Annotated in this window: 96 protein-coding genes and 1 tRNA gene (2 of these 97 cut by a window edge); 65 read left to right on the top strand and 32 right to left on the bottom strand. The window is 59.0% G+C overall.

Translation table 11 applies throughout. From position 1 onward, the window contains the following. Both NQ014_RS02725 and NQ014_RS02720 read left to right on the top strand, forming a co-directional pair. Positions 1 to 477: the 3' portion of a hypothetical protein gene (locus NQ014_RS02725; RefSeq protein ID WP_257073608.1), read on the top strand. It extends 243 nt beyond the left edge of the window; the window shows 477 of its 720 coding nt (coding positions 244-720); the start codon falls outside the window, past its left edge; it ends in the stop codon at positions 475 to 477. Continuing rightward, positions 474 to 1,193 (top strand): hypothetical protein, encoded by a 720-nt coding sequence (locus tag NQ014_RS02720; protein WP_257073607.1) that lies wholly within the window; start codon positions 474 to 476, stop codon positions 1,191 to 1,193. The genes NQ014_RS02725 and NQ014_RS02720 overlap by 4 nt, the downstream gene beginning before the upstream one ends. Before the next feature lie 210 nt (positions 1,194 to 1,403). Here NQ014_RS02720 and tal read toward each other — a convergent pair whose 3' ends face one another. Both tal and tkt read right to left on the bottom strand, forming a co-directional pair. Continuing rightward, positions 1,404 to 2,519 carry a transaldolase gene (gene tal, locus NQ014_RS02715; protein WP_257073606.1) on the bottom strand — a complete coding sequence of 372 codons (1,116 nt, stop codon included), beginning with the start codon at positions 2,517 to 2,519 and terminating at the stop codon, positions 1,404 to 1,406. 170 nt (positions 2,520 to 2,689) lie between these two features. Then, entirely contained in the window at positions 2,690 to 4,789 is a 2,100-nt protein-coding gene (gene tkt / locus NQ014_RS02710) for a transketolase (protein WP_257073605.1), read from the bottom strand. Positions 4,790 to 5,078: 289 nt separating this feature from the next. Here tkt and NQ014_RS02705 point away from each other — a divergent pair, with 289 nt between their 5' ends. Continuing rightward, a complete protein-coding gene (locus NQ014_RS02705; RefSeq protein ID WP_172954651.1) occupies positions 5,079 to 5,993 on the top strand; it encodes a heme o synthase in 915 nt (304 codons plus the stop codon). Between the two features lie 463 nt (positions 5,994 to 6,456). Here NQ014_RS02705 and NQ014_RS02700 read toward each other — a convergent pair whose 3' ends face one another. The 4 genes from NQ014_RS02700 to mptB form a co-directional block, all read right to left on the bottom strand. Beyond that, positions 6,457 to 7,470, bottom strand: a complete 1,014-nt coding sequence (locus NQ014_RS02700) for a COX15/CtaA family protein (protein ID WP_257073604.1) — start codon at positions 7,468 to 7,470, stop codon at positions 6,457 to 6,459. Positions 7,471 to 7,563: 93 nt separating this feature from the next. Continuing rightward, entirely contained in the window at positions 7,564 to 8,367 is an 804-nt protein-coding gene (locus NQ014_RS02695; protein ID WP_257073603.1) for an ABC transporter permease, read from the bottom strand. Next, a complete protein-coding gene (locus NQ014_RS02690) occupies positions 8,367 to 9,335 on the bottom strand; it encodes an ABC transporter ATP-binding protein (RefSeq protein WP_257073602.1) in 969 nt (322 codons plus the stop codon). Before NQ014_RS02690 ends, NQ014_RS02695 begins: the two co-directional genes overlap by 1 nt. Before the next feature lie 25 nt (positions 9,336 to 9,360). Continuing rightward, the gene (gene mptB / locus NQ014_RS02685; RefSeq protein ID WP_373467698.1) at positions 9,361 to 11,100 is read right to left on the bottom strand and encodes a polyprenol phosphomannose-dependent alpha 1,6 mannosyltransferase MptB; all 1,740 of its coding nucleotides are present in this window, start codon (positions 11,098 to 11,100) and stop codon (positions 9,361 to 9,363) included. A gap of 185 nt (positions 11,101 to 11,285) precedes the next feature. On the opposite strand from mptB, the gene NQ014_RS02680 reads away from it, so the two are divergent. The 7 genes from NQ014_RS02680 (at position 11,286) to NQ014_RS02650 (ending at position 17,738) form a co-directional block, all read left to right on the top strand. Beyond that, positions 11,286 to 11,984: a metalloregulator ArsR/SmtB family transcription factor gene (locus tag NQ014_RS02680; RefSeq protein ID WP_048734176.1), complete on the top strand. Its 699-nt coding sequence runs from the start codon at positions 11,286 to 11,288 to the stop codon at positions 11,982 to 11,984. Then, a complete protein-coding gene (sufB, locus tag NQ014_RS02675) occupies positions 11,981 to 13,447 on the top strand; it encodes a Fe-S cluster assembly protein SufB (RefSeq protein WP_016422750.1) in 1,467 nt (488 codons plus the stop codon). Before NQ014_RS02680 ends, sufB begins: the two co-directional genes overlap by 4 nt. A 5-nt stretch (positions 13,448 to 13,452) precedes the next feature. After that, a complete protein-coding gene (gene sufD, locus NQ014_RS02670; protein ID WP_257073600.1) occupies positions 13,453 to 14,643 on the top strand; it encodes a Fe-S cluster assembly protein SufD in 1,191 nt (396 codons plus the stop codon). A gap of 94 nt (positions 14,644 to 14,737) precedes the next feature. After that, positions 14,738 to 15,499 (top strand): Fe-S cluster assembly ATPase SufC, encoded by a 762-nt coding sequence (gene sufC / locus NQ014_RS02665; protein WP_076773570.1) that lies wholly within the window; start codon positions 14,738 to 14,740, stop codon positions 15,497 to 15,499. After that, on the top strand, positions 15,492 to 16,745 hold the full coding sequence (locus NQ014_RS02660; protein WP_187404613.1) for a cysteine desulfurase: 1,254 nt from the start codon (positions 15,492 to 15,494) through the stop codon (positions 16,743 to 16,745). Before sufC ends, NQ014_RS02660 begins: the two co-directional genes overlap by 8 nt. A gap of 20 nt (positions 16,746 to 16,765) precedes the next feature. Next, complete coding sequence (sufU, locus tag NQ014_RS02655) at positions 16,766 to 17,281, top strand: Fe-S cluster assembly sulfur transfer protein SufU (protein ID WP_257073599.1); 516 nt, start codon at positions 16,766 to 16,768, stop codon at positions 17,279 to 17,281. Beyond that, a complete protein-coding gene (locus tag NQ014_RS02650; RefSeq protein ID WP_257073596.1) occupies positions 17,274 to 17,738 on the top strand; it encodes a metal-sulfur cluster assembly factor in 465 nt (154 codons plus the stop codon). The genes sufU and NQ014_RS02650 overlap by 8 nt, the downstream gene beginning before the upstream one ends. Positions 17,739 to 18,143: 405 nt before the next feature. On the opposite strand, the gene NQ014_RS02645 is transcribed toward NQ014_RS02650, so the two are convergent. Further along, positions 18,144 to 19,607: an amino acid permease gene (locus NQ014_RS02645; protein ID WP_257073594.1), complete on the bottom strand. Its 1,464-nt coding sequence runs from the start codon at positions 19,605 to 19,607 to the stop codon at positions 18,144 to 18,146. Between the two features lie 98 nt (positions 19,608 to 19,705). Next, entirely contained in the window at positions 19,706 to 20,914 is a 1,209-nt protein-coding gene (locus NQ014_RS02640; protein ID WP_257073593.1) for a lycopene cyclase family protein, read from the bottom strand. 20 nt (positions 20,915 to 20,934) lie between these two features. On the opposite strand from NQ014_RS02640, the gene NQ014_RS02635 reads away from it, so the two are divergent. Then, positions 20,935 to 22,566 (top strand): ABC-F family ATP-binding cassette domain-containing protein, encoded by a 1,632-nt coding sequence (locus NQ014_RS02635; protein ID WP_257073592.1) that lies wholly within the window; start codon positions 20,935 to 20,937, stop codon positions 22,564 to 22,566. Here the strand turns inward: NQ014_RS02635 and NQ014_RS02630 are convergent. The 6 genes from NQ014_RS02630 to acnA form a co-directional block, all read right to left on the bottom strand. Then, positions 22,563 to 23,321 carry a response regulator transcription factor gene (locus NQ014_RS02630; RefSeq protein WP_257073591.1) on the bottom strand — a complete coding sequence of 253 codons (759 nt, stop codon included), beginning with the start codon at positions 23,319 to 23,321 and terminating at the stop codon, positions 22,563 to 22,565. The genes NQ014_RS02635 and NQ014_RS02630 overlap by 4 nt on opposite strands. After that, entirely contained in the window at positions 23,314 to 25,590 is a 2,277-nt protein-coding gene (locus NQ014_RS02625; RefSeq protein ID WP_257073590.1) for a sensor histidine kinase, read from the bottom strand. Before NQ014_RS02625 ends, NQ014_RS02630 begins: the two co-directional genes overlap by 8 nt. 45 nt (positions 25,591 to 25,635) lie before the next feature. Next, entirely contained in the window at positions 25,636 to 26,382 is a 747-nt protein-coding gene (locus NQ014_RS02620; protein ID WP_257073589.1) for a glutamine amidotransferase, read from the bottom strand. A 48-nt stretch (positions 26,383 to 26,430) separates the two neighbouring features. Then, positions 26,431 to 27,180 carry a glutamine amidotransferase gene (locus NQ014_RS02615; RefSeq protein WP_257073587.1) on the bottom strand — a complete coding sequence of 250 codons (750 nt, stop codon included), beginning with the start codon at positions 27,178 to 27,180 and terminating at the stop codon, positions 26,431 to 26,433. Positions 27,181 to 27,322: 142 nt separating this feature from the next. Next, on the bottom strand, positions 27,323 to 27,889 hold the full coding sequence (locus NQ014_RS02610) for a TetR/AcrR family transcriptional regulator (RefSeq protein WP_257073586.1): 567 nt from the start codon (positions 27,887 to 27,889) through the stop codon (positions 27,323 to 27,325). Between the two features lie 221 nt (positions 27,890 to 28,110). After that, complete coding sequence (gene acnA / locus NQ014_RS02605) at positions 28,111 to 30,897, bottom strand: aconitate hydratase AcnA (RefSeq protein WP_257073585.1); 2,787 nt, start codon at positions 30,895 to 30,897, stop codon at positions 28,111 to 28,113. Positions 30,898 to 31,264: 367 nt separating this feature from the next. On the opposite strand from acnA, the gene NQ014_RS02600 reads away from it, so the two are divergent. From NQ014_RS02600 to NQ014_RS02575, 6 genes are all read left to right on the top strand, one after another. Beyond that, positions 31,265 to 31,774, top strand: a complete 510-nt coding sequence (locus NQ014_RS02600) for a DUF6676 family protein (protein WP_257073584.1) — start codon at positions 31,265 to 31,267, stop codon at positions 31,772 to 31,774. A gap of 631 nt (positions 31,775 to 32,405) precedes the next feature. Beyond that, positions 32,406 to 33,962 (top strand): DIP1281 family NlpC/P60 protein, encoded by a 1,557-nt coding sequence (locus NQ014_RS02595; RefSeq protein ID WP_257073583.1) that lies wholly within the window; start codon positions 32,406 to 32,408, stop codon positions 33,960 to 33,962. A gap of 54 nt (positions 33,963 to 34,016) precedes the next feature. Next, positions 34,017 to 35,021: a MoxR family ATPase gene (locus NQ014_RS02590; protein WP_257073580.1), complete on the top strand. Its 1,005-nt coding sequence runs from the start codon at positions 34,017 to 34,019 to the stop codon at positions 35,019 to 35,021. Continuing rightward, a complete protein-coding gene (locus NQ014_RS02585) occupies positions 35,021 to 35,869 on the top strand; it encodes a DUF58 domain-containing protein (RefSeq protein ID WP_257073579.1) in 849 nt (282 codons plus the stop codon). The genes NQ014_RS02590 and NQ014_RS02585 overlap by 1 nt, the downstream gene beginning before the upstream one ends. A gap of 112 nt (positions 35,870 to 35,981) precedes the next feature. Beyond that, entirely contained in the window at positions 35,982 to 36,974 is a 993-nt protein-coding gene (locus NQ014_RS02580; protein WP_016422769.1) for a VWA domain-containing protein, read from the top strand. A 119-nt stretch (positions 36,975 to 37,093) separates the two neighbouring features. After that, positions 37,094 to 38,152 carry a ferrochelatase gene (locus tag NQ014_RS02575; RefSeq protein ID WP_257073577.1) on the top strand — a complete coding sequence of 353 codons (1,059 nt, stop codon included), beginning with the start codon at positions 37,094 to 37,096 and terminating at the stop codon, positions 38,150 to 38,152. A gap of 40 nt (positions 38,153 to 38,192) precedes the next feature. On the opposite strand, the gene NQ014_RS02570 is transcribed toward NQ014_RS02575, so the two are convergent. Then, positions 38,193 to 39,050: a hypothetical protein gene (locus NQ014_RS02570; RefSeq protein ID WP_257073575.1), complete on the bottom strand. Its 858-nt coding sequence runs from the start codon at positions 39,048 to 39,050 to the stop codon at positions 38,193 to 38,195. A 65-nt stretch (positions 39,051 to 39,115) separates the two neighbouring features. Here NQ014_RS02570 and NQ014_RS02565 point away from each other — a divergent pair, with 65 nt between their 5' ends. The 3 genes from NQ014_RS02565 to NQ014_RS02555 all read left to right on the top strand — a co-directional run bounded on the left by NQ014_RS02565 (position 39,116) and on the right by NQ014_RS02555 (position 41,960). Further along, positions 39,116 to 39,970 carry a DUF3097 domain-containing protein gene (locus NQ014_RS02565; RefSeq protein WP_257073574.1) on the top strand — a complete coding sequence of 285 codons (855 nt, stop codon included), beginning with the start codon at positions 39,116 to 39,118 and terminating at the stop codon, positions 39,968 to 39,970. 60 nt (positions 39,971 to 40,030) lie between these two features. Continuing rightward, on the top strand, positions 40,031 to 40,468 hold the full coding sequence (locus tag NQ014_RS02560) for an NfeD family protein (protein WP_257073571.1): 438 nt from the start codon (positions 40,031 to 40,033) through the stop codon (positions 40,466 to 40,468). Positions 40,469 to 40,559: 91 nt separating this feature from the next. Further along, positions 40,560 to 41,960 (top strand): SPFH domain-containing protein, encoded by a 1,401-nt coding sequence (locus NQ014_RS02555; RefSeq protein ID WP_257073569.1) that lies wholly within the window; start codon positions 40,560 to 40,562, stop codon positions 41,958 to 41,960. Positions 41,961 to 41,964: 4 nt separating this feature from the next. Here the strand turns inward: NQ014_RS02555 and NQ014_RS02550 are convergent, their stop codons facing one another. Both NQ014_RS02550 and NQ014_RS02545 read right to left on the bottom strand, forming a co-directional pair. Continuing rightward, complete coding sequence (locus NQ014_RS02550) at positions 41,965 to 42,537, bottom strand: hypothetical protein (RefSeq protein ID WP_049190712.1); 573 nt, start codon at positions 42,535 to 42,537, stop codon at positions 41,965 to 41,967. A gap of 128 nt (positions 42,538 to 42,665) precedes the next feature. Further along, a complete protein-coding gene (locus NQ014_RS02545; protein WP_052317814.1) occupies positions 42,666 to 43,337 on the bottom strand; it encodes a TVP38/TMEM64 family protein in 672 nt (223 codons plus the stop codon). A 386-nt stretch (positions 43,338 to 43,723) separates the two neighbouring features. Between NQ014_RS02545 and NQ014_RS02540 the strand changes: the two genes are divergently transcribed. From NQ014_RS02540 to meaB, 3 genes are all read left to right on the top strand, one after another. Then, positions 43,724 to 45,616, top strand: a complete 1,893-nt coding sequence (locus tag NQ014_RS02540; protein ID WP_373467697.1) for a methylmalonyl-CoA mutase family protein — start codon at positions 43,724 to 43,726, stop codon at positions 45,614 to 45,616. Between the two features lie 8 nt (positions 45,617 to 45,624). Then, the gene (gene scpA, locus NQ014_RS02535) at positions 45,625 to 47,844 is read left to right on the top strand and encodes a methylmalonyl-CoA mutase (protein WP_005510731.1); all 2,220 of its coding nucleotides are present in this window, start codon (positions 45,625 to 45,627) and stop codon (positions 47,842 to 47,844) included. Between the two features lie 66 nt (positions 47,845 to 47,910). Further along, positions 47,911 to 49,023, top strand: a complete 1,113-nt coding sequence (gene meaB, locus NQ014_RS02530) for a methylmalonyl Co-A mutase-associated GTPase MeaB (RefSeq protein ID WP_070547122.1) — start codon at positions 47,911 to 47,913, stop codon at positions 49,021 to 49,023. 59 nt (positions 49,024 to 49,082) lie between these two features. On the opposite strand, the gene NQ014_RS02525 is transcribed toward meaB, so the two are convergent. Beyond that, the gene (locus tag NQ014_RS02525; RefSeq protein WP_048734120.1) at positions 49,083 to 49,415 is read right to left on the bottom strand and encodes a metalloregulator ArsR/SmtB family transcription factor; all 333 of its coding nucleotides are present in this window, start codon (positions 49,413 to 49,415) and stop codon (positions 49,083 to 49,085) included. Between the two features lie 187 nt (positions 49,416 to 49,602). Between NQ014_RS02525 and cls the strand changes: the two genes are divergently transcribed. Next, entirely contained in the window at positions 49,603 to 51,096 is a 1,494-nt protein-coding gene (gene cls / locus NQ014_RS02520; protein ID WP_373467696.1) for a cardiolipin synthase, read from the top strand. Positions 51,097 to 51,174: 78 nt separating this feature from the next. Here the strand turns inward: cls and NQ014_RS02515 are convergent. Beyond that, positions 51,175 to 51,260: transfer RNA gene (locus NQ014_RS02515), tRNA-Leu, on the bottom strand. Between the two features lie 226 nt (positions 51,261 to 51,486). Here NQ014_RS02515 and NQ014_RS02510 point away from each other — a divergent pair. Continuing rightward, entirely contained in the window at positions 51,487 to 52,071 is a 585-nt protein-coding gene (locus NQ014_RS02510) for a YbhB/YbcL family Raf kinase inhibitor-like protein (protein ID WP_257073558.1), read from the top strand. A 139-nt stretch (positions 52,072 to 52,210) separates the two neighbouring features. On the opposite strand, the gene NQ014_RS02505 is transcribed toward NQ014_RS02510, so the two are convergent. The 3 genes from NQ014_RS02505 to NQ014_RS02495 all read right to left on the bottom strand — a co-directional run bounded on the left by NQ014_RS02505 (position 52,211) and on the right by NQ014_RS02495 (position 55,519). Next, a complete protein-coding gene (locus tag NQ014_RS02505) occupies positions 52,211 to 53,311 on the bottom strand; it encodes a quinone-dependent dihydroorotate dehydrogenase (RefSeq protein ID WP_257073556.1) in 1,101 nt (366 codons plus the stop codon). Further along, on the bottom strand, positions 53,312 to 54,475 hold the full coding sequence (locus tag NQ014_RS02500; RefSeq protein ID WP_210384783.1) for a hypothetical protein: 1,164 nt from the start codon (positions 54,473 to 54,475) through the stop codon (positions 53,312 to 53,314). A 108-nt stretch (positions 54,476 to 54,583) separates the two neighbouring features. Beyond that, positions 54,584 to 55,519, bottom strand: coding sequence for an aldo/keto reductase (locus tag NQ014_RS02495; protein WP_257073548.1), 936 nt, complete (start codon positions 55,517 to 55,519; stop codon positions 54,584 to 54,586). A 133-nt stretch (positions 55,520 to 55,652) separates the two neighbouring features. On the opposite strand from NQ014_RS02495, the gene NQ014_RS02490 reads away from it, so the two are divergent. From NQ014_RS02490 to metH, 4 genes are read left to right on the top strand one after another with little or no spacing between them, the layout of a single operon-like run. Next, complete coding sequence (locus NQ014_RS02490; protein ID WP_040361409.1) at positions 55,653 to 56,534, top strand: undecaprenyl-diphosphate phosphatase; 882 nt, start codon at positions 55,653 to 55,655, stop codon at positions 56,532 to 56,534. Between the two features lie 18 nt (positions 56,535 to 56,552). Continuing rightward, positions 56,553 to 57,908: a cysteine--1-D-myo-inosityl 2-amino-2-deoxy-alpha-D-glucopyranoside ligase gene (mshC, locus tag NQ014_RS02485; protein ID WP_257073546.1), complete on the top strand. Its 1,356-nt coding sequence runs from the start codon at positions 56,553 to 56,555 to the stop codon at positions 57,906 to 57,908. A gap of 2 nt (positions 57,909 to 57,910) precedes the next feature. Continuing rightward, complete coding sequence (locus tag NQ014_RS02480) at positions 57,911 to 58,318, top strand: hypothetical protein (RefSeq protein WP_257073544.1); 408 nt, start codon at positions 57,911 to 57,913, stop codon at positions 58,316 to 58,318. 49 nt (positions 58,319 to 58,367) lie between these two features. Next, positions 58,368 to 62,027 carry a methionine synthase gene (gene metH / locus NQ014_RS02475; RefSeq protein WP_257073541.1) on the top strand — a complete coding sequence of 1,220 codons (3,660 nt, stop codon included), beginning with the start codon at positions 58,368 to 58,370 and terminating at the stop codon, positions 62,025 to 62,027. Between the two features lie 30 nt (positions 62,028 to 62,057). Here the strand turns inward: metH and NQ014_RS02470 are convergent, their stop codons facing one another. After that, positions 62,058 to 62,963: a thioesterase family protein gene (locus tag NQ014_RS02470; protein ID WP_257073539.1), complete on the bottom strand. Its 906-nt coding sequence runs from the start codon at positions 62,961 to 62,963 to the stop codon at positions 62,058 to 62,060. 155 nt (positions 62,964 to 63,118) lie between these two features. On the opposite strand from NQ014_RS02470, the gene NQ014_RS02465 reads away from it, so the two are divergent. The 5 genes from NQ014_RS02465 to NQ014_RS02445 all read left to right on the top strand — a co-directional run bounded on the left by NQ014_RS02465 (position 63,119) and on the right by NQ014_RS02445 (position 68,046). Continuing rightward, positions 63,119 to 63,802, top strand: a complete 684-nt coding sequence (locus tag NQ014_RS02465; RefSeq protein WP_257073538.1) for an HAD family phosphatase — start codon at positions 63,119 to 63,121, stop codon at positions 63,800 to 63,802. Between the two features lie 22 nt (positions 63,803 to 63,824). Further along, entirely contained in the window at positions 63,825 to 64,088 is a 264-nt protein-coding gene (locus NQ014_RS02460) for a phosphoribosyl-ATP diphosphatase (RefSeq protein ID WP_005510825.1), read from the top strand. A 14-nt stretch (positions 64,089 to 64,102) separates the two neighbouring features. After that, the gene (gene hisG, locus NQ014_RS02455; RefSeq protein ID WP_257073537.1) at positions 64,103 to 64,948 is read left to right on the top strand and encodes an ATP phosphoribosyltransferase; all 846 of its coding nucleotides are present in this window, start codon (positions 64,103 to 64,105) and stop codon (positions 64,946 to 64,948) included. A 296-nt stretch (positions 64,949 to 65,244) separates the two neighbouring features. Next, complete coding sequence (gene aspA / locus NQ014_RS02450; protein WP_257073536.1) at positions 65,245 to 66,693, top strand: aspartate ammonia-lyase; 1,449 nt, start codon at positions 65,245 to 65,247, stop codon at positions 66,691 to 66,693. Between the two features lie 39 nt (positions 66,694 to 66,732). Further along, positions 66,733 to 68,046, top strand: coding sequence for an anaerobic C4-dicarboxylate transporter (locus NQ014_RS02445; protein ID WP_257073535.1), 1,314 nt, complete (start codon positions 66,733 to 66,735; stop codon positions 68,044 to 68,046). A gap of 178 nt (positions 68,047 to 68,224) precedes the next feature. On the opposite strand, the gene NQ014_RS02440 is transcribed toward NQ014_RS02445, so the two are convergent. Beyond that, positions 68,225 to 69,112: a RecB family exonuclease gene (locus NQ014_RS02440; protein ID WP_049170646.1), complete on the bottom strand. Its 888-nt coding sequence runs from the start codon at positions 69,110 to 69,112 to the stop codon at positions 68,225 to 68,227. 107 nt (positions 69,113 to 69,219) lie between these two features. Here NQ014_RS02440 and NQ014_RS02435 point away from each other — a divergent pair, with 107 nt between their 5' ends. The 15 genes from NQ014_RS02435 (at position 69,220) to NQ014_RS02365 (ending at position 86,435) form a co-directional block, all read left to right on the top strand. Further along, entirely contained in the window at positions 69,220 to 70,062 is an 843-nt protein-coding gene (locus tag NQ014_RS02435) for a tRNA (adenine-N1)-methyltransferase (protein WP_257073532.1), read from the top strand. Positions 70,063 to 70,171: 109 nt separating this feature from the next. Further along, positions 70,172 to 71,749, top strand: coding sequence for a proteasome ATPase (arc, locus tag NQ014_RS02430; RefSeq protein ID WP_246819667.1), 1,578 nt, complete (start codon positions 70,172 to 70,174; stop codon positions 71,747 to 71,749). Continuing rightward, complete coding sequence (dop, locus tag NQ014_RS02425) at positions 71,742 to 73,319, top strand: depupylase/deamidase Dop (protein ID WP_257073527.1); 1,578 nt, start codon at positions 71,742 to 71,744, stop codon at positions 73,317 to 73,319. The genes arc and dop overlap by 8 nt, the downstream gene beginning before the upstream one ends. Positions 73,320 to 73,379: 60 nt before the next feature. After that, positions 73,380 to 73,574 carry a ubiquitin-like protein Pup gene (locus NQ014_RS02420; RefSeq protein ID WP_070831931.1) on the top strand — a complete coding sequence of 65 codons (195 nt, stop codon included), beginning with the start codon at positions 73,380 to 73,382 and terminating at the stop codon, positions 73,572 to 73,574. A 69-nt stretch (positions 73,575 to 73,643) separates the two neighbouring features. Then, complete coding sequence (gene pafA / locus NQ014_RS02415; protein ID WP_257073770.1) at positions 73,644 to 75,104, top strand: Pup--protein ligase; 1,461 nt, start codon at positions 73,644 to 73,646, stop codon at positions 75,102 to 75,104. Positions 75,105 to 75,148: 44 nt separating this feature from the next. After that, positions 75,149 to 76,177 carry a WYL domain-containing protein gene (locus tag NQ014_RS10955; RefSeq protein ID WP_257073525.1) on the top strand — a complete coding sequence of 343 codons (1,029 nt, stop codon included), beginning with the start codon at positions 75,149 to 75,151 and terminating at the stop codon, positions 76,175 to 76,177. Next, positions 76,177 to 77,208, top strand: a complete 1,032-nt coding sequence (locus tag NQ014_RS02405; RefSeq protein WP_257073522.1) for a YafY family protein — start codon at positions 76,177 to 76,179, stop codon at positions 77,206 to 77,208. Before NQ014_RS10955 ends, NQ014_RS02405 begins: the two co-directional genes overlap by 1 nt. A 74-nt stretch (positions 77,209 to 77,282) precedes the next feature. After that, positions 77,283 to 77,606 (top strand): Sec-independent protein translocase subunit TatA, encoded by a 324-nt coding sequence (tatA, locus tag NQ014_RS02400; protein WP_005510726.1) that lies wholly within the window; start codon positions 77,283 to 77,285, stop codon positions 77,604 to 77,606. 18 nt (positions 77,607 to 77,624) lie between these two features. Then, entirely contained in the window at positions 77,625 to 78,851 is a 1,227-nt protein-coding gene (gene tatC / locus NQ014_RS02395) for a twin-arginine translocase subunit TatC (RefSeq protein WP_257073518.1), read from the top strand. A 24-nt stretch (positions 78,852 to 78,875) separates the two neighbouring features. Continuing rightward, complete coding sequence (locus NQ014_RS02390; protein ID WP_257073516.1) at positions 78,876 to 81,662, top strand: RNA helicase; 2,787 nt, start codon at positions 78,876 to 78,878, stop codon at positions 81,660 to 81,662. A gap of 89 nt (positions 81,663 to 81,751) precedes the next feature. Continuing rightward, positions 81,752 to 82,867: a Xaa-Pro peptidase family protein gene (locus tag NQ014_RS02385; RefSeq protein WP_257073515.1), complete on the top strand. Its 1,116-nt coding sequence runs from the start codon at positions 81,752 to 81,754 to the stop codon at positions 82,865 to 82,867. A 32-nt stretch (positions 82,868 to 82,899) separates the two neighbouring features. Next, positions 82,900 to 83,664 (top strand): SDR family NAD(P)-dependent oxidoreductase, encoded by a 765-nt coding sequence (locus NQ014_RS02380; protein WP_257073513.1) that lies wholly within the window; start codon positions 82,900 to 82,902, stop codon positions 83,662 to 83,664. Continuing rightward, a complete protein-coding gene (gene cbiE / locus NQ014_RS02375; RefSeq protein ID WP_257073511.1) occupies positions 83,661 to 84,887 on the top strand; it encodes a precorrin-6y C5,15-methyltransferase (decarboxylating) subunit CbiE in 1,227 nt (408 codons plus the stop codon). Before NQ014_RS02380 ends, cbiE begins: the two co-directional genes overlap by 4 nt. Before the next feature lie 46 nt (positions 84,888 to 84,933). Beyond that, positions 84,934 to 85,707, top strand: coding sequence for a precorrin-4 C(11)-methyltransferase (gene cobM, locus NQ014_RS02370; RefSeq protein ID WP_257073509.1), 774 nt, complete (start codon positions 84,934 to 84,936; stop codon positions 85,705 to 85,707). After that, a complete protein-coding gene (locus NQ014_RS02365) occupies positions 85,695 to 86,435 on the top strand; it encodes a cobalt-precorrin-6A reductase (RefSeq protein ID WP_257073508.1) in 741 nt (246 codons plus the stop codon). Before cobM ends, NQ014_RS02365 begins: the two co-directional genes overlap by 13 nt. Before the next feature lie 3 nt (positions 86,436 to 86,438). Here NQ014_RS02365 and cobJ read toward each other — a convergent pair whose 3' ends face one another. From cobJ to cobG, 3 genes are read right to left on the bottom strand one after another with little or no spacing between them, the layout of a single operon-like run. Then, entirely contained in the window at positions 86,439 to 88,064 is a 1,626-nt protein-coding gene (gene cobJ, locus NQ014_RS02360) for a precorrin-3B C(17)-methyltransferase (protein ID WP_257073506.1), read from the bottom strand. A 3-nt stretch (positions 88,065 to 88,067) separates the two neighbouring features. Next, complete coding sequence (locus NQ014_RS02355; RefSeq protein WP_257073504.1) at positions 88,068 to 88,718, bottom strand: precorrin-8X methylmutase; 651 nt, start codon at positions 88,716 to 88,718, stop codon at positions 88,068 to 88,070. Between the two features lie 11 nt (positions 88,719 to 88,729). Beyond that, the gene (cobG, locus tag NQ014_RS02350; protein ID WP_257073502.1) at positions 88,730 to 89,905 is read right to left on the bottom strand and encodes a precorrin-3B synthase; all 1,176 of its coding nucleotides are present in this window, start codon (positions 89,903 to 89,905) and stop codon (positions 88,730 to 88,732) included. A gap of 252 nt (positions 89,906 to 90,157) precedes the next feature. Here cobG and NQ014_RS02345 point away from each other — a divergent pair, with 252 nt between their 5' ends. The 6 genes from NQ014_RS02345 to NQ014_RS02320 all read left to right on the top strand — a co-directional run bounded on the left by NQ014_RS02345 (position 90,158) and on the right by NQ014_RS02320 (position 100,350). Next, positions 90,158 to 91,720, top strand: a complete 1,563-nt coding sequence (locus tag NQ014_RS02345) for a lipase family protein (RefSeq protein WP_257073500.1) — start codon at positions 90,158 to 90,160, stop codon at positions 91,718 to 91,720. 173 nt (positions 91,721 to 91,893) lie between these two features. Next, complete coding sequence (gene cobN / locus NQ014_RS02340; protein WP_257073769.1) at positions 91,894 to 95,544, top strand: cobaltochelatase subunit CobN; 3,651 nt, start codon at positions 91,894 to 91,896, stop codon at positions 95,542 to 95,544. Positions 95,545 to 95,642: 98 nt separating this feature from the next. Then, positions 95,643 to 96,263 carry an FxsA family protein gene (locus NQ014_RS02335; RefSeq protein ID WP_257073498.1) on the top strand — a complete coding sequence of 207 codons (621 nt, stop codon included), beginning with the start codon at positions 95,643 to 95,645 and terminating at the stop codon, positions 96,261 to 96,263. Between the two features lie 38 nt (positions 96,264 to 96,301). Next, positions 96,302 to 97,990 (top strand): apolipoprotein N-acyltransferase, encoded by a 1,689-nt coding sequence (lnt, locus tag NQ014_RS02330; protein ID WP_257073494.1) that lies wholly within the window; start codon positions 96,302 to 96,304, stop codon positions 97,988 to 97,990. A gap of 12 nt (positions 97,991 to 98,002) precedes the next feature. Then, positions 98,003 to 98,818 (top strand): polyprenol monophosphomannose synthase, encoded by an 816-nt coding sequence (locus NQ014_RS02325; RefSeq protein ID WP_257073492.1) that lies wholly within the window; start codon positions 98,003 to 98,005, stop codon positions 98,816 to 98,818. 155 nt (positions 98,819 to 98,973) lie between these two features. Beyond that, a complete protein-coding gene (locus tag NQ014_RS02320) occupies positions 98,974 to 100,350 on the top strand; it encodes an IS30 family transposase (protein ID WP_257073491.1) in 1,377 nt (458 codons plus the stop codon). A gap of 187 nt (positions 100,351 to 100,537) precedes the next feature. Here the strand turns inward: NQ014_RS02320 and NQ014_RS02315 are convergent, their stop codons facing one another. Then, positions 100,538 to 100,927 (bottom strand): RNA polymerase-binding protein RbpA, encoded by a 390-nt coding sequence (locus tag NQ014_RS02315; protein ID WP_005511311.1) that lies wholly within the window; start codon positions 100,925 to 100,927, stop codon positions 100,538 to 100,540. 81 nt (positions 100,928 to 101,008) lie between these two features. On the opposite strand from NQ014_RS02315, the gene NQ014_RS02310 reads away from it, so the two are divergent. The 5 genes from NQ014_RS02310 to NQ014_RS02290 all read left to right on the top strand — a co-directional run bounded on the left by NQ014_RS02310 (position 101,009) and on the right by NQ014_RS02290 (position 105,435). After that, entirely contained in the window at positions 101,009 to 101,401 is a 393-nt protein-coding gene (locus NQ014_RS02310; protein WP_257073486.1) for a hypothetical protein, read from the top strand. Between the two features lie 17 nt (positions 101,402 to 101,418). Beyond that, positions 101,419 to 102,129 (top strand): YceI family protein, encoded by a 711-nt coding sequence (locus NQ014_RS02305; protein ID WP_070653051.1) that lies wholly within the window; start codon positions 101,419 to 101,421, stop codon positions 102,127 to 102,129. 191 nt (positions 102,130 to 102,320) lie between these two features. Then, positions 102,321 to 102,539, top strand: coding sequence for a hypothetical protein (locus NQ014_RS02300; RefSeq protein ID WP_257073483.1), 219 nt, complete (start codon positions 102,321 to 102,323; stop codon positions 102,537 to 102,539). A 418-nt stretch (positions 102,540 to 102,957) separates the two neighbouring features. After that, a complete protein-coding gene (locus NQ014_RS10950; RefSeq protein WP_257073482.1) occupies positions 102,958 to 104,394 on the top strand; it encodes a hemolysin family protein in 1,437 nt (478 codons plus the stop codon). Positions 104,395 to 104,397: 3 nt separating this feature from the next. Further along, positions 104,398 to 105,435 (top strand): hemolysin family protein, encoded by a 1,038-nt coding sequence (locus NQ014_RS02290; RefSeq protein ID WP_257073481.1) that lies wholly within the window; start codon positions 104,398 to 104,400, stop codon positions 105,433 to 105,435. 63 nt (positions 105,436 to 105,498) lie between these two features. Here NQ014_RS02290 and tpx read toward each other — a convergent pair whose 3' ends face one another. Continuing rightward, entirely contained in the window at positions 105,499 to 105,996 is a 498-nt protein-coding gene (gene tpx, locus NQ014_RS02285) for a thiol peroxidase (protein ID WP_016422822.1), read from the bottom strand. A 174-nt stretch (positions 105,997 to 106,170) separates the two neighbouring features. Between tpx and NQ014_RS02280 the strand changes: the two genes are divergently transcribed. Further along, positions 106,171 to 106,455 carry an Lrp/AsnC family transcriptional regulator gene (locus tag NQ014_RS02280; protein WP_005511316.1) on the top strand — a complete coding sequence of 95 codons (285 nt, stop codon included), beginning with the start codon at positions 106,171 to 106,173 and terminating at the stop codon, positions 106,453 to 106,455. 38 nt (positions 106,456 to 106,493) lie between these two features. Here the strand turns inward: NQ014_RS02280 and NQ014_RS02275 are convergent, their stop codons facing one another. Together NQ014_RS02275 and NQ014_RS02270 are read right to left on the bottom strand one after the other, a co-directional pair. Continuing rightward, positions 106,494 to 108,203 carry an FAD-binding dehydrogenase gene (locus NQ014_RS02275; protein ID WP_257073476.1) on the bottom strand — a complete coding sequence of 570 codons (1,710 nt, stop codon included), beginning with the start codon at positions 108,201 to 108,203 and terminating at the stop codon, positions 106,494 to 106,496. 117 nt (positions 108,204 to 108,320) lie between these two features. Further along, positions 108,321 to 109,682, bottom strand: coding sequence for a class I SAM-dependent methyltransferase (locus NQ014_RS02270; RefSeq protein ID WP_257073473.1), 1,362 nt, complete (start codon positions 109,680 to 109,682; stop codon positions 108,321 to 108,323). A gap of 280 nt (positions 109,683 to 109,962) precedes the next feature. Between NQ014_RS02270 and NQ014_RS02265 the strand changes: the two genes are divergently transcribed. Next, positions 109,963 to 111,384, top strand: a complete 1,422-nt coding sequence (locus NQ014_RS02265; protein ID WP_257073470.1) for an NAD(P)/FAD-dependent oxidoreductase — start codon at positions 109,963 to 109,965, stop codon at positions 111,382 to 111,384. A gap of 92 nt (positions 111,385 to 111,476) precedes the next feature. Here the strand turns inward: NQ014_RS02265 and NQ014_RS02260 are convergent, their stop codons facing one another. Then, positions 111,477 to 112,040, bottom strand: coding sequence for a PaaI family thioesterase (locus tag NQ014_RS02260; RefSeq protein ID WP_257073468.1), 564 nt, complete (start codon positions 112,038 to 112,040; stop codon positions 111,477 to 111,479). 105 nt (positions 112,041 to 112,145) lie between these two features. On the opposite strand from NQ014_RS02260, the gene gndA reads away from it, so the two are divergent. The 3 genes from gndA to NQ014_RS02245 form a co-directional block, all read left to right on the top strand. After that, on the top strand, positions 112,146 to 113,597 hold the full coding sequence (gndA, locus tag NQ014_RS02255) for an NADP-dependent phosphogluconate dehydrogenase (protein WP_373467695.1): 1,452 nt from the start codon (positions 112,146 to 112,148) through the stop codon (positions 113,595 to 113,597). A gap of 47 nt (positions 113,598 to 113,644) precedes the next feature. Then, positions 113,645 to 115,258, top strand: a complete 1,614-nt coding sequence (locus NQ014_RS02250) for a bifunctional hydroxymethylpyrimidine kinase/phosphomethylpyrimidine kinase (protein WP_257073463.1) — start codon at positions 113,645 to 113,647, stop codon at positions 115,256 to 115,258. Between the two features lie 80 nt (positions 115,259 to 115,338). Beyond that, positions 115,339 to 115,343, top strand: the 5' portion of a protein-coding gene (locus NQ014_RS02245) for a DEAD/DEAH box helicase (protein ID WP_257073461.1). It continues 1,330 nt past the right edge of the window; 5 of the gene's 1,335 nt are visible here — the first part of the coding sequence; the start codon lies at positions 115,339 to 115,341; its stop codon lies beyond the right edge, outside the window.

The following is a 115,343-nucleotide window of genomic DNA, read 5'->3' as shown; positions in this document are numbered from 1 at the left end:
CGCCAGCTGCTCATCGCCGCTGCCACCCTGGCATCCGGCAAGGATGCATTGCTTTTCGACGAACCCTTCAACGGCCTCGATGTCGAGCACCGCACCACATTGCGCGGCATGCTTATCGACTCCGCCGAATCGGCCGACATTGTGGTCACCTCGCAGCACTCCCAGGATCTAGCCGGCCTGGTGGACACCTTGATTGTCATCCACAAGCAGGATGCGTACGGGCCCTACGACGTCGATAAGCTGCGCGCTAGCCATCCGGTGCTGCGCGGCCCTACGGATCTCGTGGTGCAGGTGGCCGGCCCAGTGCTCGCTAAGAAAACCCTCGGCGATCGCTGCGAGGCAATCCTAGCTACAGCCCTCAGTTCGTCTGCCGCTGCGCATGCCCGCGCCCTCGGCGTTGAGGTGAGCTACCTCGACCCCGCGGCCCTCATCGACCTCGCTAGCACCTCCGCCTACATTGAAAGGAGCAACAAATGAGCACCGGAGCTTTCATCGCAACCAACAAGAAAACCTTCCTCTTCGTCGCCGCCGTGGCCATCCTGTACTCGGCCTTCGGGCGCATGCTCGTAGGCAGCGGAACCGGCAATACTCTGCTTGGCATTATCGCGCTGGGCATTCTTTTCCTGATTACAGCCCGGCGGTCGGTGACCCTGCGCGACTACGGCGTGAGCACCGCCCGCTGGGTGCGCTCCGCGATCATCGCGATTTTGGGCACATCGTTGGTGTCTACCGCCTTTATCGTCACGGCGATGGTCATCGAACAGAACAAATCCGGTTACTACCGTGGATTCGATAGCTTCATTGTCACCTCCGGACCAGCCCTGTTTCCGGACACTAACGGGGAGCTGTACATGGTTGAGGATTCCGGGCAGAACTACACCACGGTTCTGCTCACCGCGCTGTGCGTCTTCTTGAGCTTCCTCATGGCTACCGTGGCGAGCACCGCAGTCGGCACCGTCGCCGGCGCGAAGGGCACTCGTGCAGGATCGATCACCATTGGCCTGGCCCTGGCCACGCTCTTCCTCTTCAGCTATCTGCTGGACGTGACCGACTCCGTACCGGGCGCCCCCTGGCCGGCTGTGCCGATCTTTGCTTCAATCATCACCGTAATCTCTGCGTTCGTGATGACCTGGGCTTTAAAGGAAGACAAACGCCCACTGCCCACTGTGCGTCCCGCCTTCGCCGCGTCCTAGCCCATTAAAAAAAGCTCCCCTGCGCGGGGAGCATTTTGTATCTAGCTTACGGGCTGCAAATGTGAAACTGTATGAGTTTATGACACTTTCAAGCCATTTTTCGCGCGATTTTTGTCATAAACGCAGTCAGTAACTCGAATCGCCAGGCGACCTGCTGACGCCAGCCAGAAACGCAGCCACTACCAACAGGCACCTAGATAATCAGCAGGCTTACTTCAGCTGCTCCATGCGCTGTGCAATCGACTCGAGCAGGGACTGCCAGGAGTCCACGAACTTTTCCACGCCCTCGCGCTCCAGGACTGCGAAGACGTCATCCAGGTCGATGCCAATCTCGCTGAGCTGAGTCATAACGGCGTTGGCTGCGTCACCCTGGCCGCTGACGGCGTCGCGAACCTCGCCCTCGAAGCCTGCGGCAGCACGCAGTGTCTTCTCCGGCATGGTATTCACAGTCTGGGGTGCAGCCAGCTCAGTGACGTAGAGGGTGTCCGGGTAAGCCGGGTTCTTCACACCGGTCGAAGCCCACAGCAGGCGCTGCGGCTTAGCACCGGCATTTTCCAGCTGTGCCCAGCGAATATTCTGCGCCGAGAAAGTTTCCTCAAACTTGGCGTAGGCTGCACGGGCATTGGCCAGACCGGCCTTGCCGCGCAGAGCCAGGGCCTCGTCGGAGCCAATCTTGTCCAGGCGAGCATCAATTTCAGTGTCAACGCGGGAAACAAACAGCGACGCAACAGAGTGGACCGAAGCCAGGTCCACGCCGTTGTCCTTCGCACGCTCAATGCCCTCGATGAACGCATCAATGACCTGCAGGTAACGCTCGACCGAGAAAATTAGGGTGACGTTTACCGAGATTCCCTCGGACAGAGCCTGGGTGACAGCCGGCAGGGAAGCATCGGTCGCCGGAATCTTAATCATCGCGTTCTGCTTGCCGACGCGCTCCCAGAGCTTACGGGCCTGCGCAATCGTGGCCTCGTAGTTGTCGGCGTAGCGAGGATCGACCTCGATGGACACACGGCCATCGACACCGTCGGTTTCTTCAGATACACCAGCGAAAAGGTCACAGGCATCGCGGACGTCGTCGATTGCCATCGCGAACACAGCATCTGCCGGGTTCGCACCCTCTGCAGTGAGCTGCGCCAGCTGAGAGTCGTAATCCTCACCGGCGGTCATCGCCGAAGAGAAGATTGCCGGGTTAGTAGTGACACCGACAACCCGCAGCTCTTCAATAAGATTTTTCAAATCGCCCGAGGTGAGGCGCTGGCGCGAAAGATCGTCGAGCCACGCCGAGGTTCCTACCTTGGCGAGCGCTTCCATTGTGGTGTTTCCCATAGTGTTTAACGCCTTTCTGTCAATACCGCTTCGTTGCCTAAAGACTTCGCTAAAAGTTGTATGTCCTTAAACCACTGTGCGTCACAAACAATACTGGCGCTACCGGAGCGCGGTACGGTTTTCACGAATCCCGTCCCGACAGCGGCCGATAGCGCCAGGTTTTAACAAATTTACTTAGCAGCCTCGATGGACTCCTTGGCAGCATCGACAACAGCCTCTGCAGTGATGCCGAACTTCTCGAACAGCTCCTTGTACGGAGCCGATGCGCCGAAGTGCTCCAGGGAGACAGCGCGACCAGCATCACCAAGGTGGCGGTACCACGGCATTGCAATACCGGCCTCAACCGAGACACGGGCGCGGACGGACTTAGGCAGAACCTGCTCGCGGTAGGCCTCGTCCTGCTGCTCGAACCAATCAAGACACGGAACGGAGACAACGCGGGCGCTGACGCCTTCCTCAGCCAGCTTGTCAGCAGCTTCGACAGCGAGGTGAACTTCCGAACCGGTAGCCATCAGGATGACGTCTGGGGTCTCCTTGGCGCCGTCGACAAGCACGTACGCACCACGACGGACGCCCTCAGCGGCCTTCTCCTTGGTCCCTTCCAGAACCGGAACGTTCTGGCGGGTCAGAGCCAGAGCCTTCGGGCCTGCCTCGCCCTGAAGAACAGCGGCCCAAGCCTGAGCGGTCTCGTTAGCGTCAGCCGGGCGGACAGTGGACACACCCGGGATAGCGCGCAGCGAAGCCAGCTGCTCAACCGGCTGGTGCGTCGGACCGTCTTCGCCAAGACCAATGGAGTCGTGGGTCCAGACATAAATAGGGGAGATGCCCATCAGCGATGCCAGGCGGACAGCCGGACGCATGTAGTCCGAGAAGATAAGGAAGGTGCCGCCGTACGGACGGGTACCACCGTGGAGCAGAATGCCGTTGAGAATCGAGCCCATGGCGTGCTCACGAATACCGAAGTGCAGGTTGCGGCCGTACGGGTCGGCGGTCCAGGTACCGGTGGTGATGGACTTCGGACCGAAGGACGGCTCGCCCTTCAGGACGGTGTTGTTGGAGCCAGCCAGGTCAGCCGAGCCACCCCACAGCTCCGGCAGGGTCTTGCCCAGCGCCTGCAGCGCGGCCTCAGAGGCCTTGCGGGTAGCAACACCCTTCTCGTCCGGCTCCCAGGTCGGCAGCTCAGCGTCGAAGCCCTCCGGCAGCTCGCCAGCGGTCAGACGGTCCAGCAGAGCCTTGCGGTCCGGGTTAGCATCAGCCCACTCATCAAACTTGACCTGCCACTGTGCGTGAGCCTCAGCACCGCGCTCAACTAGCTTGCGGGTGTGCTCAATGACCTCGTCAGCGACGTCAAAGCTCTTGTCGGTATCGAAGCCGAGAGCTTCCTTGATGCCGACAATCTCCTCGCCACCAAGAGCAGCACCGTGCGAAGCGCCGGTGTTCATCTTCGTCGGAGCCGGGTAAGCGATCACAGTGCGAACGCGAATGAAGGTCGGACGCTCCGTCTCCTTCTTGGCCTCCTCGACAGCAGCCTCGAGTGCTGCGACGTCCTCGCCGCCGTCGACCTCAATGACCTGCCAGCCGTAAGCACGGTAGCGGTCCGCGACATTCTCGGTGAAAGCAATGGTGGTGTCGTCCTCGATGGAGATGCCGTTGTCATCCCAGAAGACAATCAGGTTGCCCAGCTGCTGAGTGCCGGCCAGCGAGCCGGCCTCGGCAGTGACACCCTCCTGAACGTCACCATCAGAAGCGATGACGTACACGTAGTGATCAAACGGAGACTCACCCGGAGCAGCTTCCGGGTCGAACAGTCCACGTTCCCGTCGCGAAGCCATGGCGAAACCGACGGCCGACGCCAGCCCCTGACCCAGCGGGCCAGTGGTGATTTCCACGCCGTCAGTGTGGCCGTATTCCGGGTGCCCCGGGGTGAGGGCGTCCCACGTACGCAGCGCCTTCAGGTCATCGAGCTCCAGGCCAAAACCGCCGAGGTACAGCTGGACGTACTGCGTCAGAGAGGTGTGACCACAGGAGAGAATGAAACGGTCACGGCCGATCCACTTCGTATCCTTCGGGTCATGGCGCATAACGCGCTGATAAAGAGAGTAAGCCAGCGGTGCGAGGCTCATAGCAGTGCCGGGGTGCCCCGAACCTGCCTTTTCAACGGCGTCTGCAGCCAGCACACGAGCCGTATCAACGGCCTTCGTATCCAAGTCAGACCAGTCCGAGGGGTAGTTGCGCACAACCCGTGCTTCATGCTCAGTCGACAGTGTCACGTGAATGACTCCTAGTATCCAAATGGATTAGTAAAATTCTCCTCCATACTAACTAGGATTGCGCGCTCCCGGTTCAAACCGGGCCGAATAGCTGAGAGATAAGTCTCAGAGGGCGCGCCGCACATGCTTTACGACGGTCATTATTGGAACCGTTATGATTACCGGTAAACTGATTGCCTGCCCCTCATTTAATTTTGCGGAAAAACTCGTCGGGAACTTTCCGACCGTTACATCCGACTATCTGTAAACGGGGGGTTTGTTTATGGCGCGTGAAAGGGACATTGCTTTGTTGGAAACAGTCAAGGCGTATATTGCACTGACTAAGCCAAGAATTATCGAGCTCCTGCTCGTCGCGGCCATTCCCGCAATGCTTCAGGCTGATCGCGGTCATGTTCACGTTGGACTGATTCTTCTCACCTTGTTCGGTGGTTGGCTGGGGGCCGCAGCTGCGCACACCTTCAACATGGTCATGGATTACGACATTGACCAGAAGATGCGCCGTACTCGCCGTCGCCCGCTCGCGCGCAACCAGGTTAGCCGTCGAGCGGCAGCGATTTTCGGCACTGTCTTGATGATTGCTTCGTTCCTGTGGCTGTGGTTGCTGTGTAACTCGCTGCTGGCCGCCGTTTTCATTCTGATTACGATTGCCTTCTACATCTTCGTCTACACCTTGTGGCTGAAGCGCCGTACTGATCAGAACGTAATTTGGGGTGGCGCTGCGGGTTGTATGCCGGTGATGGTCGGCTGGGCCGTAATCACTGACAACAACCCGGAGATTACGGGGCTGGCTCACTGGTGGCAGGCATTCATCCTGTTCCTGCTTATCTTCTTCTGGACTCCGCCGCACACCTGGGCATTGGGCCTGCGCTACAAGGAGGACTACAAGGCCGCTGGCGTGCCGATGATGCCAGTGGTCAAGCCGGCAATCGTCGTTTCCAAGCGCATTATTTACTACACCGCCGCGACCGTGATTACCACTCTGCTGTTGGTTCCGTACGCTGGTTGGATCTATCTGATTGGCGCCGTTGGCGCTGGTGCTTGGTTCCTGTGGGGCGCCATTGACCTGCACCGCCACGTTAAGACCGGTGGCAAGATCAAGCCAATGAAGCTGTTCTTCATGTCGAACAACTACTTGTCCATCGTCTGTGTGGCGCTTTCTCTCGATGCCGTACTCGGACTGCAGACAATTTCGAGCATGTTCTAGGGCAGCTGCTGAGCTCCTTTGAAGAGGCCCTTCCCGGTTGTGAACTACTCCCCGCTAGTCGGTAACTGATTTCTCAGTCCAACTAATGGGGAGCAGTTCAGTTTGCGGGAAGGGCCTCTTTTTTGTGTGTGGAGATAGGCACGGGCTGCAAATGTGAAACTGTGCGAGTTTATGACACTTTCAGGCCATTTTTCGGGCGGTTTTTGTCATAAACGCAGTCAGTAACTCGGAACGAAAAGTGGGCAGACCGCCCCTTGCACCGTCCGCTCATCCCGCGCAGCACGCGCAGCCCGCGCAGCCCGCGAGCCGTTAGTCACCAGAAAGCGCACATCCGAGCGCACGAAGCCGAGCAGACAGCAGAACCGCCTAAACACGCACAACCAAAGCGCGTGTTTAGGCGGTTCGAGCAGAAATCAACGGCCGGTAACCACAGTTGTTAATACAGCCGCTGACCGGCAGCTAGCTACGCGGTAACCTCGACGTTCTTCTCCGATGCAACAGTGGCGGCTGCCGCATCGCCTTCAAGAGAGCCAGTGACTACTGCGCTGCCACCGACAGTGCGGTAACCGTGCTGGAAAAGTACTGCAGTCAAAGCGGTGCAGATACCAGATCCGGCAACGTGTACCGGCACCAATGCCTCCGGTACACCGGACCAGTACTGAATCATTCCAACTACGCCCTGAGCCAAAATGAACACAACGAGTGCGATGGCAACCTTACGCACAGGTGCAAAGGCTTCCGAGGCCAGCAGACCGAAAATGAGGCCGATAACCAGGCCAAGGTAGAGGTACATAAAACCAGCGTGGATATGCGCCAGGTCAACAATCGGTAGCTGGAGGCGATCCTCCGGGAGCACCGAAGCATCTCCAGCGTGTGGTCCCGCACCGGTGACCATAGTTCCGGTAATCAGCGTCATCGTCAGGGCCAAGCCGGAGGCGGCAGCCAGATAGCGCAGATAGCGCGGGTACATGCGGGTAGCAGTGCCGTCGTCAGGCTCAGAAATCTTGACGAAAAGCATGCCAGCGAGCCAGACCAGAATCATCGAAGGCAGGAAGTGCAGCGCTACGGCGTACCACTTCAGGTCAACCCAAACGGAGATACCGCCGATAACAGCCTGGACGATAACGCCGAGACCGTTGAGGAAGGCCAGCAACTTGATTTCCTGACGGCGACCGACACGCATAACCGAAAGGAAGAGCAGAAGTGTCAGAGCAACCAGCACAAAGGTGAGCAGCCGGTTGCCAAACTCAATAATCTGATGGAGCATTTCTGCTTCCCCCGCGACAGGAACGAAGCTGCCTGGGTGACATTCAGGCCACGAAGCACAACCGAGACCTGAACCAGTAACACGGACGATAGAACCGGTTACCGCAATTGCCGCCTGTGCAATCAAAACCAGCAGGGCATAGAGCTTCTGGCGCCCGATTGGTGTCAGCGGCAAAAACGATAGGGGCAAACTTCGATCTGCAGTATTCACATTAAGAAATTCTACCCATGCTGGCGGAAAATGGTAATAAGCGAAACCCCTGCGTTGGGCTGCGCTTTTCTATGCAGATTCCCCGATAGATTCCTAGTCATTCGGCATATCAAAACGGAACCAGCGGGCCGCCAGTGCAGCGCCAAGGACACCCCACACAACCAGCACCCCGACAGCTGACCAATGGACGGACATGGCCAATGCCGCGGAGATCACGTCGGTAAGCGCGACGGACGGCAAGAGGTGTAGCAGTACAGAGCTGATGCCATCTAGCGACGGTGCGACGGCCACATAAGTAGTCGCACCAATAAGGATGAACCAGATCAGGTTGGCTAGACCTAGGATTAGCTCGGCTCCCAACGTGCCGCCCATGAGCAAGCCCAGTGAGGTAAAGGCGAACGTTCCGAGAATCATCCCCAGGTAAGCCAGCAGCCAGCCACCAATCGACAGCTCTGCGCCAAGAGCGAGCCCCACGAGGCTGAACAGTATGTATTGCAACGTGACGGTGGTGCAGACCGACACAATCTTGCCAGCAATAATGCCCCAGGGCGGCACGCCTGAGGCACCGATACGCTTCAGGGCTCCGTAACGGCGGTCGAAGCCCACGGCGATTGCCTGCCCGGTAAACCCTGCAGACATGACGGAAATCGCCAGCACCATGGGGAAGATACGCTCGAGCGGATTATCGAGTTCCAACACCGGCACCATCACCAGGCCGATGAGCATCGCCAACGGGATAATGATGGTGAGGAGCATTTGCTCACCGTGTCGCCAGAAGAGCTTCGTCTCCAACCACGCCTGCGACATCACCAGCTTTGCCATGTCCGAACGCTGTGGTGCCGGGGCGAAAGTGCCCTTTGCAAAGCGGGAGGCATCGGCCCTCGGTGCGGTAGTCATTAGCTCCTCATCTCCGTTCCAGTGATCTGCAAGAAGACATCTTCAAGCGATTGCGTCGCCCTATTCAACGAGGTGATCAACACCTCTTGCTGCTCGCAACTCTGCGCCAAGACAGTCAAGGCGCGCGGTGAAGCCTCACCAATCAGGGAAAACTCTCCACCGCCAGAACGCTGCAGACGCTGTGAAAGACCAGACTCGCTAAAGCTGCGGTTGACCTCTTCGAAGTCAAGGCTGCCTCGAACGCTGATCTTCATAGCCATGCTTGACGACGTTCCCTGGAGAGCCGATGCGCCTGCGCTAGTGATCTCCTCGGTGGTACCGGCCACAACTAAATGGCCCCGGTCGATAATCGCAACGTCGTCGGCAAGCGATTCGGCCTCGTCCATGAGGTGCGTTGTCAGGACCACGGTGACCCCATCACGGCGCAGCGACGAGATGAGATCCCAGACGGCTAGACGGGACTGGGCATCGAGGCCTGCTGTCGGCTCGTCGAGGAACACCAGCTCCGGGCGTCCGACCAGGGCACATGCGAGCGACAGTCGCTGCTGCTGACCGCCAGAGAGCCTGCGGTAGTTCGTCTTACGATGTCGTTCTAGGCCAACGACTTCAAGGAGCCAATCAGTGTCCAGCGGGTTTGCAGAGTAACTGGCAACGAGGTTCAGCATTTCGCCAACGCGAACACCGGGGTAGGCACCTCCACCCTGGAGCATGATGCCAATGCGGCTGCGTAGTGCCGTGGTTTGAGCGACCGGGTCGAGATCGAGAATGCGAATTCGCCCTTCATCCGGCTTGATGAAGCCCTCACACATTTCAACGGTTGTGGTCTTACCAGCACCGTTGGGGCCGAGGAGCGCAAGAACCCTACCTCGATCCAGGGAAAGCGAAAGGTCTGATACAGCCTCAACGTCATCGAATTTCTTCGTTACGTTTTCAAGGCGCAGAGCAGGAGAATTGGCAGCGTTATTCACGGTTAGTCAGTCTAATCTCACAGTTTTAATGAAGGCGAAATACCTTAGATCGCGTCGAGTACGCCAAGATGACGAACATGACTGCGACGAAGAATACCAACGCCAGTAGGTAAATCTGAGCGACGGTGCCCGGAGGCAACCCCAGGCCGCGTGGTAGTACTACAAAACTGAAAATTGCCGAGTACAGAACCACGGCAATGCGAAATTGTACCCGGTTGGCCCAAGCGGACAGCGGCACGATGGCCCATAGCAGGTACCAGGGGTGCACGACGGGGAAGAGGATTACTAGAGCGAACATCGCGAGGCCGTAGCCGCCGAGCGGGTGAATGCGACCACGGAACGTCGCTAACAGCATGCGCAGGAGCCAGGCAGCCACTAGCGCTACACCAATGCCGCGGGTAAACAGCAAAGCACTGTCGCTGATATCGCCGAGCCCCAGAAGCCTGCCGAAGAAACCAGCGATGATCCCGAGCAGGGTAGTCAGCGACATCCAACTGCGTACCGTTGCGGCGCCACCTTGCGCGGTAATCCAACCAAAGCCCAGACCAGTTCCTAAGGAAACAACGACTGCCGTGACGACGGTTATTGCGCCCGTCACTACCGCGGAAAGAGCAACGGCCTTCCAGGTGCTGCCAAACTTTCGAGCCAGCCACATGCCGGCAAAGCCGAGCGCCACGAAACCGGTGACTTTGACCATTCCGGCGAGACTGATAAGCACGATACCGCCTGCATACAGCGCCCATGATCTTACTTGGCTTTGGCTCTCGTGTCCGATTGGTCCGGGTTCTGGCAGCTCATCGGGCACCATCGATTGCGCAGGGCCGTGGATAGCGCGCAGACACAGTTCGAGCCCAACGAGCAGCAGAGCTAGCAGCAGCGCCTCATTGTGGATACCGCCCACCAGGTGCAGCAATACCAGCGGATTGAGCGTGCCCAGCCAGAGGGTGAACTGAGAGCTAACTCCGCAGCGGCGACCAAGCTGCACCAGCGCCCAGGACGCCACGAGGAGCGAAACAATGGCGACGAGTCGGTGTAGAAAGACGGAAGCAATCACCCCGTCGCTGGTTATCTTGGCGATGCCCCATGCCACTGCGAGGGCTGTGGGGCCGTATGGGCTCGGAGAGTGCGACCAAATCAATGGCACTGACCGAGCAAGTGGGTCGTTGGCTCCCAATAGGTCAACAGGTCCTGCGAGGTAGGGATCCATACCCCGCTCCACAATTGCTGCCTGCGCCAAATAGGAATAGATATCCTGCGTAAACAGGGGAGCGGTAAACACCAAGGGCAATACCCATGCCGCGTAGGTGCGTATGAGCATCGGAGTAGTCACCGCGGTGACACGAGTCCGCGCACCGGCCAGAACGAAAGCGCCGACACCCAACCAGGCTGTGACTAACATGCCAATGCCCACGAAGGTGACGATCGTCGTTGCGACCAACATTCGACCGAGGATTAGCCCGAGTGGTGTACCCCAAAACTCATTTCCAACCACCGGTGTCGCGCCTGAGCCAATCCCGGCGACCATAATAAACACTGACCCGAGAGCACCCAGCCAACGCAGCCAGGTGAAGCGTCGGAGTTCGCGGTAATTAATGCGGTGTTGGAGCGGCTGTTCTGAGCCCTGGTGGAGGGTTGCCGACCTGGAACCGGCCAGACCAATTTTCGGAATGGCGTCACGCACCCCGAGAGCATCGTCGAAGGTGGACGAGCGGCGCAGGGTAGGTCGGTTAGTTTTCACAAGGTCACATAGTAGACGATTCGACACGCCGAAAGGGCGTTCTAATCAGCGACGTTGCATTGATATTTAAATGCGTTGGACTTTATGCACCAATTACGACACAATTGTGTTGTCTAATACACCAGCGGTGCAAGTGGGATACTTGCCTCGCTGAGCCACCTAGACACCCATTATTATCCAGCAGTCCAATCGCAGGAGGTGACTCACCAGTCATGGCAGATCGGAAGCCGACAGTCAATGATGGTGACACGCGCAAGCGCATTCTCCAATTGCTTCTGGAACACAACCCGGCGTCCGCGACTTTTATCGCAGACACCCTGGGACTATCCGCTGCAGGCGTCCGCCGTCATATTGACATTCTGGTGGACGAAGGTCTTGCCGAAACCGCTCCGGCACCCAGCACCGGCCCCCGGGGCCGAGGCAGGCCAGCAAAGTCCTATCGCCTGACAGATCGGGGCCGCGCTAGATTCGGGCACGCTTACGACGATCTTGCCAGTGCAGCTCTGACCGCACTGCGCAAGGCCGGTGGTGAGCAGGCAGTTGCCCAGTTTGCCCGTCAGCGTATTGATGACATTCTGCTCGGCGTCACCCCGGTGGGGCAGGACGCAGAGAAGGAAGAGGTCGTAGAGGCCGTCGTCGATGCTTTCCGACGGGCCGGGTACGCGGCAACTATCAACCAGAACACTGGCGGCGTGCAGATTTGCCAGCACCATTGCCCAATTAGCCACGTGGCCTCCGAGTTTCCGGAGCTCTGCGCGGCGGAGCATGAAGCCGTTAGTAAATTATTAGGTCAGCACACCCAACCGTTGGCGACTATCGCTGACGGAAACGGTATCTGCACCACGAATATCCCACTCACTCCCGTAACAAAGACACTTACTGAATCGCCACAAGAAAGGAGCGGAGAATGACCCTCGCCCATGAGAACTCCACCGACGTGGCTGAATCCACGAAGGCTGCCACTCCGCAGACTGACGAAGAGATTATCGAGTCCATTGGTGCCTACCAGTTCGGTTGGCACGACCCGGATACCGCTGGCGCTTCCGCGAAGCGCGGCCTGTCTGAAGCGGTCGTTCGCGATATTTCGGCTAAGAAGAACGAGCCGGAGTGGATGCTTGAGCGTCGCTTGAAGGCTTTGGAAATCTTCGACCGCAAGCCGCTGCCCACCTGGGGCGCGGATCTGTCGGGTATCGACTTCGACAATATTAAGTACTTCGTTCGCTCCACCGAGAAGCAGGCCCAGACCTGGGAAGACCTGCCGGAGGATATTAAGAACACCTACGACAAGCTCGGCATTCCGGAGGCTGAGAAGCAGCGCCTGGTCGCAGGTGTCGCCGCTCAGTACGAGTCTGAGGTTGTCTACCACCAGATTCGCGAGGATCTGGAGGCCCAGGGCGTTATCTTCCTGGACACCGACACCGCGCTCAAGGAGCACCCGGAGCTGTTTAAGGAGTACTTCGGCACCGTCATTCCGTCCGGTGACAACAAGTTCTCCGCTCTTAACACCGCAGTGTGGTCCGGTGGCTCCTTCATTTACGTGCCGAAGGGCGTCCACGTGGACATCCCGCTGCAGGCATACTTCCGTATCAACACGGAAAACATGGGACAGTTCGAGCGCACGCTCATTATTGTCGACGAGGATGCCTACGTGCACTACGTCGAGGGCTGTACCGCTCCGATTTACAAGTCCGACTCGCTGCACTCGGCTGTTGTGGAGATCATCGTGAAGAAGGGTGGCCGCTGCCGCTACACCACGATCCAGAACTGGTCGAACAACGTCTACAACCTGGTTACCAAGCGCACCAAGTGCGAAGAGGGCGCAACCATGGAGTGGATTGACGGCAACATCGGTTCCAAGGTCACCATGAAGTACCCAGCAGTGTGGATGACCGGTCCGCATGCCAAGGGCGAGGTGCTGTCCGTGGCTATGGCTGGCGAGGGCCAGTTCCAGGACACCGGCGCCAAGATGGTGCACATGGCTCCGCACACGAGCTCCAACATCGTGTCCAAGTCCGTAGCCCGCAATGGCGGCCGAGCTGCCTACCGCGGTCTGGTGCAGGTCAACAAGGGTGCCAAGCACTCGCACTCCAACGTCGAGTGTGACGCACTCCTGGTGGACACGATTTCACGTTCGGACACGTACCCGTACGTGGATGTCCGCGAGGACGACGTCACCCTCGGCCACGAGGCAACGGTTTCCAAGGTCTCTGACGATCAGCTGTTCTACCTGATGAGCCGCGGCATCGAAGAAGAAGATGCAATGGCCATGGTCGTGCGCGGCTTTGTCGAGCCCATCGCCAAGGAGCTCCCGATGGAATACGCCCTCGAGCTCAACCGCCTCATTGAACTGCAGATGGAAGGTTCGGTCGGTTAATACCAATGACTACGACGATTAACAACGAAAACCAGGCTGCTCATAGCCGCCGCGTGCTGGCGAACAAGGGCGACGTTTTCTCATCCTTCAACGTGGAGGACTTCACCGTGCCGCATGGCAAGGATGAAGAGTGGAAGTTCACACCGCTGCGTAAGCTCCGCGGCCTCCACAACGGCACCGCAGCGGAGCCGGTTGCAGCCTCGATTTCGGTCGAGACTGCTGGTCAGGATGGAGTCGCTGTGGACGTCGTCAAGCGTGACGACGAGCGCCTTGGTCGCGCCGGCGCCCCAACGGACCGCGTGGCAGCACAGGCGTACTCCAACTTCGACGATGCGCACATCGTGACCTTCGCGAAGAACTCGGTTTCCAAGGAGCCTGTCGTCATCGACATCGATGGTCCGGGCGAGGACAACGTGTCCTACGGCCATATCGTCATTGACGTGCAGTCCCATGCCGAGGCCGTCTGCGTCATTAACTACCGAGGCAGTGGCACGTTCGCGGACAACATCGAGTTCGTAATCGGCGACGGCGCCAAGCTGGGTGTCGTGACCATGGTGAACTGGAACGAAGATGCCGTTCATGGCTCTGCGCACCACGTTCGTGTCGGCCGCGATGCTACGCTGCGCCACACTGTCGCAACGTTTGGCGGCGAGGTTGTCCGTATCGTTCCGCGCGTTGCTTTCACGGCACCCGGCGGCGACGTCGATCTGCTGGGCGTGTACTTCGCCGATGCCGGTCAGTACTTTGAAAACCGCATGCTGGTCGACCACGCTGTGCCGAACTGCCGCTCCAACGTGATGTACAAGGGCGCGCTGCAGGGCGAGCCGAATGTCGCTCATCGTGAGGCCCGCACCGCGTGGGTGGGAGACGTGCTCATTCGTGCAGAAGCGACGGGCACCGATACCTATGAGCTCAACCGTAACCTGCTGCTCACTGAGGGCGCGCGTGCCGACGCAGTTCCAAACCTGGAAATTGAAACCGGTGAGATTGCCGGTGCTGGTCACGCTGCCACCGTTGGTCGCTTCGACGAGGAACAGCTGTTCTACCTGCTCTCGCGCGGTATTCCGGAGATAGCAGCTCGCCGTCTGGTGGTTCGCGGCTTCTTCAGCGAGGTCATCAACCTGATTCCGGTCGAGTCCGTTCGCGAGAAGCTTGAAAAGCTCGTTGACGAAGAGCTCAACACCGCTGGCTTCTAACCGCTTATTTTCTTTCTCACCCTTTCCGCCCTGTCACCCCGGTAGCACCGGGGGGGGCAGGCCACTTACACCGATTAAAGGAAAAGATTTCACTATGAGCACTTTGGAAATCCGTAACCTCCACGCGCAGGTGCTGCCGACCGACGAGTCCGCCGAGCCCAAGGAGATTTTGAAGGGCGTCAACCTGACGATCAACTCCGGCGAAACCCACGCTGTGATGGGGCCGAACGGCTCCGGTAAGTCCACCCTGAGCTACACCATCGCAGGTCACCCACGTTACGAAGTCACCGAGGGCGAGATTCTCCTCGACGGCGAAAACGTGCTGGAGATGAGCGTCGACGAGCGCGCTCGCGCTGGCCTCTTCCTGGCAATGCAGTACCCGGTCGAGGTCACCGGCGTGTCCATGTCCAACTTCCTGCGCTCTGCAGCGACCGCTGTCCGTGGCGAAGCTCCGAAGCTGCGCCACTGGGTCAAGGAGGTCCGTGAGGCAATGGCTGACCTGGAGATCGATTCGTCCTTCTCTGAGCGCTCTGTCAACGAGGGCTTCTCCGGTGGCGAGAAGAAGCGTCACGAGATTCTGCAGCTCGACCTGCTGAAGCCGAAGTTCGCCATCCTGGATGAGACCGACTCCGGCCTTGACGTCGACGCTCTGCGCGTTGTCTCTGACGGCATTAACCGCTACCAGGACGAAAACGACGGCGGCATCCTGATCATTACTCACTACCAGCGCATCCTGAACTACGTGAAGCCGGACTTCGTCCACGTCTTCCACGATGGTCGCTTCATCACCTCCGGTGGCCCGGAGCTTGCAGACGAGCTGGAAGAGCACGGCTACGAGAAGTTCATCAATGCCTAACGCCGAACTACTCAGCCCATCACTCCGCGAGGACTTTCCAATTCTGTCGCGCACTGTCCGTGACGGAAAGCGGCTGGTCTACCTGGACTCCGGAGCGACCTCGCAGCGCCCGAAACAGGTCATCGATGCTGAGGTGGAGTTTCTAACCCACCACAACGCCCCGGTGCACCGCGGTGCCTACGAGATTGCTGAGGAGGCCACAGACGCCTACGAAGATGCCCGCGAAGCCATTGCAGGCTTCATCGGCGCTGACTACGACGAGCTGGTCTTCACCAAGAACGCCACCGAAGCGTTGAACACAGTGGCATTCGTGCTTGGCGACGACCGCGCAGGTCAGTACCAGGTCGGCGAAGGTGACGAGATTGTCGTCACCGAGCTGGAGCATCACGCGAACTTGGTGCCGTGGCAGGAGCTGGCTCGCCGCACTGGCGCGACACTGCGTTGGTATGGCGTGACTGAAGACGGCCGCATTGACATGGATTCGCTGGAGCTAAGCGAGAAGACCAAGGTTGTGGCCTTTACCCATCAGTCAAACGTCACCGGTGCAGTCACCGATGTGAAGGAGATGGTGCGCCGTGCTCGCGAGGTCGGCGCGCTGGTAGTCCTCGATGCCTGCCAGTCGGTGCCGCATATGCCTGTCGACGTCAAAGATCTCGATGTGGACTTCCTGGCGTTCTCCGGCCACAAGATGCTCGGCCCCAACGGGGTCGGTGCGCTCTACGGTCGCCGGGAACTGCTCGAGGCACTGCCGCCGTTCCTCACTGGTGGCTCGATGATTGAGGTCGTCACCATGGAGAAGACCACCTTCGCGGCGCCTCCGCAGCGCTTCGAGGCGGGTACCATGATGACCTCCCAGGTCGTCGGTCTGGGTGCTGCGGTGAAGTACCTGGATGCCATCGGTATGGATAAGGTAGCTGCTCATGAGCACCACCTGACAGCGCTCGCGCTGGAGAAGCTGCAGGAAATTGACGGCGTGACCATCATCGGTCCGACTACCCCAGAGCAGCGTGGCTCTGCAGTCTCCTTCAAGGTCGAGGGCATTCACCCGCACGATCTTGGCCAGGTTTTAGACGACCAGGGCGTGTGCATCCGCGTCGGTCACCATTGCGCGTGGCCAATTCACCAAATCCTCAACGCCCAGTCGACCGCCCGGGCATCCTTCTACATCTACAACACGGAAGAGGACGTTCAGGCGCTTGCCGACGCAGTGCGCCATGCACAGAAGTTCTTCGGTGTCACCCCGTAACTTTAAGAAAGGAGAAGGACATGAAGCTCGAGCAGATGTACCAGGAAGTTATCCTGGATCACTACAAGCATCCGCAGCATGCGGGTTTGCGGGAGCCTTTCAATACGGAAGTGCATCACGTCAACCCGTCGTGTGGCGATGAACTCACGCTTCGCGTCACTCTGAACGACGACCTCACCGTCGTCAATGACGTCTCCTATGACGCCGTGGGCTGTTCTATCTCGCAAGCCTCCACCTCAGTTATGGCTGAGGAGATTGTCGGCAAGACTGTCGACGAGGCAATGGCCAAGCTTGCCGAGTTCGAGAAGATGGTCACGTCTCGCGGCAAGATTGAGGGCGATGAGGATCTTATCGGCGATGGGATTGCCTTCGCTGGTGTTTCTAAGTACCCCGCCCGCGTGAAGTGCGCTCTTCTCGGTTGGAAGGCTTTCCAGGCTGCAACCGCTGAGGCTCTGGCCAACGCTGCTGAAGGCAACGGCGTTGGTACCGCGACTGTAACCGTTACCGATGACGAGGAAGGCCATCACCATGACTGAACCAATCGCTAATGACGCCACCTCGCCCGCACAGCCTGATGCTGTCGACGAGGACGCCATGACCACTGGTGCTCCGATTGATGAGGGGGATGCGTACGAGTCCATCACCGTCCCGCCGGCACCGGAGCAGACCGAAGCCGATAACAAGCTGGCCATCCAGGTTGAAGAGGCAATGTACGAGGTTGTTGACCCGGAACTCGGAGTCAACGTCGTGGACCTGGGCCTGGTGTATGACATCTGGATTGAAGAAGGCGACATTGCCGCTATCTTCATGACACTCACATCCCCGGCCTGCCCGCTGACCGACATGCTCACCGACCAGACCGCCTCCGAGGTTATGAAGGTCGAGGGTATCCGCGACTTCCGCCTCAACTGGGTCTGGTCCCCGGCATGGGGCCCACACATGATTACCGAGGAAGGCCGCGAGCAGATGCGCGCGCTCGGTTTCTCGGTCTAGCCGATCAGTGACAGCGGTGATTAGGGAACCGCTACGTTAAAAGTGCTTGGCGACGAGCTCCTGGCTCGTTCAGCTAGGCACTTTTTCGTTTGTTTTTGAGTTACTGACTGCGTTTATGGCCGGCATCGGTAGGGCGATGCGAGTTACTGACTACGTTTATGTCAAAAATGGCTCAAAAAATAGCCTGAAAGCGTCATAAACTCGCACAGTTTCACATTTTGCAGCCCGTATTCACACGAGCATCCCCGCAATTTTTTCAAGCTGTCCGACTCGGAGTTAAAAACGACCCCACCTGGCACTGAAAAGTGCCAAGCGGGGTCGCTATTGTCTTCGACTGCTAATCCAAGTTGTGAGAGTTAGATGCGAGATGCATAGCTACTCGCATCTATTCACAGCTCTTCGCAGCTATTCGCGAGTCATGTCTGCGGTGGCCGGGTCAACGAGCTTGGAGCCCGTGACCTTCTTATGGATAAACCACAGCAGGACGAAGACCGGGATACCCAGGTACGGAGTGAGGATAGCGAAGATATTCTCGCCAGTGCGAATCGGATCAAGTGCCTGTCCGGCCACCACAAAGAAGCACATAATCAGTGCCAGCACAGCACCGGCGGGGAAAAAGTTCGCCTTGTAGGGAAGCGAATCCAACGGGATATTCTGGGCCTTCAGACACTTGCGGAAGCGGTAGTGGCTGAAAGAGATACCAAACCAGGTGATAAAGCCCGCGAGCGCAGACAGCGTCAGCAAGAAGGTGTACGCCACACCATCGCCTACCAATGAGGTAATGAAGCCAGCCATACCGATGACAGCGGTGGCAATCAGAGCGCGCAGCGGAACGCCATGCCCAGAAAGCTTGCCAAAGTAACGCGGAGCGTGTCCCTGACGGGCCAGGGAAAACAGCATACGAGTGGACACATACATACCGGAGTTACCCGCGGACAAGACCGAAGTCAGAATGACAGCGTTCATCAGGCCAGCGGCAATCGCGATACCTGCGCGTTCAAAGACCAGGGTGAACGGTGAAATGGAAATGTTGTCCTCGGCGGCATTCAGAAGATTCGGGTCCGTGTACGCAATAAGGAAACCAATAACAGCGATGGCACCGATGTAGAACAGCAGGATACGCCAGAAGATAGTGCGAATCGCGCGGGGAATCGTGCGCTCAGGATCCTCGGCCTCACCTGCTGCTACACCAACCATCTCGGTGCCCTGGAAGGAGTATCCGGCTACGACGAAAACGGCCAGCAGTCCCATTCCGCCATTGACGAATGGGGCGTCGCCCGTGGTCCAGTTTTCGAAGCCGGGGGAGGACCCGCCCAAGATGCCGAAAATCATGCCGACACCAAGAACGAGGAAGACGATGACGGTAATGACCTTGATGGTCGCAAACCAAAACTCACCCTCGCCGAATGCACGTGCGGACAGGGCATTCAGCCCGAATAGAATCGCGAGGAAGAGCGCGGACCAGACGATTGAAGGCACATCCGGGAACCAATAGCGCATCACCAGTGCAGCAGCGACGAGCTCTGCGGCCACAGTAATCGCCCAGTTAAACCAGTAGTTCCAGCCCATGGCAAAGCCGAAGGATTCTGAGACGTATCGGCGACCGTACTCCTGGAAGGAACCGGGCACCGGCAGGTAAGCGGCCATCTCGCCGAGAGACTGCATAACCAGCCACACCATGATGCCGATAAGAGCGTAAGCGATGAGCGCACCGCCTGGACCGGCCTGCGAAATGGTCGCACCCGAGGCAACAAACAGGCCCGTACCAATGGCACCGCCAATGGCAATCATATTCAGGTGGCGAGCTCTCAGCCTGCGCTGAAGCTTACGGTTTTGTGAGGAAGTCTCCTCAGATTGCGTCGAAGTCATTCATTTATCATAAGCGTTTGTACTCCGGTGAATGCAAAAACCACACCGCTTTAATTGTTGGTATCACCCCACAAATCGGCTGATGTATATGCTCCCGGTCAACGAGTTCTCCATCTCCCAGGTCCCTGCGCAAATCCAGCGATGAGCTTTCCGCACGTACGCGGACTCATTTTCAGCAAAGGCACGGCCACTTTCGCCATAGCGCGAAGCGTCGTCAGTGGGGATGTCCCTATCAAATAGGCAAACACGTCCTTCTCCGGCAACAAAAAGAACGCCCGAAAAAACGCACCCGTCTGTCGTGCATCGAACCCAAGCAAGGCCGCGAGTCCACGTTCGCGTAGCCATCGCTGCAACCGCATGCTTAACGACGTCCCCTGCGTCCGGCTTCCCTTCTTTTCCATTTCGGCTAAGAAGCGGTCGACATCTTCGATAACCGAGCCCACCGAGTAACCAGTGGCAGGATGCATCCGACCACCAGCAAAGCCGAAGAGGGTGCCGCTAGATGCGCCACTGCGCGTCAAGTCACCGCGGCGAGAGGGAAGGTTTGCCAGTAGGGGAAAAGACACCACTTCTTCGTCGATGGCCAGATCTTCCGAGAGCCCCAGGGACTTCAACCGTACATTTTGGCGTCTACGCAACAGCGCTAAAAGCGCGGAGTCATCGGCCTCACCGCCGCTCCCGACTGGCGCACCGGCTTCGTCGCGATACCCGCCAACCATAGGAGTCGGGGTAGCGAGGATAGTCTCTTCAATGAGGAAGGTCCGGTCATCCACGAAAATGCGATAGGAGAAACTAGTGGGCTCTGTCGCTGGGTCAACCGGGTCAGCCGGAGTGAAGTCCATGAGGACTGCGCGGCGGTGGGCGCTGGGGACGTCGTCAAGCGAAAAGATGTGCCCGATGGCGAGCTGCCGTACCTGCCCACCTCGCCCAGCGGCGGCGTGTGTGCGCCCGGTGGTGACAATCGTGAAGTCAGTACCCGTGATTTCGGAATCTGTGAGTGCGCGGCGTTCGATGTGGAAACCGTCAAGTTTTTGCAGGCAGTCCTTGTTAACAACGCCGTAGGTACGGGTGAGCTGACGTTCGGTGCCGTCGGCAAGAATGACGCTGGGTTGAAAAGTGGCGGCGAGGAAGTCGCTGGGCAGCCAGTCGGGGAGTTGGTCGCACCAGAGACCAATCGTCGAGGGCAGTGTGCCACCGGCGGGGTCGTAAGCGGTCACGTCCCAGCCGCGAGTGGATGCGCGGTGCGCGGCGATTCTTCCGGCGGGCCCGAGGCCGACGACGGAGGCGGTCACAGGAAATGAAGTCATAACTGGTAGGCTACTCGTTCGTGATTGTGACCCATGACCTTGAAGTCCGAGTCGGCGCCCGTACCCTGCTCACTGCGCCGGGTGAGCAGCTGCGCGTTCAGCCGGGAGACCGGATTGGACTCGTCGGGCGAAATGGTGCTGGCAAAACGACGACTATGCGTATTCTCTCCGGTGAAACTGAACCCTACGGTGGTTCAGTAGTGCGCTCTGGCTCGATTGGTTACCTGCCACAGGACTCGCGCGAGGGCAACATCGACATCTCCGCCCGCGACCGTGTGCTGTCGGCGCGGGGCCTTGACCAAATCCGCCGCAGCATGGATCGCCAGCAGGAGATCATGGAGACCGCGACCACTGACACAAAGCGCGATGCGGCGATTAGGAAGTTTTCGCGTCTCGAGGAGCGCTACCACGACCTCGGCGGCTACGAGGCGAACGCCGAGGCAGCCCGCATTTGCGACGCGCTGGGGTTGCCGGAGCGCGTACTCGACCAGCCGCTGAAGACGCTTTCGGGTGGTCAGCGCCGCCGCGTCGAGCTTGCGCAGATTCTCTTCGCCGCTACCGAAGGCTCGGGCAAGTCCGCCACGACACTGCTTCTCGACGAGCCGACGAACCACCTCGATGCGGATTCGATTACCTGGCTGCGCGAATTCCTCAGTAAGCATGAGGGCGGCTTGATTATGATTTCGCACGATGTTGAGCTGCTCGAGGCCGTGTGTAACAAAGTCTGGTTCCTCGATGCGGTGCGCGCCGAAGCTGATGTGTACAACATGGGCTGGAAGAACTACCTGTCGGCACGCGCGACCGATGAGGCTCGACGTCGCCGTGAGTTCGCCAACGCGGAGAAGAAGGCCAGCGCACTGCGCAAGCAGGCCGAGAAGCTAGGCGCGAAGGCGACGAAGGCCCGTGCAGCCAAGCAGATGGTGGCTCGTGCTGAGCGCATGATGGACAGTCTCGACGAAGTCCGCGTCGAGGATAAGGTCGCTCATATTTCCTTCCCGGAACCAGCGCCCTGTGGCAAGACTCCGCTCAACGCCACGGGACTGACCAAGATGTATGGCTCGTTGGAAGTCTTCGCCGGTGTGGACCTTGCGATTGACAAGGGGTCCCGCGTGGTTGTCCTCGGCTTCAATGGTGCTGGTAAGACAACGCTGCTGAAGCTACTCGCCGGTGTGGAGCGCACCGATGGCGAAGGCGGCATTGTCTCCGGCCACGGCCTGCGCATCGGCTACTTCGCCCAGGAACATGACACGATTGACCCGGACAAGACTGTCTGGGAGAACACCGTCTACGCCTGCCCTGACGTCAACGAGCCGGAACTGCGGAGTCTGCTCGGTGCCTTTATGTTCTCCGGGGACAAGCTGCAGCAGCCAGCGGGAACCCTCTCCGGTGGTGAGAAGACACGTCTGGCGCTGGCGACGCTGGTTAGCTCCCGCGCAAACGTCCTGCTTCTCGACGAACCCACTAACAACCTCGACCCGCAGTCCCGCGAACAGGTGCTCGACGCACTGCGCACATACTCCGGGGCCGTCGTACTGGTTACCCACGATCCGGGTGCGGTCAAGGCGCTAGAGCCCGAGCGCGTCATCGTGCTTCCCGACGGCACCGAAGACCTCTGGAGTGACGACTACATGGAAATCGTCGAGCTAGCTTAAGACGGATCCATTGGCCCTGGCAGGTAACCGTCCTGCTGGGCGAGCCTATACATCTCCGACTTGTTAAGGCTGTTCTCGGCCCGGCCAGCTGCCGCATACTTGGCTCGAATGCGACCCAAGTAGTCCAACACAGTATTCGGTGTCAGCCCTGTCATCGACGCAACTCGCTTCGTCGACTCACCGGAGGCGTAAAGCTCCAATACCTCACGCTGACGTTCTGACAAATCGACAGAGTCGAGCAGGGGATCAGAGTCAACTACCGATGCCCATTCCGTAGTCAGCGCGCCCTTGCCAAGCGCCGCCAGCCGTACTGCCGACACGACTGTCTCCGGGGTTTCCGATTTCTGCACAACCCCCATCACTCCGGTACGCACTGCCTTTCGAACAAGGTACGGACTTTCAGCTGACGAGAGGATGAGCACGTGATCGGTGACCAATTCCAGCGAGAGCACGTTCTGCGCTGGATCTGAATTATCCGCCAGCCGGAGATCTAGCACGACTACATCCAGGCGGTCATCGGTGCCCACATCAGCCAGGAGTTCCGGCACAGTTTGATAACAGCCGACGAGCTCAAAGTCTGGCTCTGCAGACAGCAGGGTTTCGAGCCCCTGCAGAGTCAAGGCATGATCATCAATCGCAGCAACGCGAAGCAAACGATCCGACTGCACGCTGTAATCTCCGATGTTGTCGGAGTCAATTGCAGCCGAGACGTCGATGGAAGCATTGCTCATTCCCGCAATATTCTCCCTAGTCACGTGACATCACTATCCTCTCACCGGCTTCATCAAACCTTTGCACTCCATTGTCATCAGAAATGGATGCAAATGCACGTCTGCCTGGGGGCAATAGGCGAATTGTTACCGATCCTTCTTCGGCGTTATCGATTGCTTCGAGGAAGTTCGGCATCAACTTGGCCACCGCGGAATCATCGTCGACAAGCGGAATACGGCGCACATCGGTGCTATCGGAAACGGCCTGCGTGTGATTGCGGTCATCGAGGAGCCGGATATGAACGCCTCTGGCCCGCGCGTCCCAAACAGCTTGGTGAAGGGATCCAACGTTTAGATGCGGCGAACGTAGGACGTCTCGGAGAAGCTGCTCTGTAAGCCGCGCACGCAACTGCAGTCGCGAGGTCGGTTTATCCAAAACTGCAGCGGCGCTAAATATGGGACCGACCTGGCGCTGCAGCCATTCGTAGTTGCTCTGGCTGCTGATTTCGTACTCTTTGGCAGCACCGGCAGCGTACAGCGCACGATTATAATCTTGAATAGACTGCGGAACGGTACGCATAAAAAAGCGAACCATGATGGACGTCAAAATTCCAGCGACCAGCATCACGGAGCGAACTAACAGGTCAACTCCAGAGATGCTGATGTGGGTCGAATCCGAGGGGGCAAAGGGGAAGAACTTGAGTAGCTCCACCAGGATTGCGCCACCGAGTACGGAATTCAGCGCAACCCAGGGTCGGCCGCGAATGGCGAGCAATGCGGATGCAAAAGAAATTAAGCTAAAGTGCCAGAAATACGACCATTCCAAATTGTTTGGAATCGGCTGGTAGAGCCCCACCACAGTTAATACAACGATCGCGACACCTGTTACGATTGCACGGGCTAACGGCAATTGTGAATGGCGGCCGTACATAATCAGCCCGAGAAGACCGATCGCTAATGCCAGACTGATTTGCCCTGCCGTGGTAAATAATTGTCCATTACTGACTAGAACCATGAACAATACGCCGACGATTGCGCCGTAGAACTGCCAGGAAAAAACAATTGACATTCCCATGAGGTCATAGAGCGATGTCGTATGAGCGGAGGAATCGACTACATCTTCCTCTTCCACAGGAGAGGTATTACCGTGCCATTTGAGAATAACCTGAGTACCTTTCCCAGGCTTTGATTTAACGAGGGCATCTCCACCGCGAAGGGCCTCCATTCGTCCTTTAACGCTCAACCGAATACCTGCACGATGCGGGTCAATTCCCTCGGGGTCGAACCCGGTGCCATCGTCACGAAAATCAATGGAGACCTCTCCCGAGGCAACACGAATGTGACATTTCTTTTCCGCTGTGGCACCAGCGTGACGCTTGGCATTATTGGCCACCTCAGTTGCGGCTAATAGGAAAGTGTTAGCAACCTCTCCTGGCAGACGAACTGGACCGCCTTCTTCGCTGGTATCTAGCGTTACCGAAATGTCAGAGCTCACCGACATCAATTGCGCCCGTACAGACTCCGCAAAAGTTCTACCGCTTACTGTTTGCCGCGGCGAGAAAAACAGCCCAGTCTGCTCGTCTAGAGAGAAGTCAATCTTAGAGCCCTTACCAATTGCAGACAGTGCAGCCAATACATAGTCATGGACATAGGCGTTGAAGCTACTCATCGCCTCGCCGCGGACACGCATACGCTCCGCTCTCTCATTGACCTTCCGAGAGTTCTCGTAGGTGAAGTCAATGAGCCTTGCGACGGGTTGTGCAGAGCCCGCGATAATCACGAATGGAAAAGTGTTGATGAGATTGAATCCGACATCCGACAACATGTCGAGCCAAAAAGTGTGTCCCAGCAACCAAGAATTAATGACGGCAATAAGTCCGGGAACAAATACCATCACAGACAAACTGATGTGGAGTGGTACCGTCAGCGCAAATGCAGCGAGGGCCAAACCTGAAAATGGGCTATACCAGAGTGCATTTCCAACGGGGTTATGAGGGAGATCCCAATAGGTTGAAACCAACATCAGGAAAACCAACATGATGTACATCGGCACACGCAGTGCGGTAATAAGGCCTCGCCGCGTATTATTAATCACAGCCCAAATCAGCAACATATCGCTGAGAATGAATATGAGCAGTGATGCAAAAGGGAACCAGTGGCTCAGAAAGTTTTCAAAGGGGACAGAACGAACAGCCGATTCAATCTGCCACAAAAAGCCGGTGACGGCAATAATAATCGCGCCGGATCGCAGCACAGACATTTCAATTGATGGTGACTGTCCGGCAAGTGCCGAATCGGGATTCCACCTCTCCATGCGACAATCACATTCCTTTTGCCTATTGCCACTAGATAAAACTAATCAGTCTCTACAAGCAGAATGAAGCCGAGCGAAGTTCTGAAGAATACGCCCACTTCGAGCAACATCAAACTGTCGCGCGGCCGACACCGCTTCAAGATCTGTTCCTGGTAAATAGTAGCCCTGATTTGCGTAAATCTGGAGACGCTGAGCAAACGTGTTGGCATCTAATTCCGGGTGAAACTGCGTCGCATATGCATTGCGGCCCAACCGGAACATCTGTACGGGGCAGTCCTTTCCAGTTGCCAACAACGTAGCGTCGCTAGGCAGTTCTTCGATGGCCTCCTTGTGGCCGACGATGGCGTGAAAGTGGGGCGGCAAGCCTTCAAGAATTGGGTCTGATTCGCCATCTGGAGTTGCAGCTACTTCAATTACTGCTGCCTGCTCCCCGTGCTTGCGGGAGACGCGGCCATGACCAGCAGTACCGAGCAGGCCGATGCCATAACAAGCTCCGAAGAAGGGGAAATCTCGTTCGAGCACTTCTGCCAGCAAATCCTCGAACCAGGTCTCGACCTCCTTCTGTAGATAGCTCTTATCGTCATCGGAGGCGTTAAAGGGACCCCCGCCAACGATTACGCCCGAGTAGTTATCTAGGTTCAGGTTCGCCGGACGAGACTGTTCCAAGCGAAATTGATGCAACTTTGCCGGCGCCAATGCACATCTCCTGGCAAATGAGAGATGTTCAGCGTGAGCTGCGGCATCTTCGCCGCGTGTAGAAAGCAAGAGGAAGGGCTTGGCGGAGGTAGACATTTGCGGGAACGAGTTTCGTGAAAAAGGGGAGATAGAGGGAGACGAAGACTACTGCACCATTAGCAGGCTCGGATTGGCTGCATGCGTACATACGTGCATAAATCGGGGGATGATTGACGCAACGGCCTGAAGGTCCACATCAGATACCTTTAGTCGAATCGCGTCGACTTCCTCCGGGTCAAAGTAACCGACATCGGTGTAGAACGACATTCTGCGGAGCAGTCCGTTAGCATTCATCTCCGGATGAAATTGGGTAACCCAGTTATTCGACCCGATTGAGTACATCTGCACCGGACAGGTTGGGCCTGTGGCAAGCAAAGTCGCGTGATTGGGAAGTTCCGCTACGGATTCCTTGTGGCCAGTCAACGCATAAAAAACCGGAGGTAACACCGAGGCTATTGGATCTTGAGTAGCGGCTTCGGTGAGCTCTACCCGGGTAGAACCCGCTACTTCGCCGTGACGCAGGTTAACCAAACCACCCGAAGTAAAAGCCGTGTAGCTAGCGCCGTAGCAGATAAGCAATGCGGGGACAGGACTACTAAGTACGTCGTAAAGCACATCGTGCGAATACTTCTGCAGCCCCGAATGCTCAAGGTCGGTGATGTTAAATGGGCTGCCGCCGACGAATACGCCGTCATAGGAGGTCAGGTCGGGCAACTTAGCGCCGACAGCGTCGATGGTAAACAGATCCAACTGGCTGGGCTCAAGCCCGGTGGAATCCAGAAAGTCCTGGTACTCGGCTTGCCCCGCGCCATCTGCGGGGCGGAGCGCCACCAACAAAAACTTACCCACACTCATAAATAGACAGCTTAGTCCATATTGGGTGAAATCTATGTATCTTTACCGGTCAAACGGGGGAAATGCACGGCAGAAAGCCGAAACCCGCTCCCGTATTAGGGGAGCGGGTGGTACGGCACGCTATCAGGCCTAGCCTGAGTGGCTAGTCCTTGCGCCGTAAGCTGTCTTCAACTAAATCAAGCACGGAATCCAATTCATCGACAGTGCGACCAGATGCCAGACGAACGATGATGCCATCGAGCATCAGCTCGAGAAAAAGCTGCATCGTACGAACCGAATAATCCGACCGTAGGGAGCCGGATGAGGATGTCTGAGTCAATCGATGGGCAACAGCGTCATCCAATTGATCCTGATGGCCCAACCATTGGCCCTTAAACTCCGGATCGCTGCGAAGGCGACGGGCAATCTCAAGGCGAGTTCCCAGCCAGCCATGCTTGTCTGGGTTCGCCACGATGTCACGCATTACTTCCACTAAGCCGGAAGCCTCCGCGACTTCCGCCATATTTGCGGCATCCTCTTCGGCCAACGCTAAGAACAGACCTTCTTTGGATCCGAAGTGATGGAAAATAGCACCGCGAGACTTACCGGTAGTGGCCTCCAGACGAGAGACCGTTGCGCCGTCGTAGCCGAATTCTGCAAAGCACTGCCGAGCGCCGTCGAGAATTTCGTGCCGCCGTTGAGCTAAATCCTGGTTACTCACTTTTGGCATAAGGAAACTCTTTTCTTGCCGGCGACGCCCAGGGACATGTTTCACTGCATGACGTGGCAGCGCCATTCCTATACTTCCCAAGCCTCATCTTGGTTGCGTAAAGAAGCCCGAGGCCGGCAGGGCGCTAGTCCGTGGGGTATGAATCCGCGGGCTAGCGCTACCTACCGGCCTCTAGAAGCGCTGCTTGCTGCAAGCCCTAGCGCACACGAGTCAAAGGGAAACTAGTTGCCCTTGATCATGTTGCGCAGGACGTACTGCAGAATACCGCCGTGGCGGTAGTAGTCAGCCTCACCAGGGGTATCGATGCGGACCACAGCGTCGAAGTCGAAGGACTCGCCGTTTTCCTTGGTGACAGTGACCTTGACGGTCTTCGGGGTGGTGCCCTCGTTGAGCTCCTCCAGGCCAGCGATATCGAAGGTTTCGGTTCCGTCGATGCCCAGGGACTTCCAGGACTCGCCCTCCGGGAACTGCAGCGGAACGACACCCATGCCGATCAGGTTCGAGCGGTGAATACGCTCGAAGGACTCAGCGATGACAGCCTTGACGCCCAGCAGCAGGGTACCCTTAGCTGCCCAGTCACGGGACGAACCAGTGCCGTACTCCTTGCCGCCAACGACGACCAGCGGAGTGCCCTGCTCCTTGTAGTTCATTGCAGCGTCGTAGATGAAGGCCTGCGGGCCCCCCTCCTGGGTGAAGTCACGGGTGTAGCCACCGGTAACACCGTCAAGCAGCTGGTTCTGCAGGCGGATGTTAGCGAAGGTACCGCGAACCATGACCTCGTGGTTACCACGACGGGAACCCAGGGAGTTGTAGTCCTTTCGCTCAACGCCCATGGAGTCGAGGTACTGAGCGGCCGGGGTACCCGGCTTAATGGAGGAGGCCGGGGAGATGTGGTCGGTGGTCACCGAGTCGCCCAGGGCTGCAAGAACGCGAGCGCCCTTGATGTCGGAAACCGAAGCCGGCTCCATTTCCATGTCCTCGAAGTACGGTGCCTCACGGATGTAGGAGGAGTCATCCTCCCATGCGTAGGTCTTGCCATCCGGAGTCGGCAGGTTCTGCCAACGCTCGTCACCAGCGAAGACGTCCTTGTAGTCCTCGTCGTAGAGCTCAGAGGAGATGGAGGATTCGATGGTGGCCTCGATCTCTTCGGTGGACGGCCAGATGTCGCGCAGGAAGACATCGTTGCCCTCTGCGTCCTTGCCAAGTGCCTGAGTCTCGAAGTCGAAGTCCATGGTGCCCGCAATAGCGTAAGCGATAACCAGAATCGGAGAGGCCAGGTAGTTCATCTTCACGTCAGGGGAGATGCGGCCTTCGAAGTTACGGTTACCGGACAGAACTGCGGTAGCAGCCAGGTCTGCTTCGTTGATGGCGGAGGAAACCTCAGCCGGCAGCGGACCGGAGTTACCGATACAGGTTGCACAACCAAAGCCGGAGAGGTAGAAGCCCAGAGCCTCGAGGTCCTTCCAGAGGTCAGCGCGCTTGAAGTAGCCGTTGACAACCTGGGAACCCGGAGCACAGATGGTCTTGACCCATGGCTTAGCGGTCAGACCCTTCTCAACTGCCTTGCGAGCCAACAGGCCAGCGCCGACCATCACGGATGGGTTGGAGGTATTGGTACAAGAGGTGATGGAAGCGATAGCGACCATGCCGTGGTCAAGGGTGTACTCGCCGCCCTTAGCGGAGGTAACGGTGATCGGCGAGGACGGACGGCCCTCTGCACCCTCAGCAGCGGACTCGCCGTGACCCTCGCGGGACTCGTTGTAGTCGGCGGCCAGCTCGGTGTTCGGAGCAGAAGCCTTAACGGCCTCCTTAACCTCACCGTCGGAGTAGTTGTGCAGATCCTTACGGAACTGCTCCTTGGCGGAGGTCAGCTCGATGCGGTCCTGCGGGCGCTTCGGGCCAGCGATGGACGGAACGACGGTGGACAGGTCCAGCTCGAGGTACTCGGAGTACTCGGCCTCCGGAGTGTTCTCGTCGAGCCACATGCCCTGAGCCTTGGCGTAAGCCTCAACGCGCTCCAGGGTCTCCTTGTCACGACCGGTCAATGCGAGGTACTTGATGGTCTCGCTATCGATCGGGAAGATGGCGGCGGTGGAGCCGAACTCCGGCGACATGTTACCGATGGTTGCACGGTTAGCCAGCGGCAGTTTGGAAACGCCAGCACCGTAGAACTCAACAAACTTGCCGACGACACCGTGCTGACGCAGCATATCGGTGACGGTGAGCACGACGTCGGTTGCGGTAACGCCCGGCTGAATGTCGCCAGTCAGCTTGAAGCCGACAACGCGCGGGATAAGCATGGAAATCGGCTGGCCAAGCATTGCAGCCTCAGCCTCGATACCGCCAACACCCCAGCCCAGGATGCCCAGGCCGTTTTCCATGGTGGTGTGGGAGTCGGTACCAACACAGGTATCCGGGTAAGCCAGGCCGTTGTTGTCGAAGACAACGCGAGCCAGGTACTCGATGTTGACCTGGTGGACAATACCGGTTCCCGGAGGAACAACGCGGAAGTTGGAGAAAGCGCCAGTGCCCCAACGCAGCAGCTTGTAACGCTCTGCATTGCGCTGGTACTCAATCTCGACGTTCTTTTCCAGTGCGTCTTCGCTACCGAAAGCCTCGATGATGACGGAGTGGTCAATGACCATCTCGGCCGGGTTCAGCGGGTTGACCTGATCCGGGTCACCGCCCAGGGTCTTAACAGCCTCACGCATGGTAGCCAGGTCGACGATGCAGGCAACGCCGGTGAAGTCCTGCATGATCACACGAGCAGGGGTGAACTGAATCTCAATCGACGGGTCAGCCGACGGAACCCAGTTAGCGACAGCCTTGATGTGCTCCTCAGTGATGTTGGCGCCATCTTCGTTGCGCAGCAGGTTCTCACCGAGAACCTTCAACGAGTAAGGCAGCTTCTCCATACCCGGCACAGCGTCGAGAGCGAAGTAGTCGTAAGACTTATCGCCAACCTCGAGCTTGCGCAGGGCATCGAAAGAATTCTTGCTTTCAGCCACAGTCAGCTCCATTTCTATTCGGGTGAATTGTCGCCTTAACTGAAGAGTCCGGCACTCGAATTTCGGCTCTCCACAAGGCATAGGTGCGATCACGCCGCCCCTTATCAACCAATTAAAGCAATAATCACGACGCGGGGCACACGAGCCCACGCACACGTTTTTAAGGAAGCGTTACCGTCCTTGCACCAACAATAACAGTACGAACGTTCTGTATGTAGATTGCCCGCGGCGCGCCGAGTTAAGCTACCCCCGTTCACGTCCAAGACAGGCCATTATAGAAAGGACAAACGAAGCAGTATCTCCGCCAAATTGGGGCGCGTGGAAACTATTCTCACGCAAAACAGGAGCACGATACGGAAGGCAGTTAATGCATACGCCAGCAGATTCACAGGCAGCGAAAGAAACCGTCGAAAAGGTGGTCGCTCAGCTACGCACCGACAACATCGTTACAAATAACCCACAGCTCCGAGAAGCGGTCCAGCCAATTGTCGACGATGCAGCAAATCGGGGGGTGCCCAATTTCAATATCATCTACCTAGATAGCGAGAAGATTTACCCCGTCGCCGAACAAAAGAACACCGACATCTTTTCCTTTGCCCGCCAAGTAGCGGACCAAGTCGGCGGAACGACTGTCGTGCGCACACCGGGCAATGTGGCTACCGCATCTGCCGATTTCCCCCGCGCAGCCATTGAACGCGCCGACCACGCAATGATGGAGACTCCACGAGACTATCCGGCGGGTCTCGATGCCTATTTACACGAGCTCACTAACTACGTCGTTCCGTGGACTCTTTACAGCCTCATCGCAGGCGTCGTTATCGTCACACTCTTCGTCGGACTGACGTTCTACTGGCTACGCACACGCCCAACCGCCTAAGAGTTCGCTTTACGACGGACGCTGAAGCTAACGGACCCACTGATTACATTCACCGCCCCCCGGCTTTCCACCCTTAGGCGAGAGGCAGGGCAAATGCCCCAAAAACTGGTAGCAGTGGAGAAATCAGCCACTATCTCATTTGGATAACACTGTTGCAGTCGCCGTAACCGTGTCAACGATTTTCACCAAGGTCAAGCTTTAATGCTTGACCTTTTCTTATGTCCGATACCCCAGGTAGCGGACAGCAACACTCCGGCGCGCCGATAAGTCATCATATAGTGACATAATTCACACAGAAAACTAGGGCTCGCCATAACCGCAGGCCACGGCATATAACGAAACGGTTACAAAGTGAGGGATGGTTGGTAATTTTGTTACTTATGTTTTTTTAGAGCTTTTTGACCCGTAAAGTGCTTCGTGATGCCAATAGTGGACTCAAGGGTCCAGTATTGACCGAAGAAAACTCGCGGGAGCGCCGCTGTTGCTTTTGGTTCTGGTTTCGGTTCGACGTTTTTCGAAGTTCCACTCAAGACCTGGAGGCAACAACGGGAAGATATCCAACGATGGGGAAGTCGCTGGTGTCGATTCTGAGGCGTGAACGCACCCATAGGAGAAATGTAGGAGTAACGCGGTGCCGAGTAATCGCAAAGTCCGTGCATCATATTGGACTCGTCCAATCGCCGGTATTATCACGGCGGGTCTTCTGGCGACGAACACTCAGGTCGCAGCTGCACAACCACTGAATCCGAGCGACGCCCAGTTTCGTCAAGCGCGCGAGGCGGCCTCTAACGCCGAGTCGTACTTGCAGTCCCTGGTCGCCGAGGTAACTTCCAGCGAGCGCCGGGTATCTGACCTCGAGCTACGCATGGGCACTCTCCGCGAGGATGTCAACAAGGCCATGGTGGACCTTGAGAACGCTCGAGATGCCGCTAACCGTGCGCGCGAGGCGGTCGACGAGGCAAGGACCCAACTCGACCGTTCCCGCGCTGAGCTCGTTAGTGCCCAGAAGCAGTTCGACGAGCTAGCACGCACCATCATGCGCCAGGGACGTTCCAGTGGCTCGATTCTCGAGGGTGCGCGAGATGCATCCGAAGCCATTAACCGCCTGTCCGCTTTGCGTCGCGAAGCTGATCGTCAAGAGCAGACCGTTGACTCTCTGGATAAGAATCGAACCGAGGCTGCTAACCAGGAGTCCACGCTTCGCAAGAAGAGTGACGAGGCTCAGCAGGCAGAAGCCACCGCAAACCAGCGAAACACCGATGCTCAGAACGCATACTCCGAGGCAAACGAGGAGCTTCAAAAGGAGCAAGCTGATTACCAGCAGGCTCAGGTCGATCGCGATGCAGCAAAGGCATCTTTGGATGCAGCCCGAAACGCGGTCAACGAGCTGAACTCCCAGCGCCAGAATTATGAGAACGAGCGGGCCCGCAAGGAAGCGGAAGACGCCGCCGCCAAGAAGGCCGCTGAGGAAGCCGCAGCTAAGACTCGCGCAGAGGCGCAGTCGAACCAGACTGATGAGGATTCCTCTTCTGAGTCCACAGATGAAAGCTCTAGCACCACTGGTTCTACGGGCTCGACTGGTTCCACTAGCTCTAACAGCTCCACTGGCTCCACCAGTTCCTCTGAGACGACTGAATCTACGGACTCCTCTGAGTCCACCGAGACTTCGGAATCGTCTAGCACCGGCAGCTCGTCGTCAAGCGGCACCCCGGCACAGACTGTGGTGCCGACGAATCCGGAGACCGGTCAGAGCACCTCGAGTTCTTCCAGCCAGAAGGTTGAGACTGTCATCGCACGCGCGATGGGGCAGCTCGGTGTCCCATACGCATGGGGTGGCGGCAACGCCAACGGCCCGACCAAGGGCATCCGTGACGGCGGAGTAGCTGACTCCCACGGCGACTACAACAAGATTGGTTTCGACTGCTCGGGCCTGACTCTGTACGCCTACGCCGCTGTCGGCATTGACCTGCCTCACTACACCGGCTACCAGTACCAGCGCGGAAAGCACTACCCGGCATCTCAGATGAAGCGTGGTGACCTGCTGTTCTGGGGTCCGAATGGTCATGGCCACGTCGCTATCTACCTGGGCGATGGCAAGATGATTGAGGCACCGCAGTCCGGTTCTGTGGTTAAGATCTCGCCAGTCCGTTATAACGGAATGACACCGAACGTTGTCCGCCTCGTCTAGTTTCTAACGACGTGTTCTACAGGTCGGGCGACCGACCTAAAGAAGGGTTTCTCTGTGACCTACCCAACGCCCACTGACCACACGGACCTCGAGCGCGCATACGCGGAGCTGGGGAAGGTTGTGGTTGGCCAGGAGCACCTGATTAAGCAGCTCTTTATCGCGATGCTCGCAGGAGGTCATGTCCTGCTCGAAGGTGTTCCGGGTGTTGCGAAAACTCTGGCAGTGTCTACTTTTGCCACAGTGATGGGTGGGTCCTACTCCCGCATCCAGTTCACTCCAGATTTGGTGCCATCGGATATTGTCGGCATCCGGATTTTCCGCCAGGACACCTCGGAGTTCATTGTCGAGCCCGGCCCGGTCATGTCAAATATCGTGCTCGCTGATGAAATCAACCGCGCACCGGCGAAGGTGCAGTCGGCACTGCTGGAAGTCATGGCAGAGCACCAGGTGTCCATCGCAGGGGAATCCACGCCAGTACCGGAACCGTTTCTGGTCCTGGCCACGCAAAACCCAATTGAAAACCAGGGTGTCTACCCACTGCCGGAGGCCCAGCGAGACCGTTTCCTATTCAAGGTCCTCGTGGGTTACCCCACTCCGGCGGAGGAGCGGGAGATTGTCTACCGCATGGGGGCCACCTCTCCAGTCGCGCAGCAGATTCTCACCCCAGAGAGTGTTCGGGAACTGCAGCGCGCTACCCGCGAAGTCTTTGTCCACCACACACTGATTGACTACATCGTTGCCGTCATCGAACTCACCCGTAATCCGATGCGGGCAGAGTTGAAGGATGTCGACCGCTGGCTTTCCTATGGCGCATCGCCGCGTGCAACTCTTGGTGCTGTCGCGGCTGCCCGCGCCCACGCGCTGTTTTCCGGTCGCGACTATGTTGTGCCGGACGATGTGGTCTCCGTGCTTCCCGACGTGCTGCGTCACCGCTTGGTCCTGTCCTATGAGGGCCTGGCCGATGGCATTACTCCAGAACGGATTATTGACATCGTGTTGTCTCACGTGCGCCTTCCCCAGGGCGCGAGCACTGGCTCCGATGAGGGCACTGCTTCCTAATGTCAGCTCGTGAAGACGATCTTGCACGTGTCCTGGCGTACTTAGAGCTAACTGTTACGCGTAAGCTCAACGGGCTTTTGCGCGGTAGCTTTCTCTCCACCGCTACTGGAGATGGCTCTGAGCCGGTTGGCTCCCGCGAATACGTCATCGGCGATGACGTTCGCCAGATGAACTGGGCAGTGACAGCCCGTACTGGGGTGCCGCACGTTCGCACCTCCGAGGCCGAGCGCGAGCTGGAGTGCTGGATTGTCGCCGAACCCGCCGCACGTCTGTCCACGGGCTTGGCCGATACCACCAAACGACATCTGCTCACCGCCGCTGCCGGCGCTGTAACGATGCTTAACGACGCTCCGGGGTCCAGAACTGGATTAATCGCCGGTGGCACTCCGGTACCAGCAGGCCAGGGCCGTGCCCACAGCTTGATGCTGCTTAAGCAGTTGGCTGACGCGACCGCTGAGCATAACCTCGCAGCGGATATTGACACAGTAATGACTCAGGCTCCGCGCGCTGGGCTGTTGGTTGTCATCTCGGACTTCCTTGGATCACTTGATTGGGCGCGCCCGCTGCGCGTTGCTTCAGCCTCGACAGAGATTATGGCGATTCGCCTGGTCGATCCAGCCGATGAAGCCTTACCCGGCGAAGGCCCGGTGGTCATGGCGGATTCAGCAACTGGTGAGACCATTGAACTCAACATCAACGACAAAACTCGCGCCGAGTATGCAGCTCAGGCTAGTGCCCACCACGAGCGTGTAATCAATGAACTGCGCAAATGCCGTGCTCGCGTTATTACCTTGCGTACGGATTCCGATTGGGTACTGGATTTTGCTCGACAAATTGGCCAACATTAGCGTCTGAGTAACCGCTTATTAGTGCTATTTTTAGGCCACCGACTAACCGGCTATAACCACTGGTTTATATGCGACTGTTTAGGCGACTGGATGTGAGGAAACTGATACCGCGATGACGTTCCTAAACTCAACTTTTGCGCACCCAGGTTGGCTGCTCGCACTCGCTCTGCCTCTCGTGGCAGCCGTGGCCTATTGGATCAGCACTAAGCAGCGAAAGCAACGTGCCATTGCCTTTGGCAACTTCACCATCGTTGGGTCACTGGGGAATAAGTCGTCGGCACGCCTGCGCCATGTCGTGGCCATCAGTGCGCTGTTGTCTCTAGTTCTGGTCATCATTTCATTGGCTGGTCCGATTTCGGAGACCAAAGTCGCCCGCAACCGCGCAACGGTCATGCTGGTGGTCGACGTTTCGCTGTCCATGTCGGCCACGGATGTTGCGCCCGACCGCATCACTGCCGCTAAAGAAGCCGGCCAAGAGTTCGTGGAGAACCTTCCCGACGACCTCAATATCGGCCTGGTGACGTTCTCTGGCCGCGCTCGCACTGCTGTCAGCCCGACTACCAACCATGACACCGTGAATCGAGCGCTCCAGGCTGCTGAGTTAGATCAGGCGACTGCGACCGGTGATGCTATCGCTGCCGCGCTGGATGCCATCAATCAGTTCAGCGACTCGGTTCAGGGCGGGGGAGAAGGCGCCCCGCCAGCGACAATTGTGCTGCTTTCCGACGGCAAACAGACCGTCCCACAAGAACTCGACGATCCCCGCGGCGCGTATACCGCCGCCGCCGAAGCCGCCAAGGCCGGGGTGCCTGTCAACACGATTTCGTTCGGTACCGCGCAAGGCGCAATCACGGTTCAGGGCGAATTGATTCCAGTGCCTAACGACGACGATTCGCTGCGAGAGATCGCCCGTCGAACAAAAGGTGAGTTCTTCAGCGCTGGTTCCCTCGAGCAGCTCCGCGATGCCTATGGCTCACTGGAAGATGACATCGGTTACGAACTCAAGCGGGCCGAGAATCCGAGGCCCTATCTGATTGCAGCCTTCACGATGCTGCTAGTGACCGTGGGCTCACTGCTTGTGACCAATCGTCGAATTCCGCAGTAGGGCGGGGTTAGGGTGCCGTCGTCAAGCGATTGGTATGGAACCCCAATCGGCAGGAGACGCCGGGGCCGTGAGCAGTCGTCTTATGGAGTCCTCAGACTGCGCTACTAACATGGTTGCCTATGTCTTCTGATAATTTTGACGCTATTTTGCTGTTGTCTTTCGGCGGTCCCGAAAAGATGGCCGATGTGCGTCCCTTCCTGGAGAATGTCACCCGCGGCCGCGGAATTCCGCCGGAGAGGTTGGACGAAGTCGGCGCTCACTATGCGCACTTCGGCGGTAAGTCCCCGCTCAACGATTTAAACCGCGAAATTGTCTCCAACCTTAAAACTGAGCTGACTCGCCGTGGCTATGACTTGCCTGTCTATTTCGGCAATCGCAATTGGCATCCGATGGCTGAAGACACCGCGGCAAAGATGGCTGACGACGGCGTTAAGCGAGCGCTCGTTTTCGCCACTAGCGCCTGGGGCGGATACTCCGGCTGCCGCCAGTATCACGAAGACATTGCTCGGATGCGCGAATCTCTGGGCGACCGTGCTTTTGACATGGAGAAAATCCGGAGCTTCTACGATCATCCGCTCTTTATAGAAGCCTATGCAGACGCAGTGCGTGAGGCGTTTGCCAAGCTGCCGGATGACCGCCGTGACAAGGCCCGGCTTATTTTCACCGCTCACTCTATTCCGGTCTCTGCGGACAAGGCATCCGGGCCGGTAGAGCTCGGCGGAAATCTTTACTCCCGCCAGGTCAACGAAGCAGCACGGCTCGTCGCCGATGCAGTGGGTATCACCGATTTTGACGTCGTCTGGCAGTCCCGCTCTGGCCCGGAGCACGTGCCGTGGTTGGAGCCTGACATCGTCGACCACGTTGAAGCGGAGGTCACCCACGGCCTCCGATCCGCAGTAGTGTGCCCGATTGGTTTCATCTCGGACCATGTTGAGGTCGCCTGGGATTTGGATGCCGAGCTTCAGGATGAAATGGCTCATCACGACATCGTCATCGAGCGTGTCGCAACGCCTGGCCCGACGGCTACTTTCACTGACATGCTCGTGGAGCTCATCGAAGAGCGCATCGCAGATGCCGAACCCCGCCGCCTGGGAAGTGAACCGCTACTCGGCTCGGCCTGCAACGGCGCGCCCTGCGCCGCAGCCTGTTGCACCCCGGCAAAGCGCCGCCCACACTGATTCCTTTGGCTTCAATTGGGCCGCGGGGCAGGGCAAATCTCTAGCGAGTCCACTCCTGAATCGCGTATTCCACCGCGCTCATCCGCGCCTGCCGAATCTTTCGCCACAAGGGGATGAGCTGCGCATCAAACGCGGCGCTGCCGTGCCCCGACTCGCTGCCCTGTGCCACCGCCAGAATCGACGACGCCCGATCAGCTCTGGCGAGCACTCCCAGTGCACGGCGCGGCACATCATCCGGCACAAAAGCCATGTCCAGGTGATCATCGAGCATGCCGACCATCAGCCGGGGATCCACTTTCGGGGCACCACTGCTTGACGACGTCAGCGGTGAACGCGGCATCGCCGCAATCGTGGCAGCCGCAACCCGCGCCGCATCTGCCAACTGTAAATCCGCCTCGCCAGGGGAGAGATAGGCCGGCTCGGGAATGTGGCCTTCCAGTGTGTACCAATGCCACTGCGGGAGGCCTGGCACCGGCGTTGTCACTGGTATGAGCACATGGTTCCAGCCCTGCTCCGCATCCGCAATCACAATGGCCGAGCCTGCTGCGCGTGCAGCTTCAGCGGCGTCGGTTCCCGCAGGCAGTGCAGGTGCATCACCGGGTCCAGAGAGAATGAGGCGGCCGAGGGGACGGTGGTCACTGTGCCAATCTCCCGCTTCAGTAACTGCTCGAAGAAGGCGGAGCATGTCGCTTCGATCGAGATCAGCGTCGCAATCGATGACATTCGGAACCGTGGCGTCGGCAAGCACGAACGTTCCCGGAACTGACGTGGGCCCGCCGAGCGAGTCAAGCGCGTCGAGGAGATGATCGTAGTTTTCCAAACCCGACAACCACGCGCCCAGCCAAAGGGCGATGTGCTGAGTTGGACTCCAGACCTGGTCGAGAACACTGCGCTGCATAGTGCAGCTCATCCTAGTGCAGTGTGTCGTTGGTCCCGTAACCGATGCTGTTAATCTCAGTACCCATGAGCTTTCAAGACCCGTACCGCAATCAGGACGTGTTCGCTGGCGCACGTGGCCACCGCCGTCGTATCCCACAGCCGGCACGCGAGGTGACAGCAGAAAATGGTGTTGTCGTCGAGGCGTCCTATGACGGATTCGTCGGTGCGATTATCGGGTTGGAGAAAACTTTCGACGGCTGGTGCGTTCGCCTGGAGGACCGCCACGGCAAGTCGCGGCTATTTCCCATGCACGAGCGCGGTTTTCTCATCGACGGCAGACCTGTGACTCTGGTGCGTCCGAAAGCACAACCAAAAAAGCCCTCGCAGGATCTGTCGGCATCGGGCTCGCGCAAGGTCCACAACGTCAAGGCCAAGGTTGCTCTCCCCAGCCGTATCTGGGTCGAGGGTATTCATGACGCGGCAATTGTCGAGAAGGTGTGGGGCCACGATCTGCGTGTCGAAGGCGTAGTCGTGGAGTATCTGGAGGGCTTGGACAACCTTCCAGAACGCTTGGCCGAATTTGGTCCGGGTCCGAAGCGCCGCGTCGGAGTCCTGGCAGACCACTTGGTGGAGGGCAGTAAGGAAAGCCGCATGACTCAGCAGCTCGGCCCGCACGTGATGGTCACAGGCCACCCGTTTATCGATGTCTGGCAAGCGGTCAAGCCCTCGTCGGTAGGCATCGAGGCATGGCCAGAAGTTCCTTACGGGGAGGACTGGAAGACGGGAATCTGCCGTCGCTTGGGCTGGGGAGACGACCCCAAGGAGGGCTGGCGACGCGTCTACGCAGGTGTACACACCTACCGTGATCTGGAGTCGGATTTGATTGGTGCAGTTGAGCGCCTGGTCGACTTCGTCACTGAGCCACATATGCAGTACTAACCCCGGAATTCTGACTCCACTCGCCCCACATTTGTTCTGCAAAGTAGGTAGGGTGAGGGCGTGATTCCTCTCCTTTGGCTCGGAGCAAGCCTCCTACTGGTTCTCGGTGAACTCGCGGTCGGAGATTTAGCACTGTTAATGCTCGGAGGTGGTGCGCTGGCAGCGTCCGGTGCGAGCCAGCTTGGAGCGCCGCTTTGGCTGTCAGTGGTCATCTTCGCCGTTGTGTCCGCCGCACTTGTGCTGACAGTTCGCCCTGTGTTGCGCAAGAAGATGGCAAAACCGGACAAGTCCGCTGAACTGGAGTCGCGTCCGGAACTGCTAGCGGGCCGTCATGCTGAGGTCATCGAGCCAGTTTCCTCGTCAGCGGGTCTGATTAAGGTCAATGGCGAGTTGTGGAGCGCGCGCAGTCTTCTGACTGCGAAGACCTTCGATGCGAAGGAAAGAGTCACGATTGTAGAGATTTCGGGCAATACCGCAGTAGTGGACAAGCTGCTCTGAGCAGTCAACTCACTTAAAGGGCGCTCGGAGCACTCTTAGTTACTGACCATTAAATAACTGACCACACAGTTTCTAGCTACGAGGGAATCCCATGGAAGGCTTTATCATCCTCGTCGTTTTCATTCTCGTGGTTGTTACCTTGGTTCTCAAAGCGATTGTCCTGGTCCCTCAGGGTGAAGCGGCAATCGTAGAGCGACTGGGACGATACACGCAGACACTGAACAGCGGCCTGAACTTCATCATCCCGATCATTGACCGAGTGCGCGAGAAGGTCGATACCCGTGAGCGTATGGTCACCTTCCCGCCACAGGCAGTGATCACCGAAGACAACCTGACTGTGGCTATCGATACCGTCGTGACCTTCCAGGTCAATGAACCGGATCGGGCAATTTACGGTATCGATGACTACATCTTCGGCGTCGAACAGATCACCACCGCAACGCTTCGCGACGTCGTGGGTGGCCTGACACTGGAAGAGACACTGACTTCCCGTGACTACATCAACCGCCGTCTGCGCGGCGAGCTGGACGAGGCCACTGCCAAGTGGGGTCTTCGTATCGCTCGTGTGGAGCTGAAAGCCATTGAGCCGCCACCGTCGATTCAGCAGTCGATGGAAAAGCAGATGAAGGCCGATCGCGAGAAGCGCGCCATGATTCTGACTGCGGAAGGTACCCGCGAAGCCGATATTAAAACTGCTGAGGGCCGTAAGCAGGCACAGATTCTCGCCGCCGAAGGTAACAAGCACGCAGCAATTCTGGCTGCTGAAGCTGAGCGTCAGGCAACCATTCTGCGCGCTGAGGGTACTCGCGCCGCTACCTACCTTGAGGCACAGGGTAATGCTCGCGCTATCCAGAAGGTCAACGCAGCTGTTAAGGCTTCACAGTTGACACCTGAGATTCTTGCCTGGCAGTACCTGGAGAAGCTGCCTGAGCTGGCAAATAAGGACGGCAATACTGTTTGGATGATTCCGTCGCAGTTCGGCGACAGTCTCGAGAGCTTCGCTAAGGCTTTCGGCAAGAAGGATGCCGACGGTGTCTTCCGCTATGAGCCTCCGGCCGTGAGCCGCGAGACTAAGGAAGAGGCTGAGCAGGGCCGCGACGAGAACTGGTTCGACATGTCGACCAACCCGGAGTTGGCTCGCGCGGTTGCCGCGGCGAACGAGGTCGCTAACCGCCCGGTTGATGATCCGGTAGCTGCAGCGGCTGGTAATACCCCTGAGAGGAAGAAGAATCGCCGCGTTGATTCGGCTCAGCCCGCTCAGCCTGAACAGTTGGGTGCCCAGAACGGCCCGGCAGCGGTTGAACCTGCAACACCGGCTGCGCCCGCTGCGCCGACCACACCGGCTACGCCGTCAGTTCCTTCCGGCAAACGTGACCTGCCCTCGGCTCCTGGCACCGGTAATACCAATGCAGGCAGCGGTGCGCACTCCACCGATCGTCCAGATTTTTCTGGATGGTCACGTGACCCTTACGCCCCAGAAAATGGGCAGTAAGCTTTTATAACTCATCAGCTCGCTGAAGCAGGTGGACGGCCAGGTTCCATCCGGCCAGCTCCGCCTGCCAGCCAGCTGCTGCGAGGCGCTGATTGACGGCCTGCTTTGAAACTCCCAATTCTTCCGCAGCCTCTACCTGTGAATAACCAGCGCGAACCAAACCAGTTGCCTCGCGGCCTTCGGGGGACCTGCGAGAGATAACGTGGTGCAGCAATGTGAATGCTGCACCAATATCCTCCGAGTAATCCTTACCACGCGGATTGTTAGTCCGAATGCGGGTTTTTACCGTGCCGGCTCTGCCTCCCTTACCGATGACTGAGCTCGATGCCAGATGCGCTTGCTCAATGTCGTCCTGAGGACAAACACCGATACCTATCGCCCAGTCACCTGCGGCCAATAGCGCCAGCACAAGCGTGGTGACTCCCACAGCATTTTCAGGAGCTGCGCGAAGCTCTTCGATACCTGCAACCTCAACAGTTCCTACGCCTTCCAGGCCGGAAAGTGCCTGCGCAGAGGCCTGAACGTGATCTGCCCTGCGAGTAGATCGACCGCGATACCTGGCAAAGACTGAGTACATACGCTCTAGTCTAGCCCCACCCCTTGACAGTTGGGCTAAGACACGTTCCTTCGCTCCGCAAACTCACAGGCAACCAACACCAGCTCGCCGAAAAACTTACGTCTAGCTCAAGAGCACCAAGCGGTGTTTTAACGTTTCGAAGAACCGGTTACGACAGGGAATTTGGCGTCCGCAAGAAGTCCCAGCAAACCAAGCACGAGCAGAATTCCCGTGGCCACCGCAAAGCGCACGTCGAAGCCGACCAACAGCGCGTCGCCAAGCAGAACGACGGCGAGTGTGTTCGGCGCCGAACCTAGGGCAGTGGCGATGATATACGGCACGATTCGTATCGACGACAGCCCACAGGCGTAGTTGAGAAACGAAAATGGCACGCCAGCAATCATGCGCAAGCTGAGCACTGTGAGCCAGCCGCGTTGCTCCAACCGGTGGTCGAGACTGAGAAGACGGCGGTTGGTCAGGTGCGTGCGAAACCAGTCGCGCCCCAGGAAACGCACAATGCATAGGGAGAGAAGGGCAGAAACCGTCGTCGCAGTAATTGCCAGCAGGAAACCGAGCACTGGTCCGAAGAGGATTCCGGAAGCCAAAGTGAATACGGTGCGGGGGATTGGGAACTGAGTCAGTGCAACGTATGCGAGGAAGTAGAGGAGCGGGAACCAGTCACCGGCATCGATGGACCACTGCCGGATGGTAGCGACGGTGGGAACATCGACGTACAGCGTGACGACGACCCCCACACCTACGGCTAGCACCAGCAGAACCTTTTTGAGTGTAGGGGTAATTCGCACATCGGATACGTTCACCCATTTGAGGTTACCGGGGATTGCGGGGAAGCGTGTGACCTGCGAGTTGGAGGCTCTGCGAGGAGGGGTAGTCAGCGGCTAAAGGCGTTTGCCCTTTATTTCACTAGGATGGGAGTCAAGGTCACTATGCCTTGGCTCGAGCACTTGACGTGCCCGTCAGCACAAAACCGAACGTAAGGGTATTGCACAAGTAGCTGAAAAGTTCAGTGCACGGACACTCGGGTGAGTCTTAGCGTCTGACTAGTGGCTCTTATTGACTATTGGAGGAAGCCAACGCCTTTAGATTCCTTTCCGCCGCGGAGAATTCGGAAATTGTCGCAGCCGAATTTCCTCGGTCATGGATTGATAGAGGCGTTGCTTAGAACATGTAAGGGAGAAGGTCTGTCGTGACTGACCGAACGACCCCCGAATCACCTTCCACGCTGCCACCAAACTTCGAGGAATTGCAGAATTCCTGGTATCAGGGCGTGGCCAAGGTATTCGCGCGGGTGCACAAGCAAGACGTTGCAGATGTACCGCTCGATATTTGGAAACGACTGATTCAGACCACCTATGACGGTGTCGATGTTCGCCCGCTCTACACCCGCGCGGACGAGCTCGCGGAAAGCCCAGCTCCGGGCCAGTTCCCATTCGTCCGTGGCGCAAAGGTCACTTCGGACAACACCAACGGTTGGGGCGTTCGGGAGACCTTCGGTCGCCAGTACCCGGGTGAGGATGCCCTTGACCCAAAGGCCGTCAACGAGACTCTGCTGACTGCCCTGGAAAACGGCACCACGGACATCCGACTGGACTTCACCGGCTCCCTCGAAGCCGCTGATGTGCCGGCTCTGCTCAACAACGTCTACGTCGACCTTGCTCCGGTTGCCGTGCATGCCGGTAAGAAGACTGCGCAGGTTGCGGAAGCACTGACGTCCTACATCGAGCAGGCGAACCCGACTAATCCGGATAACATCGCAGTCGAGCTTTCTGCAGCTCCGCTGACCTCCGCTTTTGCCGGTATTGACGATGTTTCTCTCGACGAGGCCACTCAGCTGGCCGTCAAGGCGGCTAAGCAGCCGGGCGACGTCCGCGCCCTGCTTGTCGACGGCGTTGTTTTCTCCAACCTGGGTGCAAACAACATCCAGGAGATTGGCTACAGTCTCGCCGTTGGTGTCGCCTACTTGCGTGCGCTGACCGACGCGGGATTGAGCGCTGAAGAAGCCCTCGGCCAGATCGCTTTCCGCTTTGCCGCTACCGACGACCAGTTCGACACCATTGCGAAGTTCCGCGCCGCTCGCGTTCTGTGGGCCCGCGTTGCTGAGGTTATCGGCGCCCCTGAAGCTGGCCGCGCTCCGATGCACGCCGTGACCGCCCCGGTCATGTTCAGCCAGCGCGACCCGTGGGTCAACATGCTGCGTGTGACTGTCGCCTCCTTCGCCGCAGGTGTCGGCGGTGCCTCCTCAGTTGAGGTTCTGCCATTTGATTACGCAGTTGTCGGCGGCATGCCGAACGTCTCCAATACTTTCAAGGCTCGCATCGCTCGCAACACCAACCTGTTGCTGCTGGAAGAGTCTCACCTTGGTTACGTCGCCGACCCAGCAGGTGGCTCCTACTTCGTCGAAGACCTGACCGAAGAAATGGCCGACAAGGCATGGGAGATCTTCACCGGCACTGAGACCGGCGGCGGTTTCGCCTCCGCGGAGGCCGATATTCGCGCCGCCCTGGACGCTACCTGGGAAAAGCGCCGCGCCGACATCGCACACCGCCGCACCAAGGTCACCGCTATCAACGAGTTCCCGAACCTGGCTGAAGCCCCTCTGGCTCCTGAGGCCCGCCCGGAGGGCGACCCGATTCGCCGTTGGGCCAGCGACTTCGAGGCGCTGCGCAACCGCTCCGATGACTTCCTGGCTGAAAAGGGCAACCGTCCGCTGATTGCCATGCTGCCGCTGGGTCCGCTGGCCAAGCACAACATCCGCACTGGTTTTACCTCCAACCTGCTGGCTTCCGGCGGTATCGCCGTCGCCAACCCCGGCCAGGTTGTGCCGGGCGAGGCCGGTTTCGAAGAGGCAGTGAAGGCCTCACCGATTGTCGTGCTGTGCGCAGCCGACAGCGAGTACGAAGCCTCGGGCCAGGACGCTGTCAAGGCCGCCCGCGCCGCCGGCGCTAAGGAGGTCCTGGTGGCCGGCTCCGAGAAGAGCTTCGCCAATGCCGCTGAGGACGCTCGCCCCGACGGATACCTGAACATGACCATCGATGCTGTCGCGGAGCTGTCCCGACTGCTGAACGAACTGGGAGCGTGAAGGAAGTAATGACCACCATCCCAAATTTCGCTGACATCTCCCGCAACACCGACGACGCGGCCGCTGCCACTAACAAGGCAGCTGCCGCGGAAGCTGGTGAAGTGTGGACCATTCCAGAGGGCATCGATGTCAAGCGCGTCTACGATCGCGCTGACCGCGACGCCGCTGCCGCCGAGGGCCACCCGGTAGATTCTTTCCCGGGTATCGCCCCATTCATGCGCGGGCCGTACCCGACCATGTACACCAACCAGCCGTGGACTATTCGCCAGTACGCAGGCTTCTCCACCGCAGCTGAGTCCAATGCCTTCTACCGCCGCAACCTCGCGGCCGGCCAGAAGGGCCTTTCGGTCGCTTTCGACCTGGCTACCCACCGTGGCTACGACTCGGACAACCCGCGTGTGTCCGGCGACGTCGGTATGGCTGGCGTGGCAATTGACTCGATTTACGACATGCGTGAGCTCTTCCAGGGCATTGACCTGGGCGGCGTCTCGGTGTCTATGACCATGAACGGCGCTGTGCTGCCGATTCTGGCCTTCTACATTGTCACCGCTGAAGAGCAGGGCGTTTCGACCGAGCAGCTGCGCGGTACGATCCAGAACGACATTCTCAAGGAGTTCATGGTTCGTAACACGTACATCTACCCGCCGAAGCCGTCGATGCGAATCATCTCCTCGATCTTCGAGTACACCTCGGCAAAGATGCCGAAGTTCAACTCGATTTCGATTTCCGGTTACCACATTCAGGAAGCGGGCGCGACGGCCGACCTTGAGCTCGCTTACACGCTTGCCGACGGCATCGAGTACCTGCGGGCCGGTATTGACGCTGGCCTTGAAGTTGATAAGTTCGCTCCGCGTCTGTCCTTCTTCTGGGGCATCTCGATGAACACCTTCACCGAGATCGCCAAGCTGCGTGCAGGCCGTATCCTCTGGTCTGAGCTAGTTGGCAAGTTTGGCCCGAAGAACCCGAAGTCGCAGTCCCTGCGTACTCACTCGCAGACCTCCGGTTGGTCGCTGACCGCTCAGGATGTCTACAACAACGTCGCGCGTACTGCTGTTGAGGCTATGGCCGCAACACAGGGTCACACCCAGTCGCTGCACACCAACGCACTGGACGAGGCCCTGGCACTGCCGACTGACTTCTCAGCCCGTATTGCTCGTAACACTCAGCTGCTGCTTCAGCAGGAGTCCAACACTACGCGTCCGGTTGATCCGTGGGCTGGTTCCTACTACATCGAGTGGCTGACTAATGAGCTGGTCAAGCGTGCACGCCAGCACATCGACGAGGTCGAAGAGGCCGGCGGTATGGCACAGGCCACCATCGAGGGCATTCCGAAGCTGCGTATTGAAGAGGCCGCAGCTCGTACGCAGGCCCGTATTGACTCGGGCCGTCAGGCTCTCATCGGCGTGAATAAGTACCAGGTCGAAGAGGACGAGGCCATCGAGGTTCTCAAGGTTGAGAACTCCCGCGTGCGCCAGGAGCAGATTGACAAGCTGGCTCGCCTGCGCGCCGAGCGCGACGAGGAAGAGGTTCAGAAGGCACTGGCCGCTCTGACCGACGCTTGCCGTAACCCGGGTGAACCGGGGGACCTGGACAAGAACCTGTTGAAGCTCGCTGTCGACTGTGCTCGCGCCATGGCCTCCATCGGTGAAATCTCCGACGCCATGGAAGAGGTCTTTGGCCGCCACCAGGCCGAGATTCGTACCCTCTCCGGCGTCTACAAGGACGAAGTTGGCAAGGAGGGAGCCGTGTCCAACGTCTCCAAGGCCATCGCCATGGCCGATAAGTTCGAAGAGCAGGAAGGTCGCCGTCCCCGTATCTTCCTGGCCAAGATGGGCCAGGATGGTCACGACCGTGGCCAGAAGGTCATCGCGTCCGCCTACGCGGACCTCGGCATGGACGTTGACGTGGGACCGCTGTTCCAGACTCCGGAGGAGGCCGCCAAATCGGCAGTCGACTCGGATGTCCACGTCGTCGGTGTTTCTTCACTAGCCGCCGGACACCTGACGCTCGTTCCTGCCCTGCGCGATGAGCTAGCAAAACTGGGGCGCGAGGACATCATGATTGTTGTCGGTGGTGTTATCCCACCGGGCGACTTCCAGGAACTCTACGATGCCGGCGCCGCGGCTATTTACCCGCCGGGCACTGTCATCGCTGATTCGGCAATCGACATGATGACCAAGCTCTCTAACGAGCTGGGTCTCGACCTTGCCGTTGACGAAGAGTCCTAAATAACTACCGCATCCGCGCTGGGCTGACTGTTCAGCTCAGCGCGTTGTCGGAATTGAGAAGTAGCGATGAACGAGTATCTTGAAGAAAACCTGGGCACCCTCGTCACTACCGCTGGCACGGTCGTTGAGGGAAAGACCGCTGTAGCCCCCGAAGTCGTCCGTCGTGCGCGACGACGGATAGATGTCGACGACCTCTTTGAGGGCGTGCGGGCTGGAAACCGCACTAAGTTGGCTCGGGCAATCACGCTGCTGGAGTCGACTGCTCCGGCGCATAAGGTGCTGGCTCAAGAGCTACTGGTGAAGTTGCTGCCATTTTCCGGCAAGGCCATGCGCGTCGGACTTACCGGCGTCCCCGGCGTCGGTAAATCAACCACGATTGAAACCCTCGGGTTAAAGCTGATCGAAGAAGGCCACCGCGTTGCGGTGCTGGCCATCGACCCGTCGTCGACGAAGTCCGGTGGCTCGATTCTGGGCGACAAGACCCGTATGTCCCGGCTCTCGGCCGCGGATGAAGCCTTCATCCGTCCGTCGCCCTCTGCGGGCACACTCGGTGGTGTCGCCAAGGCAACGCGTGAGGCCATGGTGGTGCTCGAGGCCGCAGGCTACGACATTGTCATCGTCGAAACTGTCGGCGTCGGTCAGTCCGAGGTCGCGGTGGCCCAGATGGTGGATACGTTTGCGTTTCTGGCACTCGCCGGCGCCGGTGACCAACTCCAGGGCATCAAGAAGGGTGTGCTGGAGATGGCCGACGTGATTTCTATCAACAAGGCGGATGGTAAGAACTTGCGTCCGGCAAAGCGCGCTGCGCGTGATCTGATGACGGCCATGAAGATGGTTCGCTCCTCAGACCAAGTCTGGACGCCACCGGTACTGACTATGTCGGCATTGGAGGACGACGGCATCGACAAGTTCTGGCAGGCCATCGAGGACCATGTCGAGGCTATGCACGAGAATCATCTCTTTGATGAAAACCGCGCTAACCAGCAGATTAAGTGGATGTGGTCCATGGTGCACGAAACGCTCTTGCAGCGACTCAACACCAACGAGGCTGTGCAGACAGAGAGCACCCTGGTGGAAAAACAACTCCGCTCGGGGCAGCTGACACCGACGCTCGCCGCCCAGCGCATCATGGAGGCATTTGACCAGGGAAGGGCATCGAACGCCGGGCTCGCCAACTAGGTTCAGAAGGGCGCGCGGTTTCGTCGTAAAGCGAGTAAAGCGGGCGTATCCGTGTACGCCTACTGACCGCGGTGATGGGGCGGATCGCTGTAGAGCGTGTGTTCGGCGAAGTGGAGAGCGTTGACCACCAGGTTGGTGAGGTGCTCGTCGGGCTGAGAATAGAAGCTAGACGTGCCTTCCTTGCGGGTCTGCACCATATTGGCCATGCGCAACTTCGCCAGGTGCTGAGAAATCGCGGGGACGGGGCGATCGAGCGCACTAGCGATGGCGGTGACGGTCATCTCCCCGTCACGAAGGAGCGACAGGATGGAGAGACGCGTCTTGTCGGCCATCAGCTTCAATACGTTAGTGGCAACGTCGAACTCGGTGCTCGTAGGAGCCTTCTCAGTCATTTGGAGGGGTTAGTCCTTTCGAAGTCGACATGCCAAACACTTACTATGTTCAATGAGTTGAACCTTACTACGTATTGATACCAGTATTCAATTTCAGATGTCACAATAGGCTGTCACGAAAAGGGGAGAGTGCACCTAAGGGGCAGCGACCAAAGGTACTGAAAATTCCTTCAGTAATATCATCTGCATGGATTGGTTGATGGGCACCTTCCCGTGGCTGGTGGAGGACTTAACGTGGTGGCAAGTACTATTTTTCGCACTCGACTACACGATTAAGTTCATCGCGATTGGATGGGTGCCGGAAAACCGAAGCCCATCGGCTTCGACGGCGTGGCTGCTACTGATTCTGCTGATTCCATTTATTGGCCTACCTCTGTTCCTCTTCCTGGGCTCGCAGCAAATCACGGGCCGTAGGCACGAGGTACAGGCACTGGCGCAGGAGCTCATTGCGGAACGTACCGAGCATCTGCCCGACGTACCGGATGATGCCGAGATAGAAGATGATGTTGTCAACGTATTCAAGCTCTCGCGTCAGCTCACGGGAATGCCGGCAATTGCCAGCGCGGAAAAGGGACTTTTCACCGAATTCGATGCCTCCATTGACCGCATGATTGAGACCATCGATGCGGCCCAGAAATCAATCCACGTGCAGTCCTACATCTTTGCACTGGATCCCAGCACGGAGCCTTTCATACAGGCTCTTGAGCGCGCGCACGACAGGGGACTAGAGGTCAAGGTACTGGTCGATCCAATTGGTTCGTGGAAGTACCCCGGCTACTACAAGCTGAAAAAGCGCCTGGTCCAGGCTAAAATCTCCTGGCACCCGATGCTGCCCGTGAGCTTGCTGAAGCTCACCTGGCGCCGCCTGGATCTGCGTAATCACCGCAAGCTCGTAGTTATTGATGGCGACATTGTATTCATGGGCTCGCAGAATTTGATTGAGCCCGAATATCAGAAGAAAAAGAACCATAAGATCGGCCGTCGCTGGGTGGACACGTGGATTGAGCTCGAGGGCGATATCGCGCTGGCTTTCGATGCAGTTTTTGCGGTTGATTGGACCAGCGAGCTATACAAAACCCCGGAAGCCACCAGGGACTATTCACTCCACAACACTGAGGTCGACGACAACTACAACGTTGTCCAGGTGCTGCCGTCGGGTCCGGGCTTCAGCACGGAGCCGAACCTGCGCGTCTTCAATAACATGATCTACCAGGCGCACGAGCGGATTATCGCCGTCAGCCCGTACTTCGTCCCCGACGAGTCCATGCTCATGGCTCTGACCTCCGCCGCATATGGAGGCATCGACGTCCAGCTCTACGTCAACGAAGAGTCCGATCAGTTCATGGTCGGTCACGCGCAGCAGTCCTACTACCAGGCACTGCTAACCGCTGGCGTGAAGATCTACCGCTATCCGGCACCTGCGGTCCTGCACTCCAAGTTCATGGTCATCGACGACCGCATGGCCATGTTCGGCTCCTCCAACCTGGATATGCGCTCGTTCGGCCTCAATTACGAGATCACGCTTCTTTCCGCCGCCGGTTCCATCGTGGACAAACTGATCACGCTTGCCGACGAGTACCGCGACAAATCCCTCCTGCTCACACAGGAGGAATGGAATGACCGGCCCCTTCGCCAGCGCTACCTGGACTCTGTTTTCCGCTTGACCTCGGCGCTGCAGTAGGGCAGTACCATTGGTCCGACAGAGAAAGCAAAAATCCCGAGACCTGCATTTACTGCAGTTTCTCGAGACTTCACATTGTGTCCGGAGGGGGACTTGAACCCCCACGCCCGTTAATAGGGCACTAGCACCTCAAGCTAGCGCGTCTGCCATTCCGCCACCCGGACCGGGTAGGAAGCACTTCCGTGCTGACCTGTGATACTGTATCCCGACTACATAATGAAACACAAATTGGCAGGTCAGCGGGGCATTAGCACGCCAAACCCGGGTGTAATTACATCAGCGGTGTTAGCCCCGCATCCTCCTTGGATTCACGCCGAGGATCAGGCTCTGCAGATAGGAAGTCTGGTGAAGTCCCTGCAGCGCGCTCATAAAGTAGGCACACTGGTAGTTATGACTACGAATTCCAACGACACCGCAAACAACGCTACAAACAACACTGCAAATGCTCCGGTTTTCCCGGGACCAGATCCGTACGCACCGCTGAAGGATTTGCCAACCTTCGAGCTGTCCTCGCCAGATATCAAGGACGGCGAGAAGATTGCGGATGAATTCCGCGCTCCGTCGAATGTTTCCCCACAACTGGATTGGGCAAATCTGCCGGAGGGAACTAAGTCCATTGCCGTGACCTGCTTCGATCCGGATGCTCCGACCGCTTCGGGCTTCTGGCACTGGGCTGTCTTCAACATTCCAGCGACCGAAAAGGGTCTGCCACAGGGAGCTGGCTCCGAAGACGGCTCTAAGCTGCCAGAAGGCGCTATCCAGCTTGTCGGCGACTCGGGCATGCGCGGTCACTACGGAGCTAACCCACCGGCGCAGCATGCCCCACACCGTTACATGTATGCGGTGCACGCGGTCGACGTGGAGAAGCTTGATGTTCCGGAAGATGCGACGCCGACCGTGCTTGGCTTCAATCTGTACTTCCACTCGATTGCGCGTGCCATCATCACGCCGTGGTGGGAGAACGTCGGGGAGTAGGGATACGACGCCCACACGGGCAACTCAACCGACCGGGCACGCTACTCATACAGAAAACCCCGGGGGCCAGCGCCTTCATGGCAGCTGGCCCCGGGGTCACGTGTTTATTGGGTTAGGAAGCCTCAACGGCTTTCAGCAGTTAACCACGCCACGGCAGACCACAGCCGACTGCCTCCGAAATGGAGTAGAAGCCCTGAGCTCGAATCTGGCGAGCCAACCCTTGGTGAATGTCACGAATCCAGTCCGGACCGCCATAAATCAACGGTGTGTAGCCCTGCAGCAGGGAAGCACCGTTGGCAATCCGCTCCCACGCTTGCTCAGCAGTTTCAATGCCGCCGACGCTGATGAGAACTAGTTTGTCTCCGACGCGCTCGTGCAGCAGCTTCAGCACCTCTAGTGACCGAGCTGCCACAGGAGCACCCGAGACTCCACCGGCCCCCATCTCCGCGACCTCATCCGCGGGCGTACGCAGGCCCTCGCGAGAAATGGTGGTGTTGGTAGCCACAATGCCTGCCAGCCCAAGGTCAACCGCCAAGTCAGCAACTGCGATGACATCATCGTCGGAGAGATCAGGAGCAATCTTGACCAGCACCGGCGAGTCGGTCTCCTCAGTCACCGCTGCCAGAATCGGGCGCAGTGACTCCACTGCCTGAAGGTCGCGCAGACCCGGCGTATTCGGTGAGGAGACATTGACAACAACGTAGTCCGCCAAGCCGCCGAGCTGGCTAGCCGATTCTCGATAGTCATCGACGGCCTCTTCCAGCGGAGTCACCTTGGTCTTACCAATGTTGATACCGATGACGTCGTCACTGCGACGCGCCCGCAAGTTCTCCGCTACAGCAGCGGCGCCGGGGTTGTTGAAACCCATGCGGTTCAAAACGGCGCGGTCTTCCTTCAGACGGAACAGACGCGGGCGATCGTTGCCCGGCTGCGGCTTGGCAGTCACGGTTCCCAGTTCCGCGTAGCCAAAACCAATTGGCCCCCAGCAATCCGGGGCAATAGCAGCCTTGTCGAAGCCCGCGGCGAGCCCCAGCGGACGCGGGAAGTCCACACCGAACACGGTTTGACGCAGCACAGCATCGTCAACAACGAGTAGCTTGCTCACCGCCCGCTGTAGACTCTCCGACTTCTGCAGCCCCTTCAGGGTCTTCGAGATGGCCTCGTGAATCTGCTCCGGTGGAACCTGGAACATTGCCTTTAGCGCGAGTTGATAGGACTTGGCGCGAAGTTTCGAAGGCATCTACTTAGTCTCTCCCTCGGAGTCGTCTGCTCCCTTGGTGTCACCTGCACCGGTCGGTAGTTTATCGGCTGGTTCCCGAACCGACATCTCCTCACGGATCTTCTCTGCATCCTGCTTGAAATCAGCAATTGCCTTATCGACGTCCGCGGAGTCAAAAATCTGGGCCCCGTCACCGGTAGCCGAGAAGACGCCAATCTGACCATCCTCGGTGGCGACAACCGACTGTGGGTCTGCAACCGTGTTGATGTCCGCGACCTTGACTGGGGTACCCGAGCTGATGTCGTAGCCAGTGAGCTTGTTCACCTTCGTCGAAGTCACCCAGACAATTCCGCGCGATTCATCGACCGCTACCGCCCACGGAGCCTCCGGGGCCGGAGCTGCCTGGTGGAGGCGAATGACGTCAGTGGCAGTGTAAATAAGAAGCTGGTTGCCCTTGGTGTCTGCGGCAGCAATGACATGATCACCGGAAGCTACCTTGCCGACGCCGATGCCCGCACGCAGCGCAGAGCCAGCGCGAGACTCATCGAGCTTGAGCTCATGCACCGAAGTCTCCGGACGGTTGACCTCTAGCAGCTTGACGTCCGCGTCATTGTCGGCTTTGGGAATCTCAACGAGCTGCGAACCGTTATTGGCAGCCTTGAAGTCGCTGGCCAACTCGCCATCAGCGCCGAACACATCGACGACATTGCTATCCGCGTGGGCACCGATGATGCGACCGCCTTCCAGGCCAACTGCGGCGGAGTAGTTGGTGCCACGGCCGACAACGGCCGTTTCCGTAGCCTGGTCAGTAATGACGTGGATGCCATCTTCACACGGCAGCAGAGCGTTAGGGCCGCCCGGCGCGAGCTCACCACACTTCGCGTCCAGCTTCATTGATCGCTCAATTGGGTTATTCAGCGGACCGGCAAAGATCTTGTCCCCGGCCTTCAGGACAACTCGGTCGCCGACCAGCACGGCATCGGTAACGTCCTCATCAATCTTCTTGGCCTTCCCGATAGCAGTATCGGGAGCAGCGGGTGAAGCGGCCGGCACTGGCGTGGCGTTGCCCATTCCGGCATCGATGTCTCCTTCCACATCGGAGGAGCACCCTGCCAGGACCACTGCGCTAGCGGAAAGCCCCGCTAGAAGGGAGGTTATGACACGTCGACGACTGTTTTCACTCACGCTATAGAAACTACCACCCCGGCCGGATTACTTTGTGGACGCCTCCAGCCGTGGGAAGTTCTCGCATTCGTTGTGCCTTATAAGTCTTTATAAGAATGCGGTTACTGATTACAGCGTGACGTCGTCAAGCGCGTTGCAAATCTGCGGTGGCAGCGTGAGTTGTTCGGCGGTGAGGTTTTCGCGTAGCTGAGCGCGGTCTCGAGCGCCAACGAGGATCGAGGTGACGCCCGGCCGATCGCGCGCCCAGGAAATCGCTGCGACGGCAGCACTGACGCCGAGCCCCTTGGCTGCGGTGGTCAGCGCGCCTGCAACCGTGACGCCGCGCGTGTCGAGGTAGTCCTGTACCTCTGCGTCGGCATGTTCGGAAGCAGCGCGGGAGTCCTCGGGAATGATGTGCTGGTATTTGGCGGTCAACACGCCTTGGGCCAGTGGGGCGCCACCGATAAAGCCGAGCCCCAAATGCTCACAAGCGGGCAGCAGTTCAGCCTCAGGGCTTCGCTGGAGCAGCGAGTACTCATGCTGTGCGAACACCGGGGCGATTCGATCCGCGGCGGCATGCGTCACCGCTGCCTGCCATCCGCTGTATCCACGCAGTCCGGCGTAACGTACTTTCCCCGTGCGCACAGCCCATTCCAGGGTGTCGGCGACCTCTTCCGGTGGGGTTAGCCCATCCCAGTAGCCGGGCGACCACAGGTCAATGTGTTCGACGCCGAGGCGTCCGAGCGTTTCGTCGAGGTCCTTCTGCAGTGTCTTACGTGAGCAGTCCACGCGCCTGCCGACGGGCCGCTCGGGGTGTATGCCAGATGCGACCGAGAGAACCAATTCGTCGGCAACACCGCGCTTTGCGATGACTGCACCCAGCATGTCGGCAACAGTGTCGCCGCCGTGGAGTGGGGAAGCGTCGACAAGGTTGCCTCCGGCGTCGAGGAAGTCCGTCAGGATGCGTCCGGCCTCGTCTTGCCTGGTACCCGCACCCCAGGTGGCCGTACCCAGCCCCAAGGCGGAGACGCGTAAACCGCTGTTGCCCAGAATTCGTTGTTGCACGATTTTTACTTTAGGACACCCGTGTGCGGTCGCGGGAAAAAGTTCGACGGGAGAGGTCTCGCTATCGCCGCACCGAAACCTCGCTATAGCCACAATACAAACCGGACGAGTAGCCTATACACCCGTGACTATCATGACGACACTAAGCGCCTCAGCAGATACTGCTGCCGATACCGCCGGCACCGGTATGACCTGGGCGCAGACAATCATCCTGTCCGTAGTGCAAGGTCTGACGGAATTTCTCCCGGTCAGCTCCTCAGGGCACCTTCGAATTGTCTCCGAGCTGCTGTGGGGCCAGGACGCCGGCGCATCCTTCACCGCTGTGGTGCAGCTTGGCACCGAATTGGCTGTGTTGGTGTTCTTCGCCAAGGACATCTGGCAGATCCTCACTGGCTGGTTTGCCGGTCTGTTCAATAAGGAAGCCCGCGGTTTCAACTACCGCATGGGCTGGATGGTGATTGTCGGTACGCTGCCGATTGCCATCATCGGCGTGCTGGGGAAGGACCTCATCCGCGATAACCTGCGCAATCTCTGGATTACAGCCGCTGTGTTGGTGCTTTTCTCCTTTGTCTTTATCGCCGCAGAGAAGTTCGGCCGTCGTGAGCGCAACTATGAAGAGCTGACCATGCGAGATGCCATCGTCATGGGTTTCGCGCAGTGCCTGGCACTCATTCCGGGTGTGTCGCGCTCGGGCGGTACGGTGTCTGCCGGCCTGTTCTTGCACTTGGATCGAGAGGTTGCAACGCGCTTTTCCTTCCTGCTGGCTATCCCCGCTGTTTTCGCTGCTGGAATTTTTTCACTTCCAGACGCGTTTGACCCTGCGGCGGGACAGGCCGCTAGTGGTGCGCAATTGGCCATCGGTACGCTGATTGCCTTCGTCGTCGGCTATGCGTCTATCGCATGGCTGCTGAAGTTTGTGTCGAACCACTCCTTCGCTTGGTTCGCCGCGTACCGCATCCCGGTCGGTTTGATTGTTATGGTGTTGCTCGGCTTCGGCACGATCAACGCTGTTTAGTGAGGTAGTGAGTATTTAATGCATTCGTGGCCCCAACCACAGGTTCCCAGTCTCGGCGACGCGCGCTTCGATGTGTTCAACCGCGCCAGCAATACAGGTAAGGCGCATTCGCTTGACGACGAAAGCTCAACATCGGTACCCCTACGCCTCTACGACACCGCGGATCAGAAAGTCTCCCAGGTGGAAGCGGGGCCGGAGGCGACCATGTACGTGTGTGGCATCACGCCCTATGACGCCACGCACCTGGGACACGCAGCAACCTACCTCACCTTTGATTTGATTTACCGTCAGCTGCTGGACAATGGCCACTCGGTGCATTACGTGCAGAACATCACCGATGTCGATGACCCATTGTTCGAACGTGCGGAGCGCGATGGGGTGGACTGGCGCGAGCTGGGCACCTCGCAAATCGATTTATTCCGCTCCGATATGGAAAACCTGTCGGTGATTCCACCGCGCGACTACATCGGCGCCATTGAGTCCGTAGGCGAGGTCGTGGAAATGGTCGAGAAGCTGCTGGAAAATGGCTCGGCCTACCAGCTCACCGATGACGAGTACCCGGATGTGTACTTCCGCAAGAGTGCCACCGAGAACTTCGGTTACGAGTCCAATTACTCGGCAGAGCAGATGGCGGAGTTCTTCGCGGAGCGCGGTGGCGACCCGGATCGCCCGGGCAAGGAGGACCCGCTGGACGCGCTGGTGTGGCGTGCCGCTCGCCCTGGGGAGCCAAGCTGGGAGGCTCCTTTTGGTGCGGGCCGGCCGGGTTGGCACATTGAGTGCTCGGCGATTGCCACCAACCGCCTGGGTAAGAGCTTCGACATTCAGGGCGGTGGCTCGGATCTCGCGTTCCCGCACCATGAGTTCTCGGCGGCTCACGCTGAGGCCGCTACTGGCTGTGCGCGTATGGCCCGCCACTATGTCCACGCGGGCATGATTGCGCTGGATGGCGTCAAGATGTCCAAGTCGCTGGGCAACCTGGTGTTTGTCTCCAAGCTGGTGGCCGCCGGCGTCGACCCGAGCGCTATTCGCATTGGCGTGTTCGCCAGCCATTACCGCGCTGATCGAGATTGGTCGGACGAAGTGCTGGCGGCGGCCAAGGCACGTCTCGAGGCCTGGCGTGCGGCTTGCGCCGCTACTAAGACTGCCTCCGATGAGAAGGCTGTGAGCGCAGCAGCGGCACTGGTTGCGGATGTGCGCGCAAGCCTGGCCAATGACTTGGATACGCCGGCTGCTCTGGACACTATCGATGCCTGGGCTGCGGAGTGGTCCTCGGCCACCGGCAACAACGCAGATGCTGGCACAGTAACCGGCGCAGCGGGTGCCGGAGAATTCGTTGCCGCCGCGCTGGACGCTCTGCTTGGCGTTAAAATTTGAGCATGAGCAACTCAGATCTGTCTGCTGTCGAAGTAACGCAAGAGAACATCGATAAGCTAGTTGCCGATTTGCGCATGTTTGCCACCGGCAGCTACCTGCAGCCCGAGGAACGCGAGTTCTGGGAGCCGCTTTTTGACGAATCGGTAGCCGACCAGGTCGGGGAAGCCCTCCGTGAGGCCGCCGCTGGTATTGATCAGGCGGCGGAACTGGCCGTCGATAAGCGAGAAGAAGCCGCAACGCAGGCGGTAGAGAACTGCCTACAGCGCGTGGCTGCGATCGAGCATGAGCACGGTGGCTCGATTTTTGATGAGGAGCTCGACGAGATTCTCGCGATTATCAATTCCGCAACGAAGGCTGTCGGTTTGGGCCTGCCTGCGGTGAAGGCGGAAAGCTACTTTGAGATGGAATAACCAGCCCGATTAACGGCGCGGTTATGAAAGTAGACTAAGGTGTCTATTCATGACTGATCGCCACTCTTCCGAGTTCCTCACCGCACTGCACAGCCGTGTACTCATTGGCGATGGCGCCATGGGTACCCAGCTGCAGTCTTTTGACCTCGACGTTGACGCGGACTTCCTCGGCTACGAGGGCTGTAATGAGATTCTCAATGACACTCGTCCCGACATCATCGAGACGATTCACCGGCGTTATTTCGAGGCCGGCGCCGACCTGGTGGAAACCAATACCTTCGGCTGCAACTTCCCAAACCTCGCCGACTATGACATCGAAGATCGCATCCAGGAGCTAGCGCACAAGGGCACCGCAATCGCCCGCAAGGTCGCTGACGAAATGGGGCCGGGGCGCGAGGGGATGCGACGCTTTGTCCTCGGTTCGCTGGGTCCGGGCACGAAGCTGCCGTCGTTGGGGCACGCTCCGTACGCTCAGCTTCGCGACGCTTACACGGAGGCCGGACTCGGCATGATTTCCGGTGGCGCGGATGCGTTTTTGATTGAGACCTGTCAGGACTTGCTGCAGGTAAAGGCGGCCGTCAACGGCGTCAAGGCCGCCATGCGACAGGCTGAGAAGAAGATTCCGATTGTCGTCCACGTGACCGTCGAGACCACAGGCACCATGCTGATGGGCTCGGAGATTGGTGCAGCCCTGGCAGCGCTGCAACCGCTGGGTATCGACATGATTGGCCTGAACTGTGCAACGGGTCCGGACGAGATGAGCGAGCACCTGCGCTACCTCTCCAACTTCGCCTCCATCCCGGTATCGGTGATGCCGAATGCGGGGCTGCCAGTGCTGGGTAAGAACGGTGCGACCTACCCGCTGACCGCCCCAGAGCTGGCCACAGCGCTGCGCGGCTTTGTTGAAGAGTTTGGCCTGGCGATGGTCGGTGGCTGCTGTGGTACCACGCCGGAGCATGTTTCCGCTGTTCGCGATGCTATTACCGGTGCTGGGGCCTACGCCGAGCAGGGCCCTGCTGTTCAGGCAGCACGCCCATCGACGGATCCGGACGCAAAGCCAATCGATGAGGTTGCTTCTCTGTACTCGGCAGCCCCGCTGACGCAGACAACCGGCATCACCATGATTGGTGAGCGCACCAACGCCAACGGTTCCAAGGCTTTCCGCGAGGCCATGCTGGCCGGCGATTGGGAGAAGTGCCTTAACACCGCCCGAGGTCAGGTCACCGATGGCGCACACATGATTGACCTGTGCGTGGATTACGTGGGTCGCGACGGTCGCGATGACATGGCAACCCTGGCATCCCAAATCGCCACCTCGGTAACGTTGCCGGTCATGCTGGACTCCACGGAACCGGAGGTTTTGAAGACTGGCCTGGAGCACCTCGGTGGTCGCTGCGCGGTCAACTCTGTGAACTTTGAAGACGGCGATGGCCCGGACTCGCGCTACCAGCGCATTATGCGCCAGGTTGTTGAGCACGGTGCTGCCGTGGTCGCTTTGACTATCGACGAAGAAGGTCAGGCGCGTACGAAGGACAAGAAGATTGAGATTGCCGAGCGTCTCATCGCCGACATCACCGGCACGTGGGGACTGCGCGAGCAGGACATCATTGTCGACTGTCTGACTTTCCCGATTTCCACTGGCCAGGAGGAAACTCGCCGCGACGGCATCGAAACCATCGAAGCCATCCGCGAACTTAAGCGTCGCCACCCGAACGTGCACACCACGCTCGGCCTATCCAACATCTCCTTCGGTCTGAACCCGGCGGCTCGCCAGGTACTCAACTCGGTGTTCCTCAACGAGTGCATCGAGGCTGGCTTGGACTCCGCCATTGCGCACAGCTCCAAGATCTTGCCGATGAATAAGATCGACGACAAACAGCGCGAAGTCGCTCTCGATATGGTGTACGACCGCCGTCGTGAAGTGGGACACCCCGACGGGGAGTACGACCCACTGCAGGTCTTCATGGAGCTCTTCGAAGGAGTCTCCGCCGCTGACGCGAAGGACGCCCGGGCTGAGAAGCTCGCCGCCATGCCGCTGTTCGACCGCCTGGCGCAGCGCATCATCGACGGCGAGCGCACGGGAATCGAAGCTGACCTCGACGAGGGCATGAAGGAAAAGGAACCGCTGGCGATTGTCAACGAGGACCTGCTGCGCGGCATGCAGACCGTTGGTGACCTGTTCGGTTCCGGCCAGATGCAGCTGCCATTCGTGTTGCAGTCTGCCGAGACGATGAAGGCCGCGGTGGGCTACCTCGAGGGCTTTATGGATGCCGAGGATGCCACGGGCTCCAAGGGCTCGATTGTGCTGGCCACGGTGAAGGGCGATGTCCACGACATCGGCAAGAACCTGGTGGAGATTATTCTCTCCAACAACGGCTACACCGTGCATAACCTGGGCATTAAGCAGCCGATTGCTACGATTTTGTCCGCCGCCAAGGAACTGGATGTCGACGCCATCGGCATGTCCGGCCTGCTGGTGAAGTCCACTGTGGTGATGAAGGACAACCTGCTGGAGATCAACTCCGCCGGCGATGCCACCCGCTTCCCAGTGCTGCTCGGCGGCGCCGCGCTGACGCGTAGCTACGTGGAAGACGACCTGTCCGAGCTCTACCACGGCGATGTCTACTACGGCAGGGATGCCTTCGAAGGACTGCGCATCATGGACGAGCTGATGGCAGCTAAGAAGGGCCTCGGCCCAGACGAGAATTCGCCAGAGGCCATTGCCGCCCGCGAGAAGAAGGAAGCTCGCCGCGCCCGCCGTGAGCGCTCCAAGCGCATCGCCGCGCAGCGCGCCGCCAAGGCTGCTGCTGAAGCCCCCGAGGTGCCGGAGCGTTCCGATGTCGCCGCTGATGTCCCCGTTGCGACACCGCCGTTCTGGGGAACCCGCATTGTCAAGGGCCTGCCCCTCGACGATTACCTGACCACCCTCGACGAACGCGCTCTGTTCATGGGGCAGTGGGGACTGCGCGGCACCCGCGGCGACGAGGGACCGAGTTACGAGGAACTGGTCGAATCCGATGGTCGTCCACGCCTGCGCGCATGGCTGCAGCGCCTGCGCGCCGAGAACATCCTCCAGCATGCGGCTGTCGTCTATGGCTACTTCCCAGCAGTTTCTGAGGGCGATACCGTCCACGTACTACCGCTACCTGCGGAAGGGGAGCAGCCTGACCCCGCGGCTGAGCCAGTGGTGTCCTGGACCTTCCCGCGCCAGCAGCGCGGTCGCTTCCTGTGCATTGCTGACTTCATTCGCTCGCGCGAAGATGCCATCGCCGCAGGACAGACCGACGTCATGCCGTTCCAGCTGGTGACCATGGGACAGCCCATCGCTGACTTCGCCAACGATATTTACGCCAAGAACGAATACCGCGACTACCTGGAGGTTCACGGTATCGGCGTGCAGCTCACCGAGGCGCTGGCCGAGTACTGGCACCAGCGCATTCGCTCCGAGCTCGCGTTCTCCGACGGCACAAGTGTTGGCGCGGAAGACTCCGACGATACCCAGGACTTCTTTGATCTGAAGTACCGTGGCGCCCGTTACTCCTTCGGCTATGGTTCCTGCCCAGATCTGACCTTCCGTCAGGGCATGATTGACCTACTGCAGCCGGAGCGCATCGGCGTCGAACTCTCTGAGGAGCTCCAGCTGCACCCAGAGCAGTCCACCGATGCGTTCGTGCTCTACCACCCGGAAGCGAAGTACTTCAACGTGTAGCTTCGCGTTGCTGGGGCGGGCTCTGCGGGTTTATCCCTGCGGTCGCACCAGCAAGGTCTGCATGCTCCGGCCAATGGGGCCGTGCACGTCGTAGAGCTCGCCCGCGGTCATGCCGATTCCGTCCGGCCCAATGGAACCGCGGGCGGCGATGCCAACCCAGCCGCCGTCTTCCGGCTGTGACTCCGATTCCGCCGACTTCTCCGAGGCGCCGAGCTGGGGGAGTCGGTGCAGGTGAACCACTAAGTCGGTATTCATAAACGCCCACTGATGCGGGCTCAGCGTGGCTCCGACACCGTTGGCGGTATCGGCTACCTGCATGACTCGCTCCACCGCAGTCGGCTCCTCCCCGAGCACGATTGGGTAAGTCGCACGTACCCAGTGAATCTGCGTCTCGGCCAGCTCTTCCGTCGCCCCTGCGCGGGCTTCAATTGATTCGATGTAGCCGCCACTCCAGTCGTCGGTAAGCGGAATGTACTCGGCACTGCATTCCTCGGGCCCGGGCACGTGCTTGTCGAATGCACGCTCAATATCCCGCGTATCCGCAGTGGCCATCATCCATGCGGACGCGGTGGCAACTGGGCGCCAGACACCCTTGACGTCGGCAAGCAATTCGGCTTCGACCTTGGCGATCTGCCGCCCCGGGCGCGAGACCCATGACCGCGCGCGGAGCTCCGTGTACGGTACAGCCGACAACAGATCCACGGCGATGCGAGTAATACGCATTCCCGCGCTTTCCAGACGGCGGCGCTCCAACATGCGCGTCAGCAGCGCCGATGGCGGCGCACCGTGCTGAAACGGCCCCCACGCCCCATAAGTGAAGCTGGTGGGCATGAAGCGCTCGTAGCTGAGCTCGCCTTCGGTGACCGCGCCTAGCGGAATAAAATACGCCTCGGGCTGGTCGATAGCCTGGGCGAGCGAATCTTCAGTGGTTGTCATAGCGAGTCGATGCCTTTCATTCGCGCGGGACACGTTCATGCGGTGGTTTCATGCAACACCGCAACATACTTTCCTTCCTGAAACTCTAAACCTTCATCCGACGGTTTTGCTGACATAATCGCTAAATGCTTGATTGCCTGGCATAGTCGCATGATGTGAAAGCAATTTTGTGGGACATGGACGGCAGCCTCATCAACACGGAACCCCTGTGGGAGATTGCCACGTACGACCTCTCGGAATTCGTCGGCCGTCGCCTGACTCCGGAGTTGCGCATGCAGTGCGTCGGCAACACGCTCTGGGACACACTGTCGATTTGTGCTAATCATGCGGGACGCACGCTTGACGACGAGCTGTTTGCCTCGGGCTCGCAATTCGTCGAAAACCGCTTCACAGAATTGGTTCTAGAGCACGGGGTGGAGTGGCGCCCGGGTGTGCCGGAGATTTTGGACCAGGCCCGAGCTGCTGACATTCCGGTGGTGTTGGTGACCAATACCCGTCGGCACGTGGCTCAACCCTGCATTGATGTCATGGGGGAGCAGCACTTCGCGGCAACAGTGTGTAGCGATGAGGTGGCCAACGGCAAACCGGCGCCGGATCCGTACTTACGTGGCGCAGAGCTCGCCGGATTTGCGCCAGAGGACTGCCTAGCTATCGAAGATTCCTCAACGGGGGTGCGCTCTGCACTCGCTGCGGGATGCACGGTGGTGTGGAATCCAATGCCGGATGTGAGCGTTTCGCAGGCTGATGTGGAGACGTTAGTACCCCCGGCGCGCTTCATTTCGGGCAATTTAGATACCTCGAATTTGGGCTTATTGCGGGCTGCTTTCGCGGGCGAGTAGACGACATGGAACAATAGACCGGGTGAAGAACTTTGATGACCTGTTTGCAGAGCTGAAGGAAAAAGCACAGTCGCGCCCCGAGGGATCGGGCACAGTCAAGGCGCTGGACGCTGGTGTGCATTTCCAGGGCAAGAAAATTGTCGAAGAGGCCGGTGAGGTCTGGCTTGCAGCTGAGCATGAATCTGACGAAGCCCTCGCAGAGGAGATTTCGCAGCTGTTGTACTGGCTGCAGGTGGTCATGGTCGGTCGCGGGCTGAGCCCCGAGGATGTTTACAAGTACCTGTAGGAGAAATCAACACCATGCTGCGTATTGCCGTGCCCAACAAGGGATCACTGTCCGAGGCGGCAGTCGAAATCCTGAAGGAAGCTGGCTACCCAGGCCGAGGCGACTCCAAGAGCCTGACCATCCACGACGAAGCCAACGACATTGAGTTTTTCTTCCTCCGCCCGAAGGATATTCCCATCTACGTTGGCAACGGCCATCTGGATTTGGGCATCACCGGCCGCGACCTGGCCGCTGACTCGCTGGCCCCGGTCGATGAGGTTCTGAATCTGGGCTTCGGCGCCTCGACCTTCCGCTACGCCGCTCCAGCCGATGAGGAATGGACCGTAGAAGCTCTGGAGGGCAAGCGCATTGCCACCTCGTACCCGAATCTGGTGCGCGAAGACCTGAAGGCTCGTGGCATTAACGCCACCGTTATTCGCCTTGATGGTGCAGTGGAGATTTCCATCCGCTTGGGAGTTGCCGACGTTATCGCCGACGTTGTCTCCACCGGCCGTACCCTGCGTAAGCAGGGATTGAAGCCATTCGGCGATGTTTTGGTCAGCTCTGAGGCAGTTGTTGTCGGACGCAAGGGAGTGGAGGTCACCGAGGAGCAGCAGGTGTTCCTGCGTCGCATGACCGGCATTCTGCATGCCAAGACGTACTTGATGATTGACTACAACATCCGTGCGTCTGCGCTGGAAGAGGCATCCAAGCTCACCCCGGGCCTGTCTGGCCCGACCGTGTCGCCGCTGGCTAACGAGGATTGGGTAGCAGTTCGCGCGCTAGTCCCGAAGACAGAGGCCAACCCGCTCATGGATGCCCTGGCGAAGATTGGTGCCGAGGCGATCTTGGCGTCGAATATCCGTATCGCGCGTATTTAGTGGAGACTTGGCCTGCTCGAGGGGTGAGGGGGCGTGCCTTCTCAAGTAGGAGCCCATTTCGAGATGGATCCCCATCTCGAACGGGGAACTGACCAATGCATTTTCACTCCCACCTACGCCGGCGTAGGTAGTAAGATGGGCGCTAGAAGCGCGCACGGCGTTAGCCGTACTGACATAGTCCCCTTATGCCGGAAAAGCGGCAGCTGCGCCAGCGCTGTAGTTTTGACGGTGTAACGAAGCAGCGCCACGAATTGTGGTTCATAAGACTGCGCCTACGAGAAGGGAATATGTCCATCATGTCCGCAACACGCACCGAGGTCGACCTGCTCGGATCGATGGAGGTTCCGGCAGACGCTTACTACGGTATCCATACTCTGCGTGCAATCGACAACTACCAAATTTCCAGCAAGACCATCAACGATGTGCCCGAATTCATTCGTGGCATGGTGATGGTGAAGAAAGCCACGGCCATCGCCAACCAGCGTGTCCACACGCTGCCCAGCGATGTTGCAGACATCATTGTCGCCGCATGTGATGAAATCCTGGAAAAGGGCCGCTGCATGGACCAGTTTCCAATCGATGTCTTCCAGGGTGGCGCTGGCACCAGTCTCAACATGAACACTAACGAGGTCATCGCTAACCTCGCTCTAGAACTGCTCGGTCTGGAAAAGGGCCGATACGACGTCATTCACCCCAATGATGATGTCAACCAGTGCCAGTCAACCAACGACGCCTACCCAACAGGTTTCCGTCTTGCTATCCACATGTCGCTGCTGAGTCTGCAGAAGCACTTCGACTCCCTGGTTGAGGCCCTACACGCCAAAGGTGATGAATTCAACGACATCATCACAATGGGCCGCACGCAGCTGCAGGACGCCGTTCCCATGACCCTGGGACAGGCTTTCCACGCATTTGCCCACAACCTTGAGGAAGAGCAGGAGTCTATCGCAACTGCGTCGGCACGCCTGCTGCAAATCAACCTGGGAGCAACCGCTATCGGTACCGGTGTGAATGCGCCGGCGGGCTACCGCGAGGCCGTGACCCAGGCGCTGCGTGAGGTCAGTGGCTTTAAGGTGACCTCTGCGAAGGACCTGATTGAAGCCACCAGCGATACCGGCGCCTACGTCAGCGTGCATGCATGCCTGAAGCGCGCGGCCATGAAGATTTCCAAGATGTGCAACGACCTGCGCCTGCTGGCATCGGGTCCCCGAGCCGGCCTGAACGAAATCAACCTGCCGGAGCGCGCCGCTGGCTCCTCGATTATGCCGGCAAAGGTTAACCCGGTAATTCCAGAGGTTGCGAACCAGGCCTGCTTCAAAGTCTTCGGCAACGACGTGACCCTGACCTGGGCAGCCGAGGCCGGTCAGTTGCAGCTAAACGTGATGGAGCCGGTCATCGGTGCATGCCTCTTCGAGTCGATTGAACTGCTGCGCAGCGCCACCGACACTCTGCGCGACAAGTGCATTACCGGCATCACCGCTAACCCGGAAGTTTGCCGCGGCTATGTGGAAAACTCCATCGGTATCGTGACCTACCTGAATCCGGTCATTGGCCACCACGAGGGCGATATGGTTGGCAAGGAAGCCGCTCGCACTGGCCGCTCCGTCCGCGACATTGTCCTCGAACGCGGGCTAATGGACGAGAAGGAGCTCAACCACGTCCTGAGCACCGAAAACCTCATGCACCCGGAATACCGGGGGAAGCGCTACGTGGCAGGGGAGTCTCGCCTCGACGATCTGTCCTAAGCGGCAACATGTCTAACGAGTGACTTTTCGGAGATACACATGTTAGTTGCCGTCCAGATCTTTATCGTTCTAGCAGCGATTGTCCTTGGCGCGCGTCTTGGTTCAATCGCTATCGGATTCGCCGGTGGGCTGGGCGTTTTGGCGCTGGGCATCACCGGGGTTCCGGTCACCAAAGACGACATTCCGTTCGATGTCATCGGCATCATTATGTCGGTGATTGCGGCAATTGCCGCTATGCAGAAGGCCGGAGGCATGGACTATCTCGTCCACATTGCCGAACGGTTGCTGCGCAAAAATCCGCGACACATCACCTACTGGGCCCCGGTTGTCACCTACCTGATGACCCTGCTTGCCGGCACCGGCCACACCGCATTCTCCACCCTCCCAGTTATCGCCGAAGTCTCCAAGGAGGGAGGCGTTCGCCCGTCCCGCCCGCTGTCCGTGGCGGTCATCGCATCTCAGTTGGCGATTACGGCATCACCCATTTCAGCGGCTGTGGTGCTCATGGCTTCGCTCATGGAACCTCACGGCGTTGGTTATCTCACACTCCTGGCGATTGTCATTCCTTCGACGTTCCTCGCCATCCTTCCGACCGCCTTTGTCACGAATCACTTAGGCAAAGAGCTTGACGACGATCCGGAGTATCAAAGCCGCTTGGAAAAGGGGTTGGTCTCTAAGCCACGTGGCCAGATGAGCGAATACGTGCCAACCAAGTCGGCCAAGTGGTCCGTGGCGATTTTCCTACTCTCGATTCTCGCGGTGATGGTCTATGCGACCATCAGCACTGAACAGGTCGGCCTCATCGCTGACCCCACGCTCCCACGAAACGAGGCGATCATGTCAATCATGTTGACCGCCGCCACCGTTATCGTGCTGGCCTGCAAGCTGGATGCGGCAACCATTTTGAACACCCCGGTGTTCAAATCGGGCATGTCCGCCAGCGTCTGTGTTCTCGGTGTGGCGTGGCTGGGAACCACAATTATCAACCACTACATCGACGACATTAAGGCCGCGTCCGGCAGCCTACTGACCACGATGCCGTGGATGCTGGCAATCGTGCTCTTTTTCGCGGCCGCTTTGCTGTACTCGCAGGCTGCCACTGCAAAGGCCATCATGCCCGCTGCGCTCGCGGTGGGAGTTTCTCCCATCACTGCGATTGCTTCCTTCGCAGCAACTTCCGCGCTATTCGTACTGCCTACTTACCCGACGCTCCTTGCCGCGGTGGAGATGGACGACACCGGCACAACCCGAATTGGCAAATACGTGTTTAACCACTCGTTCATCATCCCAGGCACCTTATGTATTGCCCTGTCCGTCACGTTTGGTTTCGTCTTCGGCAGCGTGCTCTTGTAGTGGGGGCTACCTAAAATACCGCATAGAGAAACTGACTAGGTTTATGACAAAATCGAAGCGGTGAATTCCATTCACCTGACATAAACCTAGTCAGTAACTTTTACTGGCACCGTTACCGCCAACGGTGGCACCCCGCGAAAGCTAACATCGCCGCGAGAGCCACCGCCATCCGCAGTTTTTACTCAGTGCCGCCATCGCCGACGGCACCCGGCCAGCCGGGGTACTCCGGTGTGACCCCGCCATAGGCAGGGCACATCTCCTGGAAAGAACACCACCCGCAGAGCTTGGACTTCTTCGGTACAAAGTCACCGTTTTCGCCATCGCGCACGATCGCCGACCACAAGTCGGCAATCTCCGCTTGGAAGGCCTCTAATTCTGTCGCGTTGGGACTCAGCACCAGATCATCGGCAACCTTCAGGTACATCAACCGCAGCTGTTCCGGGATACGACCGGTGAGCCGCCACCACACCAGCGCGTAAAACCGCATCTGGAAGAGAGCCTCATCCTGGAAGCGAGGAGAAGGCTTCTTGCCCGTCTTGTAGTCGACAATCCGGACCTCACCAGTCGGGGCAATATCGACGCGGTCGATAAAACCACGAAGCGGCACCGACAACGGCACGGTCTGATCCGCATCCGGATCGATAACCAGCTGAACGAACTTTTCCATCTCGGCCGCATCGAAGCCCATGGGGTTTTCCATCATGAAATACCCCTTGAGCAGGCCGCGGCATTCGACCAGGAAGTCGTAGTAATCATCCTCCGGAACTAGCTCAATCAGTTCCTCGTCCTTTGCACGCATGTCCTCCCAGGTCGGCTTCAGACGCTTCACCGCCGCTGGGTAAGTGCGTTCTTCACGGGGCCAGGCATGCATCTGTTCGAGCACAGCATGTACCAACGTGCCCTTGACCTGCGCGACAGTCGACGGCTCCGGAATCTTGTCGATCGCACGGAACCGGTACTTCAACGGGCACTGGCGGTAATCATTAGCTCTCGACGGCGACAGCGCCAACTTAGAGCGGCGGGAAGGTTGAACTGCTGACTTAGAACTTTGGGCATTGTCGGGCATACTAGCCAGGTTAGAGTACCGCCCGGATTTGGCTGCACCCGACACAACCCGACCCAACCAAACCCGACACGACCACAACCAAACCCCAAAAAGGAGCCCACACACCTATGGCACTGAGCGGACCATTCCAGGTCGGCGACCGAGTCCAGCTGACTGACTCGAAGAATCGCCACTTCACCGTCATCCTCGAGGAGGGTGGCAAGTTCTTCACTCACCGTGGCACCATCCTCCACGACGACCTCATCGGTGCCAAGGAAGGCACCACCGTCACCTCCGGTGAAGGCACGGTCTACCTGGCCATGCGTCACTTGCTGGTCGATTACGTCCTGTCCATGCCGCGCGGTGCTGCGGTGATTTACCCGAAGGACACCGCACAGATCATCGTCGAGGGCGACATCTTCCCAGGTGCGCGCGTCCTGGAGGCCGGCGCTGGCTCCGGCGCGCTCAGCCTCAACCTGCTCCGCGCCATCGGCGCTGACGGGCAGCTTATTTCCTATGAGGTCCGTGAGGACCACATCGAGCACGCCGAACGCAACGTTGTCGACTTCATGGGTCACAAGCCCGACAACTGGGACCTGCGCCTGGGCGATCTCAACGAGGCCTCCGTCGAGTCGCTCGGCGGCCCGGTCGACCGAGTCATTCTGGACATGCTCGCTCCATGGGAATGCCTGGACACCGTTTCGAAGGTGCTTCAGCCTGGCGGCGTGCTCATGGTCTATGTCGCCACCGTTCCGCAGCTAATGAAGGTCATGGAGGGCATCCGCGCGCAGAAGTGCTTCACCGAACCACGCGCCTGGGAATCCCTGGTCCGCGACTGGAATGTTCAGGATCTCTCCGTCCGCCCGGCGCACCGTATGCAGGCGCATACCGCATTCCTGGTGTGGGCACGCAGGCTTGCCGACGGCACGGTGCCTCCGCGCCCACAGCGACGAAATCAAAAGAAGCTCTAGACCCGCCGCTTCGCGCTGGGAGGTGTAGCCGTCGTAAAGCGTGATGCGACACACGGTCTAAATCGACCAAGCGCCAACGGCATCTGGCCCTATGGGTAATCTGGGATACATGACAACGCCGTCTGACAAAATCCGTGATCTTGAGCAGAAGAACTACAACCTCGGCATTCGTAATAATCGCCTGGTTGAGCTGTTGCGGGACTCCCGTAACAAGCTTGAGCTACTGCGCCAAGACATGGAGGACATGCTGGAGCCGCCTAGCACGTACGGTATTTTCCTTAAGCCGGGGCCGGAGAAGGGCACCGCAGAGGTATTTACCGGAAATCGACGGATGCGCCTGCGGGTGCAGCCGGAGATTAATGAGCGGGCGCTTCGGCCGGGCGCGCAGGTGCGTCTGAATGAGGGCTCGATAATCGTGGAGGACTGCGGTTATCCGGAAAGCGGCGATATCGCCAATGTTCGTGAGGTGCTGCCGGATCGGGAGCGCATTTTGGCCTCGGATACTCACGGTGAGGAATTCGTGGTGTCTCTGGCGGGGGATTTGTCGCCGAAGCCGGGGGACTCGGTGATGATTGACCGCAAGTCGGGCTATGCGTTTGAGGTCATTCCGAAGTCCGAGGTGGAAAACCTGGTGCTGGAAGAGGTACCGGATGTCACCTACACGGATATCGGTGGTTTGGACAGTCAGATTGAGCAGATTCACGACGCCGTCGAGATGCCGTTCCTTCAGCCAGAACTGTTTGAGCAGTACAACCTGCGTCCACCGAAGGGTGTGCTGCTCTACGGGCCTCCCGGCAATGGTAAGACGCTGATCGCCAAGGCTGTGGCTAATTCGTTGGCGCACAAGATTGCGCTATCCCGGGGTAAGACCGAGGCGGAGGCGCAGCGGGCGCAATCGTACTTCTTGAATGTCAAGGGCCCGGAGCTGCTGAACAAGTTCGTGGGTGAGACGGAGCGTCAGATTCGCCTGATTTTTGACCGCGCTCGCGACATTGCCGAGGATGGCAAGCCGGTTATTGTCTTCTTCGATGAGATGGACTCGATTTTCCGCACTCGTGGTTCGGGTATCTCCTCGGATATGGAAAACACAGTGGTCCCGCAGCTGCTCAGCGAACTTGACGGTGTGGAAGGGCTGGAAAACGTCATCGTGATTGGTGCCACCAACCGCGAGGAGATGATTGACCCGGCAATTCTGCGCCCAGGACGCCTGGATGTGAAAATCCGCATTGAGCGCCCGAATGAGGCTGCGGCGAAGGATATCTTCCGCAAGTACTTGACCCCTGAGCTGCCGTATAACGCAGCCGAGGTGGAAGCGCGCGGTGGGGTGGAGCAGAATGTCGCACACCTCATTGACCAGGTGGTAGAGCGGATGTACGCCAAGACGGAAGAAAACGAGTACGTGCGGATCCGCTATGCAGATGGCACCAGCGAGGTTATGTACTACCGCGATTTCAACTCCGGCGCGATGATCTCCAACATCGTCGACCGCGCGAAGAAGTCCGCCATCAAGTCGGTTATCGCCGGCGGCGAGGCTGGTATTAGCTTGGATCACCTGCTGTCTGCAGTGGCGGAGGAGTTCGCGCAGAACGAGGATCTGCCGAACACCTCGAACCCGGATGAGTGGGCTCGCATCTCCGGTCGTCCAGCGGCGCGCGTTGCCTCTGTCGAGGTGATTCGTCATGGCTAATTCCGCCGCCGGTTCTGCACAGCCGAACCGCTTCTTCGGCACCGAAATTGAGTACGGCATTTCCAGCCCGGACAACCCGGATGTCAGCCCAATTCTCACCTCCACGCAGGCCGTGCTGGCTTTCGCGCACGAGCAGGAGGAGGGCCTGTCGGGACGCATCCGCTGGGATTACGCACCGGAGTCGCCACTGCGTGACAGCCGCGGGTTTGACCTGCGCCGCTACCACCAGCCGCCGATTGTTGACCCCAACGCCGTCGGCGCTGCAAACCTGCTGGTGCAAAATGGTGCTCGCTTCTACGTCGATCACGCGCACCCCGAGTACTCCTCACCGGAAACGGCAACTGCCCGCGAAGCGGTTATCGCCGACCGTGCAGGGGACAAGATTATGCTGCGCGCAGCTCAGCTTGCCGCCGAAGCCACCGATGCCGAGGGCAATCCAGGTCCGATGCTGAAGCTCTACCGCAACAACGTCGATGGCAAGGGCGCCTCGTATGGCGCCCACGAGAACTACCTTTTCTCCCGAGAAACAGAGTTCGATGACATCGTCGCCGGTCTGACGCCGTTTTTCGTCACCCGCCAGGTGTTCACGGGCGCTGGTCGCGTAGGTCTGGGGCAGACGGGGCAGGAGTCGGGTTTCCAGATTTCGCAGCGCGCGGACTACATCGAGACTGAGGTCTCGCTGGAGACTACTTTGAACCGCGGCATCATCAACACCCGCGATGAACCACACGCCGATTCCGATCGTTTCCGCCGCCTGCACGTCATCATCGGTGATGCCAACATGAGTGAGGTCGCCACCTTCCTCAAGCTGGGCACCACAGGTTTGGTCATTGACGCCATCGAGGACGGCGTGCGTTTCGACGACCTGCAGCTCCGCAACCCCGTCGAGGCGGTCCATATGGTCTCCCGAGACCTGACTTGCACCGAGAAGCTGCAACTGGCGGACCATGTCACTTGGATGTCCGCGGTTGAAATGCAGTACGAGTACCTGCGTCGCGTGGAGAGCTACGACCAGCAGGGCGACGTCGTCAAGCTCTGGCGTGAAGTGCTCGACGTGCTTTCCGACGACCCCCGCAAGGCAGCCCACCTGCTGGATTGGGTGGCGAAATACAACCTCATGGAGGGCTTGCGTACCCGCCTGGGCGCGGGCTGGGACCACCCGAAGTTGGCGTTGATTGATATTCAGTACTCGGATATTGATCCGGCCCGTGGGCTGTACCACGCGCTGGTGCGCCGCGGTTCGATGCGCACGCTCGTGACCGAGGAAGAAGTCGACCACGCGGTTGAATACGCACCGGAATCCACGCGTGCGTATGTGCGCGGTGGCATTCTGCGCCGCTTCGGCAAGGACGTCGTCGCGGGCAGTTGGACCAGCTTAGTGGTGGACACCGCGGGGGTGTATCGGAGCACTCGTGACGTGGAATCGCCTGGAATCACGCTGGCCTACATTACGCTGGATGAAGTTGACGGTTTCACTGCCGCAGAATGCGGTGACGTGTTGGAGTCTGCGGAAACAGTGGCCGAGGTGGTCGAGCATCTGCGTACGCTCGGGGCTATCCGCGAACAATAGGCACGCATAGTGCAGCAATAGGCAGTAATACTCAAAAGTTTTTCTTGAAGGAGAAAAATCATGGCTGGTAACACTCAGGTTTTCGGCGGCGGTTCCGGCGGAGGCGACGAGGAAGAGTTCGGCGAGGTCTCTGGCGGCGGTCAGGCTCAGGAGCACGTTGCAGCTGCTGACGACCTGCTGGACGAAATTGATGGTCTGCTGGAGAACAACGCCGAGGAGTTCGTGCGTTCGTATGTCCAGAAGGGTGGCCAGTAAAAAGTGACTGACCAGCAGGTAGGGCAGCAGGAACCGGAAGCAACGCCGACACCGGTACCGGCACAGGCGTTGACCCGACGCATCACCGGCATTGAGACCGAGTTCGGCATCACTCTGACGCTGGATGGCTCGCGCCGCCTGGGGCCGGATGAGATTGCCCGCTACATGTTCCGCCCGGTGATCGCCAAGTACGGGGCAACCAACATTTTCACCCCTAATGCTGGTCGTATGTACCTCGATGTCGGAAGCCACCCGGAGTACGCCACCGCTGAGTGCGATTCGGTCTCGCAGCTGGTCGCGTACGACCGCTCGGGCGAGGTCATCTTGAATGAACTCGCTGAAAAGGCTGAAGCAGAGCTTGCCGACGAGGGCATCGGTGGCAAGGTCTACCTGCTGAAAAATAACGTTGATACCGTCGGTAACTCCTACGGTTGTCACGAAAACTACCTGGTTGGACGTGAACTGGGACTGAAGTCCCTGTCCAAGCTGCTGCTACCTTTCTTGGTTACGCGACAGCTCATTTGTGGGGCGGGGAAGATTTTCCTGCCGTACCCAACCTCGCCGTATCACAACGATCCGATTCAGTACTGCTTCTCGCAGCGCGCGGATCATGTGTGGGAGGGTGTCTCCAGTGCAACGACGCGCTCCCGGCCGATTATTAACACTCGCGATGAGCCACACGCGGACTCCAACCGTTTCCGTCGCTTGCACGTCATCGTGGGCGACTCCAACATGAGTGAGACGACGACTGCGCTCAAGATTGGCTCCACTCAGCTGGTCCTGGAGATGATTGAGGCCGGCGTGAAGTTGCCGGACTTCGAGGTCGCCAACGAGATCAAGTCCATCCGTGCGGTGAGCCGAGATATGACGGGCAAAGCCGAGATTCCACTGCGCAGTGGTGAAACTGCCACCGCGCTGCAGATTCAGCGCGAGTTCCTGGACGCTGCGACGGAGTGGCTGAAGGTCCGCGAAGAAAACATGGTCAATGAGGACAAGGGCATTGCCGGTGCCGGCACGTCCAACGAGGAAATGGGCCGCATCGTCGAGCTGTGGGGTCGCGCGCTGGATGCCGTGGAAACCGGTGACTGGTCTCTCATTGAGCACGACATTGACTGGGCCATTAAGTACTCGCTCATGAAGCGCTACCTGGACCGTGGTCTAACACTGGAGGACCCCAAGCTTCATCAAATCGACTTGGCCTACCACGATATCCGCCCCGGCCGAGGCATCTTCCGCGCGCTGGAAGCCCGTGGTATTGCCTCCCGGTGGATTACCGATGAGCAGGTCGCTGAGGCAGTCCGCATCGCACCGCCAACTACTCGTGCGAAGCTGCGCGGCGATTTCCTCGTTGCCGCTGAAGACTCCAGCTTGAAGACCGTAGTGGACTGGACACACCTGAAGATCTCCGGCGACGATCCCATCTCCACCATGCTCGGCGACCCCTTTGCCACGGAAAACGATGAAGTCAATGAGATGATCGAGATTCTGACGGCCGCGAAGAAGACCTCGGATACGGATCCGGAAAACTAGTTCCGTCCCCGGAAACTGCCCCCAGGAAAAGGAGCCCCACAGACGTGTCTGTCCCACCGGTATCGGAAAGCCCCGGATCCGCTGCAATCAGTGAGAACCAACGTCAGGTTCAACTGCTGTTGGCGCTTGCCGACGACACCGGGTGGGTCAGCGAGTCGTGGATCTCCAAACATGTCGAGGGTTACTCCCGTGTTTCCGAGGATTCCCGGGCTCGTTATTTACGTGCGGACACCGCGGCGCTCCTGGCAGCCGGGGTCCCGGTGGAGGTTTCGTCGTCAAGCGCGGGCGATAAGGTCAAGCGCCTACGCCTGAACAGACTGCGGTGGCCCCAGCACGACCCCGAGTTCACTGAAGCGGAGGCTTCCGTGGTTTTCCAGGCGGCGAATGCGGCGTTTGGTTCGGAGGAGCTGAGCTCGACGGCTGTGGCGGCGTGGCGGAAGCTCGCATCGTTTGCGCAGCGCAGCGCCATTGCAAAGCCGGATGAGTCGGTGGTGGTGGCCGATGCGGTGGATATGAGTCGGGCGGATTTCAGCACGCTGCTGACCGCGATGACTTCGCCGCGGCGAACAGTGGAGATGTGGTACTCCCGACAGTACGGCGTGGATGATGAACTGCGCATGCTGGAGCCGTGGGGTCTGATCAACCTGCGCGGGCGCTTTTATGTGTTGGGCTTTGATCCGCAGCGTGAGGCGGCGCGTATGTTCCGGCTCAGCCGTATCCGCGATGTTTCGGATCCGGGGACGTCAGCGACACAGCCAATGCCCGATGGTGACTTGCAACAAATCGCGGAAGACATGTTGTACCGCGGTGGGAAGACGTATCAGGCGGTTGTTCGTATTGCGCCGAATACCTGCGCAGATGTGGTGATGAAAGCGACCCCGCTGGGGGTTGGGCGCTATGAGCTGCCAGCGGCACCTGTCAGTGAGATTGTGTCCACAGGTTTGAGTTACGCACCGGATTTGATTGTGGAATCGCCTGAAGAGGCACGGTCGGAAATTATTGCTCGGTTGCAGCAGGTACTCGCCCGCCATGGCGGAATCAATGGTACGAAGAACGCTTTGGAGGGCAACTAATGACCGTGCATGCAGCCCGGGAACTAGACGCGAACGTCAGCGTAGACGAGTTATTGGCGGTCGTACCGTATTTTTCGCAGCACCGTTCAATGACAGAGGCCGCTACCGAGCTGGCTATCCCTTTCGCCCGAATTCGGGCAATCGTCGAGCAGATTGCCGATATCGACCAGCCGGGACTCCTCGGAGTGCGGGCGTTTGAAGTTGATTACCGAAACAGCTTTGACGTCCGCATTCGCCCTCAGGCAACGGTGCTCAGCCAGCCACGTGCGCTCACAGCCGAAGAGACCGCGACCTTGCTGCTCATCCTGGAAACCATCGAGGACTCCGCAGCCACCGCTTCCTCCGAGGCCGCGCAGACGGCCGCAACGAAACTGCGCAGCGCTCTGGGGACGAACGTTCCCATCATTGACTCGACCGCCGCGGAGGATGGCAAGGCCTTTTCCTTTTCAGAGCAGATTTATGCCGCGCTGCATCAGCGCAAGGTGTTAAAGGTGCGCTACCGAAATGCCTCAGGGCAGGTTACAGTCCGTGAGCTTGACTGTGTCAACGTTTATACAGTTGAGTCCACGACGTATCTCCGCGCTGTCGACCGAGCGCAGGAAGACAACCGTCAGAAGAGCTTTCGCGTCGACCGCCTGGAGGCCGCCGAGGTCCTCGACACTCCCGCCGGTTTCCACCGCCCAGAGCCTGTCGATATCCGTGATCCCCACGCCTTTGGTGCGGAAACAGGAACGTCCGAATGGGCGAGTGTGCTTATCGACGCCGATGCCACCTGGATCGCAGACTATGAACCGGTCTTTTTCACCGAAGATGAGGGGGAAGAAGAGGATACCGAACTGGTCTCTGACCAAGGCTTAGGGCAGTCGGAGTTTACTGCTGACGTGCCGATGTCCGACTTGGCCGCAACAGTCTCCTTTGTGCTCCGCCGTTCACCGAGCGTACAAGTCACTGAGCCCTTAAAATTGAAAAACGCCGTTGTTGCGCGAGCCTGCGAAGCTTTGGCAGAGTATGGTCGAAACGACAAGGCTTAAGTCAAAGCTTTAATCGCGCACGATGTGGCAACTTGCCACTTGTATTTGTATTCATTTGAAAGGTCTCTAAGCGGATGCCGAACCTAGGTCCCTGGGAAATCATCATTATCCTGGTCGTTCTTGTCTTGCTCTTTGGTGCAAAGAAGTTGCCGGATGCCGCACGTTCGCTCGGCCGCTCCATGCGTATTTTCAAGTCCGAAGTCAAGGAAATGCGCAACGATGACGAGCAGCAGGAGCAGGCTGCAATTCAGCAGGCTCCGCAGGCCCAGCCGCAGCAGCCGTACCAGCCGCAGCAGCAGTACCAGCAGCCGGCTCCGCAGGCTCAGCCGCAGCAGCAGTACCAGCAGCCTTACCAGCCCCAGCCTGGCCAGAACAACCCTGGCCAGCCGCAACAGTAGTAGAAGGCCGGTTGAAGCGTGACTTCAGCTACATCCACATCACGTCCTCGGAAGCGCCAGCGTAAGCGCAATCCCGAGGGCGTGATGACTATTGTCGAGCACATTCAAGAGCTCCGACGCCGCCTTGTTCTCGCCCTCGCTGGTATTGCCGTTGGCACTGTTGTGGGCTTTATCTGGTATCAGACCGCCTTTACCATTGGCCAGTTCCGCATACCGTTTACCTCGACCGAAGTCGGTCCTCTGCACTTTAAGTCCTTGGGTGAGTTGCTCAAGGATCCGTACTGTCAGCTTCCACCCGAGATGCGACTCGGCGGCGGCGAAGGTGCGGAGTGTCGTCTGCTGGCGACCAGCCCGTTTGAAATGTTCATGCTGCGACTAAAGGTCGGCGCTCTAGCTGGCCTGGTGATGTCGTCGCCATGGTGGCTCTACCAGATTTGGGCCTACATCACTCCCGGCTTGGTGCGCAGAGAACGCCGCACCACGCGCCGAGTAGTTACTGCAGCAGCACTGCTGTTTGTCATGGGCTCCGTCCTGGCGTACTTCGTTGTCGCCATCGGCCTGGAGTTCTTGCTCCAGATTGGTGAAGAAACGCAAATTTCTGCACTCACCGGTTCGCAATACTTCGGTTTCCTCTTGGCGCTCATCGTCTGCTTTGGCGTGAGCTTTGAGGTTCCGCTTTTCCTGGTCATGTTGAACATGGCCGGTGTCGTTACCTACGAGAGCATCAAGGACAAACGCAGCATCATCATCATGTCGCTGTTCATCTTTGCAGCCTTCATGACTCCGGGCCAGGAACCAATATCTATGGTCGCAATGGCGACGGCACTGACATTGCTGGTGGAAATCGCAATCCAGATTTGTCGTCTCAATGACCGTCGTAAAGCAAATGAGCGACCGGAATGGTTGGACATCGATGACGAGCAAGGCTCCGGACCGATTACGGCTTCTGGCCCGATTGGCTCCGCCGGCGGTATCGGTGATGTGGGCGGCATTGACACCCCGACTTCAGTAAGTGCGCCGACGTCGATTCAGCCGGGCGGCATGCCGACGGCATCAGCGGCCCCGACGACCTCGCCGGTCTCTGGCCCGACGCCAGTGAACGCGCCGACGCCGACGCGGACATCCCAGATGCGCCCGACTCGCAATTCGCGTCCACCGCGGCCACAAGGCGTGATTCCGGAGACTCCAACGCCGACGCAGGACTTGCGAAATCGTCCGACGAGCGACTTTGATGATGTTCTCTAGCGCGGTTTATGACACTCTAGAGGCATGACTCTTCTCGGCGATTTCGTCAGCCAACAGGATTTCGATCTTGATGACTTTCAGCTCCGCGCCTGCCAATCAATTGAGGCAGGGCGGGGCGTTGTCGTCTGTGCACCCACCGGTGCGGGCAAGACTATTGTTGGCGAATTCGCTATTTATGCAGCTCTTGAGCGTGATGGAAAGTGCTTTTACACCACACCCATTAAGGCGTTGAGCAACCAGAAGTACCACGACCTAGTCGAGGACTACGGCGAGGAACGCGTGGGCCTGCTCACGGGCGACACTTCAATCAACGGCGATGCGGACATCGTGGTGATGACCACCGAGGTGCTGCGCAATATGATTTACGCGAATTCGCCGACGCTGAAGAAGCTCACGCATGTGGTGATGGATGAGATTCACTACCTCGCTGACCGAGAGCGCGGCGCTGTGTGGGAAGAGGTTATTTTGAACCTCGACCAGTCCGTGGCCGTCATCGGTTTGTCCGCGACGGTGTCCAACTCCGAGGAGTTCGGTCGCTGGCTCTCCACGGTGCGCGGGCACACGGACGTCATTGTTACGGATTTGCGCCCGGTTCCGCTACATCAGCACATGCTGGTGGGAAACCGGCTCTATCCGCTTTTCGAAGCGAAGTCGGACAAGGTCAATCAGGACCTGTTGGAGGCGTGCCGTCGCGCCGAGTTCGGCTACGGGGACGCTGGAGCCAGGGAGCGCTACCAGTACAAAAAGCACAAGGGCGGTGGGCGCTCGTACAGCTGGGGCGATAAGGGGCAGCGCAAGTTCCGCCCGCCGAAGCGCGGCGATGTTATCCGTATGCTCGGCTCCATGAACATGCTGCCCGCGATCGTTTTCATCTTCTCCCGCGCGGGCTGCGAAGGAGCGCTGGCGCAGGTCGGCGCTACGCGCGCAGAACTCACTGACCGGGATGAGCAGGAGCGCATCGCCAAGATTATCGATGACGGTGTGGCTCACATTCCAAAGGAAGACCTGCAGGTTCTCGGTTTCCTGCGCTGGCGCCGCATTCTCATCCGTGGTTTTGCGGCGCACCATGCGGGCATGCTGCCTGCGTTCCGGCACATTGTGGAAGAGCTCTTTAACGAAGGCCTGGTCAAGGTTGTCTTCGCCACCGAGACGCTCGCACTGGGCATCAACATGCCTGCCCGCACGGTTGTGTTGGAGAAGCTGGTCAAGTTCAACGGCGAAGCACACGTGGACCTCACTCCGGGTCAGTACACGCAGATGACTGGTCGCGCTGGCCGTCGCGGTATCGACACTGTCGGCAATGCCGTGGTGCAGTGGGCTCCGGCAATGGATCCAAAGGCTGTCGCAGGACTGGCATCCACACGCACGTATCCGCTGATTTCCACCTTCGCGCCGAGCTACAACATGAGCGTCAACCTCCTGCAGACACTCGGTTACGAAGGCTCGAAGCGCGTCATGGAGCGCTCATTCGCCCAGTTCCAGGCGGATGGCGACATTGTCGGAGTCGCCGCCGAACTGTCCAAGGCCAAGCAGGAAGCCGCGGCCCTGCGTGCGGAATTGCTCGGCAGGGGAGCCGACGCGCACGCTGAAGGGGCGGAGGCTGAAGCGTCGTCGTCAAGCGGGGAGGGCAGTTCGCGTGACGACGAGCGCCTGACCCAGATGCTCGAATACCTGGATCTGCGCGCGAAGCTGACCCAGGAGGAGAAGAACGCCAAGCGTCGCAATATTGAAGACCGCCACACAGAAACAGTGACCGCGCTGCGCAGACTCCGCAGGGGCGAGGTTATTCCGCTGCCGAAGGGTAAGAAGGTGCAGTTGGCGGTTGTGTACCGAGAGGACCATTCGAAGTCGAATCCACGTCCCGGTGTCATCAGTGTCGGCGGGTTCGTGGGGCGTGTGGAGCCGCATATCTTCCCAGCGGCACCTCAGACGGTCGGCGCGATTAAGCTGCCGCGGGATGCGGATCGGCATCCGCGACGTGCGCTCGGTATTGTGCGTGCAGAGATCGGCCGCAAGGGGCTGAAGGGACCAAAGAGGCTGAAGCGTCGCAGCGGCGGCAACTCGCCGGCGGTGAGGAAGTTGCGCCAGGAGCTGCGCGAGCATCCGCTGCATGGCGATCCTGCGGTGGAGACGATGGCTCGTCACGCCGATACGCTGCGGCAGGCCGAGGCGCATGTGACCAATCTGCAAAAGCGCGTCGATTCCGCCTCGGATACGTTGGCGCGCACATTCGACCGCATGCTGCAGTTGCTAACACAGATGGACTACGTGGAATGGCCGGAGGGCGCGGAGCCCACGATTACCGAGGAAGGTCTGCGGCTGGCGCAGATTCACAACGGCTCGGATCTGCTGGTGGCCACGTGTCTGCGCCGCGGTATTTGGGATGACCTAGACCCCGCGGAACTGGCCGGTGCGGTGTCGAGCTTGGTCTTTGAAAACCGCAAGGCCAGCCAGGGCAGTGACGAGGTGCCGACCGAGCCGCTGGCCAAGGCGCTGGGGAACACCTACCGCATCTGGGAGGAGCTGTCGGAGGATGAGCGCCGCTACCGGCTGCCGGTAACGGACTTGCCGGATATGGCTTTTGCTACGGCGATTCATCAGTGGACTGCGGGCGCACCGCTGGGGTACTGCCTACAGGCAGCGGCCGAAAGCGGCGCGGAGCTGACCCCGGGCGACTTTGTCCGCTGGTGCCGTCAGGTCATTGATCTGTTGCAGCAGATTAAGAAGACCGGCTACTCCACGGACATTCGCGACAAGTCCGCCGAGGCTATTCAGGCAATTCGCAGGGGAGTAGTGGCGCTGAATAATTAGTTGCCGGTTAAGTTGGTCCGCCGAAGCCTCGCCGCCCCGGGGCCACTCAACCGGCGACGGGCACAGGCCGACGGGTACAGTTGGCAACTATGAGCAACGGTATCTTTAGCTTTGACATCTATCAGCAGCGTCTGGATCGCACCGCGGAGTTGCTCCGCACCCGCGATGCGGACGCTGCAGTCTTTGGAACCGGCGCTGACCTGCAGTATCTCATTGGATCTGCGGTCACTTCGCATGAACGCCTCACCGCGCTGGTAGTCACCGCATCCGGCACTACCACACTGGTACTGCCCGCCGTGGAGCGCGGGGATCTGCCGCTGTGCGCAATCGGTGACCTCAACGCCGATGTGGTGTTGTGGGAAGACGGCCAGAATCCGCACCGCATAGTCGCCGACTTGGTGGGCCACGTGGGCACCCTCGCAGTGGGAGCCTCTTTGACCGCTGACCACTTGATTCCCATTCAGGATCTCACCGGAGCCAAGACTGTGTTGGCCGGAGACCTTCTGAAGGAACTGTTTATGCGCAAGGACGCCGCTGAGATTGATCAGCTGCGGGAGGCCGGCGCCGCTATTGACCGCGTCCACGCTCGTGTGCCGGACATGCTGCGCGCAGGTCGCACTGAGCGCGAGGTCGCCGATGAGATCTCGGCTGCCATCCTGGAGGAGGGGCACGTCGCCATTGACTTCGTCATTGTCGGCTCCGCTGAGAATGGCGCGAATCCGCACCACGATTTCTCCGACCGCGTCATCGAGGAAGGCGACGTGGTGGTCGTCGATATCGGAGGCACCTTGCCGCTTGGCTACCACTCCGATTGCACGCGCACCTATGTCGTCGGCAAGCCGGGGGAGAAGGAAGCTGCAGCGTGGGCGGCTCTGCGCAAGGCGCAGGAAGCTGCCGTGGCGGCGGTGCGCCCCGGTGTGACGGCTGCAGAGATCGATGCGATTGCGCGTAATAGCCTCACCGCTGCGGGATACGGCGAGTACTTCATCCACCGCACTGGTCATGGCATTGGCCTGTCCACGCATGAAGAGCCGTTTATTATGGCTGGCAATGAGCTCAAGCTCGAGCCTGGCATGGCGTTTTCGGTGGAGCCGGGCGTATACCTGCCGGGTGAGTTCGGTATGCGCCTGGAAGACATCATCATTGTCACCGAAGACGGCGGAGAATCAGTCAATAAAGGCCCCCACGATTTAATTACCGTCTAATCGAGGTTTAGAGGAAAGGTATTTTCTAGCGCATGGGACACGTACTCGTTCTTGGTGCCACCAGCGAGATCGGCGGGGAAGTTGCCGCGCGACTGGCCAACCACAACACCTTCACGCTCGCTGCGCGCCGCACTGAGGCGCTCGACGGCGTTGCCGGTCGGCTCATCGACTCCGGTGCCGTCGCGGTGCACCGCATCCACTTTGATGCCGATGACATCGCCGCACACCGCCAGTTCGTTGAGCATGCCTGGCAGCACGGTCCCATCGACACGGTGATTGTCGCGTTCGGCATCCTCGGTGATCAGCGGAAGTGTGAGGAGTCCGGCGAGGCTGCTGCGGCAGTCATTCATACCGACTTCACGGCACAGGCGTCGATTCTCACGGAGATTGTCGCGCGCATGGAGTCCGACATCGCCGCCGGCACGCTGCCTGTGCGCGATAAGGTCGCGGGCCGCATCATGGCCTTTTCCTCTATCGCAGGTGCCCGAGTGCGCCGCGCCAACTACGTCTACGGTTCGGCGAAGGCCGGTCTCGACGGTTTCCTCCAGGGCATGCAGGACCGCCTGCACGGCAGCCATATTCAGCTGACGATTGTCCGCCCGGGCTTCGTCATCGGCCGCATGACCGAAGGCATGAAGCCGGCACCGATGTCATCGCGCCCCGCCGAGGTCGCGGAGGCCGCCGTCACCGCTTTCGACGGCCGGAAGCCCCATGTCTGGGTGCCGCGCAAATTGGCATTGCTCGCCCGCGCCACACATCTGACTCCGCGCTGGATTTGGCGGAAGATGCCCCGATGAGCCAGAAGCTTCGCGTCGTCGGCATCGGCTGCGACGGGTACGTTGGTCTATCCGCGCGCGCTGTCGATGCGTTGTCGTCGGCTCGCCGCATCATTGGCTCTCCCCGTCAGCTCCATTTGCTTGCCGACGTCAACCTGGACGCCGAACTCTCTCCTTGGCCAGGTGGCTTCTGGAAGGACTGGCAGGCCACCCTGGCAGATATTGACCCCGCACGCGATGTCATCCTCGCCAGTGGGGATCCCATGTTCCACGGTGTAGGGGCGTCCCTGGTTCGGGAGCTCGGCCGTGGCGCCGTAGAGGTTATTCCAGCGCCATCGTCAGCCTCATTGGCCTGCGCCTACCTCGGCTGGCCCTTGCATGACACTCCGGTGATTTCGCTGGTGACAGGGGAGCCGGGGCTACCTGGAGCCGCGCGTGTCGTACCGGTAGCGGATGCACTACGGCCATTCCTGGTGCTGTGCCGAAACGCGGACTCAGTGAAGGAGGTCGCTACGGTCTTGGCCGGCCGCCCAGACACCAAACTCACCGCGCTGACTAATCTCGGCGGCACGGAAGCTACGGGGCTGCTGGAGTCCGTTGCCGAAGGCACGGTGGCGAACCCACCGGTTCCAGCTGGCAACCTCACGGTGCTGGCGGTGGAGCCGTCGGGAGGCGTGCGCGGCTGGCTGCGCGACGGTGACTTTGACTCGGACGGCCAGCTGACGAAGGCGCCGATTCGCCAAATGACCGTCGCTGCGTTGGATCCGCGGCCGGGAGCTCTGCTGTGGGATGTCGGCGGTGGTACAGGATCGATTGGCATTGAGTGGGCTCGTCACGGCGGACGTGCGGAAATTTTTGAGCGCGATGCTGTTCGTGCAGAGCGAATTGCTAAGAATGTGGCGGCGCTATCGGGCAATGTGACCGTCCACCACGGAGCGGCACCAGCGGTGTTGGCAGGCTCGAATCTTCGGCCCGATGCCATTTTCATCGGCGGAGGTCTCACTGCTGACGGAATGATTGAAACCTGTTGGCAACTCCTTGCCCCGGGTGGCACCATCGTCGCGAACACCGTGACGCTGGAGTCGGAGGCTTTGCTGTGGCAGGCGCGTCGCGACTATGGCGGGGATGTCACCCGGCTTTCCGTGGAGCGCGCAGGTGCAGTCGGCAGTTTCACTGCGTGGCGCCCTGCGTTGCCGGTAGTGCAGTGGGTGGCGGAGAAGCCAGTAGCGCCTGCGCTACCATAGACGTAATTTCTCTGTCTAGAAAATATTGAGGACTCTGTAACTCACAATGACTGTGTATTTCATCGGTGCAGGCCCGGGGGCAGCAGATTTGCTGACGCTGCGCGCGGACCGGCTTATTCGCTCCTGCCCAGTGTGCCTTTACGCGGGATCGATTGTCCCGCCTGAGGTGCTGGAAAACTGTCCCGAAGGCGCAGAGATTATCAATACCGCGCGTATGCCGCTGGATACCATCATCGAGACCATTCAGGCGGCTCATGCGGCGGGCAAGGATGTCGCACGCCTACAGTCCGGTGACCCGTCGGTGTGGTCGGCACTGGCAGAGCAGGTTCGTCGTCTCAGCGAGCTCAGCATTGACTATGAAATCGTTCCGGGTGTGCCGGCATTTTCCGCGGCGGCGGCCGCTCTCGGCCACGAGCTCACGGTGCCAACTGTTGGCCAGTCGGTGGTGCTGACTCGTATCTCCGGGCGCGCTTCCAAGATGCCGGAGGGCGAAACCTTGGAGAACTTCGGTCGCACGGGCGCGACTCTGTGCATTCACTTGGCCGCCCACGATATTGACCGTGTGGTTGAGGAGCTCACCCAGCATTATGGTGAGCAAGGTCCGGTGGCAGTCGTGGCTTTCGCATCCCGCCCGGAACAGGTTATTCTCCGCGGCACGCTGTCTGATATTGCGCAGCAGGTCAAGGATGCAGGTGTGACTCGTACGGCTGTCATCATTGTCGGCAAGGTACTCACGGCCGCGGCGTTCCCGGATAGCTTCCTCTACAGCGATGATCGCCCACGCGATGAACACGGACGGACCATCCCATGCGTGCACTAATTCTGGGTGGAACTGCTGAAGCCCGCGCCCTGGCCAAGCGCCTAGTGGGCGAGGGCTGGTTTGTCACCTCTTCACTGGCCGGTCGCGTTTCAAACCCCAAGCTGCCCGTCGGCAATGTCCGTATCGGCGGTTTTGGCGGTCCCGCAGGACTGACTCGGTGGCTAATCTCCGATGCCACTGAAGTCATCATCGATGCCACGCATCCGTATGCAGAGCAGATCAGCGAATCTGCTGCTGAAGCTGCCCGAGCCACCGGTATTCCGCTCGTTGCGCTGCATCGCCCTGCGTGGGAGAAGCAGCCCGGCGACAACTGGATCGAGGTGTCCTCCATGCAGGAGGCCGCGGACGTTGTTGCCGACCGCTTCTACAGCCCGTTTCTCACCATTGGCCGTCAGCAGCTTGCTCCATTTGCCGATGACTCCAACGGCCGTTACCTCATTCGCTGCGTAGAGCAGCCCGCGCCACCCCTGCCGAAGAATCGGAAGATTATTCTCAGCCGTGGCCCCTATGATGTCGCCGCGGAGCGCAAACTTATGCGGGATTACGCCGTGGATTGCGTAGTGACCAAGAACTCCGGTGGTGCTGCTACTTACGCCAAAATTGAGGCAGCCCGCGATCTGAAGAAACCGGTCGTTATCGTGCAGCGCCCGCAGCTGCCCGGCGCGGATATCGCCATCGTCGCCACAACGGTGGATGAGGCGTACAACGCCGTCATCCGCCGGGCGTAGCGGCTAGGGCAGCAACTCGCCAGTTCCGCTGGTGCCGCCCTCACCGTAGTGACGTGCAGTGTAGACCCGAGTGGTCTTGCCGGCACGGTACGCCTTCGTCGACGACGAACCGATAATCACCATGGTTCGCATATCGACGACATCCGGATCGAACTCCGCCAACGTGGTCACGGTAACGTTTTCCTGCTCCGAGCCGACTGCTCGCGCCACAATCACAGGCGTTGTTGGTTCGCGGTACTCCATGGCCAATGCGCGTAGCTCTCGAATCTGCCATCTCCGCGATTTGGACGCCGGGTTGTAGACAGCAAACGCCATGTCTGCTCCGGCTACGGCACGCACTCGCTTAACGACGACCTCCCAGGGCTTCAACCTGTCGGAGAGACTGAGCATCGCGAAGTCATGGCCAAGGGGAGCACCCACTCGACTTGCGACAGCCTGAGCTGCAGTCATGCCCGGCACGACTCGTACGGGAATGTCTCGCCACATATCGTCGTCAGCGACTTCCAGCACTGCCGCCGCCATAGCGAAAACCCCCGGGTCCCCGGAGCTGACCACCGCGACCCGGCCACCGCGCTTGGCGATATCCAGTGCCATCGTGGCTCGCTCTGCCTCTACACGGTTGTCGGAGAGATGGCGGCGCTGCCCGGCGCGCTCGGGGACCCGGTTGATGTAGGTGGAGTAGCCAACCAGATCCGTGGCCCGGGCCAGCTCCTCAGTGACTTCTGGAGTGGTCCAGCGTTCAGCACCTGGGCCCAGGCCGACAACGACGACTTCACCAACAGTGGAGGAAGCCTGATTGGTCGTTGCATCGGTTACGGAGTCGTCGGTAGCTGCCGGCGTGACTTCTGGCTTTGACTGCCCAACTGTCCCAGAAACACTCCGTTCAGTTCCGTAGACAGCGGAAGGCACGACGGCTACTGCGAAGTACGGAACTTTCTCCGGGTCTGCATCGGCCAGCGGGTAGCTGGTGTGCTCATTCATGGTTGCTCGCTCGACAACGTAAGCGCGCTCAAGCATGCCTGCGGAGTGCAACGCTGTACGAACCTTCTCAACGTTCTTCCCAAGCTTCATAATGACTACACAGTCTGAGGCGTCAAGAACCGCAGCGATGCGCTCGGAATCGGCGGTAGCGGGAACAACGCTGACGATTTCGGTAGCCTCGCCAAGCGGCTGACCAATCTCTGCTGCCGCCGCAGTAATGCTGGCCACTCCAGGGACAATCTCAGTGGGGAAGTCCTCGCTGAGAGCGTGGTGCAGATGCTGATACGAGCTATAGAGCATCGGGTCACCGAGCGAAAGCACTGCAACACTTCGTCCCTCGGCCAAGTGCTTGTGGAGGCGAGCAGTGGCTTCTGCATAGAAACCGGCGAGTTGCTCGCGGTAGTCGGCTGGGCGCCCGGTGGTCACCGGGTATTGCAATTGCTCTTCCACGGCAGCGTCGTCACGCGCGTCAATCAGTTCGGCGGCGATTGAACGCGCCGTGGAACGGCCGTGAGTTCCGGCATGGTAGGCGATGACATCAGCTGTTCGGATGATGTCGGCACCGCGGAGTGTAATGAGACCTGCGTCGCCGGGGCCGAGTCCGACGCCGTAGAGATGACCAGGCTGAGCGCTGTAGGAGCCGGACATGGTTTAGATGATCTCCTTTGCGGTGGCGATGGCATTGAGGGCAGCACAGGTGATAGCCGAGCCACCGCGACGGCCGGTGACGGTGATGTACTTCAGCTCCGGGTTTTCGGCACCGGAGTCGATAGTGGCCTGCTTGGATTCCGCGGCACCGACGAAGCCGACCGGCATGGCCAAAATGGCAGCGGGCATGGGGAAGGAGCCTTCATTGATGCGGTTGAGCAGGTGGAAGAGGGCTGTGGGAGCGTTGCCGATGGCGACGACCGCGCCCTCTAGGCGTGGCTTCCACAGCTCGACGGCGGCAGCAGTGCGCGTGGTGCCGAGTTTTTGAGCCAGTTCGGGGACGCGCTCATCGCGCAGCAGGCAGATGACCTCGTTGTCAGCAGGTAGGCGCTTGCGGGTAATCCCCGAGGCGATCATGTTGACATCGGTGAAGATAGGAGCGCCTTCCTCGAGAGCCTGGCGAGCTGCGCGCACGGCTCCCGGGGAAAAGACGATGTCCTTAGCCAGGTCGGTCTGACCTGCTGCGTGAATCATTCGGACAGCGACGGTTTCCTCATCGGCGTCAAAGCGGGAAAGGTCGCTTTCTTCGCGAATGATGGCAAATGAGTTGCGGTAAATATCCGCACCGTCGGTGTTGTACTCAAAGCGCTTCATAGGCTTAAAGCCTAGTCCACAGCAGTGACTTCGTATTCTCCGTCCCCGGTGGCGAGATAGTCGAAGTAACCGCCCTTGGGCTTGCCGCAGCGGCGCTCACAACCGGAGAAGTGCACGCGCCCCTCGGGCAGTCGGCCATCGGCAATTGCGTGAGAGGCATCGCCGCGGGTGTCAGCCAGAGACTTTTTGCAGCCGGGGCGACCAGTGCAGGCGCTGACGCGCAACCAGGTGGACTTTCGGTCGAAGATCAGGCCATTGGGCGCCAATACCTTGACGACCTGCTCCGCAACTTCCTCTTCCAAATCGTGCAGAATCAGCGAGTACCACGGTGTGATGTGCACAGGAACTTGCGTATGCGAAATCGCACGGGCCAGACGCGCCGGGAGGACGCCAAACCGCAGGCCAGCGGCCAGGCTAACCAGGCCATCCGGCTGGTCAATCCAACCGATCTGGCGGGACAGCCCGGCGGTGGCATCGAAGCTCTCAGCCGGGTTCGGCTCCTGGCGACGAACTCGCGCTCCCAATTCCTCGACTACGCCATTAGCAACGCGCTCGGCCGCATTGGCTTCGGCGATGCGCCAGGCCGAACCACGGCCGTCATTCCACACCTTCGCTGTGGTGATGAGGGCCTCCACGACGTCGTCACGCGAGATGATAAGCCCGGAGGTCGCGCCACCAATGATGAGTTCGAACGTGCTCTCATCGTGAGCGACAACGCCGAAGTCGGGGCGCTCACCGAGGACATCACCGCGGCCATCGTCGAAAGCCATGAGCGTGCGACCAGGCAGTGTTGCCAGTGACGGCTCCGCGATGAGAGCCTTGTCGAACTCTTGAACCAGGTCGCGCACATCAGCTTTACCGCCGACGCGACCGGACAGCGGCGACTGAAGAACGTTGCGCACGCGGTCGTGGCTGGTGGAGGGAACCAGCTTCTCTTCTTCTGCGGCATCGGCGAATGCGCCGGTGTTGGTGATGCCACGAATCTGAACATTGCCGCGGGAAGTGAAGTGAATATCACCGTCGCCGAAATTCTCGGCCAAATCGGCGAGTACGGCGAAGCCCGGCGCGGGGAGAAAGCCTCCGGGGAAGCGCAGACGACCAATTGCGCCATCAGCTGCGATATGAACCTTGCGGCTGCCGGGGCAACCGTCTTGACGAGTGCGGGTTCCTTGATCAGATGCAGTCATACTCTCAAGAATACGCAAACACGCACAGAGCTGAGCCCCCGAAAACAGGGGCACATTATCCGCCCCCTTTTCAGCCCAACGAAACCATTCTGAAGTGGAGTTTTGATACCCCTCCGCAAAAAATATACAAATTCTTCACTGAAAATCCACCGATTTACCTTTTTAAAACCTTATTGTTTTCATAACCTAACTTCCCGCGAGTTAAGGGAAGTCTTCATTGGGTTTTCAATCTGGGGTTATTCAGGAGATTTCATGCCACATCACGACGCTGAAGCACTCACGCACGAGGCTCACGACACCGTCGGCACTTGCCGTGCCCTGTCACAGACGCGCTCTGCTTCACGACGACACCGTCGCACAATCCGAACGGGAATCGGGGTAGCGCTAGCGGGTCTTATGACCATCGGCCTGGCTGCACCTGCAAACGCACAGCCACTGAACATCCCGGGCCTATCGGATAGTGGGCCGGCGGATAAGGTGTCGTCGTCAAGCACAAACCGCGAACTGCCTGGTTTCGGCCATGTACCGAACCTGAATATGGAGAGGCTACTCGGCATCGAGAAAGACGATGAGGAGTCTGACAGCGAGGGTGCAGGCAGGCAGCTAACCCCGGAACAGGCACGTGTGGCCGCAGCCTCTCCGCTGAATTCTCTGCCGCTGACCCCGTCGCGCACAGCAAATGCCGGCACGCTGGTCAGCAGCGAGGATGCCGAGATGATGGTGAACGACAAGCTGTGGAATGTGGATGCCAAGCGTATTCACTACAACTCCACGGATTCCCTCGGCAATCCCAGCGTAGACACGGCCCTTGTGGTGACGCCGAAGACGGAGTGGAAGGGCAGTGGCCCGCGTCCGGTCGTGGCAATCGCGCCGGGCACGCAGGGTGGCGCGGAAAAGTGCGACCCATCGATCTCCTCGCAGACCGGCTTGAAGATTGAGTTCGGCCCGTTGGACATTATTGCTCCATACGAGACGATTCCGATGGTCGCGAACTTGAAGCGAGGCGCAACTGTGGTGATGATTGACCACCACCGCAATGACCAGGGTAACCAGGACTATGTCGACAACATTGCCTCGGCACAGTCGCTGTTTGATGCCGTGTCTGCCTCACACGAGCTCGGCGTGGACAAGAAGGCGCCCATGGGAATTTATGGCTACTCCCAGGGTGGCTCTGCAGCCGCTGCAGCCGCTGAGCGTGCAAGTGTCTACGCTCCGGAGCTCAACGTCGCCGCATCTGCCGCCGGCGGCCCGCCGTCCGATCTAGCAAACGTCCTCGACCAGATTGATGGCACTACGCTGACCGCCGCGATTGCACTGGCAATCAATTCTGTCCTGGATAAGGATCCGGAGCTGCGCCGAGTCCTCAAGGAAGAAATCAGCCCCGAAGGCAAAGAACTGCTGGACAATGTGGGCAACTACTGTGCGGGTGGATTGGGTTTCCATCACTCGTTTGAAACCACTGACCAGTACACGACTAGCGGTGAGTCGCTCAGCGAGATGATTAAGCGCTACGAGCCGGTGCAGAAGGAACTCGCACGCCAGCGCGTCGGCAACTTCGTCCCCAATGCGCCGGTGTACCTCTTCTCGGGTGAGCATGATGACATCATCCCCATCAACCAGGTTCGCAAGCTGCGCGATGCCTGGCTGAATCTCGGCTTCACCGACCTGGAGTACGTCGAAAACACGACTTCACCGGTGCTACCGAAGACGGGCATTAACCATATCGTTCCGATGCTCGCGGAACTGACTAATGCCACGGACTTCCTCTGGTCCCACTTCCCAGATCAGCCGGCGGAGCAGTCGCTGGAACTCTAGCAATAGACGCTGCAGTAGAGTGATGGAGAAATCCACTGCCATGCCGCTGACGAGAAGCTCGGTGAAAATCCGCACGGTCGCGCCACTGTCACAGTCAGACCTCGTCATCGGTTAGAAGGCAGACTCCCGCCGACCGGGGACGCGTTGCTCCCCAGGAAGTGAATGACTACACCGTGATTCTGCTGCTGTCGACCTCGGATACCGACCTTCTGTCCGCCCGCGCGGCCGCTCAGGCCAACCCGGAGGTGTCCTACCGTTGGGCAAACCCGGCGCGTCTGCTCGACGATGATTTGCCCACGCTTGCCGACGGCGCCGATGTCGTCATCATCCGACTTCTCGGTGGCCGCCGCGCCTGGGAATCCGGCATCGACTACTTTGTGAACTCCGGTATTCCCACCGTCCTCGTCTCGGGCGAGCAGGCGCCCGATGCCGAACTCACCGAGTACTCGACAGTTCCCGCAAACGTCGCCACGCAAACGCACATCTACCTGGCGGAAGGCGGCGCGAAAAACCTCGCACAGCTGCACAATTTCCTGTCGGACACACTGCTTCTGACCGGTCTTGGCTTTGAAGAACCAGCTCGCATGCCGGCCTGGGGTTTCCTGGAGCGCGACTCCAAGGTGGCCACGGAAGATTCCCGCGGCACCGTCGGCATTATTTACTACCGCGCCCAGCACCTGGCGGGAAATACGCACTACATTGAGGCTCTCGCTGACGCTGTCGAGGCTCGCGGCTACGTCGCCAAGCCCATCTTCGCCGCATCCCTGCGCACCGCCAGCGATGAACTGCTGGCAGAGCTAGCTTCCTGCGACGCGCTCATCACCACGGTGCTCGCCGCTGGCGGCAACCGCCCGGCACTCGCACAGGCCGGTCAGGACGATGACGGCTGGGATGTCGCCGCACTCGCAGACCTGAACATCCCTATCATCCAGGGTTTGGCCCTGACTTCGTCCAAGACGGCATGGGAGGACAACGACGAGGGCCTGTCACCGCTGGACGTCGCAACGCAGGTCGCCGTCCCCGAATTCGACGGCCGCATCATCTCGGTCGCGTTCTCGTTTAAGGAAATCGACTCCGACGAGCTCATTTCCTACGTCCCAGATCTCGAGCGCTGCGACCGCCTCGCCGGCATCGCCACCCGTTACGCCGCGCTCCGCCACATCGACAACGCTGACAAGCGCGTCGCCGTCATGCTCTCTGCGTACCCGACCAAGCACGCCCGCATCGGCAACGCTGTCGGTTTGGACACACCAGCATCCACGTTGAAGGTGCTGCACGCGCTTGCCGACGCCGGATACAACCTCGGCGACACCACCAAAATCCCCGGATATGCCACCGCCGAGGATGGTGCCGATGAACCAGATGCGTTCATGCACGCCATCATCGAGGCCGGCGGCCAAGACCCGGACTGGCTGACCGAAGAGGTCATGGAGGCAGCCGAACTCCGCCTGCCCGCCGCCACCTACGAGAAGTTCTTCGCTACCTTGCCGGAAGAACTTCGCTCCGACATGCAGGACAAGTGGGGTGCCGCGCCGGGCACCCTGTACGTCCACCCGGATACCCAGAACATCTACATTGCGGGCCTGACCTTCGGCAATGTCGTGGTCATGGTGCAGCCACCGCGCGGTTTCGGTGACAACCCGGTGGGTATCTACCACGACCCGGATCTGCCGCCGACGCACCATTACCTGGCCTGCTACCGCTTCCTTTCGCTGCCGCAGGCGGAGGGCGGTTTCGGCGCCGATGCCGTGGTTCACATGGGCAAGCACGGCAACCTGGAGTGGCTGCCGGGCAAGACCGTCGGCCTTTCCGCTTCCTGCGGCCCGGATGCTGCCATCGGCGAGCTGCCAATGATCTACCCCTTCCTGGTCAACGACCCGGGCGAAGGCACACAGGCCAAGCGCCGTGCTCACGCCACGCTTGTCGACCACCTCATTCCGCCAATGGCCCGCGCCGAATCCTACGGTGACATCACCCGTCTGGAACAGCTTCTCGACGAGCACCAGAACATCTCCGCCATGGATCCGGCCAAGCTGCCGGCCATCCGCCAGGAGATTTGGACGCTGCTGACCGCCGCGAAGATGGACCGCGACCTCGGCTGGGACGAGCGCCCGGACGAGGAGGTCTTCGATGACATGCTCATGCATGTCGACGGCTGGCTCTGCGAGATTAAGGACGTCGCCATCCGCGGTGGCCTCCACGTGCTCAGCCAGGCACCGGAAGACGAATCTCTGATCGGCACTGTGACCACCATGTTGCGCGCCCGCCAGCTGTGGGGCGGCAAGCAGACCCTGCCGGGCCTGCGCGAAGCTCTCGGCCTGGCCGAGGACGGCACCGATGAGCGCCACATTGTGGACTCCATCGATGCACTGGCTACGGCGCTGGTAACCGCCGTGGTGAAGAATCCCGACCAACCGGTGACACAGATCGCGGCTGATGTGCTCGGCTCCGAGGAATTTGCCGATATCGCGGCACCAAACGGCCTTGATCAGGTTGTCGAGCTGCTGCAGTTCACCCGCGACGAAATTCTCCCGCGCCTAGCCGCTACCAGCGAGGAAATCCCGCGCATTCTTTCCGCCCTCGATGGTGAATTCGTTCCAGCTGGCCCCTCCGGCTCACCGTTGCGTGGCCTGGTCAACGTGCTGCCGACTGCCCGCAACTTCTACTCGGTTGACCCCAAGGCGGTGCCGTCGCGCCTGGCTTGGGAAACCGGTGTTAACCTCGCCGATGGCCTGATTGAGCGCTACCGCGCCGACCACGGTGAGTACCCCAAGTCGGTTGGTCTGTCGGTGTGGGGCACTTCCGCCATGCGTACCTCGGGCGATGACATCGCCGAGGTGCTCGCGCTGATTGGTGTGCATCCGGTGTGGGATGACGCATCTCGCCGTATTGTCGGCCTTGAGCCGATTCCGCTAGAGGAACTGGGCCGCCCGCGCATTGACGTGACCGTCCGTATTTCCGGCTTCTTCCGTGATGCGTTTCCGCATGTTATCGACCTTTTGGATGATGCGTTTCAGCTCGTCGTCAAGCTTGATGAATCCGATGAGGACAACTACGTGCGCGCCCATGCGAAGGCCGACCAGCAGGAGCGCCCGCGTCGCATCTTCGGTTCCAAGCCGGGCACCTATGGAGCTGGCCTGCTGCAGCTGATCGATTCCGGTTCCTGGCGCGATGACGCGGACCTGGCAAAGGTCTACACGACCTGGGGTGGCTACGCCTATGGCCGCGGTGTCGATGGGGAAGAGGCTGCTGAAGATATGAAGACGGCCTACCGCCGTATTCAGGTTGCCGCGAAGAATGCCGATACCCGCGAGCACGATATCGCCGACTCCGATGACTACTTCCAGTTCCACGGCGGCATGATCGCCACGGTCCGTGCACTGACGGGTTCCGCTCCAGAGGCGTATGTGGGAGATTCCACGCGCCCGGACGCCGTGCGCACCCGCACCCTGCACGAGGAGACTCGACGCGTCTTCCGAGCCCGCGTAGTCAACCCACGCTGGATGCAGGCCATGCGTAACCACGGCTACAAGGGCGCCTTCGAAATGGCCGCAACCGTCGATTACCTCTTCGGTTACGACGCGACGGCGCAGGTCATGGATGACTGGATGTACGAAACGCTTACCGACGAGTACGTTGCAAACCCGGAAAACCGCGAGTTCTTTGAACAGTCGAATCCGTGGGCTCTGCACGATATTTCCGAGCGCCTGATGGAGGCCGCCGAGCGCGGTATGTGGGAAAACCCCGACCAGGAACGCATGGATCTGCTGCGCCAGACCTACCTGGATACAGAGGGCGACTTGGAGGAGCGCGCTGACCGGTAGGTAACCGCTAGGCGACCGGTAGGCGACCGCTAGTCGTCGTCTAACCGGCCGATAGCCGTAACCACTTGCTCATCTAGTGGCGGTTACACTGGGGAACTATGAGCAAGTGGTTCACAATTATTTACCTCATCGCCGAGATTGCGGCCTTTATCGCACTTGGTGAATGGATTGGCTACGGCTGGACCGTCCTGTTGGTTTTGGGCCTGTTCATTGTGGGGTTGGTCTTCGCCGCCATCGAGTTCAAGCGCATCTACCAGAAGTTGCTGCTGGATACTTCTCGTACTCTTACCGAGTACGGGCAGAAGCATCCGGAGGAGGCAATCAAGCGCTCGGCGAAGGGCGCGGGGCACTTTGTGGCTGACTCTGCAATTCTGTTGGTTGGCTCGTGGCTGATTGCCCTGCCGGGCGTCGTCACCACCGTTGTTGGTTTCCTCATGGTGCTACCGCCGACTCGCTGGTTGATTCGTAAGAGCGGATCGGTGGCGCTGCTCAACGGACTCCGCAACTTCAGTGACCGCAGCATGATGGTGGTCTCTCAGTACGGCATGAACCCAGGCGCTCCAGGCGCTGGCGCTGGTGCTGGCGGTTTTTCGGGTTTCCCTGGATTCTCTGGTGGTTTTCCGGGCGCGGATGGCAAGAGCTTCCCGCAGGATAAAATCGTGCCACCAGCACCGGACAACGCCTGGGATGATGACCAGGACGGCAGCGACAAGCGCTAACTCAAAAACTCGCGAACGTAGAGAGCTCTCTTATACAAGTGCACACTAACCGCCAAGCGCGCTCCAGCGAGCACGGGAACGTCGCTCAGAAAGACGCTTCGAAAAACACTCCGGAGAATCCGAATCGCTGGCAGGCGCGTTTTCGCGCGCTTACGCCACTAAAGCAGCGCCTCGTTCTCGCCTTCATTGCAATCCTCGCTGGTGGATTGCAGTTCTTAAGCTATGCGCCCATGAGCTGGTGGTGGACGGCCTGGATTGGCCTCGCCCTGCTCATTTTTGCCTACTTCTGCGCAGCCGGTTGGAAATCCAGCGTAGTGGTGGGCTTCAGCTGGGCAACAGCGACGGCGCTTTTCTCACTGCCGTGGATCGGCTCCTTCGTCGGCATTGGCCCCTACGTGGCGCTCTCAATTGTGCTGGGTCTCCTCGCAATTCCGGCGGCGCTTGCGATGTGGCTGATTGCCCAATCCAGTTTCCCCCTCGCGCTGAAGCTCCCTGGCATGGCCGCTGCGCTCGTGGCGGGGGAGGCGCTGCTAGCCCGCTGGCCTTTCGGAGGCTTCCCCTGGCTTCGCGTTGCCTGGGGGCAGGTCGACGGCCCGCTGGCCCCAGCAGTGGCAATCGGCAGCACTGCACTGGTCACTTTCCTCGCTGCTTGCGTTGGTGCGGGACTGGTCGCGCTCACGCTACGTTCCTACGCAACCTCCGCCGCGCTTTTGGTGGGAGCGTTATTCGTCGGCTGGGTTCTTCCTGCGTGGACCCAACCGCTGCCTGAGCCTACTGCCAATGGCAACACCCGTGTCGCAGTTATCCAGGGCAATGTGCCGCGCCTCGGTTTAGAGTTCAATGCCCAGCGCCGCGCAGTGCTGCAAAACCACGCCGATGCCACCAATGAGCTGGCACGACGTGTCCACCAAGGTAAGGAACAGCAGCCGGACATCGTTATCTGGCCTGAAAACTCCTCCGACGTCAGCCCGTTTACGGATGGGGAAGCGGCACGCATTATCGAAAATGCCGCGATGAATATTGGCGCTCCCATCGTGGTCGGCACCTTTACCTACACCGATGGGGTGCAAAACACCATGGTGGTCTGGGATCCTCAGACCGGCCCCGGCGACCAGCACGAGAAAATCTATCTCCAGCCCTTCGGCGAGACCATGCCATTCCGCGAGCTACTGCGCCACTTTTCCGACATGGTCGCTCACGCCGGAGACATGACTCCGGGCAACGGCGATGCCGTGGTCACAACGCCAGGCACCGATGGTTTAAAGAAGGTCAATCTAGGCGTGGCCACCTGTTACGAAGTGGTCTTCGATGGTGCCTTCCGCAACGCGGTCAACCACGGCGCAACCATGCTGGCCACACCCACAAATAACGCCACCTTCGGTTTCACCGACATGACCTACCAACAGCTGGCCATGAGCCGCATGCGAGCCATGGAGTTCCAGCGCTCCACGGCCGTCGCCGCAACCAGCGGTGTGAGCGCGATTGTGGATGCGCACGGAGACGTCGTAAAGCAGAGCAAAATCTTCGAGCAGAAGGTACTCACCGAGACTTTGCCTCAGTACTCCCACCTGACTTTTGCAGCCCGCTTCGGGACGTGGATTGAAGGTCTACTGACTGCATTCGGTATTCTTTGTGTGGTTGGTGCCGTCCTGCGTCGCCGTGGCGGAGATGCCAGGGCAGGCGCAGATGAAGTTGATGGCCGGGATACTGAGCAGAACATGCACTAAGGAGAATCACGAGTGACTGCCCTAAATGAGTCGACGCTGGTTGTCATTCCCACTTTCAACGAGCGGGAAAACCTGCCGGGCGTGATTGCACGCCTGCGCGCAGCGGAGCCTCGCGTCGACATTTTGGTTGTCGATGACTCTTCGCCAGACGGCACCGGTGAGCTCGCCGATGAAATCGCTGCCGCTGACAAGGCGGACAACAACGGCGAAGAGCACATCTACGTCCTGCACCGCGAGGGCAAGGGCGGTCTCTGGGGTGCGTACCGCGCGGGCTTCGCTTGGGGTCTCGAGCGAGACTACGAAGTTCTCTGCGAGATGGATGCCGACGGCTCCCACGCACCAGAGCAGTTCCATCTGCTGCTGGAGAAGCTCGAGGACGGCGCCGATGTCGTCATCGGTTCCCGCTACATTCCGGGCGGTAAGACCGTCAACTGGCCAATGAGCCGTCAGGTTCTCTCCCGCGGCGGTAACCTCTACATCTCGCTGGCGCTCGGCGCGGGCATCTCGGATATCACCGCTGGCTACCGTGCTTATCGACGAGAAGTTCTCGAAACCCTCGACCTCGAGAACATTGGCAAGGCTGCGTACCTGTTCCAGACCGAGCTCGCCTTTGAGGCTGTGCAGGCGGGCTTCTTGGTGGAAGAGGTTCCGATCACCTTTACTGAGCGCGAGTACGGCGAGTCCAAGATGGATGGCAGCTTTGTGAAGCAGTCTCTGCTGCAGGTCACCAAGTGGGGATTCAAACACCGCTCACAGCAGGTAAAAAACCTGGGGTCGGAGATTGGTCGCCTGGCTGGCCACGAGGTTAAGCAGCGATTCCGCAAGTAGGGCTAGGGAAACCCCAAAGATTGCGGCCTGCGCATGTGGATACGGCCTACCCGTATGAAGACGGGCTGCAAATGTGAAACTGACTTAGTTTATGACAGTTTCAAGCCGGTAGGGTCAGGTGGTGAATGCATCACCACTTTCGACCAGGAGAAGTAGTGAAGCAAACCCGCCGATCGAAATACAGTGCCATCAAACCCATTGCGCTTCAACATATCGCCAACGGGGCATCAGCAAGCGCGGTTGGCCGCGAGTTAGGGATCCCCTCACCAACTGTCAGGCGGTGGGCGCGACAAGCCGGAATAAAGATTCAGCACCAGTCGCACTACCCGAAGTTGTCGATGATGGATAAGCATCGCGTGATCTACGAGATGCTTATCGCCGGCACATATAGTGTTGCCCAGATTGCTGCACAGGCCGGGGTGTGCACATCCACGGTGTATAACCAGCGGGCTAGATTAACCACTATGAATACCCGCAGCCGGATAACACCCGGTGATGTATCTCGTGTTGGCACTGGTCGGCGGCTAGGGCTGGCGGAACGCTTAGTCATTGCCGAGCATCTGCGAGCAGGGCATTCGCACCGGCGTATCGCCCAGGTAGTCTGTCGTAGTCAATCCACCGTCAGCCGTGAAATCGCACGCAACAGCGTCGATGGCATCTACGATGCCTATCACGCTGATCAGGCAAGCCGCGGGCGTCTTGCTCGCCCAAAGCCGCGCAAACTCGATGACAATCGATTCTTACGCGCCCAGGTTGTCGATCTGCTCAACCGTGGTGCCTCACCGCGTCAGGCCAGTGACAGGTTGGCTGCACTATGGGGTGATAATACGTCCATGACTATTAGCCACGAGTCGATTTACCAGGCCCTTTACGTACAAGGGGTAGGTAGCTTGCGCAAAGAACTTGTGTTTGAAAAGTCCTGCCGGACTACCCGGCCAGGGCGTAAACCCCGCTCGCTTCTCGCCGGGGTGCCCAAACCACGAGGAAAACGCTGGACCCATGATGCCAATATTTCACTTCGCCCAGCGGAAGCCAACGACCGTGCCGTGCCCGGTCATTGGGAAGGGGATTTGATTATTGGCGCAGATGGCACCAGTGCGTTGGCGACATTGGTGGAGCGCCGCAGCAGGTTTGTGCTGCTCGGCAGACTCGGCACTGACCATACTGCCACCAGTGTCAATGAGGTCATGGTGCGGATGATTCGTCGGCTCAAAGAGTCGATGGACACCACGATTTCGACGTTGACCTGGGATCAGGGGGTGGAGTTTGCAAAGCACACGGAGTTTTCTGTTGCGGAGAATATCCAGGTGTTTTTCGCCGATCCGCATTCGCCGTGGCAGCGTGGCAGCAATGAGCGGATGAATCGGGATATCCGGTTTTATTTCCCGAAAGGTACCAACTTTAACGATGTCACCGATCAGGAGGTCGCCGAGGCGGAGGCATTGCTGAATAACCGGCCGAGGGTGGTGCTCGACGGGTTAACTCCCCTGGAGGTAATCTCTGGTGTTATCCATGATGCAATGACCGCCTGACCCTACCAGCCATTTTTCAGGCCATTTTTGTCATAAACGCAGTCAGTATCTCGGCTCGGCCGGCCGCAGCCAGGCACCAACGAAAAACGGGCCCGAATAAGGAGCAAACCTTATCCGGGCCCGAATTGCAGTGTTTGATTGACGGCTACAAAGCTCTAAAGCTCACTAGCGCAAGCCAGCTCAAGCCTTAAGCGTTCTTCTCTGCCTCTTCGGCTTCCTTCTGTGCCTTCAGCAGGCGAGCGGCGTTACGACGACGCTTGCGCAGCAAGTCAACGCGCTCATCCAGCAGCACGTCGAGCTCCTCAATGGAGCGGCGCTCACGGAGCATGTCCCAGTGAGTCCTCGGAGGCTTCACCGGCTTGGCTTCAGTGCCTTCGCCTTCAACCAGCTCACCAATCTGGCCATTCTTGCACAGCCATTCACCTGGAATTTCCGCGTCATCCGCGAATGGGACCTCGAAGATCTCACCGGATTCCGTGCGGTAGCGGACCATCATTCGCGGCGCGAGGTCATGATCGCGATCGGTCTCATACGAAACGGCGCCCATGCGACTGCCACGAAGAACTCGATCTGCCATGTGGAACGTGCCCCCTTTGGTAGAAATACTAGACCACACATTATAACGCCTTAATCTGTATTCATGCCATAATTGACTTCTGTGTCAGATCAAAAGCCGAGCACAACTACCGCCAATTGCCAGTGGTGTGGCCGCGAAATGGAGGTCGCCATCCGCGGTCGCCGTCGCAAGTTCTGCAGCCAAGCCTGCCGGCAGCGCGCGTATGAAAAACGCACGGGCGTAGCAAAAGGCGCTTCCAGGCCGATCGCCGAGCGAATCAATTCGGATCTCACGCTGAAGCCCGCCGCCGATGCCACGAGCAGGCCGGCAGCCGATGACGTCGTAAAGCGAATAGGGGACGGGCTCTTCGAAGTACGTTGTCTCGCCGAAGACTTGCGCACCGCGCTTGACGACGGCATGGAGACTGCCATCCTGCAGGAGATTACGCAGGAATTGATTATGAAAACGCGTGAGGTGGAACGGTTTATCCCATAGCGGATTAAAAGGATAGGATGAGCACTATGAATTCTGGTGTCCGTAAGTCAATTATTACTTTGATAGCCGTTGCAGTTGTTGCGCTCGCAATTGTTATTGTGGGGCCAGTTTTGTATCGCGTTTTCACGCATGAAGGGGTGCGTACTGGGGATTTCGAGGCCACGGAGCTGCCTGCAGCAACAACTGACGCGAATGGCACCTGGAAGATTGTCGGTGGCGATAACTCACAGAACACCTCCGTTGGCTTTACTTTTAACGAGGTGCTGCCGGGCAGCAGGCGGACGACGTCCGGTTCCACCCACGATGTCACCGGTGAGCTGAAGGTTGCTAACAACAATCTTGAGGACGCATCCGTTGTTGTTGATATGGCAACTCTGACTAGCGATATTGAACGTCGTGACATCAATGTCCGCAACAATATCTTCAGTGTTGAGCAGTACCCAGAAGCCAAGTTTGAGCTTGCAGAGCCGCTCGATATTTCAAACATTCCAGATAACGGCCAGTGGGCGAATATCGAGATTCCGGGACGCCTGACCATCCGCGGTGTCACCAATGATGTCACTGTGCCAATGAAGGCCGCTCGTACCGAAAACCTGGTTTTGCTGTCGGGCACTTTGCCAATCAACCGTCTGGATTACAACGTGCGCCTGCCACAGTTTGTAGCTGCTTCCATCGAGGAGAACGGCGAACTGAATCTACGCATTGTCGCGGAGAAGCAGGACGCGTAGGACGCGTAGGTTTCTCGGCTGGCAGACACGGCCATCTAAAGAGAATCGCAGCGGAGCTGATCCGAAAGAGGCTGCCAGCCAGCAAAAATACGCTCCGTTTCGTCACTGTGACGTAATAAAGCCTTTTAGTCACACACCGCAGAAGTCCCGCCAAAAACAATTTTGGTAGGCCAGTTGGGAGTCGCAACGATATGAACACCTACGAAGCAATGTTGCTCGCACGAAAGGTGCGAATGGTGCTACTGATTATCTTCATTGCATTCGTGGCCTACAAGGGCGTGTGGTGGCTCGTGGCTGTCGGCATATTCCTGATTGGCATGACCCTGTGGCAGAACAAGCGACTGCGGGAAGAGATTGCCGTTCGCAACGCGGATGAGCTTGCATCGGACGCCAGGCCCAATGAGCAATAAGCCCGACGGCATAGGTCAAACGCAGAGATAGAACACAGCAGCAGAAAGCGGCGGCGAAAAAGGCGGCAGCCCTGGGAATTCAGAAAACCCCAGGGCCAACCACTTTCGATATTTGTCCGATAATATACATTATGACATTTTGGCCTTAGGGTCCATCCTCCCCATTACCGCCGATGCGCCATTGCCGTCAGACCTAAGGAATTTTTAGTAAGATTTCTCGCATGCCTGATCTCTCAGACACATCCAGCAGTTCAGACAGACCCGATACGTCCGACACGTCAGATAGACCTGACTCGTCCGACGCCCCTGAGCCTCGAGCCAAGGTAAACGGACTCCTTGAAGCCTCAGTAAGCGCAATCACCGCAGCAACCGCCGCAGCATCCTCAGCGAACGCAGCAAACACTTCAGGTGATGCCGCGTGATTGTATCCGCGCTCATCGTATTAGCGGTCTTTCTTTTCCTCGTTTTCGCCAATGCAATTTTCGTTGCTGTCGAGTTTTCCTACCTCACGGTTAATAGGAACGATGTCAAGAACGCCGCAAACGCCGGCTCAAAGTCCGCATATTTAGTAGACCGGGCTCTATCACGCACCTCTACTAACCTCTCCGGAGCACAGCTGGGAATTACGGTCACCAGCCTTGTTGCTGGTTTCCTGACCGGACCTTCCCTCGGAGTGCTCCTCGAAGCCGCATTTGGTGGCACTAGCATCTCTTCCGCCACCGTCACTGCAATCAGCACTACGGGCGCTTTCATTATCGCGACCTTCACTCAAATGGTCTTTGGCGAGCTCGTCCCCAAAAACTGGGCCATCGCCGAGCCCACTAAAGTCGCAAACCTCGTGGTCAGGCCACAGAATGCCTTCATGTTCGCATTCGGCTGGCTGGTATGGCTACTCAACAGCGCGGCTAATTGGGTGCTAAAGCGGCTCGGCTTCTCCCCTGAGGAAGAAGTTGCCAGTGCTAGGACGGCGGAGGAACTCCGTGCCGTCGTCACGCGCTCTAGCGATGAAGGAAAGATTAACCCGCAGACCGCCGAGTTGGTGGCGCGATCGATTGAGTTCGGCGAACGCACGGCGGCTGATGTGATGACGCCACGCACGCAGATCATCTTTATCGAAGATCAGAGCGTCGCAGAGATGCTGACGGTCGTCGCAGATTCTGGGCATGCACGCTTCCCCGTCGTCGGCAACAGCGTCGACGACATTCGCGGCGTGGTGCACTACACCGATCTGCTCAGCGTGCCACACGCACGACGCTTGACGACGTCGGCTGCGAGTCTGGCCAAGGACGTGCTTGTGGTGAATGACTCGACCACGCTTGACCCGCTGATGCGTCAACTGCGTGAGGACTCATACCAGTTCGCCGTGGTTGTCGATGAGTACGGCGGCACGGACGGCATTGTGACGTTGGAGGATCTCGTCGAGGAAATCGTCGGTGAGATTGACGATGAGCAGGATGATCGTTCGTTACTCTACAGCCGGATCAGTCCTAATACGGTGATTGTTTCCGGTCTCATGCGCCCTGACGAGTTGGGAGAGATCCTAAACCTAGTTTTGCCGGAGGGCGAAGAATCCGACACGATTGGTGGTTTTATCACTGAACGCTTAGATCGCATGCCTCGCTTCGGTGACACTGTCACGGTCGAAGCCACTGACCACGAAAACCTCGATGAGGAGAACTTGCCTACCACCGCTGAAGTTGCTTTCCGAGTCGAGCGTATGGCGCGTCACCGCGTTGGCCGTATTCGCGTCCAGGTGGACCGCGTTGGCAACAGAGTCGCGCACACGGATGAAGGCACTGACCACGACGGCACCAGTCACAATAACGTCGAGCACGACAGCGAACAGGAGGGCTAAAACATGCCACTACTCACTCTTATTTTGCTGCTAGCCCTCAATGCCTGGTTTGTCGCCGCTGAGTTTGCGATGGTCTCCGCTCGTCGCGACCAAATCGAACCGGATGCTGTTGACGGCTCTGCCAGCGCAAAGTATGCGCTGCGCGGTATCGAGAACGTGTCGGTCTCCCTGGCTGCAACACAGTTGGGCATTACCGCCTGTTCCCTGCTCATCGGTGCCGTCGGCGAGCCTGCGATTGCGCACTTCTTCGAGCCCTACATGACAGCGCTGGGACTCCCCGCGGGCACCGCCCACGTGGTTGCGCTGGCGTTGGCGCTGCTGATTGTCACTTTCTTACACATGGTTGTCGGCGAAATGGTGCCGAAGAACATCGCTATTGCGGCCCCCAGCCCGACGGCGAAGTTCGTGGCTATTCCGCTGTATGTGATTGTGCGGGTGCTCAATCCGGTTATCTGGGCGATGAATACGACCGCGAACATCGTGGTTCGCAAGGTTCTTCGCGCCACTCCGAAGGACGAGGTCGATTCCTCCTTCACCGCTAGTCAGGTGCAGGATTTCGTCGCCGAGTCCGGGCGTCAGGGCCTTCTCGACAATGACGAGCTCGCGCTCCTCCACAAAGCTCTCGGCTTCGAGCATCTCACCGCCGTGGATGTCACTATGCAACTCGACACCCTCGTCACCATTGGCCCCGACGCCACCGTCGCCGACATCGAAGAGCTCAGCGCACGCACGCGCTTTTCCCGCTTCCCCATCACCGATGCCGACAGCAGCTTCATCGGCTACCTTCACGTCAAGGATTTGCTCTCGCTTGACGACGGTCACCGCGACCGCCCCTTCCCGCGGAATCTGATTCGCACCTTCGCAAGCGTCAGCCCGGATGCCAAGCTCCAGACGGTCATGCGGCTGATGCAGCGAGAGCAGGCTCACTTCGCCTTGGTGACGGCGAAAAACAGTACTTCGGAGAACTCTGTCAGCGGAATCGTTGCACTGGAGGACGTACTAGAAGAGCTCGTCGGCGAAGTCCGCCAGGCAACAGCCTAGCGAGTGCGCCGACGAGCCCCGTCGATTCCAGCTGGTTACTTGCTGCTGGATCTAGTTGGCTAGTTACTTCAGTGCAGCCAGTGCGGAGTCGTAGTCCGGCTCCGTTGTGATTTCATCGACCAGCTGGTTGTAAATGACCTTGCCCTCTTCGTCAGTGACGACTACGGCACGAGCAAGCAGGCCAGCAAGCGGGCCATCCTGCTGGACAACACCAAAGGCTTCGCCGAAGCCGTGGCGGAAGTCCGAGGCAACCTCAACGTTATCCAGGCCTTCTGCAGCGCAGAAGCGGCCGAGAGCGAACGGCAGGTCGCGCGAAACATTAACCACGACGGTGTTGTCCAGCCCAGCAGCGTCCTCGTTGAAGTGACGCACCGAAGCTGCACAAACACCAGTGTCTACCGACGGGAAGATGTTGTAGACGACCTTCTTACCAGCGAAGGTCTCATTGGTGACCTCACCGAGGTCACCACCGGTGAGGGTAAACTCCGGAGCCTTGTTGCCCACCTGGGGCAGGTCTCCGGAAAGCTGGACTGGGTTGGACTGAAATGCGGTTTGTGTCATAGCGCCCTTTTTACCGCCTTTCGTCCGGATCCTCCAGGCTGTTTCCTGGAAATCAGTAGAATCGTGACAGAAATGAAATTCCGGGCCGCAGTATCTTGAGTGATCTTGCGTATCTTGCGGTCCGGGCCACGCTATTCAGCGGGTCCCACGCTTAAACTCCGAGGAAAGGCAGCCATGAGTTTGATTACCGCAATTGTGTCCATCGATGTCGAAGCTGACAAGATTCCGGAGGCCGCCGAGACCATCGTCGAAATCGACGGCGTGACTGAGGTCTACTCCGTTACTGGTGACTGGGACTTGGTCGTCGTGGTGCGCGCAACTAATCACGATGATCTGGCGGAAATCATTCCAAACCTCATCAGCAAGGTCGACGGTGTCATTCGCACTCAGACTCAGCTGGCTTTCCGCACCTACTCTCAGCACGACCTGGAAAGTGCATTCTCCATCGGGCTGGAGTAGTCGCGAATTCTTCCACCGAACCGTGCGGTATGCGGGAGCTACTTAACCACTTCCGCCATCGCACGGCCTGCCTGGCGGCCACTGAAAATACAGCCGCCCAGGAATGTACCTTCCAGTGCGTTGTTGCCGTGGACGCCACCGCCACCGAAGCCAGAGGCCTCTCCTGCGGCGTAGAGCCCCTCAAAGGGAGTTCCGTCCGGATGCAGGCACTGGCCGTCGAGGGTCGTCTCAATGCCGCCGAGCGTCTTGCGGGTCAGCATGCGCAGACGGATAGCAATCAGCGGACCATTCTTCGGATCCAAAATCGGTGATGGCGGCACGGATCGGATGATCTTGTCCCCAAGGAAGTTCCGGGCCACGTTGACGTAATTGACCTGATAGTCCTTGGAGAAAGGGTTACCGGTCTGCATGTCGCGCTGACGAATCTGTTCCTCGAGCTTCTCCAGGTTAATCTTCGGCGCTGCGGATCCGGACTCCCCGCCCGAGCTCGCCTCCACGATCTCGTTCATCCCTTCGACCAGCTTTGGCAGATTGTCGGCAACCACCCAGTCTTCGCCGTTATCCATAAACGCCTGAATGGGCGCGGCGACACCAGCGGTCACCTTGCCAATCAGCTTCTTAATCTCCTTGTCCGTCAGATCCGGATTTTGTTCTGAGCCAGAGAAGATAAACTCCTTGGCCACGATGTTCTTATTCAGCACAAACCAGGAATACGAGTGTCCGGTAGCCAGAATGTGCTTCATCGTGCCAACCGTATCCGCGCCCGGAATATATGGCGCAGGCAGGCGGTTTCCTTCCGCGTCGAACCACATGGCCGACGGCCCCGGAATGATACGGATACCGTGATTCGGCCACACCGGATCCCAGTTCTTCATACCCTCGGTGTAATGCCACATGCGGTCACGGTTGACGAGGTTTGCGCCGGCTTGCTCTGCAATCTCAATGCCACGGCCGTCAACATGCTCTGGCACACCGCAAACCATGTCCTTCGGCATCTCGCCCAGGCGCTCGGTCGGCCAGCACTTACGCACGGCTTCCAGGTTGCCGCCGACACCGCCCGTCGCAATGCACACGGCCGACCCGCGGATCTCAAAGTCCTCCCCTGTTTCCTCGCGTGACGACGCCACTCCTCGCTCTAAAGATTCACAGGGAACCAGAATCTTGCCACGCACGCCGACGGCGCGGCCGTCTTCTACAATCACCTCGTCAACGCGGTGGCGATGGCAGTATTCCACCAGCCCCTTCTTCGCAGCTTCGGCGACTGGCTCTGCGAAAACGCGGACGATTTCAGGACCGGTGCCCCAGGTGAGGTGGAATCGGGGTACCGAGTTACCGTGACCGTCGGCACGCCCTTCACCGCGTTCCGCCCACCCGACGACAGGCAGGAACTTCACGCCGAGATTGCGGAGGTAGTCGCGCTTCTCCCCTGCCGCGAAGTTCAGGTAGGCCTTGGCCCACTTGCGTCCCCAGTTGTCTTCCTCGCGGTCGAACTGCGCGGAGTTGAACCAGTCAGCTTCAGCGAGCTCGCGGTTGTCCTTGACTCCTAGGCGGCGTTGCTCTGGCGAGTCGACGAGAAAGATTCCTCCCAACGACCAGAAAGCCTGTCCGCCGAGGTTGTTGGCATTCTCCTGATCGACAAGGATGACCTTCTTACCTGCCTGCGTGGCCTCATACGTCGCGACCAATCCGGCAAGTCCGGCGCCGACGACAACAATGTCTGCAGTACGTGTGGTGCTCTGTGCGTTCATAGTTTCGTTTTTAGACCCTAAACACCGCCTTTGAGGTGGTTTTGCCTAAAAACGTTATTTATTTTTGCAGGCTTTGTTTATCTAGCGAATTTCCAACGCGTCCGGAGCTGCCCGCTGCTAGTGAGGCCTGCGTGGCGCATGCACGAGTTCGACCTGCACGAGCGTGACTTTCTCTGCACGCACGAGCGCTTCAAACAACGACAGGTAGTAATTCCACATCCTCCGGAACACTCTGTCGTAGCCGATACCAGCGGCTTCACGCGCATGAGCTGCAAAGAAATCGCGCTGGAGCTGCAAGGTCGTCGCAAAGTGCGCCGGAATGTACTCTTCCGCCGCGATGCGCAGGCCGGTTTCCCGGTCTACCATCTTGCGCAGCTCTTCCATCGTGAAAAGTTGCAGCTGTGGCCACACGTAAGCGCGTACGAGATCCAAGCTACGCTCGGCGAGCGCGTCGAATTTGTCCGTCGCTACCACCATTTGGACGACGATGGTGCCGCGATCGACAAGCAGACGCTCGGCGCTCTTCAGCCAGCGCAGCGCACCTGCACGGCCGAAGGTCTCCAGACGCCCGACGTTGATAACCGCCTCGAAGTCGGACTCGAATTCGCGTGGCGACGGAATGTTGCGATCCATCTGGATTACATCGACCGCGCCGCGCAATCCGGCCTTTTCCACCCGTTCCAGCACCGTGTCGGTGTGGTCATCTGAGACGGTAATAACCTCCGCACCCGCTCCCCTTTCTGCAGCCCGAAGAGCAATTTCTCCGCCTGCCGACGGCCATTCGGCCACACGGTCGCCAGCCCGCACTCGAGCGAGATCGAGCATGTGCTCAATATTGCGCACCTGAGCATGCAGAAAATCGGCCCGCGCGACGGATTTTGGGGCATCGACGTAAGTCACGTCAACTGACCAGTGCGAGGGAACCCCACCCTTGCCCGCACCACGGGCATAGTTTTGAATCTGTTCACGCGACGAGGTTCGCACTCCGGAGGCAAACAGGCCAGAACCGCCCATCAGCAATTCGCCGGAATAAAGCTCCAGCAATGAGGTCGGCAACTCTCCCGCCATATCGGGCCCATCGAGACGCGGGCGTGAACGCGCGACTTTCATCAGACCACGTGCCAACGGCCCCAACGAGGCAATATCAAACTCGGCGCTGAGCAGTCGACTGAGAAGCTCTGGCAAGTCATCACTGGACCACTCGCCCGCGAGAAAGGCCTCCCCCAATCCGAGCCATTCTGAATCAGCTAGTCGAGAATAGAAAACAGGATCAATGACGCTGAAAACGACTGGACGAAGCGATTCAGAACTAGTGGGAGATTCACTGCCACCGCTAGAGCTGACGCCACCGACCCCGTCGATAGCCAAATCGGCGTCACCCGTCGACCGAGTGATGAAGGACTCTCCGACAAACTCACCGGATTCAACCAGTTCAATGCCGTTGTCCTGGCAGAGCCGCTCAAAAGAGCGTTCCATCATTTCAGCACGTTTCGCTAAGAAACGCCCCTCTGGAATACGCGCAACCCGAGGCCATCGCTCTGCGTCAATTGCCTGCCGGCTTGCCGAATTCACCCTGCCCAAACCTCCTAACAATCGCGCCGCATAAAGGTACGAATAACGAACTGAGTTTGCTCTCGAAGCCTACCGCGCAGGGGCCCAGAATAGGCGGTGGCGCACCGAGAGGATTACTATTGTGGCTTGCCGGCTAAAAGCCGAATCTAAAACTTCGAGAACTTTAAAGTCTGTGAGGAGAAAATACATGACCGAGACTCCGTACCGCCCGCACTCCGGACGCCCGCACGTGGTCGTCATCGGTTCGGGTTTCGGTGGCTTGTTCGCGGCGAAGAAGTTGCAGGGCGCCGAGGTCGACGTCACTCTCATCGACCGCACTAACCACCACCTGTTCCAGCCACTGCTCTACCAGGTAGCAACGGGCATCCTGTCCTCGGGCGAAATCGCTCCGTCCACTCGTACGATCTTCGACGGTGTTCAGAACGTTCGTGTTGTCAAGGGCGATGTCACCGACATCGACGTCGAAAAGCAGGTTGTGACTTCGGAACTGGGTCACCAGACTTCCAAGTGGGAATACGACCACCTCCTGGTCGCCGCTGGCGCTGGCCAGTCCTACTTCGGCAATGATCACTTTGCCGAGTTTGCTCCGGGCATGAAGAACATCGACGACGCACTCGAAATCCGTGCCCGCATCATCGGCGCGTTTGAGCGCGCCGAGCTGACCGACGATCCGGCTGAGCGCGAGCGTCTGCTGACCTTCGTCGTTGTCGGCGCTGGCCCGACCGGTGTTGAGCTTGCTGGCCAGCTGGCCGAGCTGGCTAACCGCACCCTCGCATCGTCCTACCGCAGCTACAACCCGCACGCTGCACGCGTCGTCCTGCTCGATGGTGCTCCGCAGGTTCTGCCGCCGTTTGGCAAGCGTCTGGGCCGCAAGGCTCAGAAGTCCCTGGAGAAGATGGGCGTCATCGTCAAGCTTGGCGCGATGGTGACTGACGTCAATGAAGAGGGCGTCACCTACAAGAACATGAAGGATGGAACCGAGGAGTTCATCCCGTCGTTCTGCAAGATTTGGTCCGCCGGTGTTTCCGCTTCCCCGCTGGGCAAGCTGATTGCCGAGCAGACTGGCGCCGAGACCGACCGTGCTGGCCGTGTCGTTGTCAACGAGGACATGACAGCTGGTGACTACAAGAACGTCTACGTCGTGGGCGACATGTCCAACCGCGAGAACCTGCCGGGTGTTGCTCAGGTTGCTATTCAGGGTGGCGAGTACGTCGCCGCCAACATTGCAGCTGAGGCCGACGGCCGGGATGTCGCAGAGCGTCAGCCGTTCGAGTACTTCGATAAGGGCTCCATGGCAACCGTCTCCCGCTTCTCCGCAGTGGTGAAGATGGGCAAGGTTGAGGTCACTGGCTTCATCGGCTGGATTCTGTGGCTGGCCGTCCACCTGATGTTCCTCGTGGGCTTCCGCAACCGCCTCGTCTCCTGCGTCAGCTGGGGCCTGAACGTCCTGGACCGCAACCGTTGGCAGATGGTTTCCACCCGCCAGCAGATGTATGCACGCAACGCCATCGACCGCCTGGCCGAGTTCAACAAGGACAAGGCTGAGCAGGATCTGCCGCTGGAGGTTCGCGACACTCGCCGCGAGCACCGCGCAAAAAGGAACAAGTAGTTAACTTGCAGGTGGCCAGATTAGAAAACGCCTAATCACGACAAGCCACCTGCGAGCTTCCTACCAGGCCCGTTACCACCTATAACGATTTGCTACAGCGGCTTGTCGAGTACCGCAATTCGTAGGTTGGTGCGGGCCAGTAGTTTTTCATCTGCCTTGCGGGTGTGCTCAATGCGCCACAGTTGCATGGTGCGCCCCAGGTACTCAGGCTCCGCCGTGGTAACGATTACTTCGCCAGCTCGAGCGGAGCGGTAAAAATCGGTGTTGTTGTTCACACCGACAACCGGCTTCTTCGCACCGCAGGCAACGAAACCAGCAATAGAGCCAGCAGTCTCACCTAGCGAGCAGTAAACACCGCCATTGGCTAGGCCCCACGGTTGCAGGTGGTCGGGCCCGACCTCGAGCTCCATCTGAATTCGCTCCGGCCCGACATGGACAAACTTCGTGCCCAGCAAGGTATCTAGACCGCCGATTCCGCTATCCCCCAAGGTGCTGTTAAAAACAGCCAGCTCCTCATCGCTCAGCGCTTCCTGGCTAGCCTTCGTCGCCAGTGTCATGTAATCGCGCAGCGCCTTCCTCTTCGCCTGCTCGGCGGCGGAAGCTGCAGGGTTAGAGTCCTGTGAACTGCCATTATTCGCAATAGTCTCGTCAGTCATGCTAAACATTGTGCCAGCGCACACCGTCACTCGTGGCAGTTTTAACGTTAAAAGCAGTAACAATTTCTGAGTCCCAGATACAACGAACCCTGGTCAGGCTTTAAGATGGTGGGCATGACCGATAACAATGAACTCGCACAAATTGGTGTCGTCGGGCTCGCCGTCATGGGCTCGAATATCGCGCGCAACTTCGCCCACAAGGGACACACCGTTGCCGTGTACAACCGCAGCCCGGAGAAAACTCGCACCCTCATCGCTGAACACGGTGATGAAGGCTCATTCATCCCGTCCGAGACCATTGAAGAGTTCGTCGCTTCGCTGGAGCGCCCGCGTCGCGCTCTGATCATGGTTCAGGCAGGTGCCGCTACTGATGCGGTCATCGATCAGCTTGCCGACGTGATGGAGCCCGGTGACATCATCATTGATGGCGGTAACTCTCTTTACACGGACACCATCCGTCGCGAGAAGGCTATTCGCGCCCGCGGCCTGCACTACGTTGGCACTGGTATTTCCGGTGGTGAAGAAGGCGCTCTGACCGGCCCATCCATCATGCCGGGTGGCACGAAGGAGTCCTACGAGTCCCTCGGCCCGCTGCTGGAATCCATCTCCGCTCACGTCGATGGCGTTCCGTGCTGTACTCACATTTCCTCTGATGGCGCTGGCCACTTCGTGAAGATGGTCCACAACGGCATCGAGTACGCGGATATGCAGGTCATCGGCGAGGCCTACCACCTGCTGCGCGAAGCTGCTGGCCTCACCCCTGCCGAGATTGCAGATATCTTCCGCGAGTGGAACAAGGGCGACCTGGACTCTTACCTGGTCGAGATCACCGCTGAGGTTCTCTCTCAGGTCGATGAGAAGACGGGCAAGCCGCTGGTGGATGTCATCGTTGATGCTGCTGGTCAGAAGGGCACCGGCCGTTGGACGGTCAAGGCCGCTTTGGACTTGGGCATTCCAGTAACTGGTATTGGCGAGGCTGTGTTCGCTCGCGCCCTGTCGTCTTCCCTTGCTCAGCGTGAGGCTGCCCGCAACCTGCCGTCGGGAAGCCTGGCTAAGGCTCCGGAAGATCGCGATGCTTTTGTGGAGCGCGTCCGTAAGGCGCTCTACGCTTCCAAGATCATTGCCTACTCGCAGGGCTTTGATGAGATTAACGCTGGCGCCAAGGAGTACGGCTGGGAAATCGACCGCGGCGCGCTGGCGACCATCTGGCGAGGTGGCTGCATCATCCGCGCACAGTTCCTGAACCGCATCAAGGAAGCGTACGACCGCAATCCGGAGCTGCCGGCGCTAGTACTCGACGAGTACTTCCGTGACCAGGTCACCGAGTGCCTCGACGCGTGGCGCGACGTTGTCGTCACTGCAGCACAGATGGGTATCCCGGCTCCGGTGTTCTCCTCCTCGCTGGCTTACTACGACGGCCTGCGTGCGGAGCGTCTGCCGGCAGCACTGGTTCAGGGGCAGCGTGACTACTTCGGTGCACACACGTACAAGCGCGTTGACCGCGAGGGCGCTTTCCACACCCTCTGGTCTGGCGACCGCTCCGAGGTTGAAGCGTAGTCTTGAAGTCTGTCGCTTCACGCTCTTGAAGTTAAAAGGGGTCTGAGATGCCATTTCCCAAGAAGGCAAAGCCTGATTTTGTGCCACGAGTTCTTTCCATCGCCGGCACAGACCCAACAGGTGGTGCTGGGCTCCATGCCGATTTGAAATCAATCGCCGCCGCCGGTGGTTATGGCATGGGCGTGGTCACCGCTTTGGTATCTCAGAACACCGTGGGCGTTCGCGCCGTCCACACCCCACCTGTTGACTTCCTCGTCGAGCAGCTGGCTGCTGTGACCGAGGATGTCACCATCGACGCGGTGAAGATTGGCATGTTGGGTTCACGCGAACTCACGCAGGCCGTCACCAACTGGGTTCGGGAGACCAAGCCAGCCGTGGTTGTTCTCGATCCGGTGATGGTCGCCACTTCCGGCGACCGTCTGCTTGACGAAGATGCCATGGACGCAATGCGTGACTTGGTCGCGGAAGCCACCGTCATCACGCCGAATGTTCCCGAACTGGCATTGCTTGCCGACGCCCCGGAGGCCAGCGACTTCACTGAGCTGATTGAGCAGGCGCTGGAGTTCGCGAGCAAAAACGATGTCATCGTGATTGCAAAGACTGGTCACTTAAGTGATGAAGAAGCCGGCAATGCCGTGGCATTCCCCGATGGCCAGGTTTTCTTCAGCTCTTCTCCCCGCATTCACACTGAGAACACCCATGGCACGGGTTGTTCGCTGTCCGCAGCTCTAGCCACACGGATTGGTGGGGGCTCTGCAATCAATGATGCCCTGCGCTGGACTACGCGCTGGCTCAGCGAGTCCATTCGTTTCGCGGATAACCTCAACGTCGGCCAGGGGCACGGCCCCATTGACCACGGCCACAGGGCTCGTCGCCTGGAAAAGGTCGCGCTTCGCCGAATGCAACCAGTCCATCTGAACTCCAGTTTTTACCCGGAGGCCATCGAAGGCACTGACACTGAGCAGACGCCGAAGGAGCTGGAATCTTTCTTCGGCCACTCACTCCAGATTGCTCCGCCGGGTCCCTTTACTTCCCAGCTGTGGCGGGACATCGAGGACATCGTTGCCGAGATTGGCGGAATGTTCAGCGTCCCCACGATGCTCCGCGGCGACCTTTCCTCGGAAGATACCAACTTCTTCGTAGCGCAAGAGGCCTGGTACTTGCACCAAACTTTCCCAGTCCTGTCGCATCTGGCAACCAAAGCACCCTGCGCAAAGGAACAGGTTTTGTGGTCGGAACTCGCGCAGGAAGCCCTGGTGCGTGCGTTGGAATTGAGCAATAACGCGCTGGAAGAGGATTCTTCGGCGCTCGAGTACATCGAGCCAACAACCATCACGCAACTCCTGCTGGACGTGCATTCTTCCTGTAGCGCTTTCAATCCATATCGGGTCGCCGTAACCAGTATCGTCGCCGAAATGTGGATTGCAGCCGAGCTGAATTTGCAAGGAAAATCCCTGGTTGATGGGGATTCCGCGATCGCGAACTGGGTGGAGATATATTCCGAACCCGAGTATGTTGACAGTGTCCAGCAGGCTCTCGAAGTCCTTGAAGAGAATATGTCCACGGCCAGCGATGCGGAGCTCAAATCCATCCGCAACATCTTCCGTCGAGCCGCCATTCTTGAGCGCGAGGTCTATGCACAACCGGGTCGCGGTTGGTAAATCTCATGGGATGGTAGTTTTCCAGCTCACCGGACGTGCCTATTGCATGGCAGTCCGGGGATAGCGGTATTCTAACAAGCATGCC

Source organism: Corynebacterium sp. 5QC2CO, from assembly GCF_024580435.1.
GTDB lineage: Bacteria > Actinomycetota > Actinomycetes > Mycobacteriales > Mycobacteriaceae > Corynebacterium > Corynebacterium jeikeium_D.
The sequence above is the reverse complement of the archived record's forward strand: the minus strand, read 5'-3'. Positions and strand labels throughout refer to the sequence as shown.

Coding starts and splice junctions, on each gene's coding strand:
- NQ014_RS02720 (WP_257073607.1), top strand. CDS start 474: ATGAGCACCGGAGCTTTCATCGCAACCAACAAGAAAACCTTCCTCTTC.
- tal (WP_257073606.1), bottom strand. CDS start 2,519: ATGGGAAACACCACAATGGAAGCGCTCGCCAAGGTAGGAACCTCGGCG.
- NQ014_RS02695 (WP_257073603.1), bottom strand. CDS start 8,367: ATGACTACCGCACCGAGGGCCGATGCCTCCCGCTTTGCAAAGGGCACT.
- NQ014_RS02680 (WP_048734176.1), top strand. CDS start 11,286: ATGGCAGATCGGAAGCCGACAGTCAATGATGGTGACACGCGCAAGCGC.
- sufB (WP_016422750.1), top strand. CDS start 11,981: ATGACCCTCGCCCATGAGAACTCCACCGACGTGGCTGAATCCACGAAG.
- sufD (WP_257073600.1), top strand. CDS start 13,453: ATGACTACGACGATTAACAACGAAAACCAGGCTGCTCATAGCCGCCGC.
- sufC (WP_076773570.1), top strand. CDS start 14,738: ATGAGCACTTTGGAAATCCGTAACCTCCACGCGCAGGTGCTGCCGACC.
- NQ014_RS02660 (WP_187404613.1), top strand. CDS start 15,492: ATGCCTAACGCCGAACTACTCAGCCCATCACTCCGCGAGGACTTTCCA.
- sufU (WP_257073599.1), top strand. CDS start 16,766: ATGAAGCTCGAGCAGATGTACCAGGAAGTTATCCTGGATCACTACAAG.
- NQ014_RS02650 (WP_257073596.1), top strand. CDS start 17,274: ATGACTGAACCAATCGCTAATGACGCCACCTCGCCCGCACAGCCTGAT.
- NQ014_RS02645 (WP_257073594.1), bottom strand. CDS start 19,607: ATGACTTCGACGCAATCTGAGGAGACTTCCTCACAAAACCGTAAGCTT.
- NQ014_RS02640 (WP_257073593.1), bottom strand. CDS start 20,914: ATGACTTCATTTCCTGTGACCGCCTCCGTCGTCGGCCTCGGGCCCGCC.
- NQ014_RS02625 (WP_257073590.1), bottom strand. CDS start 25,590: ATGGAGAGGTGGAATCCCGATTCGGCACTTGCCGGACAGTCACCATCA.
- NQ014_RS02620 (WP_257073589.1), bottom strand. CDS start 26,382: ATGTCTACCTCCGCCAAGCCCTTCCTCTTGCTTTCTACACGCGGCGAA.
- NQ014_RS02615 (WP_257073587.1), bottom strand. CDS start 27,180: ATGAGTGTGGGTAAGTTTTTGTTGGTGGCGCTCCGCCCCGCAGATGGC.
- NQ014_RS02610 (WP_257073586.1), bottom strand. CDS start 27,889: ATGCCAAAAGTGAGTAACCAGGATTTAGCTCAACGGCGGCACGAAATT.
- NQ014_RS02600 (WP_257073584.1), top strand. CDS start 31,265: ATGCATACGCCAGCAGATTCACAGGCAGCGAAAGAAACCGTCGAAAAG.
- NQ014_RS02585 (WP_257073579.1), top strand. CDS start 35,021: ATGTCAGCTCGTGAAGACGATCTTGCACGTGTCCTGGCGTACTTAGAG.
- NQ014_RS02580 (WP_016422769.1), top strand. CDS start 35,982: ATGACGTTCCTAAACTCAACTTTTGCGCACCCAGGTTGGCTGCTCGCA.
- NQ014_RS02575 (WP_257073577.1), top strand. CDS start 37,094: ATGTCTTCTGATAATTTTGACGCTATTTTGCTGTTGTCTTTCGGCGGT.
- NQ014_RS02570 (WP_257073575.1), bottom strand. CDS start 39,050: ATGCAGCGCAGTGTTCTCGACCAGGTCTGGAGTCCAACTCAGCACATC.
- NQ014_RS02565 (WP_257073574.1), top strand. CDS start 39,116: ATGAGCTTTCAAGACCCGTACCGCAATCAGGACGTGTTCGCTGGCGCA.
- NQ014_RS02555 (WP_257073569.1), top strand. CDS start 40,560: ATGGAAGGCTTTATCATCCTCGTCGTTTTCATTCTCGTGGTTGTTACC.
- NQ014_RS02550 (WP_049190712.1), bottom strand. CDS start 42,537: ATGTACTCAGTCTTTGCCAGGTATCGCGGTCGATCTACTCGCAGGGCA.
- scpA (WP_005510731.1), top strand. CDS start 45,625: ATGACCACCATCCCAAATTTCGCTGACATCTCCCGCAACACCGACGAC.
- meaB (WP_070547122.1), top strand. CDS start 47,911: ATGAACGAGTATCTTGAAGAAAACCTGGGCACCCTCGTCACTACCGCT.
- NQ014_RS02525 (WP_048734120.1), bottom strand. CDS start 49,415: ATGACTGAGAAGGCTCCTACGAGCACCGAGTTCGACGTTGCCACTAAC.
- cls (WP_373467696.1), top strand. CDS start 49,603: ATGGATTGGTTGATGGGCACCTTCCCGTGGCTGGTGGAGGACTTAACG.
- NQ014_RS02510 (WP_257073558.1), top strand. CDS start 51,487: ATGACTACGAATTCCAACGACACCGCAAACAACGCTACAAACAACACT.
- NQ014_RS02505 (WP_257073556.1), bottom strand. CDS start 53,311: ATGCCTTCGAAACTTCGCGCCAAGTCCTATCAACTCGCGCTAAAGGCA.
- NQ014_RS02490 (WP_040361409.1), top strand. CDS start 55,653: ATGACGACACTAAGCGCCTCAGCAGATACTGCTGCCGATACCGCCGGC.
- mshC (WP_257073546.1), top strand. CDS start 56,553: ATGCATTCGTGGCCCCAACCACAGGTTCCCAGTCTCGGCGACGCGCGC.
- NQ014_RS02480 (WP_257073544.1), top strand. CDS start 57,911: ATGAGCAACTCAGATCTGTCTGCTGTCGAAGTAACGCAAGAGAACATC.
- metH (WP_257073541.1), top strand. CDS start 58,368: ATGACTGATCGCCACTCTTCCGAGTTCCTCACCGCACTGCACAGCCGT.
- NQ014_RS02470 (WP_257073539.1), bottom strand. CDS start 62,963: ATGACAACCACTGAAGATTCGCTCGCCCAGGCTATCGACCAGCCCGAG.
- hisG (WP_257073537.1), top strand. CDS start 64,103: ATGCTGCGTATTGCCGTGCCCAACAAGGGATCACTGTCCGAGGCGGCA.
- aspA (WP_257073536.1), top strand. CDS start 65,245: ATGTCCGCAACACGCACCGAGGTCGACCTGCTCGGATCGATGGAGGTT.
- NQ014_RS02445 (WP_257073535.1), top strand. CDS start 66,733: ATGTTAGTTGCCGTCCAGATCTTTATCGTTCTAGCAGCGATTGTCCTT.
- NQ014_RS02440 (WP_049170646.1), bottom strand. CDS start 69,112: ATGCCCGACAATGCCCAAAGTTCTAAGTCAGCAGTTCAACCTTCCCGC.
- NQ014_RS02435 (WP_257073532.1), top strand. CDS start 69,220: ATGGCACTGAGCGGACCATTCCAGGTCGGCGACCGAGTCCAGCTGACT.
- arc (WP_246819667.1), top strand. CDS start 70,172: ATGACAACGCCGTCTGACAAAATCCGTGATCTTGAGCAGAAGAACTAC.
- dop (WP_257073527.1), top strand. CDS start 71,742: ATGGCTAATTCCGCCGCCGGTTCTGCACAGCCGAACCGCTTCTTCGGC.
- NQ014_RS02420 (WP_070831931.1), top strand. CDS start 73,380: ATGGCTGGTAACACTCAGGTTTTCGGCGGCGGTTCCGGCGGAGGCGAC.
- NQ014_RS02405 (WP_257073522.1), top strand. CDS start 76,177: ATGACCGTGCATGCAGCCCGGGAACTAGACGCGAACGTCAGCGTAGAC.
- tatA (WP_005510726.1), top strand. CDS start 77,283: ATGCCGAACCTAGGTCCCTGGGAAATCATCATTATCCTGGTCGTTCTT.
- NQ014_RS02390 (WP_257073516.1), top strand. CDS start 78,876: ATGACTCTTCTCGGCGATTTCGTCAGCCAACAGGATTTCGATCTTGAT.
- NQ014_RS02385 (WP_257073515.1), top strand. CDS start 81,752: ATGAGCAACGGTATCTTTAGCTTTGACATCTATCAGCAGCGTCTGGAT.
- NQ014_RS02380 (WP_257073513.1), top strand. CDS start 82,900: ATGGGACACGTACTCGTTCTTGGTGCCACCAGCGAGATCGGCGGGGAA.
- cbiE (WP_257073511.1), top strand. CDS start 83,661: ATGAGCCAGAAGCTTCGCGTCGTCGGCATCGGCTGCGACGGGTACGTT.
- cobM (WP_257073509.1), top strand. CDS start 84,934: ATGACTGTGTATTTCATCGGTGCAGGCCCGGGGGCAGCAGATTTGCTG.
- NQ014_RS02365 (WP_257073508.1), top strand. CDS start 85,695: ATGCGTGCACTAATTCTGGGTGGAACTGCTGAAGCCCGCGCCCTGGCC.
- cobJ (WP_257073506.1), bottom strand. CDS start 88,064: ATGTCCGGCTCCTACAGCGCTCAGCCTGGTCATCTCTACGGCGTCGGA.
- NQ014_RS02355 (WP_257073504.1), bottom strand. CDS start 88,718: ATGAAGCGCTTTGAGTACAACACCGACGGTGCGGATATTTACCGCAAC.
- cobG (WP_257073502.1), bottom strand. CDS start 89,905: ATGACTGCATCTGATCAAGGAACCCGCACTCGTCAAGACGGTTGCCCC.
- NQ014_RS02345 (WP_257073500.1), top strand. CDS start 90,158: ATGCCACATCACGACGCTGAAGCACTCACGCACGAGGCTCACGACACC.
- NQ014_RS02335 (WP_257073498.1), top strand. CDS start 95,643: ATGAGCAAGTGGTTCACAATTATTTACCTCATCGCCGAGATTGCGGCC.
- NQ014_RS02315 (WP_005511311.1), bottom strand. CDS start 100,927: ATGGCAGATCGAGTTCTTCGTGGCAGTCGCATGGGCGCCGTTTCGTAT.
- NQ014_RS02305 (WP_070653051.1), top strand. CDS start 101,419: ATGAGCACTATGAATTCTGGTGTCCGTAAGTCAATTATTACTTTGATA.
- NQ014_RS02300 (WP_257073483.1), top strand. CDS start 102,321: ATGAACACCTACGAAGCAATGTTGCTCGCACGAAAGGTGCGAATGGTG.
- NQ014_RS02290 (WP_257073481.1), top strand. CDS start 104,398: ATGCCACTACTCACTCTTATTTTGCTGCTAGCCCTCAATGCCTGGTTT.
- tpx (WP_016422822.1), bottom strand. CDS start 105,996: ATGACACAAACCGCATTTCAGTCCAACCCAGTCCAGCTTTCCGGAGAC.
- NQ014_RS02280 (WP_005511316.1), top strand. CDS start 106,171: ATGAGTTTGATTACCGCAATTGTGTCCATCGATGTCGAAGCTGACAAG.
- NQ014_RS02275 (WP_257073476.1), bottom strand. CDS start 108,203: ATGAACGCACAGAGCACCACACGTACTGCAGACATTGTTGTCGTCGGC.
- NQ014_RS02270 (WP_257073473.1), bottom strand. CDS start 109,682: ATGATGGAACGCTCTTTTGAGCGGCTCTGCCAGGACAACGGCATTGAA.
- NQ014_RS02265 (WP_257073470.1), top strand. CDS start 109,963: ATGACCGAGACTCCGTACCGCCCGCACTCCGGACGCCCGCACGTGGTC.
- NQ014_RS02260 (WP_257073468.1), bottom strand. CDS start 112,040: ATGACTGACGAGACTATTGCGAATAATGGCAGTTCACAGGACTCTAAC.
- gndA (WP_373467695.1), top strand. CDS start 112,146: ATGGTGGGCATGACCGATAACAATGAACTCGCACAAATTGGTGTCGTC.
- NQ014_RS02250 (WP_257073463.1), top strand. CDS start 113,645: ATGCCATTTCCCAAGAAGGCAAAGCCTGATTTTGTGCCACGAGTTCTT.